The organism is Pseudomonas sp. FEMGT703P, assembly GCF_002786345.1.
In the GTDB taxonomy this organism is placed as follows: Bacteria; Pseudomonadota; Gammaproteobacteria; order Pseudomonadales; family Pseudomonadaceae; genus Aquipseudomonas; species Aquipseudomonas peli.
This window is the reverse complement of sequence record NZ_PGCM01000010.1, coordinates 566,385-679,649: the sequence shown is the minus strand read 5'-3', so window position 1 is coordinate 679,649 and position 113,265 is coordinate 566,385. Positions and strand designations below refer to the sequence as shown.

Here is a 113,265-nt window from a genome sequence, read left to right as displayed (position 1 = left end):
GGCGTTGGCTTGGCCTGGCACTATCGGCAGGTGCTGAGTGCGCCGTTTTCGAGCAGTTTCGCAACCCTGTTGACACTGAAAATTGCGCTGGCACTGGCCGTGTTCATTAGCTACGGCGCCTTGGCAATGTTGCTGCGCAGCGGGCGCATGACCCCCGCGATGTATCGTAAATTGCACTGGGCTGTGCTGCTACAAATGTTGGCTATCGTGCTGTTGGCTAAGGCAATGTTTTACCTCCACTGGTAGGCCAGTGAGAATCGGCCTACCTCTCGGGGGGATAGTGATGCTAATCGCTGTGCTGCAGCCGTATCAAGGTGACCAGCACGATGGCGTCTACCTTGGTTTGCAGAGCGTGTTCCACACCTTCCGCGACGAACATCAACTGATGCTCGTGCAGGCTTTGCCAGATCCCCTCAGCCTCCACTTCGACGCAACCCTGCAGGCATTGAATGGTCAGTGGGCCGGCTACGGAATGGACGGGTATTATCTTGCCGGCCTCCAGCACCAAGCGCATGACTTCTAAACGTGGGGCGCAAATCAGTGCCTGGGAAATTTGCGTCGACGTGGTCATGGTCGGCAGTAGCTCGATAACCTCTCCTGAACCTGCGTGTTTTAGAGCCATAAGACTGATCTCCACAATAAGCTGGGTATCGACCATAACGCAGAGAGCCGACAATGTTCAAAGCGCACGGTAGTCGCACGTCGCACGTCGCTTGTACGCGTTGACGCGCTGGCGAGCGATGACTTTAGTCAATAACTGGCGCTGTTTAGGGCGCGCTGATAGGGCCTGATTCAACACTCGGAGCATCCTCGGTTTTGCTTAGATGGCAAGTTACAGTGCGGCATTCAACCAATGCTCAGCCTGCCTCGAGGTTCGCCATGAATTTTGCCTACAGCCCCCGTACAGACGCACTGCGTCAGCATCTGCAAAGCTTTGTTGAGGCGCATATCGTGCCGCGTATTGGCCAATGGCAAGCCGAGGTTGCGGCCGGTCAGTTTCCGCCCTCGTTTATGTCAGACTTGAAAGCACTGGCGCGCGCCGAAGGCTTGTGGAATCTGTTTCTGCCGGCGCTACATGCCGATGAGCCGGGCACGCCACTGAGCAATCTTGAATACGCGCCGTTGGCGGAAATCATGGGCCGTGTGTCGTGGGCCTCTGAGGTGTTTAATTGCAGCGCGCCGGACACCGGCAATATGGAGTTGCTGCATCTATTTGCGACGGACGAGCAGCGTCAACGCTGGTTACAACCCTTGCTGGAGGGGCAGATTCGTTCGGCGTTCGCCATGACCGAGCCAGACGTACCTTCCTCCGATGCCAGCAACATTCAGACGCTGATCCGCCGTGAGGGCGATGAGTATGTGATCAACGGCCGCAAGTGGTTTATTACCAATGCCGCCCACCCAGACTGCAAGCTGCTGATCGTCATGGGCAAGACCGACCCGGATGCTGACGCCCATCACCAGCAGAGCATGATTTTAGTGCCGCTCGACACGCCCGGCGTTCAACTTTTGCGCAATATCCCAGTGATGAACCATATCGCCCCGGAAGGTCATAGCGAATTGTTGCTGCGCGAAGTGCGGGTGCCGGTTAGCAATTTGCTGGGGGAGGAGGGGGCGGGCTTTATGATGGCCCAGGCGCGCCTCGGCCCCGGGCGTGTCCACCATTGCATGCGTTCCATCGGCATGGCTGAGCTCGCTCTAGAATTGATGGTCGAGCGCGCGCAGGAACGCAAGGCCTTCGGCAAATACCTGCATCAGTACGCCAATATTGGCGATTGGATCGCCGAGTCTCGTATCGAGATTGAGCAGGCGCGTTTGTTAGTGCTCAAGACCGCTTGGATGATTGATGAGGTCGGCACCAAGGCCGCGCGCAAGGAAATCGCCATGATCAAGGCGTTGGTGCCAGGCATGCACACCCGTGTGGTCGACCGCGCCATGCAGGTCTACGGTGCCATGGGTCTGACCCCGGACACGCCTTTGGCTGATATGTGGACCACCGGCCGTGCCTTACGCTTTGCCGACGGTCCTGATCAGGTTCACCTGCGCAGTATCGCCAGCATGGAGCTTAAGGCCAGCCAAGCAACCCGTGGAGCGACCGCAGCATTTTTGACCCCGTGCAGTAGCTAAACGGCTGACCATCTGACGACCGAACCACTCCAGTGGAGTCGTCCCTAAAGGACTTGGTCTGTTGGACCCGCCCAACAGGGCTTTAGCCCAGATGTAATCCGGAGGCTATGGCCCCGGAAAACTGTTTCCGGATCGTATCCAGGCTGCGTGTGCCAACGCACCGATGCATCGCTCGATACTTGATTATGATCAAGGGGCGGGTAGATGGACATGCCTACCATGGCGGTACGTTCTAGCCGCCTAAGGCGGATATTCCATATGCACGCTTGTCAGCTCCCGAAGAAAATATCTGTCGTTCGCCTGCCTGGACTACGGTGGTCGTCCGATCCAGCTACCAATGCCGGTCAATCATGAACAGCTTCATCTCCCTGCAAAGAGGCTGGCGCTTATGGGGGGCGGCTGTCGCAGTTTTATTCGCGTTCATATTGGCAACCACCCAGACCGTGCTAGCCAAAACTTACGGCGAAATAGAACAGCAACGCATCGACTCAATTTTCCCCGACGCCGATGAGCCATCCGAACCACAGGGCGAGTTCAAGGTGCGCACCCTGTCCAGTGGCGACAAGGTGCTCGGCTACGTGTTTCAGAGCCTGGATGTGGTCGATATCCCAGCCTATTCCGGTAAGCCAATCAATATGCAGGTGATCCTCGATACGGCCGGCGTGATTCAAGACGCCTATGTGCTTGAGCACCATGAGCCAATCCTGCTGATCGGCATTCCCGAGGCCAAGCTGCATACCTTCAACGCCAAGTACAAAGGCATCAAGGTCAATCAGCGGGTGGTGGTTGGGCGTTCCAGTGACACGAATGCCGTGACAGTCGATGCGGTTACCGGTGCCACCGTGACGGTGATGGTGGTCAATGAAGTGGTGATGCGTGCCGCCCATACGGTGGCGGTTTCGCTAGGTCTGGTCGCGGATGATGTCGGCCTGACGCGGAAGCCAGCCACGCTACGCGAGGATATTTATCAACCTGCCGACTGGATTCAACTGACGGGTAACGGAGCCATTCGCCGCCTGCACCTGACCCGTGGTCAGGTCGACGAGGCGTTCAAGGGCAGCGAAGCTGAAGGGGTCGAGGTAGCTGCGCCTGAGCAGGTCGACGACACCTTTATCGACCTTTATACCGCGCACCTGAATGCGCCGACCATCGGCCGAAATCTCCTCGGCGATAACCAGTACCGTTCGCTGATGGAATCGCTCAAGCCCGGCGAGCAGGCGATTGCCGTGCTGGGCAGCGGCAGCTACTCGTTCAAGGGTTCGGGTTACGTGCGTGGCGGCATCTTCGACCGGGTGCAGTTGCGACAGTTTGGCACCACCATCAGCTTTCACGACCGTGATTTCGAGCGTCTGAGCGATGTCTATGCCGAAGGCATGCCGGACTTCAGCGAGATGGCGATCTTTATCGTGCGCGAGCCCTATGGCTTCGATCCTGGCTCTCCCTGGACTCTTGAGCTGTTGGTAAAGAGACAGACCGGCCCCATCAGCGGCATTTTCAGCAGCTTCGAACTGGCTTATCAGATGCCCGAGGAATACCTCGAACGGCCACAACCGAGCGCCGCCGAGTTGGCGGCCATCGAGGAAGCCAACCGGCCGTTGTGGCTGAACATCTGGTACCAGAAGAGCTTTCAGATCGGTGTGATACTGGTCGCCTTGCTACTGCTTACGGTGATCCTGTTCCTCCAGGACAAATTCACCCAACGTCCGCACTTCCTCCATTGGCTGCGTCGCGGTTACCTGATCTTCACTGTGGTGTTTATCGGTTGGTACGCCCTGGGCCAGTTGTCAGTGGTCAACGTGCTGACGTTCGTGCATGCCCTGGTGCAGGACTTCCGTTGGGAGTTGTTCCTCACCGATCCGATCATTTTCATTATCTGGACCTTCACCGCCGCTAGCATCCTGCTTTGGGGCCGCGGCGTGTTCTGCGGCTGGCTGTGCCCGTTCGGCGCGTTGCAGGAGCTGATCAACGAGGCCGCTCGCAAACTGAAAATCCCTCAGTACGAGCTACCCTTCGCCCTGCATGAGCGACTGTGGGCGATCAAGTACATCATTCTGTTGCTGCTATTCGGCCTGTCCCTGGAGTCGCTGTCTAGCGCCGAGCGCTTCGCCGAAGTGGAACCGTTCAAGACCGCCATCACCCTCAAGTTCGACCGCCAATGGTGGTTCGTGCTCTACGCCGTGATTCTCCTGGTGATCAACATTTTCACCCGCAAGGTCTACTGCCGTTATGTCTGTCCCCTGGGCGCCGCGCTCGCCATTCCGAGCAAGTTCCGCCTATTCGACTGGCTCAAGCGCCGTAAGGAATGTGGCAACCCCTGCCAGCTTTGCGCCAAGGAATGCGAGATTCAGGCGATCCACCCTGACGGCCATATCAATCACAACGAGTGCCACTACTGCCTCGATTGCCAGATGACTTATCACAACGACGACAAGTGCCCGCCACTGATTCTGAAGAAAAAGAAGCGCGGCAAACAGGCACCTGTGCAGACAGATCTGCCCCCCCCGACTTTGATACCCGTAGTGCATGTGGTTGAGCCCTGAACTAGCCCGGTGAGTCTCGCGTAGTCCGGTCGACAACCGCTTTTATTTAGCCTAGGAGCAGAACCGATGAGCGATAAAGAATCGAAGAACAGCAACCCGAAAAGCGCAGCCGAGCAGCAGGAAAAACTCGGTTTGAGCCGCCGCGGTTTCCTTGGTGCCTCGGCCATAACTGGTGCGGCAGTGGCTGCGACGGCGCTGGGCGGCACAGTGATGACGCGCGAATCCTGGGCGGCTGCAGTTAGCGAGTCGAAAACCAAGATTCATGTCGGCCCGGGCGAGCTGGACGATTACTACGGATTCTGGAGCGGTGGCCACCAGGGCGAAGTGCGGGTGGTCGGTGTGCCCTCGATGCGCGAATTGATGCGCATCCCGGTGTTCAACGTCGACTCGGCCACCGGCTGGGGCCTGACCAACGAAAGCAAGCACATCATGGGTGAAAGCGCCAAGTTTCAGAACGGCGACTGCCACCACCCACATATCTCCATGACCGACGGCAAATACGACGGCAAGTACCTGTTTATCAACGACAAGGCCAACAGCCGGGTCGCGCGTATCCGTCTGGATATCATGAAGTGTGACAAGATGATCACCGTGCCCAACGTCCAGGCCATCCACGGTTTGCGTTTGCAGAAGGTGCCGTACACCAAGTACGTGTTTGCCAACGCCGAGTTCGTTATTCCGCACCCCAACGATGGCAGCACCTTCGATCTGCAGGATAAGAACAGCTACACCATGTTCAACGCTATCGACGCCGAGACCATGGAAATGGCCTTCCAGGTCATCGTCGACGGTAACCTGGACAACACCGACGCCGATTACACCGGCAAGTACGCTGCCGCCACCTGCTACAACTCGGAGAAGGCTTACGACATCGGCGGCATGATGCGCAACGAGCGCGATTGGGTGGTGGTGTTCAACATCCAGCGCATCGAAGCGGCGATCAAGGCCGGTAAGTTCACGACCCTTGGTGATTCCAAAACACCGGTGGTCGATGGCCGCGAAGGCTCGCTGCTGACCCGTTATATTCCGGTGCCGAAGAACCCGCACGGCTGCAACACTTCATCCGACGGTAAATACTTTATCGCCAACGGAAAGCTGTCGCCGACCGTGTCGATGATCGAAATCGCCAAGCTCGACGACCTGTTCGACGACAAACTTAAGGACCCGCGCGACACCATTGCCGCCGAGCCGGAACTGGGCCTGGGCCCGCTGCACACCACCTTCGACGGTCGCGGTAATGCCTATACCACGCTGTTTATCGACAGCCAGGTGGTTAAGTGGAACATGGCCGAGGCCGTGCGCGCCTACAAGGGCGAAAAGGTCAACTACATCAAGCAGAAGCTCGACGTGCACTACAACCCTGGGCACATTCACGCCTCGCTGTGCGAAACCAGCGAAGCGGACGGCAAGTGGCTGATCGCCCTGAGCAAGTTCTCCAAGGATCGTTTCCTACCAACCGGCCCGCTGCACCCGGAAAACGATCAGCTGATCGACATTTCCGGCGACGAAATGAAGCTGGTGCATGATGGCCCGACCTTCGCCGAACCGCACGACTGCACCATGGCGCGTCGTGACCAGATCAAGACCCGCAAGATCTGGGACCGTAACGACCCGTTCTTCGCTCCCACAGTCGAGCGGGCAAAAAAGGACGGGATCAACCTGGAGGCGGATAACAAGGTCATCCGTGAGGGCAATAAAGTCCGCGTGTACATGACCTCGATGGCACCCGCTTTCGGTCTGACCGAGTTCAACGTCAATCAGGGCGACGAAGTCACCGTGACCATTACCAATATCGACCAGATCGAAGACGTGTCCCACGGCTTCGTTATGGTCAACCACGGTGCGAGCATGGAAATTAGCCCGCAGCAGACTTCGTCGATCACCTTTATTGCCGACAAGCCCGGCCTGCATTGGTACTACTGCAGCTGGTTCTGCCACGCGCTGCATATGGAAATGGTCGGCCGCATGATGGTTAAGCCAGCGTAAGTATGCAGCCACACTGAGGGTCCCCACGCTCCATCGTGGGAACTCTCAATAACCCAGCCCCTCACCCTGGCCGGGTCCCTCCTTACCCTCTCCTCAGAGGAGCGAGGGGACCGATCTAGGTAACCCCTTAGCCCGGATGGAGTCCGGGAAGGCCAAAGCCCTCGGATTGCATCCGGGCTAAGGCCCCCATTTAGTTCGCGAGCCCTATGCGGTTCGCGAATCAAGGTAAGCGCAGTGCTCAGACCTCAGGCAATCTTTTCGCTTTACGCCGCTGCGCTGTCGCTGCTTATTCTCTGCGGCGCAGCCCAGGCGGCACCGCAACCCATCACCGTTTTGCCGCTGCAGGCCGAGGGTGGCCAGCGCTGGCGGTTACCCGCTGGCGAGTATCAGGGATCGTTCAGTATCGATCAGTCGATGCATATTCTTTGCGAGCCTGGTGCCGTGCTACAGGGCCAGGGGAAGGGCAACGGCCTGATCATCAGCGCGCCCGAGGTGACCGTCGAAGGCTGCACGCTGCTCGACTGGGGCCGCGATATGACTGCCATGAACGCCGCCATATTTATCCAGCCCAAGGCCAGCGGCGCACTGATCAAAAACAACCGCATGCAGGGCCCGGGCTTTGGCATCTGGGTCGATGGCACGTCGGACGTCAGCCTGATCGGCAACAGCATCCAGGGCGATGCCAGCATCCGTTCGCAGGATCGCGGCAATGGTATTCACCTGTACGGGGTGCGCGGTGCCAAGGTTATCGGTAACCAGGTGCGCGATACCCGTGACGGCATCTATATCGACACCTCCAACGGTAACCTCCTCGAAGGCAACACCCTGGAGGACCTGCGTTACGGGGTGCATTACATGTTTTCCAACGACAACCAGGTGCTCGGCAACACCACCCGCCGCACCCGTACCGGCTATGCCCTGATGCAGAGTCGCAAGCTGACGGTGACCGGCAATCGCTCAGAGCAGGACGAGAACTACGGCATTCTGATGAACTACATCACCTATTCGACTATCCGTGACAACTTCGTCAGCGATGTGCGCAGCGGCTCGACCAGCGACAGCATGATCTCCGGCGCCGAAGGTAAGGCGCTATTTATCTACAACTCGCTGTTCAACAGCATCGAGCACAACCACTTCGAACGCAGCGCCCTTGGCATTCACCTGACCGCGGGCTCCGAGGATAACCGTATCGCCGGTAACGCCTTCGTCGACAACCAGCAACAGGTCAAATATGTCGCGGTGCGTACCCAGGAATGGTCGGTGGATGGGCGCGGCAATTACTGGAGCGATTACCTCGGCTGGGACCGCAACGATGACGGTCTGGGCGATGTCGCCTACGAACCCAACGACAACGTCGACCGCCTGCTGTGGCTCTACCCACAGGTGCGTCTGCTGATGAATAGCCCAAGCATCGAACTGCTGCGCTGGGTACAACGCACTTTTCCGGTGATGAAATCCCCGGGCGTGCAGGACAGCCATCCACTGATGCAATTGCCCACGGTCGATCTGCTGAAAAACCGCCAGGAGCCAACGCCATGAATGCCGTCGAAATCAAAGGCGTCAGCCAGCAGTACGGCAGCATGACTGTGCTGCACGATCTGACCCTGAGCCTAGGTGAGGGCGAAGTGCTGGGCCTGTTCGGCCATAACGGTGCGGGTAAAACCACCACCATGAAGTTGATTCTCGGCCTGCTGCAGGCCAGCAGCGGCACGGTGCAGGTGCTTGGGCGCAACCCGAAGGATTCGCTGGTGCGCCAGCAACTCGGTTATTTGCCGGAGAACGTGACCTTCTATGCGCAACTCAGCGGCCGCGAAACCCTGCGGCACTTCGCCCGACTTAAGGGCGCGCCACTAAGCCAGGTGGACGAGTTGCTGGAACAGGTCGGCCTGGCTCCGGCCATGGAGCGTCGGGTCAAGACCTACTCCAAGGGCATGCGCCAGCGTCTCGGTCTGGCCCAGGCGTTGCTTGGCGCGCCGCGTCTACTGCTACTCGACGAACCCACGGTCGGCCTCGATCCCATCGCCACCCAGGATCTCTACCAACTGGTCGATCGTCTGCGTCAGCAGGGCACCAGCATCATTCTCTGCTCCCATGTGTTGCCGGGGGTCGAGGCGCATATCAATCGCGCAGCGATTCTCTCCCATGGTCGTTTGCAAGCGGTCGGCAGCCTGGCCAGCTTGCGCGAAGACGCCGGCTTGCCGGCGCTGATCCGCGCCAGTGGGCTGAAACAGAGTGCACAGTTGTTGCAACGCTGGCGTGCTGGCGGGCACCAAGCCCGCTCGGTCGGCATTGATGGCATCGAAGTGGTGGCGATCAATGGCCATAAGCTTGATTTGCTGCGCGAACTGCTCGGCGAAGGCGGTGCTCAGGACATCGATATCCACCAGCCGTCGTTGGAAGATCTCTACCGCCATTACATGGATCAGGCCCAGAGCACACAGGCCCGGGAAGGTGCGGTATGAGCCAGGTCTGGAATATCGCCCGCAAGGAACTAAGCGACGGCCTGCGCAATCGCTGGTTACTCGCCATCAGCCTGCTGTTCGCGGTGCTGGCGGTGGGCATTGCCTGGCTTGGCGCGGCGGCGTCCGGGCAACTGGGCTTTACTTCGATCCCGGCGACCATCGCCAGCTTGGCCAGCCTGGCGACCTTTCTGGTGCCGCTGATCGCGTTGCTGCTTGCCTACGACGCCATCGTCGGCGAGGACGAGGGCGGCACCCTGATGCTGTTGCTGACCTATCCCCTAGGTCGCGGCCAGTTACTGCTGGGCAAATTCGTCGGCCATGGTCTGATCTTGGCTCTGGCCACCCTGATCGGCTTCGGCTGTGCGGCCCTGGCCATCGCCGTGTTGGTCGAGGATATCGAACTGGGTCTGCTGGCCTGGGCGTTCGGCCGCTTTATGTTGTCCTCGACCTTGCTCGGTTGGGTGTTTCTGGCCATGGCCTATGTGCTGAGCAGCAAGGTCAGTGAAAAATCCAGCGCCGCCGGGCTGGCCCTGGGGCTGTGGTTCCTCTTCGTACTCGTGTTCGATCTCGCGCTGCTGGCGTTGCTGGTACTGAGCGAGGGTAAGTTCAACCCCGATTTGCTGCCCTGGCTATTGCTGCTCAACCCGGCCGATGTCTACCGACTGATCAACCTGTCCGGCTTCGAAGGCAATGGTAATGCCTTGGGTGTAATGGCCCTGGGTGGTGATCTACCCGTAGACGGCCAGTTGCTGTGGGTGTGCCTGTTGATGTGGGTTGGCGTGCCGTTGACTCTGGCTCATTGGGTCTTTCTGCGTCGACCGACGTGACTTTTTACGTGCATCGTAATTACGCATGGATTGCTATGGGCGCTGCATCGCGCCTGATGGGGGCGATATGTAGTTGCGAGTCTTGTTACAGATATGGAGAAAGAAAAATGAGAAATGCGTTCTTAGATACGTCTCGAACCCTGCTGGTTTTGCTGTTCGGTCTGTTTCTGGCGGCCTGTGGGGAGCCGGTAGAACAAAAACAGAATCTGGGGCCGGTGGCATTCCACAGCTCGGATGAATGCCATGTGTGCGGCATGATCATCACCGACTTTCCGGGCCCCAAGGGCGAGGCGGTGGATGGCGCTTCGGTTAAGAAGTTTTGCTCTGCTGCCGAAATGCTTGGTTGGTGGTTGCAACCGGAGAACCGTATTGGTGCAGCCAGGCTGTATGTACACGATATGGGGCGAGGCGAATGGCTCAAGCCGGACGACAGCCACTTGATTGATGCCACCAAGGCTTTTTACGTGGTCGACCTAGGCGATAGTGGGTTGAAAGGTGCTATGGGCGCGGTTATCGCCTCGTTTGGTGATCAACAAGCAGCGAAGAAGCTGGCCGCAATTCACGGCGCTCGCGTATTGCGCTTCGGCGAGATGAACCAGGACGTGCTCCAACAAGCTGCGGGAATGCAGCATATGAGTCCGCATTGAGCACGTTCCACTATTCAAAAAGAGAAAATCACCATGGGTATAAGCATTTGGCAACTCCTGATCGTTCTGCTGATTGTGATCATGCTTTTCGGCAGTAAGCGCTTACGTAATTTGGGCTCTGATATTGGCGGTGCAATCACTGGCTTTCGCAAATCGATGAGTGGTGATGATCCGCTGCAGTCGCCTGAATCGAACAAACAGCCATTGCAGTAGCCTGGTTAGGTATATGGCTGCGTACACCGACCACCTGCGAATTCCGGATGCACTCTAGTCCATCATCGACTGTCGGGAATTCGTTTTGCCTGGAGGATTGCGTTGCTTAAAAGGCCGTTATGACTGTGGACGGTCCTAGCACATCCACGAACAAAACCGAGTCAGACCCTTTGCGCACCTCTAAAGCACAAAGCTGATTGCGGTCAAGTCGCTAAAGCCCGTGCTACCTGTAAAAAGACTGTAACGGCGGTTGATGCCTTGCCGTACGGATGGGCGGCCTTGTCGTTCGGTCTTGCCAAGTATCGGAGTAGCTGATGAGAACCGAGTTTCAGGATCGTCTGGCTGTTGTAACAGGGGCCAGTTCAGGTATTGGTTTTGCTTTATGTGCTGCCTTGCTGCAATACGGCACCAGAGTGGTGGCAATGTCGCGCAGTCTTGGAGCGCTACAGAGCCTGCAGGCGAGCTATCCCGGTCTCCTGTTCTGGCAGGCGGGGGATGTCACTTCGATTAAGGATTTGACGAGCCTAGGGCAACGCGCAGCAGAACTAGGGCAAGTAGATTATTTGGTGCCCAATGCAGGTGTCGCCGAGTTGGCCGAGAGCTTCGACCTGGCAGCATTCGATAGACAGTGGGCGGTCAATGGCGCAGGGGCATTGAATACCTTGGCTGCGCTGCGCCATACGCTGGCAGCCCAAAGTTCGGTGGTGTTCATCAGTAGTTTTTTAACCCGTTCTACCTTTCCCGGCTTAGCAGCCTACATTGCCAGCAAGGCGGCACTCAGCGCTCAGGCGCGGACCCTTGCGGTTGAGTTTGCACCTATCGGTGTGCGTATCAATTTAGTCTCTCCTGGTCCCACGGCAACTGCACTCTGGGGCAGTTTGGGGCTTAACGACGAGCAATTGGGCGCGGTCGCGGACAGCGTCACTCAGCGCTTGCTGCCAGGACACTTTCTCGATGCTGCGGCGGTCGCCAGCGTGATCCTGTTCCAGTTATCGGCCGGCGCGCGCGGCGTCTATGGCCAGGACTGGGTGGTCGACAACGGGTATACATTGGGTTGAGCGGCTGGGAAAAAACGCTCACCTACTACGGCTGCCGGCAAATGTGCTCAGCGGTGTTGCAGTCCGTGAAAGCGATGCCATTGAACTCACCAAACTCCTCTGCTTTTCCTCTGGCGCGCCTTGCTGCGAATGCTTGAAGACGGCCTTGAGGTGGCGCTTGAAATTTTTACAACTCCGAGGCGAATGAGGTGGATATGTGGTTCAAATGGAAAAAAACCGCCCTCGGTTTGATTGAACAGCAGCGGCGCGCGCAGGCAGAACAGGCATCGCAGGTAGAGCGGATCGAGGCACTCAAGCAGGCGCTGGCGCAGGAGCAGGCGGCCAATGTGCAGAGCCAGCGACAGCTCGACTACTACCGCGGTGTGTCCGGCCATCTGATCCGCTTCAGCACCTCGGTAGCCCAGCTCGGCGATTCGTTCGAGTACCTTGCCGGACAATTGTCAGAAAATCAGACCACGAGCCGAGCAAGTGGCCAGCGCAGCCTTGAGCAACCAGAGGGATTTCAGCGAGCTGCAGGGCAAGGCCGCAGACATGGAACGTGGCTTGAGCGAGGCCTCGAGCAAGGTCGACACCTTGGCTGAACGTTCGCAGGAGATCAACGGCATAGTCGACTTGATCAGTGGCATCGCCAGCCAAACCAATCTACTGGCACTGAACGCGGCCATCGAAGCAGCCCGTGCTGGTGAGGCCGGCCGCGGCTTTGCGGTGGTCGCCGGGGAAGTGCGTCAACTTGCGGAAAAGACGGCTCTGGCTACTGGCGACATTGGGCGCAAGATCGCTGAGGTGCAGGCGGAAATCAGTAACGTTCATCAATACATTCAGACGCAGGGCTCTCTCGCCAAAGGCTTCAGCAACACTACCGAGCAGGCGGTGAGCGCGATGCAATCCCTTCGCCTGCTGGCCAGTAGCATGCGCCAGGGCATTGAGGCTTCAGCCTTTCGCGCCGGCATCGAGCTGGCCAACCTGGATGAGCTGTCACTCAAGGTCGTGGTCTACAACCAGGTGCTCGGTAGCAGTCGGGACGCGGCACCGCTACCGAGCGAGCGCGAATGCCGCTTCGGCCGCTGGTACTACGGCGAGGGCAACCGCGATCTGCAGAAGCTCGACTGTTTCGGACAAATCGAACGGCCACATACTGCTGTGCATGCGCAAGGTCAGGCGGCCCTCGATGCCTACCAACAGCTGGAACTGGAGGCCTCGCTCGAGCATCTCGGACGGATGGAGGAGGCTAATCTCGAGGTTATGCGCATCGTCGAGGCCGTGGTGGCGCAATTCGAGACAGGGCGTTCGCTGGCTTGAGTGCTACCGCTAGGCGGTCGCTATGACGTTGGCAACCGCAAGGCGCGGCAGGGGGAATGCGAAGCTTTGCTCAGGACCCGTCGCGCAACAAAGCATAGAGGTGTCAGCCCGATGATGATTGCTGAATTGGTTTGCCGGCAAGCTGGCGGCGGCAGTAGGGTTCAATCGAAGAAGGAAGATGCAGGACACCAGCAACCTGGCGTCCTGCGGTGGATCATTTGAGGCTCAGTACCCACTCGGCGAGGATCTTCGCTTCTTCATCGGTGACCGGGTTAGCCGGCATCGGCATCGGGCCCCAGTTGCCCTGGGTGCCGTTCTTAATGCGTCCGGCCAGCAATTCGACGGCACCTTCGGTTCCTGCGTATTTCGCTGCGACTTCTTTCAGCGCCGGGCCAACCATTTTCATGTCGATGTTGTGGCAGGCAGCACAGGGCTTGCTCTTGAACAGCGCTTCGGCGTCAGTGGCGAAGGCAGGCTGCACACTCAGCGCAGCCCCCAGAACGAGCAAGGGGAGCAGAATTTTCTTCATGGTGATTATTTCCTCAAGGCTATTGAAGAGCAGGGTATGAGCCCTGCCAATTTCGCTGCAGTTACTGTTGAGCGTCTTCTTCTGGGTGCTGCCTGAGCCTCTCTGCGTGAGCACGGATCTCTACGGTTATAGGTATGGACCCATGCTGATCGTAAAGGGTTCGGATACGAGGGCTGACAGTAGTCATTGCCTGGTTGAGAGGTGATTGGGCTATATCCGACCACTTCATTCAACGCTGGGGGCAGCATACTCAGGCCGATTGCCGATGGGCTTGACCAGAATCAAGAGTTGCCCGCGCGCGGCTTGAGGGCCGAAGTAGGTCGCAGGTAGCGTGCAGGCATGATTAATCACCGCGGTGAGGTACTGACTGTGAATGCGCCTGTGAAACTCGTCGAAACGGCTGCTGTGTTGGATGCGCCGTTCTACCAACCCCTGGGTAATGAGCAGGTGCTGTTCGAACAGGCCTGGCAGCACGGCATGCCGGTACTGATCAAGGGCCCGACCGGTTGCGGCAAGACCCGCTTCGTGCAGTACATGGCGCACCGCCTGAACCTACCGCTTTATACCGTTGCCTGCCATGACGACCTAAGCGCCGCCGATTTGGTAGGGCGCCACTTGATTGGTGCGCAGGGCACTTGGTGGCAGGACGGGCCGCTTACTCGTGCCGTGCGCGAGGGCGGCATCTGCTACCTGGACGAGGTGGTCGAGGCGCGCCAGGACACCGCTGTGGTGCTGCACCCGCTGGCCGACGATCGCCGCGAGCTGTATCTGGAGCGCACCGGCGAGGTATTGCGCGCGCCGCCGGGGTTTATGCTGGTGGTGTCCTACAACCCTGGCTACCAAAACCTGCTTAAGGGTATGAAACCTAGCACTCGCCAGCGCTTCGTTGCCCTGCGTTTCGGCTATCCGCCGGTTGCCGAGGAAGAACGCATCGTCGCCAATGAAGCGCGGGTCGGGCCCGAGCTGGCCGCGCAGGTGGTCAAGCTCGGGCAGGCTCTGCGCCGGCTGGAGCAGCATGATCTGGAGGAGGTGGCCTCGACCCGCCTGCTGATTTTTACCGCACGTATGATCGGCTCCGGCATGAGCCCGCGCGAGGCCTGCCTGGCCTGTCTGGCCGAGCCGCTGTCGGACGATCCGCAGACCGTCGCCGCGCTGATGGACGTGGTCGATGTCCACTTCGCTTGAACTGACCCTGCGTCCAGACGCTAGCCCTACGCGCCATCTGCCGGGTGACCTGGCGATGTGGTTCTTTATCCTTGCCGAGCTGACGGTTTTTGCCTTGCTGCTCCTCACCTTCGCGGTGGCCCAAGCATTACAGCCGCAGTTGTTCCATGACGGCCGGCAGTTGCTTGACAGCTCCACCGGCCTGGCCTTGACCCTGAGCCTGCTGACCTCCGGACTGTTCGCCGCGCTGGCCCAGGAGCAAGTGCGCCAGGCTCAGGCACGGCGGGGGGCCTGGTTGCTGCTGGCGGCGTTGCTGTCGGCCAGCGTCTATGTGTGGTTGAAGCTCGGCGAGTACAGCCATCTGGCTAATAGCGGCCTAGGCATGGAGCACAACACCTTCTTTATCCTGTACTGGATTCTCACCGGTTTTCACTTCGTCCATGTACTGCTCGGTTTGGTGATCCTCAGCTGGCTAGCCGAGCGTTGCCGACAGGGTGCTTATGGGCCGGGCAATTGCAGCGCACTGGAATCCGGCGTGCTCTATTGGCATATGGTCGATCTAGTTTGGGTGCTGTTGTTTCCGCTGGTCTATGTGCTCAATTGACCGAGGAGGTCGCCATGTCCGCTTCGACTACCCTGATCGCCTGCTGGCTGGGCCTGGCCGTACTGTCGTTTGCCAGCGTACAGCTGGGCAGTGCCGGGGCGACCCTGCTGATGGTCTGCGCGGTATTACTCGCAGCCCTGGGCAAGGCCTGGCTGATTGCAGACGGTTTTATGGAGTTGCGTCATGCGCCGCCAATGTGGCGCTGGTTGATACTGAGTTGGCCGGTGGTGATGGCCGCGGGTGTGTTGCTGGCCTTAAGTGTCTCTTTGTAGCCTGGATTGCATCTGGGCTACGTCTCACTGGGGGGGGTATGGCGTGAGCGCATAGCCATGCAGCTCATCGCGTCCACGGACCACTTCTACCCTCATAGCACATAGTGCCCTGAATGCACGGCTGCCTTGTCCTGCTAGATATCAATCCCTCCTCCTCAACCCCGTCGTTATACCTGAGCATAACCATCGGATTTTCTTGATTGCCATCAAGCGGGTTTCGTTAGCAGGCTTTCTAGAATGGTCACGCCAAGCAAAGAGGAAGCGACCATGTCAGAGACCTTCACCAAGAGCATGGCCAGGAATATTTACTTTGGAGGGAGCGTGTTCTTCTTCCTGGTATTTCTGGCCCTGACCTATCACACAGAGCAGACCTTTCCAGAACGCAGCAACGAGTCAGAGATGAACGAGTCGGTGGTGCGCGGCAAAGCGGTCTGGGAAAACAACAACTGCATCGGCTGCCACAGCCTGCTGGGCGAGGGTGCCTACTTCGCGCCCGAACTGGGCAATGTGTTCACCCGGCGTGGCGAGGATGCGGCCTTCAAGCCGTTTCTGCATGCCTGGATGAAGGCGCAACCCCTGGGCATTCCGGGCCGCCGAGCGATGCCGCAATTCAACCTTAGCGAGCAAGAAGTGGACGATATGGCGGAGTTCCTTAAGTGGACTTCGAAGATCGATACCAACGACTGGCCGCCAAACAAGGAGGGCTGAGAGATGACCATCATGAACCCGCATCTCAAATTCCAATCGCAAGCAGTGGCCAAGCCGTACTTTGTGTTCGCCCTGATGCTATTCCTCGGGCAGATACTATTCGGTCTGATCATGGGTCTGCAGTATGTGGTCGGCGACTTCCTGTTCCCATTGATCCCCTTCAATGTGGCGCGGATGGTCCATACCAACCTGCTGATCGTATGGCTGCTATTCGGCTTTATGGGCGCTGCCTACTACCTGATTCCCGAGGAGGCGGACCGCGAGCTACACAGCCCGATGCTGGCGATGATCCTATTCTGGGTGTTCGCTGCCGCCGGTGTGCTGACCATTCTCGGCTACCTGTTCGTGCCTTATGCGGGCCTGGCCAAAATGACCGGCAACGATCTATTGCCGACCATGGGCCGTGAGTTCCTCGAGCAACCGACCATCACTAAAATCGGCATCGTGGTGGTAGCCCTGGGCTTCCTCTACAACATCGGCATGACCCTGCTCAAAGGTCGAAAAACCACTGTCAGCATGGTCATGATGACCGGACTGATCGGTTTGGCTGTGTTCTTCCTGTTCGCTTTCTATAACCCGGAAAACCTGGCGCGCGACAAGTACTACTGGTGGTTCGTGGTGCACCTGTGGGTGGAAGGGGTGTGGGAGTTGATCATGGGTGCGATGCTCGCCTTCGTGTTGATAAAGGTCACTGGTGTGGACCGTGAAGTGGTCGAGAAATGGCTGTACGTGATCATCGCCATGGCTCTGATCACCGGTATCCTCGGTACCGGTCACCACTTCTTCTGGATAGGTGCGCCCGAGGTCTGGCTGTGGGTCGGCTCGATCTTCTCTGCGATGGAGCCGATACCTTTCTTCGCCATGGTGTTGTTCGCTTTCACCATGGTCGGTAATCGGCGTCGGCAACACCCGAATCGTGCTGCCACCCTGTGGGCAAAGGGCACTACCGTGACAGCGTTCCTCGGCGCGGGCGTGTGGGGCTTCCTGCATACTTTGGCACCGGTGAACTATTACACCCACGGCTCGCAACTTACCGCAGCCCATGGTCACCTGGCGTTCTACGGGGCCTACGCGATGATCGTGATGACCATGATCAGCTACGCCATGCCACGTTTGCGCGGCCTTGGTGAGGCACCGGACGCGCGGGCGCAAACTGTCGAAATTTGGGGATTCTGGCTGATGACCCTGTCGATGGTGGCGATCACCCTGTTCCTTACCGCTGCAGGCGTGGTGCAGATTCAGTTGCAACGTTGGCCCACGGATGGCACCGCGCTGTCGTTTATGAACACCGTGGATCAGATGGCCGTGTTCTTCTGGTTGCGTCTGGCTGCCGGAGTGGTCTTTTTGATCGGTTTGCTCTGCTACCTGTTCAGCTTCAAGCAGCGCGGCCGTGCCACAGCCCGTGACGAAGCTGCGCTAGCCGTTTCGACTTGAGCGATGTGGCAGGTCGCTAGATAGATCTCGGCCCGGCTGGTACAGCGGGCCGTTTTTGCATTTGGCTGCGGGCCTTTGGCACGGAGCACAGCGAGCAAGGTGAACCAGATGGCTTTTACCATCGAAGTGGAAGAGTGGGTAGGCAGCGTTTGGCACCGCTTTATTACCCGGCGTGCCAGCCCTGACTTTCCCGAGGCGCGGGTTGAATTAGCCAGTATGCAACGGCCTTTGGCATTGCTATTTCGAGCCATGGGTGGCGCCAGCGGAGTCGGCGTGGCAGCCGCCAGCGCGCGCGACCTGCTGTTGCGGCGCAACCTGTTGCAGCAGGTGGCAGGTACCTGCAAGCAAATGTCTGTGGCCTGGTGTGATGCCAATAATCTTCGCCTGCCACCTAGTCTGGCAGTCTACCCTGAGGTCGCGCTGAATCAGGATCTCTATCGCTGGCTGGCGCTGCTGGCCGCGCAAGCGGGGGAGATGCGCCACTGGGCGCGGGACAACCAGCGCTGGACCCTGCAACTGCTGGAAACCTACCCGGCCATGCGCCCGCGCTACCAGCGGTTGGTCGAAGCCCACCTTCAATTGCGCCCGGATCCCGTTTCGTTGGCCAAGGATGAGGCCGAGCTGGAGATTGCACTTTGTCAGGCCCTGCGCGAACCGGGCAGTGTCGAGCATTTTCCCCGTAGCGAACTGGCCCCCTGGCCGTTGCCGCTGTGGCTGTACCCGGCGCAAAACCTCGGCGAACCCCAGGCCTGTGAACTGGGCGAAGAAAGCGAGGGCAACCTGCTGACCCCTCCGGGTGAAAGCCAGGGTGGTCCCAAGCGTGCCAAGCGGGTCGAGGAAAGTACCAGCAAGGGAGGCCTGCTGATCTTCCGCCTGGAGAACCTGTTCAGTTGGTCCGAGCATGTCGAACTGGATCGCTGTACGGACGACAGCGAAGACCTGGACGCTGCCCGTGTCGCCGAGGATCTCGACGAATTGGCCTTGTCCAAGCAACGCCTGCGCAAGGGAGGCGGGCTCAAGTTGCACCTCGACCTGCCGCCTGCGGATGTCGACGACATTCCCTTGGGCGAGGGCATCAAACTGCCGGAGTGGGACTATCGCAAGCAGAGCCTGTGCGAAAACTTCGTCAACCTGCAGATGATGGTGCCGCGCGGCAGCGAGCCGCAGCCGCTGCCTTTGCGTCTGGCACCGCTAGCCAAGCGCTTGCGTCGTCAGTTCGAGCACCTGCGCAACGATCGCCAGTGGCTGCGTCAGCAGCCCCAGGGCTCGGAGCTGGATATGCAGGCCTGGCTGGATTTTCATGTCGAGCGTCAGCATGGTCAGTGCGTCGAACGAGGTTTGTTTATGGAGCAGCGGCAAACTCGGCGCGACCTGGCCTGCCTGCTGCTGGCGGACGTTTCTATGTCCACCGACGCTCACCTGGACGACCAGCGCCGGGTGGTCGAGGTGATCAGCGACAGTCTGTTGCTGTTCGGTGAAACCCTGTCGACTCTGGGTGACAATTTCGCCCTCTATGGCTTCTCATCCTTGCGCCGTCAGCAGGTGCGCATGCTCGAACTAAAATCCTTTAAGCAGCGCTATGACGACAACACCCGTGGACGCATTCAGGCGCTCAAACCCGGCTATTACACCCGTATGGGCGCGGCCATACGCGAGGCCACTGTGCTGCTCGGTGCGTGCAGGCAGCGGCGCAAACTGCTGCTGTTGGTGACCGATGGCAAACCCAACGATCTGGATCTCTACGAAGGTCGTTATGGCGTCGAGGACACCCGCGAAGCGGTGCTGGAGGCGCGGCGTCAGGGCTTATTGCCGTTCTGCATCACCATCGACCAAAAAGCCGAGGACTATCTGCCCTATATGTTCGGTGCCAATGGCTACACGTTGATCCGCCAACCCGAGCAACTCCCTTTGCGCCTGCCGCAGCTGTATCGGCAGTTGACACAAAGCTGAGAGTTATCGGCCGCGTTGCAGTCGTTAGAAGTTGACCTTTATCAAGCGTCGTTATGCGGAGTGAGCGCATGATGCATGCTATTAGATGAGGTGTGGGGCATGCAGGTGAGCTTTTCAGGGCTGGTGCTCAGTGGAGGTCGGGGCAGCCGTATGGGTGGAGTCGACAAGGGCCTGGTGAACTGGCATGGCACGTCTATGGCCGAACAGGTTTGTCGACGGCTTGAGCCGTTGGTGTGTGAAGTGCTGGTGTCGTGCAACCGTAACCAGGCGCGTTACGCCGCATTTGCTACGCGTGTTCTGGGCGATACACAGCAAGATTACCCTGGCCCCTTGATGGGAATCTTGCAGGGACTGAGGGCGCTGCGTGGTTCGCATCTGCTCGTAGTGCCTTGCGATTTGCCGGCAATCAGCACGGCCTTGCTAGTGGGTCTGCAGTCTTTATCTCGAGCGCATCCTGAACGGCCCGTGGTGGTACGCCAGGGAGCGTTTTTGCAGCCCTTGGTGTGTGTGTTGCCGGGTACTCTAGGCAAGGTAGTGGAGGCTGCCTGGGCGGCAGGCGAGCGCAGCCCTGCTCATTTATGGCAGCAGTTGCAAGCCGTTGAGCTGCCTTGTACCGAAGATGATCCACAGCTGACCAATGTAAATACTCCGGTAGTGTTGGCTGCAGCTCTTGAACCCGTCAGACACAATAATCGGAGCACCTATGCAGGTTACTGATAAGCGCCGGGCCATGGCCATTACGCCTTTGTTACGTTTGGGCTTTCGGCCATTCTTTTTGTTTGGTGTGGTATTGGCTGCTCTGGCTATTCCACTCTGGGTGGTTGCCTGGCTTGGTGGTGCGTCTTTCCCCGCGCCGCAGGCGGGTTGGTTGGCCTGGCACCGGCATGAACTGGTGTTCGGTTTTGCCGGGGCCATTATTAGTGGCTTTCTACTAACGGCCGTGCAGACCTGGACCGGCCAGGCAAGTATTTCGGGCAGGCCGTTGGGGCTGTTGGCCGTGCTCTGGCTGTTGGGGCGGTTGAGCTGGTGGCTGCCCTCGGCTGAGGTGCTGCTGGCGCTGAATGTGCTGTTTTTGCTAGCCGTAGCGGCGGTCATGGCGCGCCTGTTATGGGCCGTTCGGCAACAGCGCAATTACCCGATCGTTGCGGTATTGCTGTTGTTGACGGCTGCCGACACCCTAACCCTGCTCGGCGTGCTGCAGCACAACGATGCCTGGCAGCATCAGGGCAGTCTGGCGGCGGTATGGCTTGTGGTGGCGATGATGACACTGATCGGCGGCCGAGTGATTCCGTTCTTCACTCAGCGAGGGTTGCTGCGTACAACAGCCGTGCAACCCTGGCCGTGGCTGGACTGGTCGTTGCTGTTGGGCAGCGTAGTGGCGGGTGTGCTTGCCGGTCTTGGTTGGTTTTCAATGCCGTCTGTAATGGCCGGTGTGTTGCTGATGTTGCTGGGCATTGGTCATGCTGTGCGCTTGTACCGCTGGTTTGATCGCGGTCTGTTGGGCGTGCCGCTGTTGTGGTCATTGCATCTGGCGTATACCTGGCTAGTGATTGGCTGTGTGGCCTTGGCATTGTGGCATTGGGGCGCGCCGATAACGGCCAGCCAGGCACTGCACGCACTGACGGTGGGTTCGGTCGGCGGGCTGATTCTGGCGATGCTGGCGCGGGTTTCGTTGGGCCACACGGGGCGTCCTCTGACATTACCCAAAGGCTTTGCCGTAGCGTTTGTGCTGCTTAACCTGGCCGCGCTGGCGCGTGTCGTTGGGGTGTCGTTTGCCTACCAGCCGGCTTTGTGGATGGCGGCGTTGTGCTGGAGCCTGGCTTTTGCGCAGTACCTTTACTGCTACGGACCCATGCTGTGTCGCACCCGGGTTGATGGTCATCCGGGTTAAGGAGAAAGTGTCTGATGTATCTACTGCTTAAATTCGTGCACCTATGCGCTGCGGCGTTCTTTATTGGTGGCGTATTTTTTGAGGTGATGATCCTCAGTCGCGTTGCGCGTGAATTGCCGTCTGAGCCTCGGGAGCAATTATCCAAGGCCCTTGGGCAACGTGCGCGTGGAGTGATGCATTGGGTGATCATGGCGTTGTACGGCGCCGGGCTGGCTTTGGCCTGGAACTACCGCGCGGCGCTCGCAGAGCCTTTTGCCAGCAATTTTTCCACCATGCTCACCCTGAAAATATGCTTGGCATTGAGCATCCTTGGGCATTTTTTAGCGGTGGTTTGGCTGATGCGCACTGGACGTATGAATCCAGCGCGCTCACGTTTGATTCACTTGAGCGTGCTTACGCAAATGATCCTGATCATTTTTCTGGCCAAAGCAATGACCATCCTTACTTGGTGACTATCAGGTAGGCGTATCACGTCCGCCAGAATGTACAAGGCCCGCAGTCAGCGGGCCTTGGTGTTAGTGTGATGTAAAAATCCACGAGCCGTTGCTTAAAACAACGCGGGAAACGGCTTGGTGACTGCGTTCAAATGGCTGAGAAACAGGAACCCTGAAACCAGTACCGCGTTGATTGACCAGGCCACTGTGAGAAAGCGGGCAATCTGACCATATATAGGTTCACCGACATTATCGGCATTGCGCCAAACGACATTCAAAACCCAAGCGGTGTAAGCGACAAATACCAGTAACAATACCCCAAACTGCGGGGTGGCCACTTGGTTGAAGGCCAGCATGATTGAGCCAAACAGCACATGGCTGATGGCCACGCCATAAAGCCAGAAGGCTATCCACAGTGGTGTGTCTCCGGGTGCATTCAAGGCTTCTTGAAGCTTGTTCATCTCACTTACCTCTCAAGGTTGCGGATTGTCTTTGTAAATCGACGTCGCACCGTTATGAACGTGATTTGTCTGTTATTTACACCTCTTCATTACAGCCTAGCGCGTATTGTGAGATTTCCCAGACGCGCTGATGGATACTTAAAAACGTTCCAGCCAAACCACACGATCGTTCAGCTGGAAAGGTTGCCTATTTAGCGATTTAGACCTTCCTCGTCGAGTGCTCGTTGGAACAGCAGGTTGTTTTCCAGGTGAATGTGCTGCATCAGGTCAACGCGCAGTTCATGGAGGCCGCGATACAGCGCACGCCAGGTGTTACAGGCTTCGCTGGGTGGTTGCATGTTGTCAGTCAGTATGACGATGCTCTCCAGGGCGTCACCGTGTTGATTGTGTTCATAGCGCATAACCGCAATAGGCCCGCCGACTAATGGGTGGTCGCCCTGTTTGATCATGGGGAAAAGAATCTGCTCTTCTTTTTGCATATGGCTTTCCAATTCCTGCTGCATGCTCAGCAGCAAATCAGTCAAGCCGCGCGGACAATGTTCCCGAGCACCGTGCACTTGTTCGACCCTTGCGGCCAGACGGATTAGCTCTGGTAACTGCTGCCGATGTGCTGCGTGGTAGCGCTCTAGTAAGTGCTCAATCAGTTGCGCATTGGAAGCCTCATGCCAGTCGTGTTGGTGAGGCTCGTCCGGGCTTAGGGCCAGCAGCTGATCTTCTACCTGCAGTGCATCGATGCCGTTTTCCAGCGCGGCCTGACGCAGAGTTTTCTGTCCTCCGCAGCAAAAGTCGAGATGGAAGGTGTGAAAAACCCGTGTGGCTCCGGGGATTCGGCTGGCTAGGCTGCCGAGGGTATGGTCGAGCAATTGAGCAGTCATGAAGCACTCCTTATCAGGTTGAATACTGAGTGTGCTATCGCAACTCTCATGCCGAGTTCAGGCTTGATGCAAATCAAAGGTTTGCAGGTATTAGAGGTTTAATCTACTAGGCATCTTCAAGGTGCCCGGTACCTGAAATGGTAAATTTGACCCCGCTGCAGAGTGGCCTGTTGGCCGATCTGGCCAGTGAATTACCGCCGGCCATTCGCATGCAGCGTTTGGTCGCTTGCCTGCGTGCAGAGTTCGCCTGCAGTGCCGTAGTGCTAATGCGTTTGGACGGAGAAAGCCTGCGCCCGCAGGCGGCGGTGGGGTTGGCCCATGAGGTGCTTGGGCGCAGCTTTAGCCTTGCGCGCCACCCTCGTCTGGCGCAGATACTGGCGCAGCGCGAACCCTTACAATTCGAAGCGGACAGCGATCTTCCAGACCCTTTTGACGGTTTGTTCGCAGACAACCCCGATGAACCCCTGCCGGTGCATGATTGCATGGGTATGAGCCTTTATTTGGAAGGCAGTTTGTGGGGCGCGGTGACATTTGATGCGCTCAAGCCCGGGCACTTCAATAGCCATGCCCGCCAGCGTTTGCAGAGTTACATCTGGCTGCTTGAAACTAGTTTGCGCGTCAGTCGGTTGGAAGGTGAAGTGCGTAGTTTGCGTCTGGCCCGGGGGGAGCATGTGGACGATAGCGGCGACACCCAGTCGATGATTCTGGGTAGCAGCGCGGTGCTGCGCGAACTGCTCGATGAGTTGGGTGTAGTAGCTGACTCCGACCTGCCCGTGCTGCTACAAGGTGAAACCGGTGTGGGCAAAGAGCTATTTGCCCGTTGGCTACACGCGCATTCGCCCCGTGCGCGCAAACCGCTGGTGTATGTGAACTGCGCTGCGTTGCCGGAAACCCTAGCTGAAAGTGAATTGTTTGGACATACCCGCGGCGCCTTCTCTGGCGCGGGGCAAGATCGTCCCGGCCGCTTTGAGGCCGCAAATGGCGGCACTTTGTTTCTCGATGAAATTGGCGAGCTGCCCCTGTCTATTCAGGCCAAGTTGTTGAGAGCGTTGCAAAACGGTGAGATCCAGCGTTTAGGTGCTGACCAGCCGCGGCATGTCGATGTGCGGGTTATTGCGGCTACCAATCGACGGTTGTGGGAGGAGGTGCGTGAAGGGCGTTTCCGTCCCGACCTCTATCACCGTCTTTCAGTATACCCGGTGCATATTCCGCCGCTGCGTGAGCGCGGCCGTGATGTGTTGGAGCTTGCGGGACACTTTCTGGAACTCAACCGTGCCCGGCTTGGTCTGCGCTGTTTGCGTCTGTCCGGCGATGCAGAGCGCGTACTGCTGAACTACGAATGGCCCGGAAATGTGCGTGAGCTGGAGCATGTGATCAGTCGGGCAGCGCTCAAGGTACTCAGCCAGGCGCAATCACGCACCGCGCTGCTGAGCATCGAAGTGCCCTGGCTGGGGCTGGACAACGCCCCTGTCAGTGGGCAAAAACAGGTGCCCGTCCAGCTGTCCAGTTGCGTCGAAGCAATGCACACAGCGATGGGGCATTTCCAGCGCGAGCTGATCAGCGCCACTTTGACGCGCTGTCAGGGTAAGTGGGCTGCGGCTGCCCGTGATTTGCAGATGGACCCGAGCAACCTGCGCAAACTGGCGCGTCGTCTCAATCTGATCTGACCCATGAGGAACCACAATGCTGACTCACCTTGATGCCCAGGGCCGCGCCAATATGGTCGACGTCTCCGACAAGCAACCGACCACCCGTGACGCCTTGGCTGAAGCCCGTGTGCGCATGCTACCGACCACCTTGCAGATGATCGTCGCCGGCGGTCACCCCAAAGGCGATGTATTTGCCGTGGCGCGGATTGCCGGCATCCAGGCGGCCAAGAAAACCGCAGACCTGATCCCTTTATGCCATTCGCTAATGCTGAGCAGTGTCAACGTCGAGTTACAGGCTGAGGGCGATGACTGTGTACGCATTAGGGCGCGCTGCAAATTGACCGGACAGACCGGGGTGGAAATGGAGGCATTGGCCGCCGCCAGCATCGCCGCGCTGACCATTTATGACATGTGCAAAGCAGTGGATCGGGGCATGCAAATAGAGTCTGTGCGTCTGCTTGAAAAAAGTGGCGGCGCCTCCGGAGATTTTTCTGCACCTTGAGTTTCATCAAGACGCGCATGTGGCGAACTGTTGATATGGGCACACCGTCAATCTGGAGCCATTGTCATGAGTGAGTACTTGCAAAATATGCGGCGCAATTACCAGTGTGATGCTCTTTTAGAGAGTCAATTAGGTGACGAGCCAGTCAGTCTTTTGCAGGCTTGGTTACTCCAGGCCATTGAGTATGAGGTGGCTCCTGTGGAGGCCAATGCGATGTTCTTAGCCAGCGTTGACGGCTATGGCCGGCCACATGGTCGAGTGGTTCTACTTAAAGCACTGGAGGCCGAGGGGCTGATCTTTTACAGCCACTATGGCAGTGCCAAAGGTGTAGATTTCGTGCTGAACCCATATGCCGCCGCGACCTTTCATTGGCCAGGACTAGAGCGTCAAGTGCGTGTAGAGGGGGTGATTGAAAGAGTCACCGCCGATGAATCGGACCGTTATTTTCACAGCCGGCCATTGCTCAGCCGTTTAGCGTGTATTGCCAGTCCGCAGAGTCAGCCTGTTGCCAGTCGTGATGAGCTGGAATCACGGATGGATCAGGTTCAGCAGCAGCACGTGCAAAGCGTCCCCGCCCGTCCTCAGGACTGGGGTGGTTATCGCCTATCGATGCAGCGGATCGAGTTCTGGCAAGGTCGCCCTGATCGCCTACATGATCGTATCAATTATCTAAAGCAAGATTCGGGCTGGAGCCGCGAACGCCTGGCTCCCTAACAATTTAAGGAAGTCACTCATGCTCACCATTCATTACTTTGCTCGTTACCGCGAACAATTAGGTTTAGAACACGAACAGCTGGCCTGGCAACCCGCGCTGACGACCATTGGTGCGCTGCGCGAACTGTTGGTTGTGCGAGGCGGTTGTTGGGTCGAGCTGGCTGCTAATAACTTGATGTGCGCGCGCAATCAAGAGCTGTGTAATCTCAATGAATCGTTGAGTGACGGCGACGACGTGGCCTTCTTTCCGCCTGTGACCGGAGGTTGAAATGAGTATTGTGGTGCGCGGCGAACTGTTCGACGGTGGTGAGCTGCTCAATGCCATGCACGGTCGTCATCAAGGTGTCGGGGCAGTGGTCAGCTTTGTCGGTTATGTGCGTGATTACAACGAAGCGCATGCTGTGCATGGGCTGTTTCTAGAACACTACCCGGGCATGACAGAAAAAGCCCTCGCAGCAATCGAGACTGAGGCCCGCGCACGCTGGCCCTTGTTTACGGTGGAAATTGTGCACCGTGTTGGGCTGTTATTGCCCAGCGCACCAATCGTGTTTGTTGGGGTCAGCAGCGCGCATCGGCAAGCGGCGTTCGAGGCCTGTGCTTTTATCATGGACTACCTGAAAACCCGCGCCCCGTTTTGGAAGAAAGAGCACAACGGCATTACGCAGCAATGGGTTGAGGCGCGTGCCAGCGATCAGCACGCCGCGCAGCGTTGGAGTGGTGAAACCTAATGGCGGATTAAGGTGTTTTCTGATCACGCTTAGGCTTTGCGCTGTCGTCCGGTGGTTCAATGCCCCACTCGCCACCCAGCTGCCAGTCATCCCCGAACATTTCCATGGGGTGCATGGTGCGCTCTGAGCCGTTACCGCAAGCCAAATCATCTTTCGCGCAGTAGCGGTCGCAGCCCCAGCAGATGCGTTCCGGATGTTTGGGTTGCAGGGGGAATATTTTGCTCACAGGGCAGTCCCTCTAGGCCAGCATATGCACTCAGGTTAGGCCCCTGCCGGGGTTGAGCCTTGATCTCGATCAAGTCTGCACAGATTGCCCATGGGGCATACCTCCAACGGGGAATGGGCGTGCTTGTGCGGACGGTGCAGGCTGCGCGCAAGAAACTCTTGGAGGTTTGCATCATGGCCCATTTATCCAGCGACGTATTTCACTCATTGCGTATTGCAGTGCTCACCGTCAGCGATACTCGCACCTTGGCTACCGACACATCGGGCCTAACTTTAATCGAAGGCCTGGAATCGGCGGGTCATGCCCTGTTCGAGCGCGCCATTGTGCCGGATGACATCTGGCAGATCCGTGCGCGCCTTTGCACCTGGATTGCCGACCCATTGGTGCAAGCGGTGTTGATCACTGGCGGTACTGGTTTCACTGCGCGCGACAACACCCCGCAGGCGGTGATGCCTTTGCTAGATAAATCGGTGGACGGTTTTGGCGAGTTGTTCCGTCAGGTATCGCTTGCGGAAATCGGTACCTCCACTGTGCAGTCTCGCGCGCTGGCAGGTATCAGCAATGGCACGTTGGTGTGCTGCGTACCGGGATCGCCGGGCGCATGTCGCACCGCTTGGAACAAGATTCTGCTGGAGCAACTGGATAGCCGTACGAGGCCGTGCAATTTTGTCCCGCACCTCAAACAGCTACCGCAACAACCGGTCAGCGCTTGCGGTAGTCGGTCATGAGTGCCTGCGGTTGTGATGCGCATGGCCAAAGCTTACGTCCAGTTGATCAGGCCATCGCCGAGCTACTGACCCGTGTGCCTACCGCGCTGCCTAGAGAGCGCGTCGCGCTGAGTGAGGCCGCCGGCAGGGTGCTCGCCGAGGATGTGCGAGCGCCTTGGCCAATGCCCGCGTGGGACAACAGCGCCATGGATGGTTATGCACTACGTGCTGCAGATGTGCCTGCTCAAGGTGCCTGGCTACCCCTGGCCGGGCGCATTGCGGCGGGCGACAGCGCCTTGTATGCGCTACCTGCTGGGCATGCGGTGCGTATTTTCACCGGTGCACCGCTGCCGCCCGGCGCCGACAGTGTGGTGGCGCAGGAGCAGGCCGAAGAGGAGGGCGTTACTGTGCGTGTGCCCGCGACCGAGTTGGGCAGCCATGTACGCCGTTGCGGCGAGGAATTTGCCGTAGACAGCTGCGTGCTGAAGGTAGGGCAGCGTTTGCGCCCGCAAGAGTTGGGGCTACTGGCTAGCCTGGGCGTTGCCGAGGTATTGGTGTATCGGCGCCTGCGCGTGTGCTTATTGAGCAGTGGCAATGAGTTGCGCGAACCGGGCGAAGCGCTCCAGGCCGGACAAATCTACAATGCCAACCGCTACAGCATCGCAGCCATTTTGCGTGGTCTGGGCTGTGATGTGGATGACAGTGTGCTGTTGATCGACGAGCTGGATGTCAGCTGCGCGGCGTTGCGTTTGGCTGCTGCGCAGTGTGATGTGTTGATCAGCACCGGTGGGGTGTCGGTGGGCGAGGAGGATCACCTCAAGCAGGCTGTCAGTGAATTGGGCGAGTTGCAGCTGTGGCGGTTGGCGATCCAGCCGGGCAAGCCGCTGGCGTTCGGCCATATCTGCGGCACACCCTGGATTGGCTTGCCGGGCAACCCGGCTGCGGCGCTGATTACCGCCCTGGTGGTGGCACGGCCTTTTCTGCTGCGCGCTCAAGGTTGTCGCGAGGTTATGCCGCAGCCGCTGCGTATTGCGGCCGGTTTCACTTGGAGCAAGGCCAATAGCCGCCGGCAGTACTTGCGTGCGCGTTTGCAGCTGTCCGCGGGGCAACTGTGCGCGGTGCCGCATGCCAAGCAAGGTTCGGCAATGCTCACCGCCGCATGCTGGGCTGATGGCCTGGCGATTGTCGAGTGTCAGCGCACTTTGGTGGAGGGTGAGCTAATTGACTTTCTGCTCTTTGACAGTCTGTTGCACTGAACCGACTTGACCAGCGTCAAGGGGCAATCCTGGCGAGCACCCTAGAGTGTCGTCACGCTTTTAGACAGAGGGTTTCAGCATGCATCTGGTATGTCCGGCGGGCAGTTTGCCCGCCCTCAAGGCGGCCTTGCAGCAAGGTGCGGACGCTATTTATGTAGGTTTTCGTGATGACACCAATGCCCGCCATTTTGCCGGCCTTAACTTCGATGACAAGCAGCTGGATAACGGCCTGCAATTGATTCGTCAGCGTGGCAAGCAGCTTTATGTGGCGGTCAATACCTATGCTCAGCCGCAAGGTTGGACGCGTTGGCAGCGGGCTGTCGATCAAGCCGCTGATTTGGGTGTGGATGCACTGATTGCTGCCGATCCAGGTGTGCTGGCATACGCCAGCCGGCGTTATCCTGATCTCAATTTGCACTTGTCCGTGCAGGGATCAGCCACAAATGTTGCCGCGCTGACGTTCTACCAAAAGCGTTACAACATCCGCCGTGCGGTATTACCGCGTGTGCTGTCGTTGGCGCAGGTGGGCCAAGTGGCGGAAAAAAGCACGGTGCCGCTGGAGGTTTTCGCCTTCGGCAGCCTGTGCATTATGGCCGAGGGGCGTTGCCATTTGTCGTCCTACGTCACGGGTGAATCGCCCAACTTATGCGGCGTGTGTTCGCCGGCTAAAGCGGTGCGTTGGCAAGAGGATACCGATGGGCTTAGCTCGCGCCTCGGAGGTGTGCTGATTGATCGTTACAGCCCTGGGGAGCCGGCGGGTTACCCAACCCTGTGCAAGGGACGCTTTATGGTCAACGGCCAGCGTTTCCACGCCTTGGAAGAACCGACCAGTCTGAATACCCTGGACCTAATTCCGCAACTGGCGCAAATCGGCATTGCCGCTGTGAAAATTGAAGGCCGCCAGCGCAGCCCTGCGTATGTCGAACAAGTCACTCGCGTATGGCGCGCTGCACTGGATGCTCACGCCAAGGCTCCTGCGCATTTCAGTGTGTTACCGCAATGGCGCAGTGCGCTCGATACGTTGTCGGAAGGCAGCCAAAGCACTCTGGGTGCCTACCATCGTTCCTGGCAGTGAGGCGGTTATGAAATTGAGTCTGGGCCCTGTTTTGTTTTACTGGAGCCGCGAAAAGCTTCTGGATTTTTACGCAGAGATGACGAGCCAGCCGCTCGATATCATCTATTTGGGCGAAACAGTGTGCTCCAAGCGCCGCGCCCTGTCGCTGGACGACTGGCTCGGGTTGGCCCGCGAGCTGCGCGAGTGCACCAAGGCCGAACTGGTGATCTCCGGTTTGGCGTTGATCGAGGCTGCCTCCGAGCTGTCCAGCCTCAAGCGTTTGTGCCACAACGGTGAGCTTTTGGTGGAAGCCAACGACATGGGCGCCGTACAGCTGTTGCATGAGCAGGGCCTGCCTTTTGTCGCTGGTCCTGCGCTCAATTTGTACAACGCTCCGGCCTTGGCCGAGTTGCAAGACTGTGGCTTGCAACGCTGGGTGCCGCCGGTGGAGTGTTCGGCGGCGCTGCTGCATGATTGTCTAAAGCAGCTCGATGCGCTGGGACGGCCACGTCCTGAGGTGGAACTGTTTGCCTACGGTCATCTGCCCTTGGCGTATTCGGCACGCTGCTTCACCGCCCGTGCGGAGAATCGGCCAAAGGACGACTGTCAGTTTTGCTGCATCAGCTACCCCGAAGGTATTCCGTTGCTAAGCCAGGAGGGTGAAGCGCTATTTACCCTCAACGGTATTCAAACGCTTTCGGCGAGAGTGAATAACCTGCTGGCCGACTATCCGGCGTTGCAGCGTAGCGGCATTGATTGTTTGCGTTTGAGCCCGCGTGCTGAAGACATGGCGCAGGTGGTAGCGGATTACCATGCGGTGCGTCTAGGAGGCCTACCGCCGTTGCTGGCGCAAGGCTGCAATGGTTACTGGCATGGCCGTCCGGGCATGCTCAATGCGGAGGAGGCTGGCCTGTGTTAAGTGTTCAGCAATGGGCGCTGCGTAGCGCCGATCCTTTTTTAGGCCTGGCTAAGCATGTGCCATTTACCCTGCAACGCTGGGTGCTGGAAGCGGCTGTAGCCCGCCTTTTTTCCGCTTCTGTGAATGAGGGCGCGTTCGATTTACTGCAGGGCCGCTGGCTTCGTTTAGAAGTCAGTGATCTGCAGTTGGGGTGGTGCATCACCCGAAACCGTGAAGGCTTGCGCATGGCCGCGCGGGCCCCTGTTGATGTATGCATCCGCGGTAATTGGCGTGAGTTCGTGTTGCTTGCCAGTCGTCAGGAAGACCCAGATACCTTGTTCTTCCGGCGACGTCTGGTTATCGAGGGTGATACTGAATTGGGCTTGGCAATGAAAAATCTAATCGACAGTCTCGACCCCGATCAACTGCCTCCGCGCTTGTGGCGCTCGTTATGCCGGGTAGGGGAAGTGCTGCGCGATGATCTGGCGCAGCAGGCAACTGCCAAGGCAAGTTAGCTCTTCAGTACGTGACCGGTGTTAAGGCTGTAGCGCAGCAGATAACCCTGAGGAGTAGAAATCGCGTCAGGCCTGGGCACTCTGTTGCAGATTGTGCAAACGCCGGTCGCTGGCAATCAACTCGACCATTTCCCCATACACCAGGTCAACGGTTTCACCGCTGAAGTCTTCGCCGTAGCGCTTCTTCAAACCCAGGCTGCTGAGAATGATATGCACGTTGGCCTTGACCCCATGCTGCTCAAGACAGCCACGTACACACTCCAACTTGCAACCATCGAGCGCGAGAATCGGGCGGCCGCTGCTGGCCCGATTGACCAGCGAAGCCACTCGACCGCCGACGCCAGCGATGCAGGACATTTCCGCCAATCCGGCCCGATCGAGGCGCACAGCAAGTGTATTGGCTAGTTGCGCTACATTCGAGCAGCCAGAGCAGGAATAAACTAGGGGCAAGGTAGGGGCGGACATAAGCACTCCTTTGTTGGGCTACCGCATCAAGGCGGTGCTCACTCGTAGTAGTTGGCCAGGCTGGGGCGGTCTAGTACACGGATGTTGCGGCGCTCCATGGCGATCAGCCCAGCATCGATTAAGCGGTGCAGGATGCGAGAGAAGGTTTCCGGTTGGATGCCAAGTTGCGAGGCAATCAGGCGTTTGGGCACGCTGAGATGAATCTGGTCGTTACCGTCATCACCTTGTTCCTGGCAAAGGAAACGCACCACGCGGCGACTGGCGTTGCCGGCGGTGAGGGTGTCGATTTCGTCGAGGCGCTGGTGCAGACGAATACTCAGGTTGGCCAACAGGTCGAGACAGATCTTCGGCTGTTCTTCTAGCAAGCGTCGGTAGTGGGTGCCATCAATACTGATCAGGTTGCTGGTCTTCAGCGCATTGCAGGTTACGGGGTAATGTTTGGCTCCAGTAAACAGTAGGGCCTCAGCAAAACTCTCGCCCGGGTGAATAACCTCCACCAACTTTTCCTGACCTTCGAGCAATACACGGGTGAGTTTTACCTGGCCATTGAGTAACAGGTAGAAGCGATCGGCGATATCACCCTGGTGAAATAACGCTTCGCTGCTGTCCAGTTTGCGGTGAATAGCCAGGCAGCTGACTTCGTTGAACAGCTCCTCGGGCAACCGGTTGAACAAGTGGTGCTGGCGCAAGGCCTTGAGGTTTTCTGAATCGGTCAGCATGGGGGACACCTCCTAAGCTGCCATCTTATGCGCGCTGCTCAACTACGCCCATTCCCCCATGGGGCTACCTCTAAGGAGGCAGTGTGCAATAGCTGAGTATCCAAGATGCTAGGGGCTGGCATGTTCACGCTTGAGTGCCGCTAATCACTGATCAATGAGGACGGCTCCGTGGATGTGAAGCAGCTTTTGAGTAACAACCGAAAGTGGGCCGAATCGATGAGCGCTCGTGATCCGGACTTTTTTCCTCGGTTGGCGCGTCAGCAGAAACCGGAGTTTCTATGGATCGGCTGCTCCGACAGCCGTGTGCCAGCTAACGAAGTGGTCGGGATGATGCCCGGTGAGCTGTTCGTGCATCGCAACGTGGCCAATATGGTGGTTGCCACCGACATGAACTTTCTCTCGGTGTTGCAATTCGCTGTGGATGTATTGCAGGTCAAGCAAGTGATTGTCTGCGGCCACTATGGCTGTGGCGGGGTACGGGCGGCACTGGGGCATGAGACACTGGGGCTGATTGATAACTGGCTGCGAGCCCTCAAGGCGTTACATCATCAGAACTTGCCACGCTTTGCCGGGCTGAGTGCCGAGCAACAGGTCAATTTATTGTGCGAGCTGAATGTGCAGCGCCAGGTGCGCAACGTCTGCCACACCACTATTGTGCAGAGTGCTTGGCGGCGAGGACAGAGTCTGGCAGTGCATGGTTGGATATATGGCCTGACTGACGGCTTGGTCAAAGACCTGATGGTGACTGTCGACAGTGCTGCGCAATTGGATGAGACCTTTCTCTACGACCAATAGCTGGTACGCACAGCGGCTGGCTCAGTGCAGGTGTTCCATCGACCATACAGCGGCTTCGACGCGTGAACGCAAGCCGAGTTTGTGCAGCAGGTTCTTCACGTGCACCTTCACCGTGCCTTCGGTGATGCCCAACTTGTTGCCGATCATTTTGTTGCTCAGGCCGCCGGCGATCATCTTCAGTACCTGCCGCTCGCGGTCAGTCAGATCCAGTGAGCTTGCGCTCTGCGGGGCGCGCAATGCCTGAGCAAGTACTGTAGTCAACGCCGGGCTGACCACCAGCGCGCCCTGCAGAGCCTCACGTAAACGCATGATCAGCAGCTCCGGCTCCATGTCCTTGAGTAGGTAACCGTCGGCTCCAAAGCGCATTGCATCGCGAACATCATGTTCAGCATCGGAAACGGTAAACAGCAGCACCTTGCCGTCGTAGTGTTGCTCGCGCAGGCGTTTGAGAGTTTCTACCCCGTTGAGTTGCGGCATGTTGTTGTCCAGCAGCACCAACTCCGGGTTCAACTGCGCCACCAGGACGATGGCCTCTTCGCCGTTATTGGCTTCCCCGACGACGCACAGGTCGCTCTCCAGTTCTATTAGCTGGCGAATGCCGCGACGCATCATGGGGTGGTCGTCTACCAGTAACAACGTGTGAGGGGCGGAAGACTTCATTACGGATTGTCTCTGTTGGGTTGGCGAAGGAACTCGGGGCAGAACAGTACATGGACCCGAGTCCCACTGGGCGTGCGTGAGGTAATGTTGAGGTCGCCGCTCAGGCTGCGGGCGCGCTCCTGCATTATGGTTAAACCATGGTGCTGGCGTGTATCGAATCCTTCGGCAATGCCGCAGCCGTCATCCTCGATCAATAGCTCGACTTTTTCGCCGAGCTGACGCAGATGCACCCAGGCCTGCTTGGCCTGAGCATGACGGGTACAGTTGGATAATGCCTCGCGCACGATCTGTAAAAGGTGTATCTGCTCGGTGGCGGTGAGGCCAAAGGCCAGGGGCTCGCAATGCAGCAATATTCGGATATTGCCGCGTTCGGCGAACTCGCGGGCGGTGTCGTTGAACGCCTGGTCGATGCCACCTTCTTGGATTTGCAAGCGGAAAGTAGTTAGTAGCTCGCGCAGTTGGCGGTAGGCATTATTCAGTCCGTCACGCAGCTCATCACTGACCTGGATCAGTTGCTCACCTGATTCGCCGCGGCGAATCAGGGTCTGTAGGCGACTGACTTGTAGCTTCATGTAGGACAAGGCCTGGGCCAGTGAGTCATGCAACTCACGGGCGATAATGGTGCGCTCATCCAGCAGGAGTAAACGGTTATCCTGTTCGCGTTGATGTTCGAGCAGTAGAGAGGTGCCGATCAGGTTGGCCAGCGCTTGAATTAGCTCTTGCTCCCAGATGCGTGGAGAGTGGCTGTCTAGGTAATGCGCGCGCAATTCGCCCAGGCTTTCGCCCAGGGCGCTGACCGGAAAGATTAACCGACTCGGTCCTTGGTGGCGTTCACAGCTGGCGCAGTCGTTGCGTGCGCAGATTTCTCTCGATTCGTTGCCGTGCAGTGCAATCAAATGTTCAACTGGCTCATTGGCATCGCCTCGCAGGCAGAGGGTCAGGCGCAGGCCCGGCAGGCGCTGCTGAAAGTGATCGATCAACTCGTCCAGTTGCTCTGCGTTGGCCGGGTTACTGGCCATGCTGCGGCTGCTCAAGTAAAGCAACGCCAGCGCCGCATTAGATTGTTCGAGGTCCTGGGTTTTTTCTGCAATCCTCGACTCGAGAGTACGGTGCGACTCCTCGATGGCGTCAGCCATGCTGTTGAAGCTCAGGGCCATCTGCCCCAGTTCGTCCGCGGAACGGTATTCGACACGCGCGTTCAGATCACCTGCACGAAAGCGCTCCGTGGTGCCCACTATCTCCTGTAGTGGGTTGATCACACTGCTTTGTAGCTCGTACATGCCGATCAACAGGATTACCACCGATAACAGCAGTGCTGCACCCTGAATGTTCTGCTGCCAGCTTTGACGCTTTTCACTGAGCTTCTGCAACAAAAGCACAAACTGTTCGAGCTGGTCGACAAACCCTGCCGATGCTTGCTGGAACGCAACTTTGTCGCCCCGTTGAAGCGCCGGCCTCAGCTGTGTATCCCAGGTTTTGAAAATGCTCCCGAAAGCTAGTTGCTGAGGGGTTTCGGTCTGCTCGTTGAGTAAGTGCTGCAGGGGGCTGCTGTCGAGGCGCCGCTGCATGTCATTGCTTAGTTGAGCAATTTGCTCGGGCGAGGCGTTGGCCTCCAGCTGCCAGTTCAGTCGGTAAGTGGCCATACGCAGCGAACCTGCAGTATTGATGGCCGCAGCGTCGTCCTCGCTGACCCAGGCAATCAACACTGCACTGAAGGCGCTGGAGAATGCCAGTGCGGCAATCAGTATGACTGCGAGCCCGGCTCGAGCCGGTAGTGAGCTTTTCAGCCAGTCAAGCATGACGGCTACCTCTAAAGAGATTTTGGCCAAGGTTCAGAAATTTTTGAATACTGCACTTGTTATTCAAGCTATTGATTCTAATGGATTTATTGGTTGATTTTGGCGCTACCACTTTAGTGGTAGATGCGGCGATGGTAGGCCTTGGAAGCGATGGGCTCCCTTGATCTAGGTCAATTATCTCCGGAGATACGAGATTAGCCTGCCCCCATGAACAGACATGCGGGGAGCGGTCATGGTAAGCCAGAAAGTACAGCAAGGTTTGGTGCTGGGCATGAGTACCACCGCATTCACCATCTGCTTCATGGTGTGGATGATGTTTGCTGTACTGGGGATACCCGTCAAAGAGCTATTACAGCTCAACGAAACTCAGTTCGGTTTGCTGGTCTCAACGCCGGTACTCACCGGGTCGCTGGTACGCCTACCGTTGGGCATGCTCACCGACCGCTTTGGTGGGCGCATTGTGTTCCTACTGCTGATGCTGGCATGCGTGCTGCCGATTTACTTGATCAGTGCTGCCACCCAGTACTGGCAGTTCCTAGTGCTGGGTCTGTTTGTCGGTCTGGCCGGTGGATCTTTCTCGGTGGGCATCGCATATGTCGCTAAGTGGTTCAGCAAGCAAACTCAAGGTACGGCTATGGGGGTGTTTGGTGCCGGTAATGCGGGTGCTGCGCTGACCAAATTTGTCGCACCAGCGATTATCGCTGCCAGCAGTTGGCAGATGGTTCCCAAAGTCTACTCGGCCATCATGTTTATCACGGCCGTGCTGTTCTGGTTCTTCACCTACGAGAACAAGAAGCACCGCATGCCCAGTTCGGTGTCGTTCGCCGAGCAGCTGAAAACCCTTAAAGATCCTCGGGTATGGCGCTACTGCCAGTACTACTCGATCGTGTTTGGCGGCTATGTCGCATTGGCCCTGTGGATGACCAAGTACTACGTCCAAGAGTACGAGTTCTCCCTGCAGAGCGCTGCGTTACTGGCCGCCTGTTTCTCCTTACCAGGTGGCCTGCTTCGCGCCATCGGTGGCTGGATGTCTGATAAGTGGAGCGCCCATAGCGTGACGTGGTGGGTGATGTGGGTGAGCTGGATCTGCCTGTTCATCCTTTCCTATCCACAAACCAGCCTGATCGTACAAACCGTCGATGGTCCGCAAAGCTTTCATCTAGGCCTAAACGCAACCGTGTTTACCGTGCTGCTATTCGTCATGGGTATCGCGTTCGCGTTCGGTAAGGCCTCAGTTTTCAAATACATCTCCGATGAGTTCCCTGATCGTATGGGTGCTGTGTCCGGCATCGTCGGTCTGGCCGGCGGCCTGGGTGGCTTTGTGCTGCCGATCATGTTTGGTGCGCTGGTAGATCTGACGGGCGTGCGTAGTTCCTGCTTCATGCTCATGTACGGCGTGGTCTGGGTTTCCCTGATCTGGATGTACTTCAGCGAAGTTCGCAGTACCCCGGTTATGGGCCATGGCTCTTCGAGCCCGATGGCTTCTGCTTCTGACGCTTAAGGAGACAGTTATGTCTGCAACCAAAAACATGACCAGCAATCTCCCTCCCCCCAAGGGGCCGGTGATTGAGGACTGGCAACCAGAAGACCCTCATTTTTGGGGCACGGTCGGTAAGTCTATTGCTAACCGCAATTTATGGATCTCGATCCCCGCGCTGTTGCTGGCGTTTGCCGTATGGATGGTCTGGAGCACGGTGATCGTGCGCCTTAACGCCATTGGTTTCGGCTTCAGCACGGATGAGCTGTTCTGGTTGGCGGCTCTGCCTGGGTTGTCCGGCGCAACGTTGCGGATTTTCTACTCGTTTATGGTGCCGATCTTCGGCGGGCGCCGCTGGACGGCGTTGAGCACTGCTTCACTGTTGGTCCCGGCCATCTGGATGGGTTTTGCCGTGCAGAACCCGGCGACGCCTTACAGCGTGTTCGTGATCATTGCCTTGCTCTGCGGATTTGGCGGCGGAAACTTTGCTTCGTCGATGTCCAACATCAGCTTCTTCTACCCTAAATCGCAGCAAGGCACCGCGCTGGGCTTGAATGCCGGCCTGGGTAATCTGGGCGTATCGGTGATGCAGTTTCTGGTGCCCCTGGTGATTGGTTTCAGCCTGTTTGGCGCTGCGGGAGGAGAGGCCCAAGAGTTAGCTGAAGGCGGCCAGTTGTGGCTGCAGAATGCAGGCTTCGTCTGGGTACCGCTGATTATCGCGGTGACAGTGGCTGCCTGGTTTGGCATGAACGATCTGAGCAGCGCTAACGCGTCCTTCTCTGAACAGGCGGTGATCTTCAAACGCAAGCACAACTGGTTGATGTGTTGGTTATACCTGGCCACCTTTGGTTCGTTCATCGGCTTTGCGGCCGCGTTTCCGCTGCTGATCAAACACTCATTCCCGGACGTTAATGCTCTGAAGTTTGCTTTCCTTGGGCCGTTTGTCGGTGCGCTTATGCGCCCGCTGGGCGGCTGGGTAGCGGACAAACTGGGCGGTGCACGGGTGACCTTGTGGAACTTCGTTCTGATGATTGCCGCTGTGTTCGGCGTTATTCACTTCTTGCCCCAGGACGGTGGCGCCGGGAGCTTCTACGGTTTCCTGACCATGTTCATGTTGCTGTTCGTCACCACCGGTATTGGTAACGGTTCGACCTTTCGCATGATTCCGGTAATTTTCCGCACCCTGCATGAAGGTTGGAGCGCAGGTAAAGGCGCCGCTGCTAAAGAGCTGGCCAGCAAGGCTGCCGGCAAAGAGTCTGCTGCGGTGCTGGGGTTCACCTCGGCGATTGGCGCCTTTGGTGCGTTCTTTATTCCTAAATCATTCGGTTCTTCCATCGCCCTGACCGGTGGTCCCGAAGTCGCTCTATATGTGTTCGTTGGCTACTACGTGAGTTGCATTCTGGTGACCTGGTGGTGGTACGCACGCAAGGGTGCCAAGACACCCTGCTGAGTCATTAACCGAATCTAAGAAATGACGAATGCAGGGTCGCCTGCATTCAGCCTGAGAGGAAGAAAAAATGAGCCACCTACTCGACCAGCTGCGCTTCTTTAATCGTAAGCAGGGTGAGTTCGCCGATGGTCACGGTGAGACCCGCAAGGAATCCCGTGATTGGGAGAACGTATACCGCTCACGCTGGCAGTACGACAAGATCGTGCGTTCCACCCACGGGGTGAACTGCACCGGTTCCTGCTCGTGGAAGATTTACGTGAAGAACGGCCTGATTACCTGGGAAACCCAGCAGACCGACTACCCGCGTACCCGTAACGACCTGCCCAACCACGAACCACGTGGCTGTCCACGAGGTGCCAGCTATAGCTGGTATATCTACAGCGCCAACCGTCTCAAGTACCCGAAAATCCGCAAGCCGTTGCTCAAATTGTGGCGTGAAGCGCGGCAGACCATGGCGCCGGTAGACGCCTGGGCCAGCATTGTTTCTGACCCGGTCAAGGCAGACTCATACAAGAGTAAGCGAGGCATGGGTGGCTTTATTCGTTCTAGCTGGGATGAAGTGAATGAAATTATCGCCGCCGCCAACGTTTACACCGTCAAAGAGTTCGGTCCAGACCGGGTGATTGGCTTCTCGCCGATCCCGGCGATGTCAATGGTCAGCTACGCTGCTGGCGCCCGTTACCTATCGTTGATAGGCGGTGCTTGCCTTAGTTTCTATGACTGGTATTGCGACCTGCCGCCGTCCTCGCCACAGGTGTGGGGCGAGCAGACCGACGTGCCGGAATCGGCCGACTGGTACAACTCCAACTACATCATCGCTTGGGGTTCTAACGTTCCGCAGACCCGTACCCCGGATGCGCACTTCTTTACTGAAGTTCGCTACAAGGGCACCAAAACTGTTTCGATCACCCCGGATTACTCCGAGGTGGCAAAACTCACCGACCTCTGGCTGAACCCCAAACAGGGCACCGATGCTGCCTTGGCGCAGGCGTTCAACCACGTGATCTTCAAAGAGTTCCACCTCGACAAGCCGAGTGCTTATTTCAAGGATTACGCCAAACGCTACACCGACTTACCGGTTTTGGTGTTGCTCAAGGATCATGCTGACGGCAGTTATCAGCCGGATCGCTTCCTGCGCGCGTCCGACCTGGCTGACAATCTCGGCCAAGAGAACAACCCTGAGTGGAAAACCATCGCCCTGGATACCAACAGTAATGAGTTGGTGTCGCCGCTGGGTTCGATCGGTTATCGCTGGGGCGAGAAGGGCAAGTGGAACATCCAGGCCCTGGAAGGAGGTACAGGCCGTGAGATTGATCTTCAGCTGAGCCTGATCGGCGAGGACGTGGCCGAAGTGGCTTTCCCGTATTTCGGCGGCCAAACTCACGAACATTTTCAGCACGTCGCGGGTGAGACAGTGCAACTGCGTCGCGTACCTGTGCGCAGCATCACCCTCGCTGACGGCAGCACCGCCAAAGTCGCTACCGTGTTCGACCTGTCTGCCGCCAACCTGGCAATTGATCGTGGTCTTGGCGGTGCTAACGTAGCCAAAGATTACGACGATGCTGATGTCCCAGGCACGCCGGCCTGGCAAGAGCAGATCACTGGCGTTAGTCGCGAAAAAGCCATCCAGATCGCCCGTGAATTCGCCGATAACGCCGACAAGACCAAAGGTCGCAGCATGATCATCGTCGGTGCGGCGATGAATCACTGGTACCACATGGACATGAACTACCGTGGCCTGATCAACATGCTTATGTTGTGTGGTTGCGTAGGGCAAACCGGTGGCGGCTGGGCGCATTATGTTGGTCAGGAAAAGCTACGTCCGCAGTGCGGTTGGTTGCCACTGGCCTTCGGCCTGGACTGGAGTCCGGCACCTCGGCAGATGAATGGTACCAGCTTCTTCTACAACCACAGTTCGCAGTGGCGGCACGAGAAGATGAGCATGCACGAGATTCTCTCGCCGCTGGCCGACAAGTCACAGTTCCCCGAACACGCACTGGACTACAACATCCGCGCCGAACGTGGCGGTTGGTTGCCGAGTGCTCCGCAGCTTAACCGCAACCCGCTGCAGATCACCCGTGACGCAGCTGCCGCCGGTATGTCGCCGGTAGATTACGTGACCAAGTCGCTGCAAGACGGCAGCCTGCGCTTCTCCTGTGAGCAGCCGGATAGCCCGGCCAACTTCCCTCGTAATATGTTCATCTGGCGTTCCAACCTGCTGGGCAGCTCGGGTAAGGGCCACGAGTACATGCTCAAGTACCTTCTGGGAACCAAGAACGGCGTGATGAACGAAGACCTTGGTAAGCGTGGCGGGGTCAAACCGACTGACGTTGAGTGGGTAGACGAGGGGGCAATCGGTAAGCTCGATCTGGTCACCACCTTGGACTTCCGCATGTCTTCCACCTGCGTGTACTCGGACATCGTCTTGCCGACGGCGACCTGGTACGAGAAGGACGACATGAACACCTCAGACATGCACCCGTTCATTCACCCACTGTCGGCGGCGATTGATCCTGCCTGGGAATCGCGTTCCGACTGGGAAATCTATAAGGGTATCGCCAAGCACTTCTCGAAAATGGCGGAAGGTCATCTGGGCGTTGAGCAGGACTTCGTCACCACGCCGTTGCTGCACGATACCCCAGGTGAACTGGCGCAGCCGTTTGGCGGCATGGACTGGAAAACTAAAGGAGTGGCCCCGATTCCGGGCCAGAACTGCCCGAACATGCGCGTTGTCGAACGCGACTACCCGAACGTGTACAAGAAATTCACGTCCCTCGGCCCGTTGCTGGATAAGAACGGCAACGGCGGTAAGGGCATCAACTGGAACACTCAGCATGAGGTCGATTTCCTTGGCGAGCTCAACTATAAGGTGCGCGAAGCGGGCGTGAGCCTAGGTCGGCCGAAGATCGATAGCGCCATCGATGCCTGCGAGGTAATTCTGTCCCTGGCCCCAGAAACCAACGGTCATGTGGCGGTTAAAGCGTGGGCGGCATTGTCTGAATTTACCGGTCTGGATCACAGCCACCTGGCAGTGCCTAAAGAGCACGAAGCGATTCGTTTCCGCGACATTCAGGCCCAGCCGCGCAAGATCATCTCCAGCCCGACCTGGTCTGGTCTGGAAGATGAACATGTTAGCTACAACGCCGGCTACACCAACGTTCATGAGTACATCCCGTGGCGCACTATCACCGGGCGTCAGCAGTTCTTCCAGGATCACCCGTGGATGCAGGCCTTCGGTGAGGAGATGATGAGCTACCGGCCACCGATCAACACCCGCACTATCGATTATGTGAAGGACAAACGCTCGAACGGTAATACAGAAATCGTCCTCAACTGGATTACTCCGCACCAGAAATGGGGTATCCACAGCACCTACACCGACAACTTGCTCATGCTCACCCTGAGCCGCGGTGGGCCGATTGTTTGGCTCTCGGAAACCGACGCGAAACGCGCCGGCATCGTGGACAACGACTGGGTCGAATGCTTCAACGCCAACGGTGCGCTAACTGCCCGTGCAGTGGTCAGCCAACGGGTTAAAGACGGAATGGTGATGATGTATCACGCTCAAGAGCGGATCGTGAACGTGCCTGGCTCGGAAACCACAAAGACCCGTGGTGGCCACCACAACTCGGTGACCCGCGTGGTACTCAAGCCGACCCACATGATTGGTGGCTACGCCCAGCAGTCTTACGGCTTTAACTATTACGGCACTGTTGGCTGCAACCGTGATGAGTTCGTTGTGGTGCGCAAGATGAGCAAGGTGGACTGGCTCGACGGCACCGATGTCGGCGGTCTGGGTGGCGACGCCCTGCCACAACCCCTGCCAAAAGACCTCTGAGGAGAGCTGAGATGAAAATTCGTTCACAGGTCGGCATGGTTCTAAACCTCGACAAATGCATCGGCTGCCACACATGCTCGATTACCTGTAAAAACGTCTGGACCAGCCGCGAAGGCATGGAATACGCCTGGTTTAACAACGTTGAAACCAAGCCTGGTATCGGCTACCCGAAAGAGTGGGAAAACCAGGACAAATGGAAAGGCGGCTGGGTGCGCAACAAGGATGGCTCGATCAACCCACGCATCGGCGGTAAGTTCCGCGTATTGGCGAACATCTTCGCCAACCCGGATCTACCGAGCATTGATGACTACTACGAACCATTTGATTTCGATTACCAGCACCTACACACCGCACCGCTAGGCCAGCATCAACCGGTCGCACGGCCGCGTTCGGTGCTGACAGGCAAGCGTATGGAGAAGATCGAGTGGGGCCCGAACTGGGAAGAGATCCTCGGCACCGAGTTCGCCAAACGTCGTAAGGACAAAAACTTCGACAAGATCCAGGCCGACATTTATGGCGAGTATGAAAATACTTTCATGATGTACCTGCCGCGTCTGTGCGAGCACTGCCTGAATCCGACCTGCGCGGCTGCGTGCCCGAGCGGGGCGATCTACAAGCGTGAAGAAGATGGCATCGTGCTGATCGACCAGGAGAAGTGCCGCGGCTGGCGCATGTGTATCAGCGGCTGCCCGTACAAGAAGATTTACTACAACTGGAAGAGTGGCAAATCCGAGAAGTGCATATTCTGCTACCCGCGCATCGAAGCCGGTATGCCGACTGTCTGTTCAGAAACCTGCGTTGGGCGTATCCGCTACCTCGGCGTATTGCTGTATGACGCAGACCGGATCGCCGAAGTGGCCAGTACGCCGAACGAGCAGGACCTGTACCAGAAACAGTTGGATATCTTCCTCGACCCTAATGACCCGGCCGTAATCAAGCAGGCACTTGCCGATGGTGTGCCGATGTCGGTGATCGAGTCGGCGCAGAAATCGCCGGTGTACAAACTGGCCGTGGACTGGAAGCTGGCCCTACCGCTGCACCCGGAATACCGCACGCTGCCGATGGTCTGGTACGTACCACCACTGTCGCCAATCCAAAATGCCGCCACTGCTGGCACCGTGGGCATGAACGGGGTGATCCCTGATGTCGACAGCCTGCGTATTCCGCTGCGTTATTTGGCCAATCTGCTTACCGCCGGTGACGAGCGTCCGGTCAAACTGGCGCTCAAGCGTTTGCTGGCGATGCGCGCCTACAAGCGTGCCGAACAGGTGGAGGGCGTCCAGGACCTGCAAGTACTCAAAGACGTGGGGCTGTCCGTGGCCCAGGTCGAAGATATGTACCGCTACCTGGCCATCGCCAACTACGAAGATCGCTTCGTGATTCCGTCCGCGCACCGCGAAGAGGCTATGAGCGATGCCTTCGCCGAGCGCTCCGGTTGTGGTTTCAGCTTCGGCAGCGGTTGCAGCGGCAGCTCTGACACCAACATGTTCGGGGCGAAAAAGGCCAACCAGCGCGACATCCTGAAAACCGTACAGTTGTGGGAGGACTGAGCATGCAAATTCTCAAGGTAATCTCGTTGTTGCTGGATTATCCGACCGAGCTATTGCTCGACGGCCGTGATGAACTGGTGGCGGCAATTTCCGCCAGCCGTGAAACCAGCCCGCAGCAACGCGCATCGCTGCATGAGTTACTGGCGCTGCTCTGCGACAACGACCTGATGGACGCCCAAGAGCACTACGGGGCTTTGTTTGGTCGCGGTCGTTCGTTGTCCCTGCTGATGTTTGAGCATGTGCATGGTGAGTCGCGTGATCGTGGCCAGGCCATGGTCGACCTTATGGCGCAGTACGAAGAGGCCGGTTTTGCCATCGGCGTCAAAGAGCTGCCGGATTACATCCCTCTCTATCTGGAGTACCTCTCCACCCGTGAAGACCTGGAGGCCCGAGAGGGCCTGGCTGATGTCGCACATTTGCTGGCGCTATTGGCAACCCGCCTGGAGGAGCGCGAAAGCGCTTACGCCGGCTGCTTCCGCGCGCTGCTGCAAATTGCCGGCGTGGAACCGCAGACGGCTATGGCCGAGGTGCGCGAGCAGGTCGCCGCCGAAGTACGCGACGACTCGTTGGAAGCCTTGGACAAGATCTGGGAAGAGGAGGCCGTCGACTTTATGCAGGCTGAGCAGCAGGACCGCTGCCCCAGTCAGACCACGCTGCCCGGCAAAGCCCGGGAGGAGTCCGCGGTACCGCTGCACTGGGTTGATTTCCAACAGGACGGGTTAGCCAGCGAGCTGCCCCAGGAGGCACGTCATGTCTAAGGTTGATCTGCTTTTGTTCGGGGTCTATCCCTACATTGCTCTGGCCATCTGTCTGCTTGGCAGCTGGGCGCGTTTCGATTTGTCGCAATACAGTTGGCGGGCCGGTTCCAGTCAGCTGATGAACCGCAATCCGGCTGAGCAGCGCTACATGCGCATTGCCAGCAACCTGTTCCACGTCGGAGTGTTGTTCGTGCTGGCCGGGCACTTTGTCGGCCTGCTTACTCCCGCCTCGGTCTATCACTATGCGATCAGCACCGAGAACAAGCAGCTTTTGGCGATGGTTTCTGGTGGCTTCTTCGGTGTGCTGTGCCTGATTGGTCTGCTGATGCTGCTCAAGCGTCGTCTTACCGACCCACGGGTACGCGCCAGTTCCAGCACCTCGGATATCCTCATCCTGGTGGTGCTGCTGGTGCAGCTGCTACTTGGCCTGGCCACTATTTTCGCCTCGGCCGAACATATGGACGGCTCGGTGATGGTGATGCTCGGTAACTGGGCACAAAGCGTGGTTCTGCTGCAACCGATACAGGCTGCTACAGCTATTGCTCCGGTGGGCCTTGTGTACAAGCTGCATGTTTTCCTCGGCCTGACTCTATTTGTGCTGTTTCCCTTCACCCGTCTAGTACACATCGTCAGCGCGCCGGTGTGGTACCTGGGTCGACGCTATCAAATAGTGCGGCAAAAAGGCTGAGTCTGCGGTTTCGGCCGGTTATCTAAATCATCTGTTGTGCGGGGCACGCTGTGCCCTGTTCTAAGCGAGGAGTACCGTCATGGCGTGTGGATGCGGTGGTGGAAATGGGGGCGGGGGGTGCGCTGGTGGGCAAGAGCCTGTTCTGGCGCCAGTTGAATTGCCTACTGTGCAGGAGTTTATTCCGCCGGTGCGCGAGGCCGACAATCAAGCGGCCAGCGAGGCACCGGAGCTGATCGCCTCAAGTGAGCAAGAGTGGCCTCGAATCAAAGTCAATGGTATCGGCCTGGCGGTTGAGAATATTGCTCAAGAGCTTCAGTACCATCCGGCTGATACTCGCCAAGAAGCGGTATTTCTGGCTAGCCAGGCGTTGGTAATTCGTGAGCTGTTGACCCAGCGTATAAACGCCCTAGGCCTCAAGGTACAGCCTATTGATGGCGAAAGCCGCGAAGAAGCGGCTATTAGCGAACTAATTAAGCGCGAAGTGGTGCTGCCCAGCGCAGATCCTAAAGCGTGCCGGCAGTATTACGAAAATAACCGGGAACGCTTTGCCAGCGCGCCGTTGTTGGCAGCGCGGCATATCCTGCTGGCCTGCGCTGCAGATGATGTAGAAGGGCGCTCGCTGGCTAATGAGCAGGCGCATACTTTACTCGCGCAATTGCAGGCTGATGCCAGCCTTTTTGGCGAGTTAGTGCAAGCTCATTCAGCATGTCCTTCCAAGGCTCAAGGTGGCGCGCTTGGACAGATCAGCCAGGGGCAAACGGTCCCCGAGTTTGAGCGACAGCTGTTTCGCCTACCGGAAGGCTTGGCCGGTCGGCCACTAGAAAGCCGCTACGGTTTTCATCTGGTATGGGTGGACCAGCGTATCGAGGGCAAGCAGTTGCCTTTCGAAGTGGTAGAGGGCTCCATCCGCGCTGAGCTGGATCAACGCGTCTGGCAGGTAGCTGTGGTTCAGTACATCAAAGGCCTGATCGGTGCCGCAGACATCCAGGGCATCGTGTTGGAAGGCGCGGATTCGCCTCTGTTGCAGTAATCAGCGGCCAGGTCGCTAAGGCCAGGCGCATTGAGGAGCGTGAGATGGAAAGCAGTCTGCAGGATGGTTTTGGCCGTCACATCGATTACCTTCGCATGTCGGTGACCGATCGCTGTGATTTTCGCTGTGTCTATTGCATGGCTGAAGACATGACCTTTCTGCCGCGCCAACAAGTGCTGGGCCTGGAAGAGTTGTATCGCCTGGCGGCGTTGTTCGTACGCAACGGGGTGAAGAAAATTCGCCTCACCGGCGGCGAGCCGCTGGTGCGCAAGGGCATCATTGGTCTGTGCGAGCAGATTGCCGTGTTGCCGGGTTTGCGCGAACTGGTGATGACCACCAACGGCTCGCAACTGAGCAAGATGGCACAACCGCTGGCTAATGCGGGGGTCAAGCGGCTGAATATTAGTCTCGATAGCCTACGCGTCGAGCGCTTTCGCGCCATCACTCGCACAGGCGAATTGACGCAGGTGTTGTCTGGCATCAACGCCGCCAGTACGGCAGGTTTCGAGCGGATCAAGCTCAATACCGTGGTGATGCAGGGCCGGAACGCCGATGAGGTAGTTGAACTGGTGGATTACGCCGTCAACCGCGGGTTGGACATCAGTTTTATTGAAGAAATGCCGCTGGGTGAAGTGGGGCGCTCCCGTGGCGAGAGTTTCTGTTCCAGTGACTGGGTGCGCGAGCAAATTGCCGAGCGCTACAGCTTGGTCGATAGCGCCGAGCAAAGCGGTGGGCCGGCACGCTATGTGCGGCTAAAAGATTTTCCCGATAGTCGGATTGGCTTTATCTCGCCGCACAGCCACAACTTCTGCAGCACCTGCAACCGCGTGCGGCTCACAGTTGAAGGGCGTCTGTTGCTGTGCCTGGGCCACGAAAACTCGATCGATCTGCGCGCGCTGCTGCGCCGTTATCCGGAAACCGACACCCCATTGCTGAACGCCATCAATGCCGGTCTGGCGAGCAAACCGCTACGCCATGAGTTCAGCGTGGGTGGTGAGGTGCAGGTGCTGCGCTTTATGAACGCCAGCGGCGGATAACCCGATTTTACCCTCCTCGACCTGCTTTGCAGGTCGCTTGCCACGTGCGGATCTAACGGTCGGCCGTGGCTTTTTTGTTTAATTTCCCCTGTGGCTTTTCACACGCACTTTGCAGCCGTGACTCTCATCACAGAGGCTTTTCTGTGGTTCTTGACCGTGGTCAAGTTATAACCCGGCTTCGCGAGTAGATTACACATCATGTTGTGTTTATTTCTGGTGATATAACTAGATGATGTGTTTTTGGAGGTAGTGATGCAGCTCGATAAATTAACCTTTATGCCGCAGGTATTACTCAAGCGCGATGGCAGCGAAGTCCCCTTCGACCTTCGCAAGATCGAGCGTGCCATTGACGCTGCTGGCCAGGCCAGCGGTGAGTTCACTCGTGAGGAGGTGCGTGCCCTAAGTGATGCTGTGCATGCACGCTTGATTCCGCCACATCCGCTTGATGTGGAGCGGGTGCAGGACACTGTGGAGCGAGTGCTAATGGAGGCGGGCTACTACGCGACCGCCCGCGCTTATATCGTTTACCGCGAGCGTCATGGCCGCCTGCGCCGCGACCGCCACAGCTTGATCGACGTAGCTGCATCGATGAATGAATACCTGTCACGCGAAGACTGGCGCGTGCAGGCCAACGCCAACCAGGGTTATTCACTCGGAGGCTTGATCCTCAATGTATCGGGCAAGGTCACCGCCAATTACTGGTTGGAAGAGGTGTACAGTCCGGCCATCGGCTTGGCCCATCGCGAGGCCGATCTGCATATCCACGACCTCGACATGCTCGCTGGTTACTGCGCAGGCTGGTCACTGCGTACTTTGCTTAACGAAGGCCTCAACGGAATTCCCGGGCGGGTTGAAGCAGGACCGCCGCAGCACCTGTCCAGCGCTCTGGGGCAGATGGTTAACTTCCTCGGCACCTTGCAAAACGAGTGGGCCGGTGCCCAGGCTTTCAGTTCCTTCGACACCTATCTGGCACCCTATGTGCGCAAGGACAGCCTCAGCTACGCCCAGGTACGTCAGTCGGTGCAAGAGTTCATCTATAACCTCAACGTGCCTTCACGCTGGGGTACACAAACCCCATTTACCAACCTGACCTTCGACTGGGTTTGCCCGGAGGATCTGCGTGAGCAGGTGCCCCTGATTGGCGGAGTGGAAATGCCGTTTTGTTACGGCGAACTGCAAGCCGAAATGGAGCTGATCAACCGTGCCTACATCGAAGTGATGATGGCCGGCGATGCCAAGGGCAGGGTATTCACCTTCCCGATCCCGACGTACAACATCACCCACGATTTCCCCTGGGACAGTGACAACGCAACGCGCCTGTTCGACATGACGGCGCGCTATGGCTTGCCGTATTTCCAGAACTTCCTCAACTCTGATATGCAGCCCAATCAGGTGCGCTCGATGTGCTGCCGCTTACAACTGGATGTGCGCGAGTTGCTCAAGCGCGGAGGTGGGCTGTTTGGTTCTGCCGAACAAACCGGTTCGCTGGGCGTGGTGACGATCAACTGCGCGCGTTTGGGTTATAGCTTCCGGCAGAACTGGGAGGGTTTGCTGCAGCGTTTAGACGAGCTGTTGCAGCTGGCTTATGAAAGCCTGGAGGTCAAGCGCAAGGTCATTCAACACCACATGGATAACGGCCTGTACCCGTATACCAAACGTTACTTGGGCACCTTGCGCAATCACTTCTCCACCATCGGGGTGAACGGCCTGCACGAGATGCTTCGCAACTACAGCGATGATGAGCAGGGCCTGCACACTGAAGCCGGTCGCGAGCTTTGTCTGCGTTTGCTCGACCATGTACGGGCACGCTTGGTCGAGATTCAGGAGCACAGCGGGCACTTGTATAACCTCGAAGCTACACCGGCCGAGGGCACCACCTACCGCTTTGCTAAGGAAGACCAGAAACGCTTCTTCGATATTCTCCAGGCGGGCAGCGCCGAGGCGCCGTATTACACCAACTCCTCGCAGTTGCCGGTGGGGTTTACCAGCGATCCCTTCGAAGCGCTTGAACTGCAGGATGCTCTGCAGTGCAAATACACCGGCGGCACGGTGCTGCACCTCTACATGGCCGAGCGAATTTCGTCCGCCGAGGCCTGCAAAAAATTAGTACGCACAGCCCTGGGCCGCTATCGCCTTCCGTACTTGACGGTGACTCCTACATTCTCGATCTGCCCGGTGCACGGTTACCTGGCCGGCGAACATGAGTTCTGCCCGAAGTGCGATGAAGCTTTGCTGAACAAAAAGTCCTGCTGCGGTGCCTGCGGCGGCTAACTATTTCCCCCACAACAAGGAGTATCACCATGAGCACTGCCCAGCAATTACCAGAAGCCCAACGCCAGCGCTGTGAAGTCTGGACCCGCGTGATGGGTTATCACCGTCCGGTGACAGCCTTCAACCTCGGCAAGCAGTCGGAGCACCGTGAGCGTCGGCATTTTGTCGAGTCCAAATAAGTCTAAGTAACCTGCCGCCGCCCGTTCAGCGCATTTCTCATGCGCGTGAGCGGGCGGCGTTTTGCGTCCAGCAAGGAGGTTGTATGAGTAGCCCCTGTCAACAGTCTGGCTCACCTGATGCACTGGAAACGCCAATCCGAATCGGCGGCCTGCTGCCCATGACGACCCTCGATTACCCCGGTCATCTGGCCTGTGTGTTGTTTTGTCAGGGCTGTGCCTGGCGCTGCAGCTATTGTCATAACCCGGAACTGATCCGCGCACGCGTACCCACCGATATTAGTTGGCAACAGGTGCTGAGCTTTCTACGTAAACGCCGTGGTTTGCTCGAGGCTGTGGTGTTCAGTGGCGGTGAGGCGACCCTGCAAAAATCCCTACCGGACGCCATGCGAAAGGTGCGTGAGTTGGGCTTCAAGGTGGGCCTGCACAGCGCGGGAATCAAGCCGGGGGCTTTTCGCAGAATATTGCCGCTATGTGACTGGGTGGGGTTTGACGTCAAGGCGCTGGAGGACGATGTGGCGCTGATCACTGGAGTGGCGGGCAGTGGCCAGGCTAACTGGAACAGTCTGGACATACTTCTGGAAAGTGGTGTTGCCTATGAATGCCGTACCACTGTGCACTGGCAGCTGTTTGACTGTCAGCGCCTGCAGCGACTGGCCGAGCGCTTGGCCGGGCAGGGGGTGACGCACTTTGTGGTGCAGTTGGCCCGTGGGCAGAGCATGCTCGACCCCACTTTGGGCACCAGTATTACGCCTGCTGAAGCGGCGCAATTGTGGCCTTATTTACAGCAACTTTTCTCCTGCTTCGAGCTGCGTGAGGCGTGATGTGGATTACCAACCCCAGAATTGCAAGCGCCAGGCGTAACCTATCAACAGGTTGGCCAGCAGTAACGTTGCCAGTAATGGCAATCGTTGCTGAGCCGCTAGCGGGCGGCAAACCTGCCAACCCAACCATAGGCTCCAACAAATGGCCGCTAGCAATAAGCTGGCTCGGGCCGGTTGGATCCAGAGCAGCTGCAGTCCCTCGTAACGCAATAACTTAACTGAAGTGGCGGATAACCCTAGAAAAAGCCCGGCAGCGCCTAGTGGCAGCAAACAGAGACTCAGTTGTCGAGTAAATGAGTGCGACTGACCCGCGAGGCGTGTGGAAAAGTGCAAAAGAACATGCAGAGCGCCTCCAAGCAGTAGGCTACTAGCTGCTAGGTAGAGCACGATGCACAGACCGTCGAGCCATGTGAATGTATCGTTCTGGTTGGGGTAGTTAGTTAGAAGCCACCAAGGGGCATCAGCTTCCAACAGCCAGAAGATTTTCTGCTGTACCAGCCACTCAGCCATCGTTTGTTTAAGGCTTACAAACCAGGGGCTAACCGTCCACTGGAATGCGCCAATCGCAAGCCCGATGACTCCATATAACAGCAGGCACACCTCCCACGGGCGGCTGTCGCTGGCCCCATACTTAACGATTTCCTCATTACTGGATCGAGCAATCAGTTGCACCGCATCACGCTGCCCGCTGCAGCGGCCACAGGCGTGGCAGTCCGAAGCACCGCGCATGCGGCGGATGTCCAGCAGCGGCGCGCAATTGGGTGGTGGTAAATGTGGACCAGCATTGGCACGCCAGCGTTGCTCATCGACCTGGAAATGTACCGGCGCGAGTTTGGCTAGTAGGGCGAACACCCCACTTACCGGGCACAAATAGCGGCACCACACGCGCTTGCCACGGCCATATAAATAACCCACCAGCATTGCGGCGATGGTTGAACCACCGAGAATCAGCAGGGCGGCCTGGGCGTAGTCGTACACGCTGATCAACTGGCCATACAGCGTGGTGAGTAAGAAGCCGAACGTTGGCCAGCCGCCCCAACGCATCCAGCGTGGTACGCCCCAGCCTCGACCCCGTTGGCTGGCCCATTCGCTCAGCGAGCCTTCTGGGCATAAGACGCCGCACCATAGCCGGCCGAACAGCACTATCGACACCAGTACGAATGGCCACCACAATCCCCAGAAAACGAACTGGGCAAACAGCGTCAGATTATCTAACAGACGGGCATCGCCGGCGGGCATCGGCAAAAGGGCAGGCACCATCACCAGTCCCGCGTAGAACAGCACCACCAACCATTGCAGCCTGCGGATCAGCGCGCCGTTACGACGCATGGCATTCCCTAGGCTGCTGAGACGGCGGTTGACGGCGTTTTTCATGCGACTTTGCCCATCAAGGCTCTGCGCGGCGGTCGCAACAGGCTCCAGGCGAGCAGCCAGTAATAACCCAGTCCAACCACATGCAAAGCCGAAGGTCTGGCTCGGTAGCCACTGAGGTTGGACACCAGGGCGCCTATTTTACTGCCGTCGTCCAGTAGCGCCGAGGTGTCCCACATGGGGTTGCTCAGCACGGAGTAGATCATCTCCGGTAAGTCCATGGCCATCCACTGGCTACTGGCGCGATCGAGCGTGCTCATCAGCAGTGCACTGCCGAGTAGCAGTAGCAGTACTTCGCTGACCAGAAAAAACTGACGCCAGGCAATAAAGCGGCTGCCAGCTTGCAGTAAGCCAAAGCACAGCAGTCCGAGCAGCAGGCCCAGCCCAGCGCCCAGCGCCAGACTAGTGGAGTTGACAGAGGTGCTGACGCCGTAAAGGAAAATGACGGTCTCGCTGCCTTCGCGCGCCACCGCCAATGCTGCCAGCAGAGTTAGGCTGTTCAAGCGGCCCTTCTGCAGAGCCCTGTCGGCTTGATGCTCCAGTTGCTGACGCAGTTGTCCACTGTTGCGGGCCATCCAGTGCACCATCTGCAGGATCAGCCCGCAGGCGAGCAGGCTCAGCGCTGCTTGGAACCATTCCCCGCCTGGGCCACTCATCCAGTTTCCGGCCGCGGCCATCAGCGTTGCCAGCAGGCCGGCCAGTAGCAGGCCAAAACCGACGCCTGCCCACAGGTGTATCAGGGCTTGCTGCTTACCGGGTTGGCGGCGCAGCCAGGCATACAGAATGCCAATTACCAGAAGGGCCTCGACGCTTTCGCGCCAGACGATCAGCAGGGCTTGCTCCATTACGGATACCTCGAAGTGTAAGGGTCAACGAGCCTCAATCACGCCCTGCGGTAGTTCGGGATGGAACTCGTCGAAGAACAGGTAGCGTCCGGGTTTTAGTGGGTGAATAACCACGAAGGAGCTGACGCCGGGGCTGAGCACCTTCTCCACGCGCAGCGGGGTGCTCTCGAACTCGATGGGCCCATTACCGACGTTGTTGACGATTATTTTGAAGCGCTGCCCCGCGTCCACCTGCAGGCTGGCCGGGGAGAAGTGACCGTCACGGATATTCAGTTCGTAACTCGGTAGCGGTGCAGCTAACAACCCGTAGGGCAGGGCGGCGAGCAGCAGGCATAGGGCTGGATAGTGCATGCAACTCTCCCGGGTAAGGTGGCCTGTGCAGATACGCCGCATAGGTCAGTAACCGCCCTTTTTGCCGATGCCGGCGAAGATGAAGCTGTAGCTCAGTTCGCATGTGGTGAACCACGGGGCTACGCCGGTCTCCTTATCGATATGCCGGCCGAAGTGCTGCCCGTGGCTACCAGGGGCACTGACCCAATAAGTCAGCAGATAGCGGCCAGGCCCGAATAGCTTGAGGTTGTCGCCATAATGCGGTCCGTCATTGGCCACCATGGCATGGAAGTCGCCCTCAAGTACCTGGTCGCTGCCGTCTTTAGTCAGGCGATAGCGCACACTCAGGTAAGGCACAAAGCTGCCTTCCTGAAAGCCGTGGGTGTTGTTTTCTAGGGCGCTAATATCGGCTTCCATGTGCACGTCGGAGTCGATCGCAGGGCGCATCATGCCGGGCGGGTCCATTTCGATCGGCTGCAGGTACACCGCACCGACCTCCATGCCCGCACACTGCTGGGGTTCACCAATCGGGTATTCCTTGGCCTGAGCGCTGATGACGGCCAATAGGCTTGCCAGAGCCAATATGAAGCGAGGTTTCATTTATAGGTTTCCTTCGGTGTTTAAGTTGACCGAAGGATATGCATAAGAAACGCAATCAATAATGATTCTCGTCAATTTTTATCAGCAATCGCTAGCGCGGAGGAGATACCTAACTGGAGGTATGGCGCACACCGATTAAATGGTTGAGCCTAATACGCATAAAGTCCTGATTTAAAGCGCGGGAATTAGTCGATGCCGCAACGCCATATGATCGCTAATACGCTGGCCCTAATGCACCAGAACCAGCTTGCTCTAGGTGAGTCTATCCAGTTCATTTCAGCTTGGTGCCAGCACCAGGGGCTTAACGAACTGACCCTAGGGTTGCAGCCGCATATGGCTTTGCTGACACGTAATGCCCTACAAATCAACGATCGCCTGCAAGACCTGCTTGAATGTCTGCCGGCCAGCGAGCAATCATGAACCAGCCAGTGACTTTCAACCGCGCCCTGGTCGAAAAGTACGACCGGCCGGGTCCGCGTTACACTTCGTATCCCACCGCGCCTCAGTTCCATTCCGCCTTTGCCTTAGATGACTATCAAACTGCAGTTCGCCTCAGCAACACAGGCGCCGCCAAAGCATTGTCGCTCTATATTCACATCCCTTTTTGTCAAAGCCTTTGTTACTACTGCGCGTGCAACAAAATCATTACCCAGAAAACCCATCGTGCAGTCGAATACCTGGAATACCTAAAGCGTGAGATCGCCATGCAAGGTGCTTTGTTCGCGCCCTCGCGTACGCTCACACAGCTGCATCTAGGGGGGGGTACGCCCACTTATCTGACCCATGAGCAACTGGTTGAACTGATGGCTGCGTTGCATGAGGCCTTCAATTTGGATGACAGCGATAATCACGAGTTCTCCATCGAAGTTGACCCGCGCACTGTCAATACTGGGCAAATTCACCAGCTTCGTGCGCTGGGCTTCAATCGTCTGAGCTTTGGCGTGCAGGATTTTGATGCGGCCGTACAAGCGGCGGTCAACCGCGTGCAGAGTGAAGCGCAAGTGCGCGAACTGGTAGCAGCGGCCCGTGAGGCCGCATTTAAGTCTGTGAGTGTGGACCTGATTTATGGCCTGCCGTTGCAAACACGCGCCAGCTTCGGCGTGACCCTCAACAAGGTTATCGACCTGCTCCCGGATCGTATCGCTGCTTACAGCTATGCCCATTTGCCTGAGCGGGTGCGAGCACAACGGCTGATCCGGCGTGAAGACATGCCGCCGCCTGAGCGGAAAATGGAGCTACTGGAACTAACCATCGAACGCCTGACCGAAGCGGGCTACGTTTACATCGGTATGGATCACTTCGCTCTGCCCAATGACGAGCTCAGTCTGGCTCGCGAGCAGGGCACGCTACAGCGTAACTTTCAGGGTTATTCCACCCATGCCGACTGCGACTTGATTGGCTTGGGCGTGTCCTCCATCGGCAAGGTGGGCGATACCTACAGCCAGAGCGTCAAGGAACTCTCGCAGTATTACGCCCGTCTCGATGAAGGACTGCTGCCGGTCCAACGCGGTTATCAGTTAAATGCGGATGATCGCCTGCGTCGCGACGTGATCAATGCCCTGATGTGCCATGGCCGGGTGGAGTTCGCCATGATCGAAGCGCTACACGGCATCGACTTTTGCGCCTATTTTGCCGATGCGCTAAAGCAGTTACGAAGCCATGTAGACGATGGTCTGGTTCTGCTGACTGACGATCATTTGACACTGCTGCCGCAAGGCCATCTGATGATGCGCAGTGTGGCCATGGCCTTCGATGCGTACCTAGGTATGGAGAATGCTGAGCGTTTCTCACGCACGGTCTAGGTGGGGTCTGGCTATGACGATTTAGCCGTCATTCAACACAGATTTCGTGCTTATGGTACGGGTAGAGAGAAGTGACTTTCAGGCGAGCATTGGCCGCAGAGCGGTGCCGGTGAGCAGGCACGCAGTTGTCTCCGTGAGCAACTGCTGAATCTCGTTAGCTGCAAGGGGGTTCTTACTCTCGAGAACCCCCACTCCCTCGGAGATACACTCGCGATATGCCAGGCGTTGAAACCCTAATGAATTTGCTAACAGGAGGTTTTCAAACGCGCTGACATAACTGCAAAAATCACTTCGTTCACGTTGTCGAATCGTTGGATTGGTTGTCCCCATCGATTGGTAAACCCACATCTTTAATTCGGGGTTCAACGGGCGAATAGCGCGAACCTGGTCCTCTAATTCCTGCAGCGTTTCTAGGTCAAGTTGGCTGCACGCATAAGGGGAAATGACTACGTCCGCAACGGACATTGCACTGATCAGCTCAGGGCTGTTTCTGCCGGGCACATCAACGATTACAACCTGATTTTGGCAGCTTAGAACCTTCAGAGCGTCGACCAGGTTTCCTCGCCGCTGTGCGACATGAACAAGTGGTGTATGTTGCTTTTGCTGTCTTACTGAGCCCCAGTAAAGAGCTGACCCCTGCGGGTCCGCATCAACGAGCACCGCCTTGTTCATCCGGATTGCAAATGCTACGGCCAGGTTGGTGGCAAGCGTTGTTTTGCCAACGCCGCCTTTGTTGCTACCAATGACGATGATCAAATGCTGATCTCCTATGAGCTGTGATGTATGAGGTCATAGGCATCGTGTCAGGGCTTTTGAAAATGCAACTGTTGCTACAGCGACTAGGCATTTTTGGATCCGGCACGGCTTATCCAATTACCCTTAAGCCGAGGTTTCCAGTCTCGAGCTTTTCCCAGCCGCACCAAAATCACTTGCAGGGTCAGCCAATACCTATACCGAGTTTCTTGAGATGAGTTTTTGAGATGGATATCGAGGAACCAGTGGATGTGCTTGAGTCGCCATTGTTCGGGGTGATGGCGTTGCCAGCGATCGGCAATAGCCTGTTGAATGCAGGTGGTCTGCATGATGTGACGAATTTTGGTGTGAGCGGACCCTCTGAGCACTCCGCCAAGAAATGCTTTCATACAGATGCTCATGACGAGTGCTTACCCAGATAGGCGTTGGTGACATCCAGTCTTTCGTGCCCTAGCTCACGGCTGATTTTCTGTCGTGCCTCTCGATTGCTCGACTTCGATAGAACTGGTGATTCATCGTCCGATACGCACACGGGGGCCTGAACTCCAGCTAAATCCTTATAACGGCTGCAGGCATAAGCCGCGCGCAGGTCATGAAAGCGTGGTATGCCGTGGGCCTTGAGGGTATTGCGTGAGGGGTTAACTGTGCCCCTCAAAAAATCAACGTAACTTTCGGTAGGGGACAGTAAGTTTCGACTTCCTGGTGGCGAAACGCTTCTGGCGAACTCAATCACTGAAAGCACAATGTCCGTTGCGGGTACCCAGCGAGGTGCAAATGCACCGCCGCGGCCGCCCTTGCAGCCGTCCTGGATGTTGATCTCTCCAAACTTCGAGGCCTCCCGCGCTAAGCGGGGAAGGTCTGCAAGGATGGCTTCTCTCAGTCGCATACCTGTAACCCTAGCTAGCAGGATTATTGCAGCCACTCGCGGAAAGTCGGTCTTGATCAGGTCATCAATCAATGGGTTCAGGTGTTCAAAAATCATTCCGTGCGGAGCGACGGATCTGATGTGGCTGCGCTTTTCTCCGAGTACTTTTCCAATCTTGGAAATATGAACTTTGGTGTCGCCACGAAGAATCTTCATAACCACATTTACGCTGGAAATTCGATTTGTTGCCGTGCTGACGGAGATGTCACCGTTTTCTAGCAAGCCGCGAACATGGGCAGCGTACGCATAGAAAACTTCTTGGTTGATAAGACGAGCATCTGCAATTTGATGCGATGACAACAGCCAGTCGCAGAAAAGGCGGCAGCGCTCTGAATGTGCTTGCACTGTTGCGTAATGCCCATCTGCGAAATGTGTGCGGAGGCAATTTTTGATCGCGTAATGCAGCTTGCGGCCAAAGCCGAAGTTTCTACTGTCACGTGAACCGTGATTTTTTGACATGGATACTCCTTGCCTAGTTAAAGGCGAACATTCTGAAAAGTGGTTGTCCGGATAGAACGAAAAGCAGTCAGCCAACTCCCGCCGGGGATGTTTAGTGTTAACGCGATATGCGCACTGGCTGATGAGCGAAACTGTGGAGCGCCGATAGGCACTCCTTTGCAATGCATGGCCCTGAAGGCCCGAAACGGGCGGCGGGAAGGCTGGCTACCTGACAAAAACAGCCGCAAAGCTTTTTAGGTCTGCATAGCTACAGGTCTACTTGTCAGGTAGAGGTCCATTTTGGACGCAGCGTATGAGTTGGCACCGTCTAGCCTAGCTAGAAACAGGTGATTGTCAGTAGGAATGTCTGGGGCGCTGATTGGTGAAAGCTATAACCGGCGTGGCTTTGAGCTTTCCCGACCAAGGCCGTCTCTGTTTAGGGCAAGTCATCTTCTAACGACAGTCGAGACTATGGCTAGGATGGCGGTCTAAACAGCTTGTTGTCGAACTGGAATCTTTTCGGAGTAGCGATAAGACCGCGGTTATGGTCATTGACGAACGTCAGGACATCGCACCGTGACTTTAAGGCCGGAGATGAAATTGGCGTGTGATGCATGCTGAGCGCAAACAATACTGCCGCATGGTTGGCAAAATGACTCTGCCAAGGTGGTGATCACGCCTATAAGTTCCGGACGTGAACGAATTGAGGTGCTGGTGCCACCAGCTAGGGTTGATGTCCGCACATGGGTCATCATTACGAGTTAATATTTCCACGATACAGTGGGTTTTGACAAGCGAAAAAATGGCCCGATTGCGTGCTTGCTCACATCCTTGATGCTAGATGCAGAAAAAATTCACTTATGTGAACTTTATTCAGGGAAGGATGAGGACTGGTCATTAAAAAGCGTTCAAGTGGATAAAAAGTTCACTTTTGTGAACTTAAACCAGCAGTGAGCAAATGGCTGAAGCTTTGGGACACCGTTCTGGCGCATGGAAGGTTCACATTTGTGAACTTATTCCTGTGCTCAGCGTTTTGTTAACTGAGCGCGCAGTGATCGATTGAGCTGGTTTACAGGGGCGAATAGCTGCAATCGGCCTGTATTGATTAGTTCCAAAGAACTATTGTGCCTCAGCTTGATGTGGTCAATGCTGGTTCTTAAACCTACGTCCTACGGCTTTGCCCGTTATGTCCGATGTAATCGATTGTTACTCCCTCCAGAATATGAGCCCCGTTTGTTTGCGCCTAGATAACGGGTTATCAGTCAGGTTGTTCAGCCTTCCTTGGCTAAACCAATCGGCTCTGTGTTTGCAGGTACATGCCGGCAGCCATGATGAGCCGCTGGAATATCCGGGGTTGGCGCATTTTTTGGAGCACCTGCTGTTTCTTGGCAGCGCCGGATTTACCGCTGAGCAACGCCTGATGCCCTTTGTGCAGGCGTGCGGCGGCCAGGTGAATGCCACCACGCAGGCGCATTACACCGAGTATTTCTGTGAGGTACCGACCTTTTATCTGGAAGAGGCGCTGGTGCGGCTGTTGGACATGCTGGCTCGGCCGCTGCTGGAAGAGGCCGAGCAACTGCGCGAGCGAGAAGTAGTGCATGCCGAATTCATTGCCCGTAGCCAGGATGTCGACACCTTGCTTGGCGCTGCGTTGGGGCAAGCCCTGGCCGAAGGGCATCGTTGCGCTGTGTTTCAGGCGGGTAATCGCGACACGTTGCCGGTTACTGATGCAGCGTTCCAGCAGGCGCTACGGGCTTTTCATCAGGCGTTCTACCACGCTGGCAATTGTCAGTTAAGCATCGTGGCGCCGTTGTCACTGGCGGATCTCACGGCTCTGTCGCAACGCCATGGGGCGCTGCTGCCCGAGGCGCAGGCAGTCGTTCGCAGTCGGCTGGCGCCACTGTTACCGCTGCGCACTGAACGGCTGCGATTGAACCTGCCGAGTGCAGCCGCCACTCTGCATCTGGGGTTTGCCCTGGAGTTGCCTGAAGCGCGTGCGGACAGCGCACTTGATTGGCTGCTCGGCTGGCTATTGGATGAAGCGCCGGCAGGCTTGAATGCCGGCTTGCGTGAGAGTGGATTGGGCGAGGTGGCGCGTGCCCAGGTGTTGTACTGCCATGCGGGACAAGCCTTGTTGCTGTTGAGTATGCGCGGTGGTGTTGCCCCGAATGAGGCGGTGGCATTGCTGCTTGATTGGCTGGCCTTTGTCAGTGCGCAGGCCGATCCTCTGGCGTGGCATGAGGCGTATCAGCAGACTCGCCAGTTGCGCCTGTGTGGCATGACACCACTGGCGTTGGCCCGTGACTGGCAAGCTCCCGCATCTGATGATGGCGGGGCGATTTGCCAGCTGTTGCAGCAGTTGCAAGAGCCGCAGCGCCGTTGTGTGCTGCTGGCGGATGAGCGCGAGCTGCCACCCTGGCCTGGTACGGGTTTCCCCTTGAAGATGCGTGCCGAGCCGGCGCTGCCGCTGCCAGTGCTGCGTGGTCGTTGGCAGTTGCCGGCACGCAACCCCTTGCTGGCAGCGGTCGAGTTGCCGACGGTGAAGCTTGCCGTGCCTGCGGCATGGCGCTGGCTAGCGACGCCGGTTAATTACAGGGTGCCGGCGGCGGCCATGGCGGTGTGGCAGGCGCGTTGCTGTTTTGCTGAGCCATTGGGTGCGAGCGTATTGCTCAACCTGGCGCACACCGCTTTGCGGGCCGTGACCCAGCATCTGCATAACGTCGGTATCAGCCTGAGTCTGGAGGCAGAGGCCGCCAGCCTGAGTGTGCGTGTGCAAGGCAGTGCCAGGTTGATTCCCGCGGCGGTTGGTCTTTTGATGCCGGCGTTGTTGCAGCCTGCGCTGGCGCAGTGGTCGGCGCTTGCGGAGGCTGAGGCGCCGAGTATGCCGATACGCCAGTTGTTGGCGGCGTCTGCCGAGCTGATGCAAGGTCAAGCACAAGCGCTTGCGGGCGAGGTGGCTATTACGTTGCAACAGCGTTATCGCCCGATGCGCATCGAAGCCCTCGGGGTAGGGCTGGATCGCCCGGATCAGTTACGGATTGAGCGCCTGTTCAGCACCTCAGCGCTCTGGCCGTCTGCGCTCGTTGCCCCGTTGCAATCTGGCTTGTATTGGCGAACATGGACCGCGCCCGGGGACAGCGCGCTGCTGCTGTTCTGCCCGCAAGTGGATGAGTCGCCCGCTACCGAGGCCTGCTGGCGGCTGTTGGCGCATCTGCACCAGGGCGCGTTCTACCAGCGTCTGCGCAGTGAGTTGCAGCTGGGGTATGCGGTGTTCTGCAGTTACCGGCAGGTCCAGGGGCGACGCGGGTTGCTGTTCGGTGTGCAATCACCGGGGTGCAAGGCTGGAGAAATTCTGCAGCACATTCAGGCTTTTCTGCAGGCGCGCAGTGCCTGGCTGGCTGGGCTGGATCAGGCTGCATTGGCTGCGTCGATTACTGCACTGCGTGGCCAGTGGCAGGTGCAGGCGCGCAGCTGTGACGGGCTGGCCGAGCAAGCCTGGCTGGCGCACCTGGCCGGTCTTGCAGATGCACATGGCGAGGCCGTGCAACAGGCGTTGCAGTCGCTCAGCCTGGAGGCCGTGCAGCAGGCTCAGCAGGCGCTGCTTGAGGCTTCTGCGGGCTGGTACGTGCTGAGCAACGAGCCCGCGCCCGCTCACATCTAAGGGCTGCTTCTCGCCACGTTCCTTCTCTACGTTTGCGCGCCTCTCGGGTTCAGCCCGTTTGCGGACGGGTTCGTTCGCGTCCATGTATTTCTCACCCGTACCCATGCCGCCATTGTTCATCTGAGCAGGGCTTAGTCCGTCTACGACCTTGGGTGGGCATCCTTGCGGGCAGGGTCTTTGGGAGCGGCGGTCGTACACCGTTCCGACAGCTCCTCCAGGACGCGCCAAAGCAGCAGGCAATCAAGGCCATGGCAGCGTATGGCCGCTATCAGGGCTTTTCGATAATCGCCTCCGACCCGACTGACCGTTGCCGGTCGTCCCATCCAGCGGAGAGTGTTATGAACAACAACAAGATCGCCAGCACCCGATTTCTGCCTCTGACCCTGGCTGCTGCCGTCGCCATGGCGACAGCACAACATGCAGCTGCCGAGATCGTCCTGTATGACCAGGACGAAACCACCTTTTCCACCGATGGCTATATCAACGCCTTCTATGTGAGCAGCGATGTCGACCGTGAGGGCGATCAGTTTGACCGCCGCCAATCGCGGGTGAAGATGGGCTTTCTGCCCAACTGGATCGGCTTCAACTTTGGCAAGCAGATTGATGGTCTGAAACTCGGCGGGCGTTCGTCGTTCTGGGTCACCATCAACGACAGCGAAACCAACGGCACTGATACCGCCATCGACGTGCGTCAGTTCTACGGCACCGTTTCCAGCCCGGAGTGGGGCGAGGTGCTGGTGGGTAAGGACTTCGGCCTGTTCTCGCGCTCGAACATCTTCCTGGACGAACTGCTGGCCGGTTATGGCAACGTCAGCGACACCCTGGGCCTGGTGGATGGCAACGGCGTATCGTTCGGCAACATCGGCACCGGCTACCCGTATCCGTTCCCGACGTCGCAGATCACCTACCGCAACAACAACCTGGCAGAAGGCCTGCGCGTGGCCGTGGGCATCATGGACCCAGTGGACACCAACGATGACAGCGCCGTGGGCAAGTCCTACCAGGAAGAGCCGCGCTTCGAGTCCGAGGTCAGCTACCAGTTCGATGTGGGCGACGCGACCATCTACTCCTGGCTCAACGGCGCTTACCAAACCTCCGATAACACCGATAAGGCCGTCGACAGCGTGACCTCGCAAGGCCTGGGTTACGGCGTGCAGGCGAAGATGGCCGGCTTCTCGGTCACTGCGTCGGGCTTCCAGGCTGAAGGGATCAACCCGTTCTTCACCAACAACGCCGGTGAAGCCACGCTGCGCGAGATCGACAGCGAAGGCTACCTGCTGCAGGGCTCCTACACCTTCGGCAAAAACCGCGTGGCGCTGTCCTATGGCAAAACCGAGGATGACGGCAACGGCCTGGGTACGGCCGCCGACTACGAGACTCGCGGCATTGCCTACTTCCGCACCATCAACGACAACCTCAAGCTGGTGGCCGAGTACAACCAGTACGAGATCGATGCCGCCGAGGGCAGCGGTCTGGGTGAGGACACCAACACCTTCGCGGTGGGTGCCGTTCTCAGCTGGTAAGCATGCAGCACAGGCCGGGCAAACCTTGCCCGGCTTTTACCTGGAGGTTGCCATGCCCCTGGATGCCCTGCTGATTCTGCTGCCCTGCAGCAGCGTACTGCTCGCATTGCCACTCGTGCTGATGCGTTGCCTGTAACCCCACCTGACACCAAGGAAGACACCATGCTCGGTTTATGGAGTGCACATGCCCAGCAATACCTGCTGTGGCTGACTCTGGCCACCACCCTGGTCTTTGCATTACCGATTTTCTGCATCCCGCTGGTCTGGGCCCGTCTGATGGGCTGGACGCTGCCCAGCCACACCCACCTGGCGGTGTATTTCGGGCGCTGCCTGGGGGCTTTTATCCTGATTGTCGAAGCGTTGATGTTGCGCGCCGCATTGACTGGCGAGGCGATTCACACGACTTTCGAGGTGCTAGCCGCCGTGGCTGTGATGATGATCATCGTCCATATCTACGGGGCTCTACGGCGTATTCAGCCGCTCAGTGAAACCCTGGAGATCGGCTTCTACAGCGGCCTGCTGGTGCTGACACTGTTGTTCTGGCCCGCTACTTAGGAACTAGTCCTGCGCTACTCAAGTGGCATGTGGGGCGGTGGGGCGGCTTCGTAGAATAACCCCAGTAATAACCGTGTTTCTCATGGGGGCCGCGATGCCGCATACGCTTACCGAAGGTGTGGTGACCGCCACCGCCAACGCCACGGATGTCGAGCTGGTGGCGCAGGAACTGGCCCGTCAGCTGATCCACCCGCACCTTGGCTTCGTACTGTTCTTCTGCTCGGCGGAATACGACCTGCAGAGCCTGGGCGAAGCCCTGGATCAATACTTCGGCGGGATCAACCTGGTGGGCTGCACCAGTGCGGGGGAGATCACTGCTCAGGGCTATGACCGTGGCTGCGTCAGCGCCATCGGCTTTGATCACCGCAGTTTTTCGATTGCCAGCGCGCTGATCGACGAGATGGAGCGCTTCAGCCTGATCGATGCGCAACAGCTGGTTGAGCGCCTGGTCAGTGATTGCCGCAACAATGAACTGGCCACCATCAAGGGTCACAGTTTCGCCCTGACGCTGCTCGACGGCCTGTCCAGCCGCGAGGAAGTGGTGCTCGGCGCGCTGAGCGCGGCCTTCGGCAGCATTCCGCACTTCGGCGGCTCGGCCGGCGACGACAACCACCTGACCCACACCCACGTCTACTACAACGGCGAGTTCCACACAGGGGCCGCGGTGGTGGTGCTGTTCAATACCTGGCTGGATTTCGAGGTGTTCAGCACCCATCACATCCTGCCGCGCGACGAGAAGCTGGTAGTAACCCGTGCCGACAGCACCAGCCGGCGGGTCTATGAGCTCAATGCCGCACCGGCGGCGCTGGAGTATGCCGAGCTGATCGGCGTGCCGCTGGAGGCCCTCGACCATCGCCTGTTTGCCGCTCACCCGCTGGCCGTGCGTATTGGTGGCCAGTACTACGTACGCTCCATCCAGCGGGTCAACGATGACCTCAGCTTGACCTTCTACTGCGCGGTGGAGAACGGCATCGTGCTCACCGCCATGCAGCCCGGACCATTGCTGCCGGACCTGCAAGGGGTGTTCGACGGCCTGCGTGAGCGGCTTGGGCCGTTGCTGCTGACGATAGGCTGCGACTGCTTTCTGCGTCGTCTGGAAATCGAAGGGCGCGACGGGGTCGAGCCGGTGTCGGCCTTTCTGCGCAGCCAGAACGTGATCGGCTTCAACACCTACGGAGAGCAGTTCAATGGCATGCACATCAACCAGACCTTTACCGGAGTCGCCATTGGCCGTCCCGGTCGCGGCTGATGTGGCCGAGCTGCAAGCCCGTTGCCTGGAACTGGAGCGGCAGAATGGCAAACTCCGGCAGATCAACAGCGCACTGATCGAGCGGGTCGAATCGGTGCATTCACGCGGTGACGATGCCTACGCCGCGTTCCAGCATTCGGTGGTGCTGGCCGAGCAGGTGCGTGAGCGCACCGATGCCCTCAACCAGGCCATGGCCGAGCTGAAATCCAGCAACCAGTTGCTCAGCGACGCGCGCCTGCGGGCAGAGACGGCTCACCAGCACCTGATCGATGCCATCGAAAGTATTTCCGATGCCTTCGTGCTGTTTGATCGCGAGCAGCGCATCGTGCTGTTCAACAGCCGCTTCAAGTCGTTCTGGGCCGGCAGCCGGGCGCGGATCACCCCCGGCACGCGCCTGACCGAGATCAAGCGCCTGAGCAAGAGCACTGGCCTGGTGGTCGAGGAGCAGCGCGGCAATCGCGACGACAACATGCTCTACCGCCTGCAGGACGGCCGCTGGGTGCAGGTCAGCGAACGGCCGACTCGCGAGGGCGGGCTGGTGATCCTCTACACCGACATCACCGAGGTCAAACTCAACGAAACCATGCGCCGCGAGCAAGCCCTGGCGCAGAAGTCGCGGTTATTGCAACGGGCCATGGACAACCTGTCCCAAGGCATGGCCATGGTCAATGCCGAGGGCCAGCTGGAGTTGTGGAACCACCGTTTTCTCGACCTCTGCGGCCTGGCGCCAATCAGTGCCCATCGGCCGTTTGCCGAGGTAATGGCCGAGAGCGAGCTGGAACTGCTGACGCCGGCCAGTCGCGATGCCAACGGTCGGCTGATTGCGGAGCTGGAGTTGTGCCTGTTCGATGGGCGCATGCTGGAGGTGCGCACCCATCCGCTGCCCACCGGCGGCTTCGTCAACACCTTCACCGACATCACCGAGCGCCACCGCCATGCCAAGGCACTGAGCGAAAGCGAGCGCTGGATTCGCCTGATCACCGACCATGTGCCAGCGCTGATTGCTTACCTCACGGCGGATCTGGTCTACCAGTTCACCAACAAGGTTTACGAGGAATGGTACTGCTGGCCCCGTGATGCGATGCTCGGGCAAAGCCTGCGGGTGGTGCACAGCGAAGAGCATTGCCGGCGGCTGGAGCCGTTTATCGAACGGGCGCTGTCTGGCGAAAGCGTGACCTTTGAATTTGCCGAAACCAATCACCATGGTCAGGAGCGCTACATGCTGCGTTCCTATGTGCCCAACCGTCAGGCCAGCGGTGAGGTGGTCGGCATCTTCGTGCTGATCCGCGACATCACCGAACGCCGGCGTACTGCCGAAGCCCTGCATCAGGCCTACCAGCACCTGGAACAGCGGGTGCGTGAACGCACTGCCGAACTGACCGATCTGAACACCCAGCTGCGCCGCGAGATCGATGAGCGCACGCAAATGGAAGCCCGCCTGCGTGAGGCCAAAGGCGAGGCGGAGCAGGCCAACCTGTCGAAGACCAAGTTTCTTGCTGCCGTCAGCCACGACCTGTTGCAGCCGCTCAATGCGGCGCGGCTGTTTACCAGTGCACTGCTGGAAAAACGCGACCTCGCCGACAGCGCCGCCCTGGTGCGCAATGTCAGCAACTCGCTGGAAGATGTGGAAAGCCTGCTTGGCACCCTGGTGGATATTTCCAAACTCGATGCCGGGGTGATCAAGCCGGATATCGCTCCGTTCGCGGTTGGCGAACTGTTGGAAAACCTGGCCGCCGAATACCACCAGATCGCCGGCAGCGAAGGCCTGCGCCTGGACTTCATCCCCAGCTCGGCGCTGGTGCGCAGCGATATTCAGTTGCTCGCGCGGATTCTGCGCAACCTGCTCAGCAATGCCATCCGTTACACCTCCAGCGGGCGCATCTTGCTGGGTTGCCGGCGGCGCCGGCAAAGCCTGTCGATCGAGGTGTGGGACACCGGTATCGGCATCGCCGATGACAAACTCGGCGAGATCTTCCAGGAGTTCAAACGCGGTGATGTCAGCCACCGCAAGCAGGACCGTGGCCTGGGGCTGGGCCTGGCGATTGTCGAGAAGATCGCCCGCATGCTCGGCCACCGCATTCGCGTGACCTCGCGCCAGGGTAAGGGTTCGATGTTCGCCATCGAAGTGCCGTTGACCAGCCTCGCGCCGCGTGCCCGTGCCGTGCAGGAAGCGCCCAACCCGCTGGTGGAGCGGCTTAGCGGTTCGCGCATCTGGGTGCTGGATAACGATGCCGCCATCTGTGCCGGTATGCGCACGCTGCTGGAAGCCTGGGGCTGTCAGGTGGTGACGGCCTTGTCCGAAGAGGACCTGGCACGCCAGGTCGACAACTTCCATGCCGATGCCGACCTGCTGATCGCCGACTACCACCTCGATGACGACCACAACGGTGTTGATGCCGTGGCGCAGATCAACGCCCGTCGCAGCTCACCCTTGCCCGCGTTGATGATCACCGCCAACTAAAGCAACGAACTCAAACAACAGATGCGTGAGCTGGGCCATACCCTGATGCACAAGCCGGTGCGACCGATGAAACTGAAGACGGCGATGAGTCATTTGCTGGATCGCGGCGCGGCTGGCTAGGGTTGGTTGCCGTTTCGTTCGTGGATGCACCGGCCGGAAAAGCAGGCCGGTGCATATCGCATCTGATGGTTACGCCAGATCACCGAGCAGGGCGTCGGTGGTGTCCACCTTGGCATAAGCGAACGCCAGTGCGGCCATATAGGCGGCGTGTACCTGGCTGGCCGGCACGCTCACCCCGTTGAACTCCAGGGCCAGGGTGGCGCAGGCGTCATGCGCGACCGCACAGCTGTAACCGAAGTCATGTGCGGCGCGGGTTACGGCGTCGATGCACATGTGGCTCATGGCCCCGCAGATAAGCACCTGACTGGCTCCGGCCTGGTCGAGCACCTGTTTGAGCTCGGTATCACGAAAGCTGTTGATCTGCTGCTTGATCAGCACGGCCTCGCCCGGTTGCTCCTGCACCAGTGGGTAGACCTCGGCACCCTTGGAGCCTGGGGCGAAGAAGGGCGCATCGCTGCTGGCGAATACATGGCGCACGTGCACCACCGGCAAGCCCTTGGCGCGAAACGCGGTGAGCAGGCGTGCGGCATTGGCGGCGGCCGCTTCGCTGCCTTCGAGCTGCCATTTGCCACCTTGGAAATAGTCATTCTGCAGGTCGACGATGATCAGTGCTGTTTTAGACATGCGCTAAGCCTTGTAGTGAGAGCGTGAGGTGAGTAGTAGCTGGCGACTCGACGCCCTCCGTGGGCGTTGCCGCATATGGCTGTGGGTGCGGTTCAGCGGCGCAGATAAGCGGCGAAGTCGATATCCCCGGCCGAGAGAATGGCCTGTACCCGGTTGTGCACATTGAGCTTGCGCAGGATGGCCGAGACGTGGGCCTTCACCGTGGTTTCGGCGATGTCCAGGCTGTAGGCGATCTGTTTGTTGGACTCGCCCTTGGTCATGCGTTCGAGTACCAGCAGCTGTTTGCGGGTCAGTGCCTGCAGCAGTTCCGGCGGGAAGCTGTGGTGGTCGGCGTGGCTGCGCTGCGAGCCGCTCTTCTGCGTGCGGATGATGTCCGGCGGCAGGTAGACGTTGCCGTTGAGAATCTGCTGGATGGCATCGGTCATCTGCGCCCGTGGCGAGGACTTGGTGATAAAACCGACCGCGCCGTAGGTAATCGCCTGCAGGACGATCTGTTTGTCCTGCTCGGCCGAGACGATCACCACTGGAATGGTCGGCGCCTCGTTGCGCAGGTTAATCAGCCCGCCCAGGCCGTGCATGCCAGGCATGTTCAGGTCGAGCAGGATCAGGTCGAGGTCGTCATGTTCCTGGGTCATTACCAGGGCGCTGTCGAGATCGGCAGTTTCCATGATGTTGCTGCCGGGGAAGCCGTCACTGATGACGTTGTGGATGGCTTCGCGAAACAGCGGGTGGTCATCGGCAATCAGAATTTTGTACATGGCCTTATCACCTCGTTGTTTTGATTATGGTGGGGTTGCAGCCGTAACGCATGGTTTAACGCAGCAAGGGCAGTGGTTGTGCGGGTATCAGGGGCAGGCCGGCCTGTTGCCAGGCGTCGATGCCGTCACGGTACCAGTACAGGTTGGTGTAACCCAGATGATGGGCGCGTTTTACCGCATTCCAGCCCAGCCAGCAGTCGGAGCGGCAGTAGAACACCAGCGGCCAGGCGCGATTGCCCTGGCTGGCCTGGGCCAGGCTGCGCTGGAAGTAATTCTGCCACTGCGGACTCAGCTCACCGTCGCCGGTATTGGCCAGCCACAGGCTGTTAGGCAGGTTGGCGTGCACTTCATCCTCGATGAACTGGCCGTGCAGCCATTGCTGGCGATAAACGTCGATCAGCCGAGTGCCAGGCTGTTCACGCAGCAACTGCTGCAGGGCAACGGTGTCCAGGGTGCGTGCGTGTTCGTGGGTCAGCGGTGTGGGGCTGCGGTAATGGCTGAGGCGGTAGCCATCGGCAGAAAACAACGGGGTATCGGCCAGTACGGCGCTGGTCGGTAGCAGGCTGGCAAGCAATATCAGGGCCTTTGGCCAGTGTTTCATCGCCTTTGTTCTCGATTCTTTTTATGGATCTATTACAGGGCAATGCCGATGCTTTGGGAATTCTACGTTGGAGATGAAAACCAGTACCAAAGTAGTAGATATGCGTGGTGCCTGATATGCCTAGCTGCCTTTGCGCAGGGCTGCATGTTGCGGGTTGAAGGTCAGCACCGCGAGCGCTGCGAACAGCAGGGTTAGGCCCAGACATACGGCCAACGCCAGGGGGCTGAAGCGCAGGTAGAGGGCAAAGCGCACCAGTTCCACGGCATGGGTGAAGGGGTTGAGGGCGCACAGCCAGTACAGCCACTCGCTGGCATCGCGCATCTTCCACAACGGATAGAGCGCTGATGAGAGGAAAAACAGCGGGAAGATGACGAAATTCATCACCCCGGCGAAGTTCTCCAACTGGCGGATGCCATTGGACAGCAGCAGGCCGAGGGCGCTGAGCAGCAGAGCCACCAGCAGCAACGCCGGCAGCGCAGCGAGCAGGCCCCAGACGGGCGGTTGCACGCCGTAGAACCAGGCAATGGCGAGAAAGGCGTACACCTGCAGCAGTGAGATCAGGGCAATCGCCAGCAGTTTGCTGGCAAGTAGAAAGGCCCGTGGCAGTGGGCTGGTCAGCAGCACACGCATGCTGCCCATTTCGCGGTCGTAGACCATCGACAGAGAACCCTGCATGCCGTTGAACAGCAGGATCATACAGGCCAGCCCCGGCACGATATAGGTTTCGTAGGTGATGTAGGTGTCGTAGGGCGCGATGATGGCGATGCCCAGCGCCGCGCGAAAGCCAGCGGCGAACACCAGCAGCCACAGCAATGGCCGCACCAGAGCGCTGAAGAAGCGGCTGCGCTGCAGCACGAAACGCAGCCATTCGCGTTGCACGATGCCTTGCAGGCAATACCAGTAGGCATTCATCGACCAACCTCCATCGGTTGTGGTGCTGGCGCAGTGAGTCGGTTGAAGCTGGCGGCCAGATCATCACCCAGTTCGCCGGCTGGGCCCTGGGCGACCAGGCGGCTGCGGTTGAGAACCAGCAGGTCGTCGCCCGTCGCTATTTCATCGAGCAGGTGGGTGGTCCACAGCACCGCCAGTTGCTGTTCGCTGCACAGCGTGCGCACATGCTGGTTCAGCGCCAGACGGCTGGCCGGGTCGAGGCCGACGCTGGCTTCATCAAGCAGCAGCAGGCGTGGCCGATGCAGCAGGGCGCGGGCTATCTCGACGCGACGGCGGTGGCCACCATTCAGCGCGCGGATCTTCTCGTGGCGGCGTTCGCCGAGTTGCTGGCGGGCCAGTTCCTCGTCGATGCGCGCGCCGGCTTCGCGTTTGCCCAGACCATGCAGCGCGGCGTGGTAGGCGAGGTTCTGCTGCACCGACAGGTCCAGGTCCAGGGTGCTCTGCTGGAACACCACACCCAGTTGGCGCAATGCCTGGCGCGGCTCGCAGCGCAGGCTGTGGCCGAAGATGTGGATGTCGCCGTGTTGCAGGTCATAAAGCCGGGTGAGCAGGGCGATCAGCGTCGACTTGCCCGCACCGTTAGGCCCCAGCAGTGCGCTGAAGCTGCCCGCCGCTACATTGAAGCCGACCTCCTGTAACGCCTGGCGTGGGCCGTAGGCGAAGCTCACGCCCTGTACCTGGAGTGCACTCATGGCGTGACAACCACGCCCCAAGGGTAGCGGCCGACCTTGATCGACTTGGTCACCTTGAGGCTGTCGACATCGATCACCGACACATCACCGCTGACCCCGTTGGTGGTCAGCAGGCGTTTTTGATCTGGAGTGAACGCCATATGCCAGACACGGCGGCCGACCAGCAGGTAATCGAGCACCTCATAGGTTTTGGCATCGACCACGGCCACATGGTTGGCCGGGCCGAGGGCGACAAAGGCGTACTTGCCATCGTCGCTCAGCTTGACCCCGACCGGCTGGACCTTGTCCGGGTGCACGCCCTTGATCTGGAAGTTCAGCACCTTCTCGATCTGCCGGCTGGCCACATCGATCACGCTGACTGTGCCGCCGATCTCGGCTGAAGCCCACAGGCGTTTGCCGGTCTTGTCGAATTCGACATGGCGGGGGCGTTGATCGACCAGGGTGTTGTCCACCAACTGCTGGGTGCTGGTATCGATCCAGTGCAGCATGTTGGTGGTTTCGCTGGTGTTGACCGCCCATTTGCCATCGGGGCTGACAGCCATGCCTTCCGGCTCGACGCCGACGTCGATCTGCGCCAGCACTTCGTCGCTCTGGGTGTCGACCACGGTCACCAGTGCATCGTCCTCGTTGGAGATGTACAGCCAGCGGTCGTTGGGGTGCAGGGCGAACTGCTCGGGGTCGGCGCCCGAGGGTAGTTCCTTGATTATGGTGCGGGTGGCCAGGTCCATCACCTGTACCCGGTCCGAGTCGCTGGCGCAGATGTACAGCAGCTTGTTGTCGGAAGACAGCAGCAGGCCGCGCGGCCGCATGCCTACTTCAAGGGTGGCGGTGACCTCAAGGCTGTCCAGATCAATCACGCTGATGCTGTCGTCTTTCTCGTTGGACACATAGGCGGTGGCCGCCAGGGCGGTGTGGCTGGTCAGGCCAAGGGCAATGGCGCAGGCAAGGTGAGTCAGGCGCATGGGGTTGATCCTCTTGTTGTTTTGGGCTGCAAGTTGTGTGGGTGGTGCGCACGGCGCACCCTACGGTTCTACGCGCGGTAGGGTGCACCGCGCGCACCATCAATTACTGTTGCCTGCCAGATCGCAGCTCACTTCCGGCCGGTCATAGCCGAGGCTGTCCATTTCGTTGTTGGGGTGCAGAAAACCATCCTGTGGCGAGGTGCTGACCAGCGCGCGTGGCTGTACCAACGGGATTGGTTGGCGCAGTTCGCCGTTCCACGGGCGGAAGCTCAGCTTGCGACCCTTGAAACCATCGAGCGGCAGCTGCTCGCTCAAGGCCAGGGTGCGGATTGCCTGGGCGTCGTTCTGGCGCAGTTTGGTCACCGCGGCGGCAATGCTGCGCACGGCCATCCAGGCGGCGAAATCGCGGTCGTTCATCCAGCGCTGGGCGTGGGCCTCGAAGCGTTTCTGCAACTGCGCGGCACCGAAGGTTTCCACGGTCTTGTGCCAGGCAGTCGGGATCAGGCCCTGGGTGCCGGCCACCGGGCGCGGGTACCAGGTGTTGTAGGGCAGGTACTCGCCGAAGTCGCCACGCTCGTCGGCCACCAGCACCACGTCGTATTCCGCCGTCTGGGTGAACAGCGGCATTTCCGCCTGGGCGCTGCGGCGCTGGTCGTTGTCGAAGCTCCATGGCTTCTCGGCGACGATCTTGTGGCCGAAGCGTTTGGCGGCGCGCTTGAGCGCGGCGGCGTAGGCGATATCGTCCTCGGTGCTGCCGGTCACCAGCAGCCAGCGCGTCCATTTGCGCACGGCGAGAAACTGCGCCAAGGCATCGGCGAGCATGGTGCGGCTGGGCAGGGTGTGCAGCACATTGTTCAGGCACTGGCTGTGGCGCAGGCTGTCGTCGGCGCTGCCGGCATTGAGCAGCAGGCTGTCGGGCAGCGCCTGGCTGAGTTGGCGCAGGGTTGCTGTCGGCGCATTGACCACGAACAGGCGCAGGCCCTGTGCGTGCAGTTCACGGGCTGCAGCCAGCAGGCTGTCGTTGTCGCCTCGTTCGGCTACGTCGAGCTGGTAACTGTGCTTGAGAAAACGCCCAGTGCTGTTGCTGTCGATAATCGCCAGCTCGGCCCCGCGCAGGCCGGTATCGGCCGGCTCGGGGATGACGTTGGACAGCACCGGGCCGGTTGCCAGGGTGTAACCCAGGTAAGCGATACGCACCTGCAAGGTGTCGGTTGTCGGGCTGGCCAGGCAGGGCGTTGCCAGGCTGCACAACGCGGCGGCGCAGAGCATGAGGGGGTGGCTGATCCGACGCATGGGCAACTCCTGGATAGGTGTTGCCAGCATAGGAACAGCCCGGTATTCGGGAAATATGCCCAAAGTACCAGTACGCCAGTACCAAGGTAGTAAGTCGGCGGGTGCGTCAGCGTTTTAGGATGATCCCATCCCATAAAACAAGAACAGGTACCCTCCATGAGCACGCTCAAAACACTCGCCCTGGCGCTGATTCTGCTGAGCAGCCTGATCGGTTTTGACAACATTTATGCGGCCGGCGACCTGACCCGTCGCACCGAGAAACTGCCGGATCTGCTGCTGGGCAGCGAAGCCAGCGATTACAGCCTGTCGCAAAGCGAATACCAGCTGGAAACTGGCAAGGCCTACCAACTGAAGATCATCGCCAGCGGGCTGAAGGAGTACGCCTTCCAGGCTCCGGAATTCGCCACCTCGATCTACCTGCGCAAGGTTGAAGCCGGTGGCGTGGAGATCAAGGCCATCACCCTTACCGAACTGGAGTTTGAGGAAGCCGGCGAGGCGGAGATCTTCTTCGTACCGATCAAGCCCGGCACGTTCCGTTTCTATGCCAAGGGCCTGGAAGGCAAGGGCATGCTCGGTCATTTCGTGGTCAAGTAACGTGTCCGTTCTATGGCGCATCTACCTGCTGGTGACGCTGTTTTTTGCACTGGTCACGGTGCTGGGCCTGGCGTTGCTGCTGCGCCAGGCCCGCGAGGATGTACAGCGTGAGGTGCAGGCTGCCGAGGCGGTGGTCGAGTACCTGTACGAAGCGGCTCAGCGTGACCCGGCCAGCCTGCACAGCGGGCTGACCGGCAACCTGCGGCATGTGCGGGTGCAGTGGCTACCAGCACCTGCCGCCGTGCCACAGTTGTCGCTTGAACAATGGCTGGGGCAGCGTCTGTTCCCGCAGCAACACCGCCCGCGTGTGGTGCAACTGGCCGATGGCCGACAGTTGCAGATTGCCGTCGATCCGGCGGATGAAATCGATGAAGTCTGGGATTCGCTTCTGCAACTGCTGTTGCTCTGCCTGCTGGCGCTGTTGATCAGCCTGGTGGCGATTCGCTGGGCCGTGCACCGTGGCCTGCGCGTGCTGGATGAGTTGCTATGCGGTCTGCAACAGGTGACTCAGGGCCAGTTCGATGCGCGTCTGCCGGCGCACAGCCTGCCAGAGGCACGGCAACTGGCCGGGCATTTCAATGCCATGGCCACCACCCTGCAACAGGTGCAGGCCGACAATACCGAACTGACTCAAGCGCTGATGGCGTTGCAAGAGCGCGAGCGCACCCGTCTTGGGCAGACCCTGCATGACGACCTCGGCCAGTACCTCAGCGGTATCCGTGCCCAGGCCTGCCTGCTGCAAGCGGTGGCCGCTCAGCCCGAGCAGGTGCGCCTGACCGCCCAGCATCTGGACAACCACTGCCAGCGCTTGCAGGACGGTTTTCGCGCCTTGATCCGTGATCTCTACCCGGTGGTACTGGAGCGCCTTGAACTGGACGAGGCGCTGCAACTGCTCGCTGATAACTGGCAGGCCGCACAGCGCGTACAGTGCCAGGTTTCGCTCAGCCGCCGGCTGCCAAGTTTGCCACTGCCGACCAAGGCGCATCTGTACCGGCTGGTGCAGGAGGCCCTGACCAACGTCGCCAGGCACGCCCAGGCCAGCGAAGTGCGCGTGCGCCTGCATTATCAGGGGCAGCGTTTGCGTCTGTTTATTCGTGACAATGGTTGTGGTGCGCAACTGCCGCAGCGTCCCGGCATCGGCCTGCGCTCGATCCACGAGCGGGCGCGCAGCCTGGGTGCCGTACTGCGCGTACACAGCCGTCCTCAAGCGGGGTGGGCACTGTGCCTGACCCTGATAGTGCCGGAGCCCGAGCTATGAAGATTCTGCTGGTCGATGATCACGCGGTGGTCCGTCAGGGCTATGCCAGCCTGCTGCGGGCCTTGTTACCAGAGGTGCAGGTGCGCGAGGCCTGCGATGGCGAACAGGCCCTGCAGATGGTGCAGGAGGAAATCCCCAATCTGGTCATCATGGATATCGGCCTGCCCGGGATCAGCGGTCTGGAAACCACCCGGCGGCTGCGTCAGCGTTTGCCGCAACTGCGGGTGCTGTTCTTCAGCATGCACGATGAGCTGCCCCTGGTTCGTCAGGCCCTGGAGGCCGGTGCACTGGGTTATCTGACCAAAACGTCCTCACCCGAGGTGCTGGTTGAAGCGGTTAAACGTACCCTGGCCGGACATGCCTATATCGAGCAGGGGCTGGCCACGCATCTGGCTTGCAATCCACTTGGCGAGGGCAGCAGTGATCCGCGCCTGCGCGGCATGACCCAGCGCGAGTTCGAGATATTCGTGATGCTGGCCAAAGGCATGCCCAGCCGGCAGATTGCCGAGCGGCTGTGCATCAGCGGTAAGACCGTGTCCAACTACCTGACCTTGCTCAAGAGCAAGTTGCAGGTCAGCTCCCAGGCCGAGCTGGTGCATCTGGCCATCGATACCGGGGTCATCCGCCTGGGCCTGGAAAGCGCCTGAGCCGTTTTTCTAGATAAAAGAATAGGTAGCCCGGCTGAACTCCTCGGAGTGCAGCCGGGCTACGGCTTTGTGCTGTGTAGAGGTTCGCGGGCATGGCCCGCTCCTACAGAGGAAGGGGGGGCGTTAGCGTGAGGTTATTCCCAGCCATCGGGGCAGGCGGTGCAGCCTTCCATATTGGCGCCCTGGAAGTTGCCGTAGTGGGTGCGCGTGCCGCTTAGGTCGGCGTCGGCGAGGTTGGAGCCTGAGAGTTTGACCTCTTGCAGGTTGGCGTCCTTGAGGTTGGCGCCCTTGAGGTCAGCCTTGCTTAGCCAGGTCATTTCCAGATTGGCCGCTTGCAGGTTGGCATTGTGCAGTTTGGCGGCAGACAGGCGGGCGAATTCCAGGTTGGCAGCGCGCATATCGGCTGCGTTGAATTTTGCCGCCTGGGCATACATGGCCCAGCCGTTGATGGCTACCAGGGTGCTGTTGCTGAAGTCGGCCAGGCGCAGCTGACTTTGTTGCAGGCTGGCACGGGTCAGGTCGGCACCTTGCAGTTGTGCTTTTTCCAGGTTGGCCAGATCCAGGCGGCTATGGCGTAAATCGGCACCACGCAGGTCGGCACCTTCCAGGTTCATACGGCGCATGTCCTGGTTGCTCAGGTTGGCACCTTGCAGGTTGGCTTTGGGGCATTGGCTGTCGGCTTCGATGCGGCAGCCGTTGACGGTGAGCACCTCATCGGCATTGACCAGTTCGGTACCCAGCACCAGCAGTACGATGGGCAGAAGCAGAGGCAGGTAATTCATGGCGAGTCCTCGGGTAGGGTGCGCCGTGCGCACCACGGGGCAACGCAGGTGGTTGCTTGGAAGCGCGTGCGCATGACGCACCCTGGGGTGCGTCATGCGAGTTGCGATCAGCGTTGTGCGGTCTTGTTATCCCAGCTTGGCAGCTTGAATACCCAGAACGAGCCGCCTTGCGCGACCGGTTTGGTCAGCTCGGCCATGTCGCCGCCCCACAGCGGTACTGCTCCGCCGTAACCGGTAGTTACGCCGATGTACTGCTCGCCATCCTGTTCCCAGGTGATGGGCGGGGAGATGATTCCGGTGCCGGTCTGGAACTTCCACAGCTCCTTGCCGTTCTTCGCGTCGAAGGCCTTGAAGTAGCCGTCGCCAGTGCCGGTGAACACCAGATTGCCCTTGGTGGCCAGTACGCCGGCCCACAGTGGCAGTTTTTCCTTGTGCTCCCAGACGACCTTGCCGGTGGTCGGGTTCATTGCCCGCAGGATGCCGACGTGGTCTTCGAACAGGCGTTTGATGCGGAAGCCCATGCCCAGGTAAGCGGAGCCCGCCTTGTAGTTGGCTTCCTCGGCCCAGTAGTCCTCTTTCCAGTGGTTGGCCGGCACGTAGAACAGGCCGGTGTCCTGGCTGTAGGCCATCGGGTTCCAGTTTTTGCCACCGAGGAAAGGCGGCGACACTTCTACCGATTTGCCTTTGGCTTCACCCGGCTCCGGTTTTGGTGGGCGTTGACCTTCGTTTTCCACCGGGCGACCGGTTTTCAGGTCGATATGGCTGGCCCAGGTGATCTTGTCGACGAAGGGGAAGGCGTTTTGCAGCTTGCCGTTGGCGCGGTCGACTACATAGAAGAAACCGTTGCGGTCGGCGTGGGCGGTAGCCTTGACGGTTTTACCGGCCTTGTCCTTGTAGTCGAACAGCACCAGTTCGTTGTTGCCGGAGAAGTCCCAGGCATCGTTCGGGGTGTGCTGGTAGAACCACTTCACTTCACCGGTGGTCGGGTCTACGCCAACCTGGCCAGAGGTGTAGAGGCTGTCGTAGTCCTTCGGATTGCCACCTTCGCTGGTGCGTGCCCAGCCGTTCCACGGGGCCGGGTTGCCGGCACCGATGATGATGGTGTTGGTTTCCGCGTCGAAGCTGGCGCTCTGCCACGGTGCACCACCGCCCTGACTCCAGGCCGCTTTCTTGCCGGTCGGGTGGTTGGGATCATCCGGCCAGCTCGGTGCTTTCACGTCGCCAGTCGGGGTGCTGTCTTTGCCGTTCAGGCGGCCCATGTGGCCTTCGACGAACGGACGCATCCAGACTTCTTCACCGGTGTCCGGGTCGCGGGCAAACAGCTTGCCGACTACGCCGAATTCGTCACCGGAGCTGCCGTGGATCAGCAGGGTCTTGCCGCTCTTCTGGTCTTTCACCAGGGTTGGCGCGCCGGTCATGGTGTAGCCAACGGCGTGGTCACCGAACTTCTTGTTCCACACCACTTTGCCGGTGTCTTTGTTCAGCGCGACGACGCGGGCGTCGAGGGTGCCGAAGTAGATCTTGTCGCCGTAGATGGCAGCGCCGCGGTTGACCACGTCGCAGCACGGACGAATGTTGTCCGGCAGGCGGTGGTTGTAGGTCCACAGGCGTTTGCCGGTTTTCGCGTCGAGGGCGAATACCCGCGAGTAGGAGCCGGTCACGTAGATCACGCCGTCATGGACGATGGCCTGGGACTCCTGGCCGCGCTGCTTTTCGTCACCGAAGGAGAAGGACCAGGCGGGCGTCAGTTTGAACACGTTCTGGTCGTTGACCTGGGCCAGCGGGCTCCAGCGTTGGGCGTTGGTGCCCATGCCGTACTGCAGCACGTTGTTGGTGGTGGTGTGGTCGTTGGCGATGTCGTCCCAGGTGACATTCTTGGCCAGGGCGCTGCCACTCAAGGCCAGGCCACCGGCCAGCAGCAGGCTGTGGACGGCAAGTGCCACGGGGCGCGGCATGCTGGGTAACGATCTTGTTGTCATGGTTGTGGTTTCCCATCGTGGTGGTGAAGGTTGCAGGTCCTGTGCTGTTGGCGACCTGGCGAGCCGATAGTGGAACCACGGGGATTGCGCCGAAACGGAAAAACTCCCGCCTGCGCCGGGAAGAATGCCCAAACTGGACATGACTTAGCCTTGCTGCCAAAGCCACCTGTCATGGGGTCGCAAGCCCTACTACCAAGGGACTAGTCGCGGGCCACCAAAGCAGCATTCGGCGGGCGCGGCGCTGTTTCTAAGATGCTCGCAAGCAAGCTCCGTACGAGCTGTGTGCGTGCATTCGATGAGGCCTTGAACATGACAATTAAAAAGAACACCGGTTTTGCTCTGCTGCTGTTGGCCTTCTCGGCCAACCTCTGGGCGCATGGTGATGTGGTGCCCCAGGCGGTGAAGACCGACGGTCTGGAGCCGCTGGGCGAAGAATGGCGTGATGAGAACCCCTACCGGGGCAACCCGCGCGCCATCGAAATTGGCTCTTCGGCCTACAACCAGAACTGCGCGGCGTGCCATGGCCTGGAAGCCAAATCCGGTGGCATTGCCCCGGACCTGCGCCTGCTCGAAGCCGGCATCAGCGGCGATGAGTGGTTCAAGGAGCGGGTGATCAATGGCGCCGTGCGTGATGGTCGGGTGTATATGCCGAAAATGGCCGACTACCTCAGCCAGGAAGCGCTGTGGGCCGTGCGCAGTTACCTGGAGAGCGTGGCCATCGAGGAGTAATCGGCATGGCTCGGCGACTGGTGTGGCTGGGGCTGTGGTGTTCTGCACTGCTGGCGGTCTGTACGCCGCTGCAGGCGCAGGTGCGCAGCTATGACTCGATTGTCGAGTCCGGTGTGCTCAAGGTGGCGCTGTATCAGGATTTCGCGCCTTACAGCTTTCAGCAGGACGGGAAATCCCGTGGCGTCGACTATGAGGTCGCCGAGGCTTTGGCCGCAGGTCTGGGGCTCAGGCTTGAAGTGATCTGGGCACCGCCGGGCGAGAAGCTCGATGATGACCTGCGTGATTACATCTGGCGCGGGCATTACCTGCGTCCGCACGAACTGGCCGATGTGATGCTGCGCGTTCCTTATGACCGCGAGTTTTCCTACAAGAGCAACGAGTTCGGCGAGCTGGTCAACGAACTGGTGGTGATGTTCGGCCCGTATCAGCGTGAGCGCTGGCAGGTGGCATTCGACCGCCGCCGGCTGGACGCGGTGCCCAGTGTGGCGGTGTTTCAGCGCCACCCCATTGGTGTCGAGGTGGAAAGCGTGCCGTCCTTTTATCTGTCATCGGTGAAAGACGGCATGCTCAGCCAGCAGACCCATCACTACAGCAATGTTCAGCAAGCGTTCGCGGCGATGAAAGCCGGTGAAGTGGATGCGGTGATGGCGCTGCGCGGCGAGGTCGACTGGCAGCTCAAACTGGCGGCTGACGAGCAACTGGCGCTGGCCGAGAACGCTTACCCGGACATGGGCAAGCAGGTCTGGGACATCGGCATGGCGGTGCATGAAAGCAATCGGCAATTGGCCTATGCCCTGGAAGAAAAGCTCGAAGAGCTGATTCTCGCCGGGGAGCTCAAGCGTATCTATGGCCACTACGGTCTGCGTTATGAGTTGCCGGGGTTGTACCAGGAGGTTGAGTAGGGCTGCAGGTCAACGGCACCGGGAGGTGTGGGATGGAACTGGATTGGCGTTCATTTCTACTGCTGGCGCTGTTTGCCGTGCCCTGGGACAGCTGGGGCAGCCAGCGCGACCCGGTCACATCGGTGATGTGGGACTACTACCACGAGCGTCTGCTGGGCGGCGAAGCCTTTGTTTTCGATGAGCGGGTCAAGCTCAGCGCGCCGCCGTTTGCCGAGGACGCGCGGCAGGTGCCGATTCAGATCGACGCCAGTGCCTTCGACGGTCAGGTGGTGCGCATGCTGGCCTGGGCCGAACTCAATCCGATTCCACAGATCTTCGATTTCCAGCCGGGTGAGCAGGTGCTGCCACGGCTGGCCATCCGCATTCGGGTCGAGCAGGCCACGCCGCTGCGGGTGGCGGTACTGACCCGTGACGGGCTCTGGCATGTCGGTTCGACGCAAATCGATGCTGCCGGTGGCGGCTGCACAGCCCCCAGTGTGGTGCGCGCCCAGGCCGGTTGGGAGGAGCATCTGGGTGAAGTGCTCGGCAAGCGCTTTGTCCTGGCTGATGCCAACCGCCTTCGCGTGCAGGTGGCCCACCCGATGGACAACGGCCTGGTCGGCGGTATTCCGGAATTTTTTCTCAACCAGGCGCAGTTGCGTGATCGCAGCGGCAACACCCTGGCCAGCCTCGAACTGTTTCCCGCCGTCAGCGAAAACCCGACCATCAGCCTGGATGTAAAGGGCAACGTCGAGACCGAGCTATGGTTGCGTGACAACAACGGCAATGAATTCAAAGCCGAACTCTGAAAGCCACAAGGACCTGCCATGATCAAAGTCAGCGTGCTGTACCCCAATACTCCCGGTGTGCGTTTCGACATGACCTATTACTGCGAGCAGCATATGGCGATCGTGCGCGAATGCCTGGGCAGCGCGTGCCAAGGCATTGCCGTGGACGCTGGCCTGGCCAGCGCCACGCCCGGTGAGGCCGCGCCCTATATCGCCATGGGGCATCTGTATTTCGACAGCGTGGCGGTGTTCGAGCAGAGCTTTGCCCCGCACGCGGCACGGATCATGGGCGATCTGCCGAACTTTACCGACAGCCAGCCGCTGGTGCAGATCAGCGAGGTCCGCCTCGCGCCCTAAATGGCGGTTCTGCCCTGGGCAGCCCAGCACGGCGCTGCCCGTCTTATCGCGAGGTGCTTATGCGCTGGATACTCATACTGGCGGCGCTGGCCAGCGCCTGCGTGCACGCCAATCCGCTCGCCTACGACCTACAGCCCCGGCAGATTGCCGATGGCGTGTGGCTGTTTGAAGGCAGCACGGACAACTTCTCCCAGGCCAATGGCGGCAATATCGTCAACACCGGGTTTATCGTCACCGATAAAGGCGTTGTGGTGATCGACAGCGGGCCGTCGCGGCGTTACGGCGAGGTGATGCGCCAAGCGATTGCCCGCGTCACTGACAAGCCGCTGCTCAAGGTCATGCTGACCCATCATCATCCCGACCATGTGCTGGGCAATCAGGCCTTCAGCGATGTGCCGATTGCCGCCTTGCCCGGCACCACCGCGTTGCTGGTAGAGCAGGGCGATACCATGGCGGAGAACATGTACCGCCTGGTGGGCGACTGGATGCGCGGCACCGAAGTGCTGCTGCCCACTGAGAGCCTTGAGCCGGGAATGCTTGAGGTAGGCGGGCGGACGCTGCAACTGCTGGCCCTGAGCGGCCACACCGGGGCTGATCTGGCGATTCTCGATGTGCAGAGCGGCGTGCTGTTTGCCGGTGATCTGGTGTTTTATCAACGTGCCCTGACCACACCCGGCACACCGAGCCTGGCCACCTGGCTGGCGGATCTCGACCAGCTGCAGCACCTGCCCTGGAAGCAGATCGTGCCCGGCCATGGCCCGCTGGCCAGCGATGCTGCGCCCTTTGCCCAGATGCGTGATTACCTCGGCTGGCTGGACGGCGTCATGCGCAGCGGTGCCGAGCAGGGCGCGGAAATGAATGAACTGATCCGCACCGCCATCCCGGAACGCTTTGCCGGCGTAAACCTCAGCCGTTATGAGCTGATCCGCAGCGTCAGTCATCTCTACCCGCGTTATGAGCAGGCCGCGATGCAGCGGGTGGATCGCTAAGAAAAACTGCGATACCCAGATGCGGTGGCTCTGTACCACGAGTGTGGTACGTCTGTATTTATCGACACAGACGTGAGGTGCTCTTGCTTCGTAGGGTGCGCCGTGCGCACAAGTCATTACTCGTCTAATTGGGGGTATGTCCGCGCAGACGTTGAATCCCGGTGCGCGCAGCGCACCCTACGGGTTGTCCCTGGCAACACATGATTGGCTTAGCGCAGCTGCAATTCCTCGCCGCGCTCCTGCTGCCACTCATCCTGGCTCGGCGCGGCCTGGTCGCCGTCCATATGGTGGATGATGTCGAAGTAGTGCTGCTTGAACGGGTCGAGCATCACGTCGTCACGCTTGCGTACCCGTACCGCATAGATGCTCTGCACGTTCTGATGGTCGAAGGCGCGCCACTGCTGCTGCCCCTTGAGCAACTGGTAACTGTGGTCTTCCAGGGTGCTGATCAGCCGTTCGCTGTCCAGGCTTTGCGTGCGCTGCACGGCATCGGCCCATTGCTTGACGATGGAGTAGGCGGAGGCGCTGGTGCTGCCGGGGTACTCCTGATAATCGCTGATATAGCGCTCAACGAATTGCTGGCCCTGGGCGATGTTGTCCTGGCTGGGCAGGTTCCAGGTCCAGGCTTCGGTGCCGATCACGCCCTCCATCACCAGCGGCCCGGCCTGCTGCACCACGCTCTTGGTCAGGTTGGGCACGATGATCTGCGTACGTTGCTTGAGGCCCATGTTGTGCACCATGCGCATGCTGCGCTGCAGGTTCTCGCCGAGCAGCACCAGCACGAGGATATCCGCCTCGCTGCGGGCCGCTTTATTGAGCGCCGCCAGGTACTGCTCACGGCGCACCAGACCACTGGGTAGCGCAGTACGGCCATGGCGTGCGCGGTCGGTGCTGTTGGTGGCCAGGCGCAGGGCGTTTTCCATGCTGCGGCCCCAGGCGTCATCGACAATGATGTAGTGGTAGCGCTGGCGTGGCATATGCCAGGACAGGTATTCGCCGAGCACCCGTGCACTCATCCAGGCGCTGTTGGACTCCCGGAACAGATAGCGATGGCCGGCCAGGCCGGTCACTTCATTGGCATAGCTCAGGGTGGCGAAGTACAGCAGGCCGCGCTCGCGGGCGCGTTGCCCGGCGGCTATCGCCTCTTCACTGGTGGCGCCGCCAAACACCATGCGTGCGTCCTGGTTGGCGAAGTAATCGACATTGCTGACGGCCTTGTCGGCCTGCGAGCTGGTGTTCTTGCTGAGCAGCTCCAGCGGTTTGCCGAGCACGCCACCTGCTTGGTTGATTTCGTCCACGGCCAGCAGTGCACCACGGCGCAGCTCGAGACCTTCATCCTTGTAATTGCCGGTACGTGGGTAGTTGAGGCCGATCTTGATGGGCTCGGCCTGGGCAAGGTTGCCCAGGTCTACCAGCAGCAGGCAGCTCAACAACAGGTGGCTGAGTGGGGTGGTGCGGCCCATATGGCTTGCTCCTTAGCGTGGGGGAGTAGCTTTCTAACGGCTGGGCCGGGGGCTGGGTATGCTCTTTTCAGGGGGCTGGGCTAGCACTTAAGTCGGCCAGGCCATGTGCCGGTACGGTGTGGGTGCACATCCGGGCGGGAAAATTGCCTGCGTGGCAGGTGCGTCAGGCAGCGATAAAACGGGCGGTATTGCTACCAAGGGAGTAGCTAAATCGGTACTGCGTTCAATTGTTGGGGGAGGCTGGGCAGCCAAGAATCTGTGGCAGATCGGGAAAAATTCCCGGTGATAACAATGAACCCACAGAGGTAGCCGCAATGAAACACACCGGTCTTCGCCAGCCTTTCCTCCTCACCGCGCTGTGCGCGGCGATGCTGATGCCGTCCGCCGCCGCCCTGGCGGTGACCGATGAGGAAATCCTCAAGGACGCCACCACCACCGACCAGATCGTCACCAACGGCCTGGGGCTGCAAGGCCAACGCTACAGCCCGCTGGCCACACTCAACACAGACAACATCAAGGACCTGCGCCCGGTTTGGACGCTGTCCTTTGGTGGCGAGAAGCAGCGTGGCCAGCAAGCGCAGCCGCTGATCAAGGACGGCGTGATGTATGTCACCGCGTCCTACTCGCGGGTGTTTGCCGTCGATGCCCGCACTGGGCGCGAGCTGTGGCAGTACGATGCGCGCCTGCCGGATGACATTCGCCCGTGCTGCGACGTTATCAACCGTGGCGTGGCGCTGTATGGCGACCTGGTGATCTTCGGCACCCTGGATGCCAAGCTGGTGGCTCTGCACAAGGACACCGGCAAGGTGGTGTGGCGCAAGAACGTGGCGGACCACAAGGCCGGTTACTCGATCACGGCGGCACCGCTGGTGGTCAACGGCAAGCTGATCACCGGGGTGTCCGGTGGCGAATTCGGCGTGGTCGGCAAGATCGAAGCCTATGACCCGAAAAACGGCGAACTGCTGTGGAGCCGTCCGACCGTGGAAGGTCACATGGGCTACGTCTACAAGGACGGCAAGGCGATTGAGAACGGCATCAGCGGTGGCGAAGCCGGCAAGACCTGGCCGGGTGACCTGTGGAAAACCGGTGGCGCCGCGCCCTGGCTGGGCGGTTACTACGACGCGGAAACCAACCTGCTGCTGTTCGGCACCGGTAACCCGGCGCCGTGGAACTCGCACCTGCGCCCGGGCGACAACCTCTATTCGTCTTCGCGCCTGGCGCTGAACCCGGATGATGGCAGCATCAAGTGGCACTTCCAGACCACCCCGCATGACGGCTGGGACTTCGACGGTGTCAACGAGCTGGTGTCCTTCAACTATCAGGAAGGCGGCAAGACCATCAAGGCCGCAGCCACCGCTGACCGTAACGGCTTCTTCTACGTGCTCGATCGCACCAACGGCAAGTTCATCCGTGGCTTCCCGTTTGTCGACAAGATCACCTGGGCCAAAGGCCTGGACAAGAATGGTCGGCCGATCTACGACGACAGCAACCGTCCTGGTTCGCCAAGCGCGAAGGAAAAGGGCAAGAGCGTGTTCTCCGCGCCGGCCTTCCTCGGTGCGAAGAACTGGATGCCGATGGCCTACAGCCAGGACACCGGGTTGTTCTACGTGCCGTCCAACGAGTGGGGCATGGACATCTGGAACGAGGACATCGCCTACAAGAAAGGCGCGGCCTACCTCGGTGCTGGCTTCACCATCAAACCGCTGAACGAGGACTACATCGGCGTGCTGCGCGCCATCGACCCGAAAACCGGCAAGGAAGTCTGGCGGCAGAAAAACTACGCGCCGCTGTGGGGCGGGGTGATGACCACCAAGGGTAACCTGGTGTTTACCGGCAACCCGGAAGGTTTCCTGCAGGCCTTCAACGCCAAGACCGGCGAGAAGGTCTGGGAATTCCAGACCGGCTCCGGCGTGCTGGGTTCGCCCGTAACCTGGGAGATGGACGGCGAGCAGTATGTTTCGGTGCTCTCCGGCTGGGGTGGTGCAGTACCACTGTGGGGCGGCGAAGTGGCCAAGCGGGTGAAGAACTACAACCAGGGCGGCATGCTCTGGACCTTCAAACTGCCCAAGGACCTGGTCAGCAAGCGTTGAGTGGTAATTAGCCTGTAGCAAATGGCCGGTCTAGACCGGCCATTTGCATTTGTGCAGCAGGCAAATCGGGTGCGCGCAGGCTTGAGTTCTGCGCGCTGCCTATGCTTTGGCACGGCTGCCCCAAGACCAAAGAGGCATGGTCATCTCCGCCGTGCTGTAGCAGCGTGGCAGCATCAACGAAAGCAGGAGCCGCTATGCAGGGCCTTACACGTCGTCAATTGCTCGCCGGGGCCGCCATGCTGCCCTGGCTGTTGCCGGGGGCGCTGCAAGCCAGCGTTGGTCGGGCGCGGGTACTGGTGATCGGCGGTGGTTTTGCCGGTGCTACGGCGGCGCGCTACCTGAAACGTCAGGCCGAGCAGCTGGATGTGGTGCTGATTGAGCCGAAGTCTGACTTTCACACCTGCCCATTCAGCAACCATGTGCTCGCCGGGCTGCGTGAGCTGGGCAGTCTGCGCCAGGATTACCGCGCCTTGCAGCAGCAACAGGTGCTGCATGTGCGCGAATGGGCGCGGGAAATTGACCTGCAGGCCCGGCAGGTGGTGCTGCAGGGCGGCCAGCGTCTGCGCTATGACCGGGTGTTGCTGGCGCCTGGAATCGACATGGACTGGCAGGCCATCGAAGGTTACGACCGCAATGCCGCCAGCCGTCTGCCGCATGCCTGGCAGGCTGGCGCACAAACCGCTCTGCTGCGCCGACAACTGCAGGCCATGGACGATGGCGGCCTGGTGATCATCAGCGTGCCGGACAATCCCTATCGCTGCCCGCCGGGGCCCTATGAGCGGGCCAGCCTGATTGCCCATTATCTGAGCCAGGCCAAGCCACGCAGCAAGGTGCTGATCCTCGACAGCAAGGACAGTTTCTCCAAGCAGGCGCTGTTTCAACAGGGTTGGCAGGCGCTTTATGGCGAGCGCATCGAGTGGGTTGGGCGTGCTGGCGATGGCCGTGTGGTGCGCGCCGATGCCGGGCGGCGCGAGCTGCTCTGCGAGTTTGGCCAGCGCCATCGCGCAGCGGTGATCAACCTGATTCCACCGCAGAAAGCCGCCGAAATTGCTGCCCGCAGCGGCTTGGTCGATAGCAGCGGTTGGGTGCCGATCCGCCCGGTCACCTTTCAGGCACGCGAGGCCGGTGACATCTATGTGGCGGGGGATGCCTGCATCGCCGCGCCCATGCCCAAGTCAGCTTACAGCGCCAATGCTCAGGCCAAAGTGGCAGTGGCGGCCCTGTTGGCGGATTTGGCCGGCCAGGAGCCGCCAAGTGCGGCCTGGCGCAACACCTGTTACAGCGCGCTGGCACCGGGCCAGGCGGTGTCGATTGCGGCCGATTACGGCATTCGGGAGCAGCGCCTGGTTGAGCTGCCAGGCAGCCTGACGCTCAGCCCGTTGCAGCCGCCTGCCGGGTTGCGGGCTCAGGAAGCGGCACTGGCCGATGCCTGGTACCAGAGCATCTGCATGGATGCCTGGGGACATCTGGCATGACCCTGCGCCTGCTGGTGTTGCTGGTGCTGGCCGGCCCTGTGGCTGCGCAGCCCTGGGGCCAGGCGCAGCACAGCGTTGAACAGTGGTTGCAGGGCCATGAGGTGCAGACACAAGGGCTGAGCCTGGCCGTGCCGACCTGGGTCGAGGATGGCGCGTTTGTCGCCATTGACCTGACCCTGCGCGATGCCCAGCCCCCGGTATCGCTCAGCCTGCTGCGCAGCGGCGAAGACGATCCGCGTATCGCCACACTGCACGTGCAGGCCTGGGAGGCGCCGCTGCGTCTGTCCACCCGTGTGCGCCTGCCGCGCAGTCAGCAACTGATCGTACTGGCCCGTGATGGGCGCGGGCGTGTGTGGCTGGCGGCGCAGGCGGTGGAGGTGTTGAGCAGCAGTTGCCTGTCGCCGAGCACCGCTCAGCCAGCCAGCAACCTGGGGCCGTTGCAGGCCTGGCTGGAGCCGCAGGGGCGCGGTCTGGAGTTGCGCAGCCTGTTGCGCCATCCAATGGAAACCGGGCGGCGTCCGAGCGTGGATGGTCAACTGCTGCCCCGGCATTTGCCGACACATTTTGAGGTCAGCGGGACGCACGGCAGCCTGCTGCGCATCGAACCTTTCGAGGGTTTGGCGGCCAACCCTTACTGGAGGGTGCTGCTGCCCGCTGGGCAAACACCGCTGTTGCTGCGTTGGGTGGATGCCGATGGCCGCGTGTTTAGCCGGCAGCTGCCCTGAAACGGGGCGGTGCGCGGCTCTAGGGCGCGCTTTATGGCTCTACTACCAAATGACGAGAGGTTTTGTGCCATGGGCGCATACCGGTCGTGCGGGGCGCTTCCTAAGATCGAACCATGACCTGCTCCACGTCCCAGGGGGCAGGCTCCGCCAACAAGAGAGGTCAATCCCATGCTTTACGCCAAACCCGGTACGCCAGGCGCCGTCATCACCCTTAAACCGCGCTACGGCAACTACATCAATGGTGAGTTCGTCGCCCCGCTGAGTGGCCAGTACTTCAGCAATACCAGCCCGGTGGATGGTTCGGTGATCGGTGAGTTCCCCCGTTCTGACGCCGCCGATATCAACAAGGCGCTGGATGCTGCTCACGCTGCTGCCGATGCCTGGGGCAAGACCTCGGTGCAGGAGCGTTCGCACATTCTGCTGAAGATCGCCGACCGCATCGAAGCCAACCTCGAGCTGCTGGCCGTGGCCGAGACCTGGGACAACGGCAAGGCCGTGCGCGAAACCCTCAACGCCGACGTGCCGCTGGCCGCTGACCATTTCCGCTACTACGCCGGGTGCATCCGTGCTCAGGAAGGCAGCACCGCCGAGATCAATGAAGGCACCGTGGCCTACCACTTTCATGAGCCGCTGGGTGTGGTCGGGCAGATCATTCCGTGGAACTTCCCGCTGCTGATGGGTGCCTGGAAACTCGCACCGGCCCTCGCTGCGGGCAATGCCATCGTGCTCAAACCGGCCGAGCAGACGCCGCTGTCGATCACCGTACTGATGGAACTGATTGGCGATCTGCTGCCGCCGGGCGTGCTCAACGTCGTTCAGGGCTTCGGCCGTGAAGCCGGTGAAGCACTGGCCACCAGTAAACGCATTGCCAAGATCGCCTTCACCGGATCGACTCCAGTGGGCTCGCACATCCTCAAATGTGCCGCCGAAAACATCATCCCGAGCACCGTCGAACTGGGTGGCAAATCGCCGAACATCTTCTTCGCTGACATCATGAATGCCGAGCCGGCATTTATCGAGAAGGCCGCTGAAGGCCTGGTGCTGGGCTTCTTCAACCAGGGCGAGGTGTGCACCTGTCCGTCGCGTGCGCTGGTGCAGGAATCGATCTATGAATCGTTCATGGTCGAGGTGATGAAGAAGATCAAGCAGATCAAACGTGGCGATCCGTTGGACACCGACACCATGGTCGGCGCTCAGGCCTCGCAGCAGCAGTTCGACAAGATCCTCAGCTACCTGGAGATCGCCCAGCAGGAAGGTGCTCAGGTGCTCACCGGCGGCGGCGTGGAGAAACTCGAAGGCAACCTGGCCAACGGTTACTACATCCAGCCGACCCTGCTCAAGGGCACCAACCAGATGCGCGTGTTCCAGGAAGAAATCTTCGGCCCGGTGATCGGCGTGACCACCTTCAAGGACGAAGCTGAAGCCCTGGCCATCGCCAACGACACCGAGTTCGGCCTGGGCGCGGGTGTGTGGAGCCGCGATATCAACGTCGCCTACCGCATGGGCCGGGCAATCAAGGCCGGTCGCGTGTGGACCAACTGCTACCACCTGTACCCGGCGCATGCGGCCTTCGGCGGTTACAAGAAATCCGGTGTTGGCCGTGAAACCCACAAGATGATGCTCGACCACTACCAGCAGACCAAGAACCTGTTGGTGAGCTACGACATCAACCCGCTGGGCTTCTTCTAACTCGTGTAACCCCGGCGTATCCGCTCCAGTGCGTCGGGCTCCTTCCTGCGATTCGCCGGTCGGCGAGATCTGTTTGTGGTCTGGGCAGATAACTGCTGCAGCAGGTCACTATCGCAACGCGGCTTCGGCCGCGTTTTTTATTGGCTGCTGTCAGCGGCAGCGTGTTGCATCTGTTGCAGCATAGTCAGCGTGAGGCTGCCGGACAAAGCAGGTGGTGTCGCGCGCACCCTGCAAACACTACCAATGCCAGCAGAAATTCATCCCAAAGTACCATTTGGCTGCTGTCGGTCGGGGCGCTTAATGAAGGGGCCGGAATTCGCCGGCGTCGATAAGAAGAGGACCGCGCCATGTGGACTAAACCCGCCTACACCGACCTGCGTATTGGTTTCGAAGTGACCATGTACTTCGCCAATCGTTGAGCCGTTTTTGCCCCGGCATTGCCGGGGCATCCCAATAGGCATGCCCATTGGCATCGCAATCGGAAGCGTCCATGTATATCCAGATTCTTGGCTCCGCCGCTGGCGGTGGTTTCCCCCAGTGGAACTGCAACTGCCGTAACTGCCGTGGCGTGCGCACGGGCAGCGTGCGGGCGCAGCCGCGTACACAGTCTTCGATTGCCCTGAGTGACAATGGCCAGGACTGGATCCTGTGCAACGCCTCACCGGACATTCGCGTACAGATCGAAGCCTTTCCTGCGCTCAACCCGGCACGTCGGCTGCGCGACAGCGCCATCGCCGGGATCATCCTGCTTGACAGCCAGATTGACCACACCACCGGCCTGCTGACCCTGCGCGAAGGCTGTCCGCACCAAGTCTGGTGCAGCGAGATGGTGCATCAGGACCTGACCAGCGGCTTTCCCCTGTTCAACATGCTCAGCCACTGGAATGGCGGCTTGCAGCACAACCTGATTGCCCTCGATGGTGAGCCGTTCAGCATTGCGGCCTGTGCCAACTTGTCGATCACGGCCGTGCCGTTGCGCAGCAGCGCACCGCCGTATTCACCGCACCGTGGCAACCCGCATCCGGGCGACAACATTGGTTTGTTTGTCGAGGATCGCCGCACCGGCGGCACGCTGTTCTATGCCCCCGGTCTGGGTCAGGTCGATGAACCATTGCTGGCCTGGATGCGCCGCGCCGACTGCCTGCTGGTGGACGGCACACTGTGGCGCGATGACGAAATGCGCGTGTGCGAAGTGGGCGACAAGCTCGGCAGCGAGATGGGCCACCTGTGCCAGAGCGGTCCGGGCGGCATGATCGAGGTGCTCGATGGCCTGCCATCTGCACGCAAGATCCTTATTCATATCAACAACACCAATCCGATTCTCGACCTGGATTCGCCTGAGCGCGCCGAACTTGACGCGCACGGTATCGAGGTCGCGTTCGATGGCATGAGCATCGTTTTGTAGCGCGCCCAGGCCATGCACACCTCAAAGAATACTGGTGCGCACGGCACACCCTACGGCAACGCGTATTGGAGATACTGATGAGCCAACCCGCCATGAGCCCTGCCGAGTTCGAGCAGGCCTTGCGCGCCAAGGGCGCGTACTACCACATTCACCACCCGTTTCATCAGGCGATGTATGCCGGCCACGCCAGCCGTGAGCAGATTCAAGGGTGGGTGGCCAATCGCTTCTACTATCAACTGAACATCCCGCTCAAGGATGCGGCGATCCTGGCCAACTGCGCCGATCGCGACACGCGCCGTGAATGGCTGCAACGCATTCTTGACCACGACGGTGCGCAGGGCGAGGAGGGTGGTATCGAAGCCTGGCTGCGCCTGGCCGAAGCCGTGGGCCTTGAGCGCGAGCAGGTGCTGTCGCAAGAGCTGGTGCTGCCCGGCGTACGCTTTGCTGTGGATGCCTACGTCAATTTCGCCCGCCGCGCGTCCTGGCAGGAAGCCGCCAGCAGCTCGCTGACCGAACTGTTCGCTCCGCAAATCCACCAGTCACGCCTGGACAGCTGGCCGCAGCATTACCCTTGGATCGATGCCGAGGGTTACCGCTATTTCCGCACGCGGCTGCAGCAGGCACGTCGCGATGTCGAGCATGGCCTGCGTATCACCCTGGAACACTACCGCACCCGTGAAGCCCAGGAACGCATGCTGGAAATCCTGCAATTCAAGCTCGATGTGCTGTGGAGCATGCTCGACGCCATGAGCATGGCCTACCAGCTGGAGCGCGCGCCGTATCACACGGTGACCGCCGAGCGCGTATGGCATCGGGGGATTGCGCTATGAGCCACAGACAAACGGTGTGCACGGCGCACCCTACGGGTGAACGGTATGTAGGGTGCGCCGCGCGCACCGCAACGGAGCCGAGATTATGACTGCCACCATCCTGCCCACTATCCCCGCTATTCGCCGTGGCTTTCGCCTGCAATTCGAACCGGCCCAGGGTTGCCATGTGCTGCTCTACCCGGAAGGTATGATCAAGCTCAACGACAGTGCCAGTGAGATTCTCCAGCAGGTCGATGGCAAGCGCTCGGTGGCTGAGATTATTGAAAGCCTGCACCAGCGTTTCCCGGATGTACCGGGGATCGACGAAGACATCCTCGCCTTTATGGAGGTCGCCAGTGCTCAGTTCTGGATCGAGCTTCGCTAAAGCAGGTCATGAACCAGGGCCGCCGCTGTGGTTGCTGGCTGAACTGACCTACCGCTGCCCGCTGCAATGCCCGTACTGCTCCAACCCGCTGGATTTCGCCCAGCAGGGCGCCGAACTGAGCACTGCCGAGTGGATCGAGGTATTCCGCCAGGCGCGTGAGCTGGGTGCTGCACAACTGGGTTTTTCCGGCGGCGAGCCGCTGGTACGCCAGGACCTGGCCGAGCTGATCAAGGCCGCGCGTGATCTGGGTTACTACACCAACCTGATCACCTCCGGCATCGGCCTGACCGAGGCGCGTATTGCCGAATTCTCCGAGGCTGGGCTGGACCATATCCAGATCAGCTTTCAGGCCGCCGACGAGGAAGTGAACAACCTGCTGGCCGGCTCGAAAAAGGCTTTCGCTCACAAGCTGGCCATGGCCCGTGCGGTCAAGTCCCATGGCTATCCGATGGTGCTCAACTTCGTCACCCACCGACACAACATCGACAATATCGAGCGGATCATCGAGCTGTGCCTGGAGCTGGAAGCAGATTTCGTCGAGCTCGCCACCTGCCAGTTCTATGGCTGGGCCGAACTGAACCGCGCAGGGTTGCTGCCGACCCGCGCCCAGCTGGAGCGCGCCGAACGCATCACCAATCAGTGGCGCGACAAGCTGGCGGCCGAGAATCACCCGTGCAAGCTGATCTTCGTCACCCCAGACTATTACGAGGAGCGTCCCAAGGCCTGCATGAACGGCTGGGGCAACCTGTTCCTCGACATCACCCCGGACGGCACCGCGTTGCCGTGTCATAGCGCGCGGCAACTGCCGGTGCAGTTTCCCAATGTGCGCGAGCACAGCATCGAGCATATCTGGCGGCATTCCTTCGGTTTCAACCGCTTCCGTGGTGACGAATGGATGCCCGAGCCATGTCGCAGCTGTGACGAGAAACACAAGGACTTCGGCGGCTGTCGTTGCCAGGCGTTTATGCTCACCGGCGATGCCAGCGCGGCGGACCCGGTGTGCAGCAAGTCGGCGCACCATGGCGTGATTCTCGCCGCGCGCCAGCAGGCCGATGACGCGCTACTGGGGCTAGAGGCCCTGCAGTATCGCAATGAGAAGGCCTCGCGGATCATATGCAAGGCCTGACCGACCCCGACGCAATCTGGAGTGCCGAGCAGGCCGCAGCGGCCAGCGCTGACTTCGCCGAGCTGCATGCGGCCCACGGCGGATTGCTGTGGGTGGCGTTTGATCCGTTGCTGGCGCGTTGTGGGTTGTTCTTTTGTCGTGATGGAGTTGTGACTGAACTGACCCCGCCGGGGTTCTCCGTACGCAGCCGGGTTTACGAATATGGCGGCGGTGCGTGCTGTGCCACGGAGCAGGGCGTGGTCTTCGTCAATGATAATGATCAGCAGGTTTACCTGATCGATATTACCGAGGGCGGTGGTGCGTATGGCGCACCCGGCGCGGTGACCGACTCGCCCAACTGCCGTTATGGCGGCCTGTGTTTTGTGCCCGCCTGGCAGGCGCTGCTGGCTGTGGAGGAAAGCCATGAAGGCGGAGCGGTGATACATCGCCTGGTACGCATTGGCCTGACTGGCAAGCGCGAGGTACTGGTCGAAGGCGCTGATTTTTACGCTGCGCCAGTGGCCGATGGTGATGGCCAGCGGTTGGCCTGGATCGAGTGGGATCGCCCCGATCAGCCCTGGGTTGCCACACGCCTCTGCCAACGTAAGTCGGGCGAACGCACCCAGGTGCTGGCTGGGCAGGACCGTGATCAATCCTTGCAGCAGCCGCGTTTCGATGTGCAGGGCCGGTTGTGGGTGTTGAGCGACAAGGCGGGTTGGTGGCAGCCCTGGTGTGTTGATAAACAGCATGATGCATGCGCTGCACCCTTCGATCATGCTCCCGCGCCCTGGCAGCTGGGTGGCCGAACCTACCTGCCGCTGGAAAACGGCGAACTGCTGCTGACGCGTTTCGAGCAAGGTAAAGGCGTACTGGTAGGGTGCGCTTTCGAGACTGATAGTGCGCACAGCGCACCTTACGAGCGGCACTTCGCAGAGCATTTCACGCGTTTTCGCAGCCTGGCCGCCGATGCCGAGCATTTTTACTGCATCGCTGCCGCACCGGATCGCCTGTCGGCGGTGCTGGCGATTCGGCGTAGTGATGGCGCTGTACAAATACTGTCCGGTGGCGAGCAGCCCTTGAGTGAAGCACGGCTGTCCCGCCCCCAGTCATTTAACTGCGTTGTGGGCGAAGGCGAGCGCAGCCACGGTTTTTTTTACTCGCCCGTATCAACCGGAGAGCGTCCTTCGCTGGTGATCTTTCTGCATGGCGGCCCCACCTCGGCCTGCTACCCGGTGTTCGACCCGCGTATCGCCTTCTGGACCCTGCGCGGCTACGCCGTGCTCGACCTCAATTACCGTGGCAGCAGCGGTTACGGCCGCGCCTATCGCCTGCGTCTGGCTGGCCAGTGGGGCGAGTTGGAGGTCGAGGACATTCGCGCCGCTATCGATACGCTTGCCGCTGCTGGCCGTATTGATCCCCTGCGCGTATTTGTGCGCGGCGCCAGCGCTGGCGGCTTCAGCGCGCTGCGGGCTTTGGTCGAGTTGTCGCAATTGCGTGGGGGCGCCAGCCTTTATGGCGTCAGTGACCCGCTGGCGCTTCGCCGGCTGACCCACAAGTTCGAAGCGGATTACCTCGACTGGCTGATTGGCGACCCGGAGCAGGATGCCGAGCGCTACCGGGAGCGCACACCCCTGTGGCAGGTCAAGCGGATCATGGCTCCGGTGATTTTCTTCCAGGGCGCGCTGGATGCTGTGGTGGTGCCAAGCCAGACCGAGGCCATGGTCGAGGCACTACGCCAGTGTGGGTTGCCGGTGGAATATCAGCTGTTCGCCGACGAACGCCACGGTTTCCGTCAGGCCGCCAATCTGGCCGCCGCGTTGCGTGCCGAATATGGGTTTTATCAGCAGTTGAGCTGAGAGCAGGTCGCATTGCATAAACCGAGCAATGCAGTAGGCTGGCGCATAACTCGCTTAACCTATTCCATAACAACAAGAACAGGCCGTTGTATGAGCCACACCCTCAGCCAGTTACGTAAATTCGTTTCACCGGAAATCATTTTTGGTGCCGGCTGCCGGCACAACGTGGCCAACTACGCCAGTACCTTTGGCGCGCGTAAGGTGCTGGTGGTGTCCGACCCCGGCGTGGTTGCCGCCGGCTGGGTCGCTGATGTCGAAGCCAGCCTGCAGGCGCAGAATATCGACTACTGCCTGTACACCGATGTATCGCCCAACCCACGGGTTGAAGAGGTGATGCTCGGCGCGGAAATCTACCGGGCCAACGCCTGCAACGTGATCGTTGCCATTGGTGGCGGCAGTCCGATGGATTGCGCCAAGGGTATCGGCATTGCGGTGGCCCATGGCCGCAGCATTCTCGAATTCGAAGGCGTGGACACCATCCGTGTGCCCAGCCCGCCGCTGATCCTGATCCCGACCACCGCCGGCACATCGGCCGACGTGTCGCAGTTCGTGATCATCTCCAATCAGCAGGAACGGATGAAGTTCTCCATCGTCAGCAAGGCGGTGGTGCCGGATGTATCGCTGATCGACCCGGAAACCACCTTGAGCATGGATCCGTTCCTCAGCGCTTGTACCGGTATCGATGCGCTGGTGCACGCCATCGAAGCGTTTGTTTCCACCGGCAGCGGGCCACTCACCGATACCCATGCGCTGGAGGCCATGCGCCTGATCAATGGCAACCTGGTGCAGATGATCGCCACCCCCGACGACATCGCCCTGCGCGAGAAGATCATGCTCGGCAGCATGCAGGCCGGGCTGGCGTTCTCCAACGCGATTCTCGGCGCGGTGCATGCCATGAGCCATAGCCTCGGCGGCTTTCTCGATCTGCCCCATGGCATGTGCAATGCAGCGCTGGTCGAGCATGTGGTGGCGTTCAACTACAGCGCGGCACCAGAGCGTTTCAGCATGGTTGCGCAAACCCTTGGTATCGATGTGCGCGGGCTCAACCACAACCAGATCCGCCAGCGGCTGGTAGAGCATCTGGTGACGTTCAAGAAGTCGGTGGGCTTTCATGAAACCCTCAAGCTGCATGGGGTTTCCAGCTCCGATATTCCGTTCCTCTCGCGGCATGCGATGGAGGACCCGTGCATCCTGACCAACCCGCGTGAGTCCAGCCAGCGTGATGTCGAGGTCGTGTATGGCGAAGCCCTCTAATTTGCCGCAGTCGCAGAGCGAGGCCCTGGCCGGCCTGCTAGGCCTGGGCAGTCATTCGGCACGCAAAAGCCATTACCCCGAACTGCTGGCGCGTTTGGAAGAGCTGGAAACCGAGCGCAATCGCTACAAATGGCTGTTCGAACATGCCGTGCACGGGATTTTCCAGGCCAGCCTGCAGGACGGGCTGCTGGCCGCCAATCCAGCCCTGGCGCGCATGCTGGGGTACGACGATCCGCAACAGGTGCTTTGGTCGCTGACGGGCTTGGCCAACTACCTGTTTGTTGGCGGTGTCGCCGAGCTGGAACACATACGCAGCGTGCTGGCTCATGAGCCCGGGTTGTTTGGCTATGAAACCCAGCTGCGCCGCCGTGACGGCAGCGTGATCGACGTGCTGATGAACCTGCTGCTCAAACCCGATGAGAACGGTCTGTTCGAAGGTTTTGTCGCTGATATCACCGAGCGCAAACAGGCCCAGCAACGCCTGCAACAACTCAATGACGAACTGGAACAACGGGTCGGCGCACGCACCGGCGAGTTGCAGGAAGCCAACCGCAACCTGCTGCAGCAGATCGTCGAGCGCAAACGAATCGAGAAGGCCCTGCGCGAGGCGCGTGATGCGGCCGAAGAGGCCAACCGCAGCAAGGACAAGTACCTGGCCGCCGCCAGCCATGACTTGCTACAGCCGTTGAACGCTGCACGCCTGCTGATCTCGACCCTTCGCGAACGCAGCCTGCCGGCCAGTGAGCAGAACCTGGTGGAGCGTACTCACCAGGCACTGGAAGGCGCGGAAGACCTGCTCACCGATCTGCTGGACATTGCCCGCCTGGACCAGGCGGCGATCAAGCCCGATCTGGATGTCTACAGCCTCGACGAACTGCTTGCGCCATTGGCCTCGGAGTTTCAGCCGGTGGCAGCTGCAGCCGGGCTGCAACTGCGCGTACGCCATGGCGAGCACCTGCTCAATACCGACCTGCGCCTGCTCACGCGCATCCTGCGTAATTTTCTCAGCAACGCCTGCCGTTATACCGAGCAGGGCCGCGTGCTGCTTGGCGCGCGCAAGCGTGGCGCGTATGTCGAGTTGCAGGTATGGGACAGCGGCACGGGGATTGCCGAAGACCAGTTGCAAAGCATCTTCCTTGAGTTCAATCAGCTGAATGTCGGCCGTGCCGCCGAGCGCAAGGGCGTGGGCTTGGGCCTGGCGATTGTCGAGCGGATTGCACGCATCCTCGGTTACCCGATCAAGGTGCGTTCGCAACCAGGACGTGGCTCAGTGTTCAGCATTCAGGTGCCACTGGCCAGAGGCAGCCAGTCGCGTACATTGGCAGCGCCGATGCCGCCACAACAGCGCTTGGGGGATCCGCTGCCAGGGCGGCGATTGCTGGTGCTGGATAACGAGCTGAGCATTCTGCACAGCATGAAAGCACTTTTGGAGCAGTGGGGCTGTGAAGTACTGACCGCCACCGATCAGACCACTGCGTTGCAGGTGCTTGGCCTGCAGGCACCGGAGCTGATCCTGGCCGACTTCCACCTCGACCATGGTGTGGTCGGCAGCCAGGTGGTGCAGCTCTTGCGTGAGCACTTCGGGGTGACGATTCCCGCGGTGATGATTACCGCTGATCGCAGCGATCAGTGCCGCCGTGAACTGCACGGCATAGGTGTGCCTCTGCTCAACAAACCAGTCAAACCGGGCAAGCTGCGCGCGGTGCTGAGCCAGATCCTGCAGGATATGCCTTTAGTCGGCCTTTAATTTAGACGCACGATAGCTATAGATTTTTTGGGCAAAATTTGGGCAAAAGTGAGGCCGCCTTGGGCCTTTCTAGACCGTTAAGGAATTCTTTCGTCTAGGTTTTCTGCGGCCTGCAGCGGTGTACAAAGTTTACTACTAGCGTTCAAATCCCTATCTTCCCGCCATACAGAAAAGCCCCGTAATTCAATGAGTTACGGGGCTTTTTCTTGTCTTTTAGAAAGTGAAAAAACGCTTGGGGGCAAAGTTGGGGGCAAATGGGGGCAAAAACCTGTTCCCCCAAACCGCATACACCGCTCCATTCCTCCCCAAATCCCATCTGCTCAGACACATCACTGCCCATCCGTTTGGTGTCAGCCGGGATCAGCTTTGCATAGTGTTTCTTAATCATTGTGATGTCAGCGTGACCCAGCTGCTTCGCCAGCCACTCCAGGCTAACGTGGCTTGATAGGGCCTGACTCGCAAACGTATGGCGGCATTGATTGATGCCCCGGTGGTTCACCTTGGACTTGACCAGGTGCTCTTTGAACCACTCATCCAGGTGGTCAGGGCGCCACGCATTTCCCGTCGTCCAGTCCCTGAATAGAAAGGTGACACGCTCAGACTCGCTGGTGAGATTATCCCGCTGAGTAACCTCAATCGGCTGCGGCATGCAGGCAGCGGTATCCTCCAAGATGAGTTTCATCAACTCAGCTGCTGGTTTAATCAGCTCAGCAAAGCGCTCACGCTTTTCCTCTTTAGGAATGCGGTAGATTCCATCCACATAGGCGCGGCGGACATGGATCACCCCGTTATCGAGATCCACATCCTCGCGGGCCAACGCCATCAGCTCAGAGCGCGAGAGACCAATCCAGCAGTTCATGACCACCATCCGTGCTTCAAGCAGTCTCTTAGGGTCTGCATGCTGGATACGTGCGATTTCTGCACGCGTGAACGGGTCTGCCAGGCTTTTGTACTTCACCTCATGGTTGTGGATATCTAACATGTGATTTTTGGGGATATAGGCATTCGATGCGGCATCAGACCAGACGCCGCGCACAACGGTCAGTACGTCGTTAACCGTCTTCGGTGACAGCCCCTTGGAGCCGTTCTCGGGTTTCACCAAGTGGTTACGAAACAGTCTGAGATCTTGAATCGTCACTTGATTGATTGGCGTATCGCCAAAGTAGCCAGATAAGCGTCAGTACGGTAATCAGGGGCAACGCCGCAATAAGGCCCCCAAATTTGTCACTACGCTTCGCGATTTCCGAGACCACAACGACCACGATTGCTGTCAGGAAATATTTGCTGATAACCCAAGCCATCTTGCATCTCCTGAACGCTATTGTGGATGCCTTTTACTTAGAGGTACTTGGTAATTTGCTTGAAGTCTTCGAGTGATGCGCGCTCGCCTATCGCAAGTGCTTCGACCGTATGTTCCAGGCAGTGGTCGATATGGTCTTGGATAAGAACACGCTTGGCCTGGCAGACGGCTTTTTCCACGGCATGTAGCTGCTGAGCGATGTCGACGCAGGCCCGGCTGTCTTCGATCATGGTGACGATGCTGCGCAGGTGACCCTCCGCACGCTTCAACCTTTTGATGATGTCGCCATGACTTTGGTGCTGGTGGCCGTGTTCGTGATCGCTCATGCCTTGAGTCTCGTGCGTCGATGAATTACGCTCGCATGCTATCCCCCCTGGGGGGATATGGTCAAACCAACCACCCCTCCAGAAAACCACCCGCTTAGGCATCGAAAGAACCACAACATGCTCAGCAATCCCATCAGCACCAAGGTGATTTTTTCCCTTGCTCTCGCCATATTGATGGCTTGGGCTGGACATACCTCTGCGCTGTTTATGGGATCGAGCCAGCCTTCCTTGAGTGGCAATGACGGTGCTCATTCGCATGCGCATGGTGACGAGACGCTGGCCTGTGCTGCCTACGGGGATCACTGCCACTCGCCGCTGACCGCCGACCATCTGCATGAAACACCGCACCTGACCGCGCTGCTGAGCATCAGCACGCTGCCAGAACGTACGCAGCCGATACCAGCCCCTCGCTACTCCATTCCTCCAAGTCCGATCTTCCTGATCGAGCGGCCACCGCGCGCCACATTCGTGCTCTGACACAGGCCGCTGTGCGGCCCAAGACCCCTTTAATTTAGGACTCAACCATGCATTCGCTATCTATGGGCGCAATGGACGCATCTGTCGTGCGCCCGAATCGCTCGTTACTACTGTTGCTGCTGTTCACGGCATTGCTGTTTCTCGGCATGCCTGACGCTCTGGCCCACGCTGTCGCCGAGGGCGACAAGGGCTTTATCCAGGAAAGCTCCGGGGTGATGGTGCTGCCGTTCATCTACATGGGCGCAAAGCACATGATCACCGGCTACGACCACTTGCTGTTTCTCTTCGGGGTGATCTTCTTTCTCTACCGCCTGAAGGACGTGGGGCTCTACGTCACGCTGTTCGCCGTGGGTCACACCGTGACGCTGCTGTTGGGCGTACTGGCGGAAATCAACATCAGCTCCTATGTGATCGACGCCATCATCGGTTTCTCGGTGGTGTACAAGGCGCTGGATAACCTAGGCGCATTCCAGCGCTGGTTCGGCCACCAGCCGAACACCAAAGCGGCCACGCTGATATTTGGCTTGCTGCATGGCTTCGGTCTGGCGACCAAGATTCAGGAATACGAGATCTCGGCTGACGGCCTGATCACCAACCTGATCGCCTTCAATGTCGGCGTCGAAATCGGCCAGCTCCTGGCCCTGAGCGCCATCCTGATTGTCATGGGCTACTGGCGACGCACCGCCAGCTTCTGGCGCCATGCCTACACCGCCAACGTCGCCATGATGAGCGCCGGTTTCCTCTTGATGGGTTACCAGCTCACCGGCCTGATCGTCTCTCAGTAAGGAATTCTCAGCATGTTCAATACCAAGCTTCCAACTCAAAGCGAATTACCTACCAGCGGCCAGCTGCTGCGCTCCACTGTGATCGCGGTGTGCGTTGCCGCTGCCTTGCTCGTCACCGTAGTGATGCCTTCGGAGTACGCCATCGACCCGACGGGCGTTGGTCGCGTACTCGGCCTGACCCAGATGGGCGAAATGAAGAAAACCCTGGCCGAAGAAGCGGCAGCGGATGCAGCGGTTCAGCCAGCTGAGGCTCCAGTCGCTCAAGCTCCCGTGCCTGTTCAGCCGGTAGTTAAAGAGCCTGTTGTAGCAGCACCTGTGGCCGCCCTCGTAGCTGAGCCTGAGCCAGCACTGAAGTCGGATGAAGTGACCGTCACGCTGAAGCCGGGCGAGGCCAGTGAAATCAAGCTGGAGATGCTGGACAAGGCCACTGTCAGCTACGAGTGGACGACCAATGGCGTACCGGTCAACCACGACACCCATGGCGAGCCCTACAACGGCCCCAAGGGCTACTACCACAGCTACAGCAAGGCCAAGCAGATCACGGGGGATAAAGGTGAATTCACCGCTATTTTCGACGGCACCCACGGCTGGTTCTGGCGCAATCGCAGCAACAGCGACGTGACCATCACGCTAAAGACCAAGGGCGAGTACCTGAGCGTCAAGCGAGTTATCTAAGGCAAAAAGCCCCGGCGTCATCAGGCGCTGGGGCTTCTATATCCCTGATCGAAATTGAAAGGAATACATGATGAAAACCACAACTACCCTGAGCCGCTCCCTGCTGCTGGTTTGCCTGCTTGGCCTACTGTCGGCATGTAGCGGCGACGAGCCGGAAACCCAGTCTGAAGTCGAAAGCCACGGCCACTCTCACGACTAAGAACTGAAGTGCAGTGTTGTCACGTGCAAGGAGCCGTTACTTGTACGTGACTGACGCGGCTGCCGACGCAGAAGGCTAGCGAGATTGAGCAACTGTTGCCGCATCAGTGGATACCAGCCTGACCTGCGCAAGATGCCTTGCCCGTACGCTTACCACCAGTTGCTCCGCGAGCTTCAGAAAAAACTGGCTGCGCCGGACGTTTTTGGTGAAGCGCGCCTCAACATTGGCGGCTTACCGCCATAGCGTCCCGGTAGACGACGGTACCTTTTCTGCGAGCGCAGCCCTTCCAGGCGCATCAATTGATGCAACACGATGCTTGCCACACGCTTCTGGCAAACAGTTTCCTAGGTATTAAAGCGCTCCGTCAGGCCATGGAGATCTGACGCGGTTTTCTCTAACTCCTGCCCCCTGTCACTAGCCTTGGAGGCATTCTCCAAGCTCTCATCAGCAGCCTCAGCAATGTGGTTGATCTGTCGTGAAATATCTTCAGCAACGTGGGCTTGTTCTTCTGCGGCCGCAGCCATTTGCTGGCTCATGGCACTTATGCGCTCCATGGCTGACTTTATTCCTTCAAGGGCTTGCTGTGTTTCACTGACACGCTGGACGCCCTTCTCAGCGTCCTCATTACCTTTGCGGGCGATCTCTACTGCGTTTATTGCGCTATTGCGCAAGGTGCTAATGATCTTCTGAATAGACTCAGTGGACTCCCTTGTTTTTTGTGCCAAGGAGCGTACTTCGTCAGCAACAACAGCAAAACCACGGCCTTGCTCGCCGGCCCGTGCTGCCTCAATCGCAGCGTTTAGCGCGAGTAAATTAGTTTGATCCGCGATTGATTGGATCAAACTCGCGGCGGTATTGATGTAGTCCGTTTCGGTTGCAAGACTTTCGACTGCGCTAGTGACCTGATCCACTGTTACGGATAAGGCTTCAATAACTTTTAGCGTTGTGTCAGCTACTTCACTCCCTTGTGCCACCAGCCTAGAGGCGCTCTGTGCTTCCTCAGCTGTGAGCTGGATATTGGCGGCTACCTCGTTAATCGAGGCGGTCATTTCTGTCATGGCTGTTGCTGCCATATCGGCTTCAGCACGCTGTTCTGCCAACGCATGCCTGGTCTTGCTGGCAAGCGTTTGAGCATCCGCAGCACCCTGACTAGTCTGCTCGGCATAATCACCCAAGCGTGTAAGAACGGTTCGAATTCGTGCTGCTTCACTGATTAAAACCATACGCAGCTTGGCTGTAACGCCCTTATCTGTAGTGAATACTTTGGCGGCCAGTTCACTGTCGAAAGCATCCGGCACTTCACCCAAAGCAGCGTTGACGCGATTCTGCAAACGTCTTACTGCCATAAGGCCCGCAGCTAGAGCACTAAAAAGCGGAATGATGGCCATCCATAAGCTTGCGCCCATAGCGGTTATTAGAGCCGCACCGGCAAGGCCTATGGCAATAGGGGCAAAAAGTTGCCCAAGCAATGACCTAAAATGGTCTGCGGATGATGAGCTGAGCTTGCCTTCGTTGATGCTGTCGTACAGCGCGCTTGCCCTGTTTACGCGCTCAAGGCTCGGTTTCGTTCGAACCGATTCGTACCCGATCAACTTACCGCTCTCAGTGATCGGCGTAACGTAGGCTTCAACCCAGTAGTGATCACCGTTTTTACAGCGGTTCTTCACTATCCCCATCCAGCACTTTCCGGCCTTGAGGCATTGCCACATGTGCTCATAGACAGAGGGTGGCATGTCGGGGTGTCTGACGATGTTGTGTGGGCTGCCAATCAGTTCTGCCCGAGTAAAGCCACTTACCGCCTCAAACTCATCATTGCAGTAGAGGATTTTTCCCGACGCGTCTGTTGCTGAAATGAGTCGTTGCGACTGATCAAAGCTTCGCTCGCGGCCTGTTAGGGGGAGATTTTTACGCATTTACTAAAGCCTCTTCGTAGTGGCGCAATGATACCATTTGCGTGATGTAGCCACTGGCCGGCGCCGGAATGCGGTGCGGCCCCTCCTTTAATATTCGGCTGCGTCTTTTAAATAATGAGGCCGTATCCAAGTGATTGAATCGCAAACGTAGACGTCGGCCCAGAAGCCAGCAGGCACATTCTTACGTGCTGCTGACTCAGCCGGCTTCATATCAGCATGGTTTTCGAGCCCTCTACCAATTGCGGAAGCTTGTATGTAGAAAAGCAGAATCCGGGTTAAGACAGATTTTTATGGCTGAAGCCATGAATGAACGAAATGCTTCATGAGCTAGCCTGGCAAAGCTTTAGGTAAGCTACTTTTACCTACAATTGCGAGTCAGTGTGCGCTGTCAAATTGATACCGTTACGCTTCTTAACCGTCGGTTTACCTCGTTCTACGCAGTGGATGATTGAATGTTTATAGACCTTATCGAGAACATAACCCTGCTGATCGCACTGTGCTGGCTGCATGGGATGACCATGCGGTATCTGGACGGGTATGAGCGGCTGGGTAAAGTTTGCGCGGGCCTATTATTCGGCGCAGTTTGTATTGCCGGGATGAAAATCCCATTGGTGCTGACTGATGGGATAATTTTCGATGGCCGCACGGTAGTGCTGAGTATGGCCGCGTTCTTCGGCGGGCCACTGGTTGGCGCGATTGCAGGTTGCATGGCAGGTTTCTTTCGCCTTTGGCTAGGAGGTATAGGTGTTGTCCCTGGGCTGCTCAATATATTGATGCCGGTGCTAATGGGGCTGGCATTTAGTCACATACATCGGCGGGGATGGGTACCCTTTAATATTGGCTCACTGCTGGTATTTGGAGTTGTGCTTCAAGGCTTGCAGGTGTTGAACCTGGCGCTACTACCAGTCGACCATTTTGCCTTGTTCCTTAAGCATGCACTGTTGCCCCTTGTTGCCGTGCTGATACCCGCAACGCTGCTCCTAGGTCTGTTGTTAAGGGATGTTCAGCTACAGAGACAAGCCCGCGAGGCTTTGCGGCAGAGCGAGGCATATTTGCGTGCGATTACTGAAGCAGTACCTGATTTATCACTGGTGCTCGATGAGGATGGGCGCTACCTGAAAATCAAGACACCAGACAATGACCTGCTTTTTACTGGGGCTGCGGAGTTACTTGGAAAGCGTCTGCAAGATGTACTGCCGGCAAGCCAGGCAGATTTATTCCTTAAATTTATAAGCCGTACTCTGGCCAGTGACCGCCCACAAACCATCGAATATGGTATGCAAACCCAGGTTGGTCATCGCACCTTCGAAGCGCGTGCGCGTCGCTTAGATACGCTTATTCAGGGCCGTCGTGCAGTGGTGCTTATGGCTCGGGATATAACTGACCGGATTGCTTATGATCTGGATCGAAGGGTTGCTGCTATCGCCTTCGAGTCCCAGCAAGGCATGATAATAACCGATGCTCAAACTAGGATTATCAAAGTCAATAAAGCGTTCTCGCGTATCACCGGTTATACCGAAACTGAAGTTATAGGACAGCCAACCCGCATGCTTGGCTCTGGCCATCAAGCCCCTGAGTTCTACCAAGAGCTTTGGAAAACGCTCACTGAAAACGGCTTCTGGGAGGGTGAGATCTGGAATCGCCGTAAAAACAATGAAGTGTTCCCTGAGTGGCTAACAATTAGCGCCGTACGAGATGAGCAGGGCCAGGTCATTAACTACGTGGCTTCCCTCACCGACATCACTGAGCGCAAAAGTGCCGAGCAGAAAATTCAGCATCTGGCCTTCTATGATCCACTGACTAATTTGCCCAATAGGCGCTTGCTGCGTGACCGTCTCCAACAGGCGATGGCCTTGTGCGGCCGGAAAGGCATGTATGGCGCACTAATTTTTCTTGATCTGGATGACTTCAAAAACGTCAACGACCTTTATGGTCATCAAGTCGGCGACGAGCTGCTATGCCAGGTGGCCAAGCGCCTTACTGAAACGCTTCGAGAACAGGACACCGTGGCACGTCTTGGTGGGGATGAGTTTGTAATCCTGTTGGAGGGTTTGGAGTCCTGTGCCGAGGAGGCAGGCACCCAGGTTGAGCACATAGGTATCAAGTTATTGCAGGCGTTGCGTGAGCCTTATTTAGTCAGCGGTCATCGGTTCAACAATAGCGCCAGCTTGGGTATTGTGATGTTCAATGATGCTCACCACTCGGTAGATGAGTTGATGCAGCATGCGGACTTATCCATGTACAGCTCAAAAGCACTGGGCAAGAACGCACTCAGTTTCTACGACCCGCAGATGCAGGCTGTGGTGAGCAAGCGCCTGCAACTCGAAGAAGATATTCGTCGCGGCCTAGCCGAAGAAGAGTTTGTCATTTACTTGCAGCCACAGGCTGGGGTGAATGGGCACCTCGAAGGTGCAGAGGCCCTTGTGCGATGGCAGCATCCCCAGCATGGCGTTTTGGGGCCCGGCGTATTCATCGAGATCGCTGAACGCAGCGACCTTATTGAGGTGATGGATCTTGCAACCCTGCGCCAGGGCTGCGAGCTCCTTGCCCGCTGGGCAAACCAGCCGCAGCGAGCTGCTTTGAGCTTGTCAGTTAACATTAGCTCCAGACTGCTTTACAGGGATGACTTTATCGATCTGATTAAGCATTTGTTGGATGAAACCCAGGCCAACCCACAGCGCCTAAAGCTCGAAATAACTGAGTCACTGTTGCTCACTGACAAGGACAAGGCAGTGATGCGCATGCAGTCACTACGTGAGATGGGTATTCGCTTTTCCATCGACGATTTCGGTACCGGTTATTCGTCCATGGCTTACCTTCAACAGTTGCCGCTCGATCAGTTGAAGATCGACCAGTCATTTGTGCGTGACTTACCTGAAAACACGAGCGGTCTGGCTATAGTTCGCGCCATCTTGGCTATGGCGCATAGTCTTAATCTCGAAGTCATTGCTGAGGGCGTAGAGACCTTGGCTCAGCGTGATGCCCTGAGCGATAGCGGATGTAAGCACTTTCAAGGTTATCTGTTTGGCAAGCCGGTTGCTGTGGCGGACTTCGAGGTCACGTCTCTCTCAGCTCTGGAGGTCAGCACTTCAAACACGCTGACATAGCTGCAAAAATCACTTCGTTCACGTTGTCGAATCTTTGGGTTGGTCGTCCCCATCGATTGGTAAATCAACACCCGTATTTTTGGATTCAACGGCCGAAGAGCATGGACCTGGTCCTCTAATTCTTGCAGGGTCTCCAGGTCCAGTTGGCTGCAAGCGTGAGGAGAAATGACTATGTCCGCAACGGACATTGCACTGATCAGCTCAGGGCTGTTTCTACCGGGCACATCGACGATTACAACCTGGTTTTGGCGGCTTAAAACCTTCAGCGCGTCAACTAGGTTTCCTCGTCGCTGTGCGACATGAACAAATGGTGAGTGTTGTTTTTGCTGTCTTACTGAGCCCCAATAAAGAGCTGACCCCTGCGGGTCCGCATCAACGAGCACCGCCTTGTTCATCCGGATTGCAAATGCTACGGCCAGGTTGGTGGCAAGCGTTGTTTTGCCAACGCCGCCTTTGTTGCTACCAATGACGATGATCAAATGCTGATCTCCTATGAGCTGTGATGTATGAGGTCATAGGCATCGTGTCAGGGCTTTTGAAAATGCAACTGTTGCTACAGCGACTAGGCATTTTTGGATCCGGCACGGCTTATCCAATTACCCTTAAGCCGAGGTTTCCAGTCTCGAGCTTTTCCCAGCCGCACCAAAATCACTTGCAGGGTCAGCCAATACCTATACCGAGTTTCTTGAGATGAGTTTTTGAGATGGATATCGAGGAACCAGTGGATGTGCTTGAGTCGCCATTGTTCGGGGTGATGGCGTTGCCAGCGATCGGCAATAGCCTGTTGAATGCAGGTGGTCTGCATGATGTGACGAATTTTGGTGTGAGCGGACCCTCTGAGCACTCCGCCAAGAAATGCTTTCATACAGATGCTCATTACGAGTGCTTACCCAGATAGGCGTTGGTGACCACCAGCCATCGGCGGGGGTGCTTCAGGATTTTGACTGTGCTTTCTAATATCAGCCTCCACAACCCTGCCAATTACATTGGCTCCAGCTGGGCCGCCAAGAGCCCACCAGTGCAGCGATTTCAGGGGCTTCTAGACATCGTGCTTGCTATAGCACCGCCGTTAAATAGGTGCATTAAGAAGGAATATCATATTGCAAACAATTGAGAGCTATTGCGCAACACAGCGGGGGATGCTGGATGCCGCCGATGAAATCCTCAGGAATGAGGTTAAAGACCTTCGGGATGGTCTCTGGAAAGAGGCTGCTGATCGCAAGATTACCCTGTACCGTACATTTGCTGTTCGTGAAGCACCCAATCGTCTTCGTGTCGACTGGCAGAAAATGAAGCACTACACAGCGAATGGTGTCGCTTGTGTGGCCTTCGAGCGCCTCACGCTGAACAATTCCTCCAAGAATCGCAAAAGCTACAAGCAGAGCACTACCGCGTTCGGAAGGGTCGATTCCTTTCATAGTTTAGTTCTGACCCGGCTCGATCCGCTGCTGATGATTATCCGAGAAAAAGCTGATTTGATCGGCGATGCTCGGGTGATCATTACCAAGCTGGAATACCTTGCTAAGGCGACCTAGATGGAGGTGGTTGATTCCCCGATCTAAGCGGGGCTGCATATTTTCAAGTGGGGGTAGAGTTGAGCTATCACCACTTGGAGCAACTCCATGAACGAATAGCAAGTCACCCACCTCATGAGCAACGAAGAGCTGGATACCTGGGCCGACATGTTCGCGCAGGCCAAAGTCGCTGAGATACTCGACATCCCTTTCTCGAAGTTCCTCGAAGTGCCGTTCTTACTATCCTGCCGACCTGCTAAAGATCTACATCTACGGTTACCTCAACCGCATCCAGTCCAGTCGTCGTCTCGAACGCGAGGCTCAGTGCAACGTTGAGTTGATGTGGCTGACCGGACGTTTGATGCCGGACTTCAATACCATCGCTAGCTTCCGCAAGGATAACGGCAAGGCAATCTGCGGTGTCTGTCGGCAGTTCGTGGTGCTGTGCCAGCAGCTTGGCTTGTTCTCGGAAGCGCTTGTTGCCATTGATGGAAGCAAGTTCAAGGCGATGGCTTCACGAGCCTGCTTCGCCATTGAACAGAGTTGGTCACGGTCGGAACCGCTGTTGGTGACCTCGTGAGCAACTATTAAATGGTGCTACGTATCGACAGCCGTCTGAACGTTGTAGCCGACGATACCGCTGCCGCGCGTCATCAACGAACGGGCATCCGGGCCGGTCAGCGAAACCTGTTTGTCAGGGGATCGTTGAGTTGAGTTTCGATCCCCTGAAGCTCTTTCATCTCCGTTTTGAGCTTGGCGATTTTATCTTCCAGGCTGGCAGTATCTGGCGCGGAGGCGCTAGGAATCTTTCGATCAGCCGCATCGAGTGCAGCCAAATAACGGCTGATGCTCGCCTCGATTTCGTCCATGCGCCGCTTCAGTTTGGCGCTGGTGAAATTGCGGTCACGGTTGTTCACTGCCTTGAATTTTCTGCCGTCGATGGCAACCAAGTTTCGCCAAACAACCCCAACTGCCGACAGAGCAAAACGAACTGGCGGCAGACGCCGCGAATGGCCTTGCTGTTGTCTTTTCGGAAGTTGGCGATGGTCTTGAAATCGCGTATCAAACGCCCGGTTAGCCACATGACTTCGACGTTGCGCTGGGCTTCTCGCTCAAGACGTCGGCTCGATTGAATACGGTTGAGGTAACCTTAAATGTAGATCTTCAGCAGGATCGCAGGGTGGTAGGCAGGTCTGCCGGTTTCGGCTGGAATGACGCCATCAAAACCTAGCTTGACCAAGTCGAGTTCATCGACGAAAACGTCAACCACCCGAACTGGATTGGTATCGCTGACGTAGTCGTCGAGGCTTTCGCATAGGCCGGGGATGTCTACCGGATCGGGGGTAGTCCACATTGCAAAGGTTTCGCCATACTCGGCGCTTGACTGATCTTTGGTGATGGGGCATTCGAGTATGCCAGGCGGAGGTGCGACTTTCCGTTCTCGGGCCTATCCACCTTGTGAAACGCTGAGCTCAGGTGCATAAACGGGCAGCTGAGGAATTGACTGAACGTGACCTCTGTAACTCCGCCAATTTTTGCTTGGTAGAAAATGTCTGCCCAAGTGTCGAGCTCCTCGTCACTCAAACCGTCAGCTGTATTCATCGTTTCTACCTCTTGTATTCAGGTGGAAAAAGCCAAATCGCATTATCCAGGTGGTTCAAGCGCCTTTAGGGCAACACCGATTGCGCATTTTTAAATAAAAGTGTCGGTGCCCAATGACGTGTTGGTGAAATCGCTTTCGCAATGAAAATCACTCATCCCGTAGAGGTTTCCCGCTACGTCCAGAAGCCCATCCATCATAGGCAACCCGCTTGCGGGATTGATGCCTGGTAGCGAGTCGAAGGCAAACACGTTTTCGCAGTAGTTATGGGTGAGCAGGCCGGTGATAGGCATTTCATCGGTTAGCCAGAAGTCGTCGATCGGCTTTAGATCGTCTGCTGTCGCGATGGGGCCAAAGTCCAGCGAGTCATGGACGATGACCATCTCGCCCAATCGCGGATAAACCCTGGTCTGGTAGACAGGATTGAATTTTGGGCGGAGCAGGGATTTGGTGAGTGTGGCGATCAGAGTATTCAGCATGACTTACACCTCGACTGGAAGGCCCACTTGCGTGGGTAGCCAGATTGGTCTGGCAGTTCCAGTTTCCATTCATTCTGAAAACTGCAAGTCGAGGTCGAGAGGTAGGCTGAGGGTCCGAAATACAGCTTTGCTGCTGGGGGGGAGGGGTGATCCCTCGAGATAATCAAAAGGGGTAGTAAGTAACCAAATCCGATACCAATTTTGATACCAAACAGTGAGTTTTACTGGGTACTCAAGTGGCTGAAAGCCGCATGTTTCCTACACATAGGTACTCACCCAAACACACAATTTCTCGCATGGTGATGTTGGCGGTGGAGATCACGAATCTTGGTCCAGATAAACGGGCGCACGGGCGCGAAAGGGGCGCGAAAGGGGCGCGATTGTAGCGGTTTACGGCCGCAAAAGGCAGCGGATGGACAGGCGGAGTGTCTGTTCGACGCGGTTATCTGCTGCGATTGCCCTTGAGCGCGACGAGTATCAGCCACTCATGCGTACACTTTGTGAACGTCGACGGCTGGCAGCACGTTAGTCAGTGCAGTGGGTCGCGCGCGTTGCCAGGCGATGGACCCACGGAACCATTAATAACGCCACACCGGCAACGGCTGCCGCGACATAGCCGACATGTGCTATGCCAGCGGTTTGGATGGTTAGGCCGCCGACCACCGCACCGATCCCTATCCCGGCGTTGGCCGCGGACACGTTGGTTGTGCCTGCCAGCGCCTGAGAATGCGCCACCGAGTTCATGACTCGGACCTGGCAAATCGGGTACAGCGCCGTGTTGGCAATGCCCCACAGCGCGAGCGCGATACACACGAGTACGCCTGCTCCTGCAAGAGGCGTCACTGCTGCCATTCCCAGTGCAAGCAGTGCCACAAACAAAGCCGTGGCGTTGAGTGGCGAGTGATCCACCGCTTTGCCGCCCATCCAATTGCCAATCAAGCCGACGGCGCCAAACCCCATCATCCACCACCCGACATCTGCCGGAGCCACACCAGCCAGGCGTTCCAGCATGTCGGCCAGGTAGGTGTACGCAACGAACATGGCGCTGAAGATAATGATCGACAGTGCGACATTGGCCAGAAACAACGGCTCCTTGAAAATGCGTGCCTGTTTCAGGAAGTCAACTCGCTCGCTACGCGCGACAGTAGGCATGAAGATCAGTACAGCCACCGCCATCAGCAGTGACAACCCAGCCAGCAGCGCAAAGGCGCCTCGCCAGCCAATCCCATTAGCCGCCAGCGTCCCCAATGGAATACCCAACAGCAGCGCAGCGGTAATGCCCAGGTAGACCCGGGCAATGGCCTGGCCTGCTTTGGCTGGGCCGGCCAGCTGGGCTGCCGTTTCACTGGCCGTGCCCCAAAAGACCGGCAGCATCAGCGCAGGGATAAAACGTGCGAGAGCCAGCACCCAGATGTTCGAAGACAGTGCCGCCAGAGCATTGGCGAATGCGAAGACCAGCAAGATCGCGATGAACAGCTTTTTTCTGTCCAGGTGGGCGAGGGCGGCGGTAAGGAGTGGGCCGAAGAGCATGACTGTAAAGGCGAACAGCGTGACCAGCTGGCCGGCTGCGGCAATTGAAACGCCGAGGTCACGGGCCAGGGCGGGCAGTAGGCCGATAATCAGAAACTCAGTGGTTACGATCAAAAAAGCCGAGATGGCCAGGATGATAATGCTGAGTGCAGAGCCTGCCGCAGCCATAACCTGGGGGCGGGGTGAATCGATAGCACGCATAACGACGCTCTTGGTTAGGGAGGGCGTTATGGTATTGATTCTTTAGTGGTCTATTTGTGGCGTTTTTTCTAGTAATTACTGATTTGAATTCACTTATCTGGTGGTGTCGGCAATGTGTGGCCACCTGGGGATAAACACTTGGCTAAGACCTCTAACAGTGCGTTTACCTTGGGCAGTGTTTCGCGCTTTTTCAGCCAGACCAAGTTCATCGGCAGGCCATCACTGGACAGCTGCGGCAGCACTTCAACCAAGGCACCGCTATCTAAATGCGTTTGCACCAGCCACGTGGGCAATTGCGCAATGCCATAGCCTGCCAGCACAGCCAGTACTTCACCCTCGCCATCTCCCACGGCGATGCGTGCCGGCATGAT

110 protein-coding genes and 5 pseudogenes (2 of these 115 running past the window's edge) are annotated in these 113,265 nt (G+C 58.6%); 78 read left to right on the top strand and 37 right to left on the bottom strand.

Going from position 1 to position 113,265, the window contains the following annotated elements; all coding sequences use genetic code 11:
• Window positions 1-246: the 3' portion of a CopD family copper resistance protein gene (locus CUR33_RS16725; protein WP_090253993.1), read on the top strand. 195 nt of this gene lie to the left of the window's left edge; only the last 246 of its 441 coding nucleotides appear in the window; its start codon lies off the left edge, out of view; the stop codon is at window positions 244-246.
• A gap of 40 nt (window positions 247-286) precedes the next feature.
• Here CUR33_RS16725 and CUR33_RS16720 read toward each other — a convergent pair whose 3' ends face one another.
• Window positions 287-622, bottom strand: a complete 336-nt coding sequence (locus CUR33_RS16720; protein ID WP_186343924.1) for a hypothetical protein — start codon at window positions 620-622, stop codon at window positions 287-289.
• A 257-nt stretch (window positions 623-879) separates the two neighbouring features.
• Between CUR33_RS16720 and CUR33_RS16715 the strand changes: the two genes are divergently transcribed.
• The 12 genes and pseudogenes from CUR33_RS16715 to CUR33_RS20815 all read left to right on the top strand — a co-directional run bounded on the left by CUR33_RS16715 (window position 880) and on the right by CUR33_RS20815 (window position 13,159).
• Entirely contained in the window at window positions 880-2,127 is a 1,248-nt protein-coding gene (locus CUR33_RS16715) for an acyl-CoA dehydrogenase family protein (protein ID WP_289240333.1), read from the top strand.
• A 350-nt stretch (window positions 2,128-2,477) separates the two neighbouring features.
• Complete coding sequence (gene nosR, locus CUR33_RS16710; protein WP_090253989.1) at window positions 2,478-4,667, top strand: transcriptional regulator NosR; 2,190 nt, start codon at window positions 2,478-2,480, stop codon at window positions 4,665-4,667.
• Between the two features lie 66 nt (window positions 4,668-4,733).
• On the top strand, window positions 4,734-6,653 hold the full coding sequence (gene nosZ, locus CUR33_RS16705) for a TAT-dependent nitrous-oxide reductase (protein WP_090253987.1): 1,920 nt from the start codon (window positions 4,734-4,736) through the stop codon (window positions 6,651-6,653).
• A 252-nt stretch (window positions 6,654-6,905) separates the two neighbouring features.
• Entirely contained in the window at window positions 6,906-8,192 is a 1,287-nt protein-coding gene (locus CUR33_RS16700; RefSeq protein ID WP_420875472.1) for a nitrous oxide reductase family maturation protein NosD, read from the top strand.
• The gene (locus tag CUR33_RS16695) at window positions 8,189-9,115 is read left to right on the top strand and encodes an ABC transporter ATP-binding protein (protein WP_090253983.1); all 927 of its coding nucleotides are present in this window, start codon (window positions 8,189-8,191) and stop codon (window positions 9,113-9,115) included. Before CUR33_RS16700 ends, CUR33_RS16695 begins: the two co-directional genes overlap by 4 nt.
• Window positions 9,112-9,942, top strand: a complete 831-nt coding sequence (locus CUR33_RS16690) for an ABC transporter permease (RefSeq protein ID WP_090253981.1) — start codon at window positions 9,112-9,114, stop codon at window positions 9,940-9,942. Before CUR33_RS16695 ends, CUR33_RS16690 begins: the two co-directional genes overlap by 4 nt.
• Before the next feature lie 107 nt (window positions 9,943-10,049).
• Window positions 10,050-10,589 carry a nitrous oxide reductase accessory protein NosL gene (locus CUR33_RS16685; RefSeq protein WP_090253979.1) on the top strand — a complete coding sequence of 180 codons (540 nt, stop codon included), beginning with the start codon at window positions 10,050-10,052 and terminating at the stop codon, window positions 10,587-10,589.
• A 33-nt stretch (window positions 10,590-10,622) separates the two neighbouring features.
• Window positions 10,623-10,802, top strand: a complete 180-nt coding sequence (gene tatA, locus CUR33_RS16680) for a twin-arginine translocase TatA/TatE family subunit (protein ID WP_090253977.1) — start codon at window positions 10,623-10,625, stop codon at window positions 10,800-10,802.
• Between the two features lie 314 nt (window positions 10,803-11,116).
• On the top strand, window positions 11,117-11,860 hold the full coding sequence (locus CUR33_RS16675) for an SDR family NAD(P)-dependent oxidoreductase (RefSeq protein WP_090253975.1): 744 nt from the start codon (window positions 11,117-11,119) through the stop codon (window positions 11,858-11,860).
• 194 nt (window positions 11,861-12,054) lie between these two features.
• The gene (locus CUR33_RS20825; RefSeq protein ID WP_448703173.1) at window positions 12,055-12,441 is read left to right on the top strand and encodes a hypothetical protein; all 387 of its coding nucleotides are present in this window, start codon (window positions 12,055-12,057) and stop codon (window positions 12,439-12,441) included.
• A pseudogene (locus CUR33_RS20820) lies at window positions 12,434-12,691 on the top strand (methyl-accepting chemotaxis protein); the annotation flags it as partial. The gene CUR33_RS20825 and the pseudogene CUR33_RS20820, both read left to right, overlap by 8 nt.
• 48 nt (window positions 12,692-12,739) lie before the next feature.
• Window positions 12,740-13,159 carry a CZB domain-containing protein gene (locus CUR33_RS20815; protein WP_414628383.1) on the top strand — a complete coding sequence of 140 codons (420 nt, stop codon included), beginning with the start codon at window positions 12,740-12,742 and terminating at the stop codon, window positions 13,157-13,159.
• A 214-nt stretch (window positions 13,160-13,373) separates the two neighbouring features.
• On the opposite strand, the gene CUR33_RS16665 is transcribed toward CUR33_RS20815, so the two are convergent.
• Window positions 13,374-13,688 carry a c-type cytochrome gene (locus CUR33_RS16665; protein ID WP_090253972.1) on the bottom strand — a complete coding sequence of 105 codons (315 nt, stop codon included), beginning with the start codon at window positions 13,686-13,688 and terminating at the stop codon, window positions 13,374-13,376.
• A gap of 405 nt (window positions 13,689-14,093) precedes the next feature.
• On the opposite strand from CUR33_RS16665, the gene CUR33_RS16660 reads away from it, so the two are divergent.
• From CUR33_RS16660 to CUR33_RS16620, 9 genes are all read left to right on the top strand, one after another.
• Entirely contained in the window at window positions 14,094-14,873 is a 780-nt protein-coding gene (locus CUR33_RS16660; protein WP_167354469.1) for a CbbQ/NirQ/NorQ/GpvN family protein, read from the top strand.
• Window positions 14,857-15,456, top strand: a complete 600-nt coding sequence (locus tag CUR33_RS16655) for a cytochrome c oxidase subunit 3 (protein WP_289240332.1) — start codon at window positions 14,857-14,859, stop codon at window positions 15,454-15,456. The genes CUR33_RS16660 and CUR33_RS16655 overlap by 17 nt, the downstream gene beginning before the upstream one ends.
• Before the next feature lie 14 nt (window positions 15,457-15,470).
• Entirely contained in the window at window positions 15,471-15,728 is a 258-nt protein-coding gene (locus tag CUR33_RS16650; RefSeq protein WP_090253968.1) for a cytochrome C oxidase subunit IV family protein, read from the top strand.
• Between the two features lie 267 nt (window positions 15,729-15,995).
• Window positions 15,996-16,436, top strand: a complete 441-nt coding sequence (locus tag CUR33_RS16645) for a c-type cytochrome (RefSeq protein WP_090253967.1) — start codon at window positions 15,996-15,998, stop codon at window positions 16,434-16,436.
• Between the two features lie 3 nt (window positions 16,437-16,439).
• Complete coding sequence (locus CUR33_RS16640) at window positions 16,440-17,870, top strand: cbb3-type cytochrome c oxidase subunit I (protein WP_090253964.1); 1,431 nt, start codon at window positions 16,440-16,442, stop codon at window positions 17,868-17,870.
• A gap of 108 nt (window positions 17,871-17,978) precedes the next feature.
• Window positions 17,979-19,820, top strand: coding sequence for a nitric oxide reductase activation protein NorD (locus CUR33_RS16635; protein ID WP_090253963.1), 1,842 nt, complete (start codon window positions 17,979-17,981; stop codon window positions 19,818-19,820).
• A 99-nt stretch (window positions 19,821-19,919) separates the two neighbouring features.
• Window positions 19,920-20,537, top strand: coding sequence for a molybdenum cofactor guanylyltransferase MobA (gene mobA, locus CUR33_RS16630; RefSeq protein WP_090254134.1), 618 nt, complete (start codon window positions 19,920-19,922; stop codon window positions 20,535-20,537).
• A complete protein-coding gene (locus tag CUR33_RS16625; RefSeq protein WP_289240331.1) occupies window positions 20,524-21,711 on the top strand; it encodes an NnrS family protein in 1,188 nt (395 codons plus the stop codon). The genes mobA and CUR33_RS16625 overlap by 14 nt, the downstream gene beginning before the upstream one ends.
• Before the next feature lie 11 nt (window positions 21,712-21,722).
• Window positions 21,723-22,163 carry a CopD family copper resistance protein gene (locus CUR33_RS16620; RefSeq protein WP_090253959.1) on the top strand — a complete coding sequence of 147 codons (441 nt, stop codon included), beginning with the start codon at window positions 21,723-21,725 and terminating at the stop codon, window positions 22,161-22,163.
• Window positions 22,164-22,258: 95 nt separating this feature from the next.
• Here the strand turns inward: CUR33_RS16620 and CUR33_RS16615 are convergent, their stop codons facing one another.
• Window positions 22,259-22,606, bottom strand: coding sequence for a hypothetical protein (locus CUR33_RS16615; protein WP_090253957.1), 348 nt, complete (start codon window positions 22,604-22,606; stop codon window positions 22,259-22,261).
• A gap of 191 nt (window positions 22,607-22,797) precedes the next feature.
• Entirely contained in the window at window positions 22,798-23,481 is a 684-nt protein-coding gene (ytfE, locus tag CUR33_RS16610) for an iron-sulfur cluster repair protein YtfE (protein WP_090253955.1), read from the bottom strand.
• 137 nt (window positions 23,482-23,618) lie between these two features.
• Between ytfE and norR the strand changes: the two genes are divergently transcribed.
• The 5 genes from norR to moaE all read left to right on the top strand — a co-directional run bounded on the left by norR (window position 23,619) and on the right by moaE (window position 27,074).
• Window positions 23,619-25,148 (top strand): nitric oxide reductase transcriptional regulator NorR, encoded by a 1,530-nt coding sequence (norR, locus tag CUR33_RS16605; protein ID WP_090253954.1) that lies wholly within the window; start codon window positions 23,619-23,621, stop codon window positions 25,146-25,148.
• Window positions 25,149-25,164: 16 nt separating this feature from the next.
• Complete coding sequence (gene moaC / locus CUR33_RS16600; protein WP_090253952.1) at window positions 25,165-25,632, top strand: cyclic pyranopterin monophosphate synthase MoaC; 468 nt, start codon at window positions 25,165-25,167, stop codon at window positions 25,630-25,632.
• A 66-nt stretch (window positions 25,633-25,698) separates the two neighbouring features.
• Window positions 25,699-26,346: a pyridoxamine 5'-phosphate oxidase gene (gene pdxH / locus CUR33_RS16595; RefSeq protein WP_090253951.1), complete on the top strand. Its 648-nt coding sequence runs from the start codon at window positions 25,699-25,701 to the stop codon at window positions 26,344-26,346.
• A 19-nt stretch (window positions 26,347-26,365) separates the two neighbouring features.
• A complete protein-coding gene (moaD, locus tag CUR33_RS16590; RefSeq protein ID WP_090253949.1) occupies window positions 26,366-26,614 on the top strand; it encodes a molybdopterin converting factor subunit 1 in 249 nt (82 codons plus the stop codon).
• Between the two features lies 1 nt (window position 26,615).
• On the top strand, window positions 26,616-27,074 hold the full coding sequence (gene moaE / locus CUR33_RS16585; protein WP_090253947.1) for a molybdopterin synthase catalytic subunit MoaE: 459 nt from the start codon (window positions 26,616-26,618) through the stop codon (window positions 27,072-27,074).
• 7 nt (window positions 27,075-27,081) lie between these two features.
• On the opposite strand, the gene CUR33_RS16580 is transcribed toward moaE, so the two are convergent.
• Window positions 27,082-27,300 carry a DUF3079 domain-containing protein gene (locus CUR33_RS16580; protein ID WP_090253945.1) on the bottom strand — a complete coding sequence of 73 codons (219 nt, stop codon included), beginning with the start codon at window positions 27,298-27,300 and terminating at the stop codon, window positions 27,082-27,084.
• A gap of 173 nt (window positions 27,301-27,473) precedes the next feature.
• Between CUR33_RS16580 and moaB the strand changes: the two genes are divergently transcribed.
• The 5 genes from moaB (at window position 27,474) to ubiT (ending at window position 31,730) form a co-directional block, all read left to right on the top strand.
• Window positions 27,474-28,028, top strand: coding sequence for a molybdenum cofactor biosynthesis protein B (gene moaB, locus CUR33_RS16575; RefSeq protein ID WP_090253943.1), 555 nt, complete (start codon window positions 27,474-27,476; stop codon window positions 28,026-28,028).
• A complete protein-coding gene (locus tag CUR33_RS16570) occupies window positions 28,025-29,263 on the top strand; it encodes a molybdopterin molybdotransferase MoeA (RefSeq protein WP_090253941.1) in 1,239 nt (412 codons plus the stop codon). The genes moaB and CUR33_RS16570 overlap by 4 nt, the downstream gene beginning before the upstream one ends.
• A 79-nt stretch (window positions 29,264-29,342) precedes the next feature.
• On the top strand, window positions 29,343-30,338 hold the full coding sequence (gene ubiU, locus CUR33_RS16565) for a ubiquinone anaerobic biosynthesis protein UbiU (RefSeq protein ID WP_090253939.1): 996 nt from the start codon (window positions 29,343-29,345) through the stop codon (window positions 30,336-30,338).
• Between the two features lie 7 nt (window positions 30,339-30,345).
• Window positions 30,346-31,236: a U32 family peptidase gene (locus CUR33_RS16560; RefSeq protein ID WP_090253938.1), complete on the top strand. Its 891-nt coding sequence runs from the start codon at window positions 30,346-30,348 to the stop codon at window positions 31,234-31,236.
• Entirely contained in the window at window positions 31,230-31,730 is a 501-nt protein-coding gene (ubiT, locus tag CUR33_RS16555) for a ubiquinone anaerobic biosynthesis accessory factor UbiT (protein ID WP_090253936.1), read from the top strand. The genes CUR33_RS16560 and ubiT overlap by 7 nt, the downstream gene beginning before the upstream one ends.
• Before the next feature lie 66 nt (window positions 31,731-31,796).
• Here the strand turns inward: ubiT and CUR33_RS16550 are convergent, their stop codons facing one another.
• Entirely contained in the window at window positions 31,797-32,195 is a 399-nt protein-coding gene (locus CUR33_RS16550) for a putative zinc-binding protein (RefSeq protein WP_090253934.1), read from the bottom strand.
• Window positions 32,196-32,233: 38 nt separating this feature from the next.
• Window positions 32,234-32,914 carry a Crp/Fnr family transcriptional regulator gene (locus tag CUR33_RS16545; RefSeq protein WP_090253933.1) on the bottom strand — a complete coding sequence of 227 codons (681 nt, stop codon included), beginning with the start codon at window positions 32,912-32,914 and terminating at the stop codon, window positions 32,234-32,236.
• Window positions 32,915-33,082: 168 nt separating this feature from the next.
• On the opposite strand from CUR33_RS16545, the gene can reads away from it, so the two are divergent.
• Window positions 33,083-33,709: a carbonate dehydratase gene (can, locus tag CUR33_RS16540; RefSeq protein ID WP_289240330.1), complete on the top strand. Its 627-nt coding sequence runs from the start codon at window positions 33,083-33,085 to the stop codon at window positions 33,707-33,709.
• Between the two features lie 21 nt (window positions 33,710-33,730).
• Here can and narL read toward each other — a convergent pair whose 3' ends face one another.
• Together narL and CUR33_RS16530 are read right to left on the bottom strand one after the other, a co-directional pair.
• Window positions 33,731-34,369, bottom strand: a complete 639-nt coding sequence (narL, locus tag CUR33_RS16535; RefSeq protein ID WP_090253931.1) for a two-component system response regulator NarL — start codon at window positions 34,367-34,369, stop codon at window positions 33,731-33,733.
• Entirely contained in the window at window positions 34,369-36,168 is a 1,800-nt protein-coding gene (locus CUR33_RS16530; protein ID WP_289240329.1) for an ATP-binding protein, read from the bottom strand. The genes narL and CUR33_RS16530 overlap by 1 nt, the downstream gene beginning before the upstream one ends.
• Window positions 36,169-36,400: 232 nt before the next feature.
• Here CUR33_RS16530 and CUR33_RS16525 point away from each other — a divergent pair, with 232 nt between their 5' ends.
• The 11 genes from CUR33_RS16525 (at window position 36,401) to CUR33_RS16475 (ending at window position 51,267) form a co-directional block, all read left to right on the top strand.
• Window positions 36,401-37,669, top strand: a complete 1,269-nt coding sequence (locus CUR33_RS16525; RefSeq protein WP_090253927.1) for an MFS transporter — start codon at window positions 36,401-36,403, stop codon at window positions 37,667-37,669.
• Between the two features lie 28 nt (window positions 37,670-37,697).
• Window positions 37,698-39,095 carry a NarK family nitrate/nitrite MFS transporter gene (locus CUR33_RS16520; RefSeq protein WP_289240380.1) on the top strand — a complete coding sequence of 466 codons (1,398 nt, stop codon included), beginning with the start codon at window positions 37,698-37,700 and terminating at the stop codon, window positions 39,093-39,095.
• Window positions 39,096-39,162: 67 nt separating this feature from the next.
• Window positions 39,163-42,933, top strand: coding sequence for a nitrate reductase subunit alpha (locus CUR33_RS16515; protein WP_090253925.1), 3,771 nt, complete (start codon window positions 39,163-39,165; stop codon window positions 42,931-42,933).
• Window positions 42,934-42,944: 11 nt separating this feature from the next.
• Complete coding sequence (gene narH, locus CUR33_RS16510; protein ID WP_289240328.1) at window positions 42,945-44,483, top strand: nitrate reductase subunit beta; 1,539 nt, start codon at window positions 42,945-42,947, stop codon at window positions 44,481-44,483.
• 2 nt (window positions 44,484-44,485) lie between these two features.
• On the top strand, window positions 44,486-45,241 hold the full coding sequence (narJ, locus tag CUR33_RS16505) for a nitrate reductase molybdenum cofactor assembly chaperone (RefSeq protein ID WP_289240327.1): 756 nt from the start codon (window positions 44,486-44,488) through the stop codon (window positions 45,239-45,241).
• Complete coding sequence (gene narI, locus CUR33_RS16500) at window positions 45,234-45,929, top strand: respiratory nitrate reductase subunit gamma (RefSeq protein WP_090253920.1); 696 nt, start codon at window positions 45,234-45,236, stop codon at window positions 45,927-45,929. Before narJ ends, narI begins: the two co-directional genes overlap by 8 nt.
• 79 nt (window positions 45,930-46,008) lie before the next feature.
• Window positions 46,009-46,959 carry a peptidylprolyl isomerase gene (locus tag CUR33_RS16495; protein ID WP_090253918.1) on the top strand — a complete coding sequence of 317 codons (951 nt, stop codon included), beginning with the start codon at window positions 46,009-46,011 and terminating at the stop codon, window positions 46,957-46,959.
• 44 nt (window positions 46,960-47,003) lie between these two features.
• The gene (gene moaA, locus CUR33_RS16490) at window positions 47,004-47,996 is read left to right on the top strand and encodes a GTP 3',8-cyclase MoaA (protein ID WP_090253917.1); all 993 of its coding nucleotides are present in this window, start codon (window positions 47,004-47,006) and stop codon (window positions 47,994-47,996) included.
• A gap of 252 nt (window positions 47,997-48,248) precedes the next feature.
• A complete protein-coding gene (locus CUR33_RS16485) occupies window positions 48,249-50,267 on the top strand; it encodes a ribonucleoside triphosphate reductase (RefSeq protein WP_448703172.1) in 2,019 nt (672 codons plus the stop codon).
• A gap of 29 nt (window positions 50,268-50,296) precedes the next feature.
• Window positions 50,297-50,446, top strand: a complete 150-nt coding sequence (gene nrdD, locus CUR33_RS16480; protein WP_090253914.1) for an anaerobic ribonucleoside-triphosphate reductase — start codon at window positions 50,297-50,299, stop codon at window positions 50,444-50,446.
• 83 nt (window positions 50,447-50,529) lie between these two features.
• Complete coding sequence (locus tag CUR33_RS16475; RefSeq protein WP_420875462.1) at window positions 50,530-51,267, top strand: anaerobic ribonucleoside-triphosphate reductase activating protein; 738 nt, start codon at window positions 50,530-50,532, stop codon at window positions 51,265-51,267.
• Between the two features lie 6 nt (window positions 51,268-51,273).
• On the opposite strand, the gene CUR33_RS16470 is transcribed toward CUR33_RS16475, so the two are convergent.
• The 4 genes from CUR33_RS16470 to CUR33_RS16455 are packed head-to-tail and all read right to left on the bottom strand — an operon-like array spanning window position 51,274 to window position 54,413.
• On the bottom strand, window positions 51,274-52,641 hold the full coding sequence (locus tag CUR33_RS16470) for a 4Fe-4S binding protein (RefSeq protein ID WP_090253911.1): 1,368 nt from the start codon (window positions 52,639-52,641) through the stop codon (window positions 51,274-51,276).
• Window positions 52,638-53,483 (bottom strand): FTR1 family iron permease, encoded by an 846-nt coding sequence (locus tag CUR33_RS16465; RefSeq protein WP_090253908.1) that lies wholly within the window; start codon window positions 53,481-53,483, stop codon window positions 52,638-52,640. Before CUR33_RS16465 ends, CUR33_RS16470 begins: the two co-directional genes overlap by 4 nt.
• Window positions 53,484-53,507: 24 nt before the next feature.
• Window positions 53,508-53,834: a cupredoxin domain-containing protein gene (locus tag CUR33_RS16460; RefSeq protein WP_090253905.1), complete on the bottom strand. Its 327-nt coding sequence runs from the start codon at window positions 53,832-53,834 to the stop codon at window positions 53,508-53,510.
• Window positions 53,835-53,879: 45 nt separating this feature from the next.
• Window positions 53,880-54,413, bottom strand: a complete 534-nt coding sequence (locus CUR33_RS16455; protein WP_090253903.1) for an iron transporter — start codon at window positions 54,411-54,413, stop codon at window positions 53,880-53,882.
• Window positions 54,414-54,605: 192 nt separating this feature from the next.
• Between CUR33_RS16455 and CUR33_RS16450 the strand changes: the two genes are divergently transcribed.
• Both CUR33_RS16450 and hemN read left to right on the top strand, forming a co-directional pair.
• Window positions 54,606-54,833, top strand: coding sequence for a hypothetical protein (locus CUR33_RS16450; RefSeq protein ID WP_269381714.1), 228 nt, complete (start codon window positions 54,606-54,608; stop codon window positions 54,831-54,833).
• Entirely contained in the window at window positions 54,830-56,215 is a 1,386-nt protein-coding gene (gene hemN / locus CUR33_RS16445) for an oxygen-independent coproporphyrinogen III oxidase (protein WP_289240326.1), read from the top strand. The genes CUR33_RS16450 and hemN overlap by 4 nt, the downstream gene beginning before the upstream one ends.
• Window positions 56,216-56,293: 78 nt before the next feature.
• Here the strand turns inward: hemN and CUR33_RS16440 are convergent, their stop codons facing one another.
• The 3 genes from CUR33_RS16440 to CUR33_RS16430 all read right to left on the bottom strand — a co-directional run bounded on the left by CUR33_RS16440 (window position 56,294) and on the right by CUR33_RS16430 (window position 58,352).
• On the bottom strand, window positions 56,294-56,971 hold the full coding sequence (locus CUR33_RS16440; RefSeq protein WP_289240325.1) for a ParA family protein: 678 nt from the start codon (window positions 56,969-56,971) through the stop codon (window positions 56,294-56,296).
• Between the two features lie 83 nt (window positions 56,972-57,054).
• Window positions 57,055-57,357 carry a hypothetical protein gene (locus tag CUR33_RS16435; protein WP_289240308.1) on the bottom strand — a complete coding sequence of 101 codons (303 nt, stop codon included), beginning with the start codon at window positions 57,355-57,357 and terminating at the stop codon, window positions 57,055-57,057.
• A gap of 8 nt (window positions 57,358-57,365) precedes the next feature.
• Window positions 57,366-58,352, bottom strand: coding sequence for an integrase domain-containing protein (locus tag CUR33_RS16430; RefSeq protein WP_167144909.1), 987 nt, complete (start codon window positions 58,350-58,352; stop codon window positions 57,366-57,368).
• Window positions 58,353-59,517: 1,165 nt separating this feature from the next.
• Here CUR33_RS16430 and pqqF point away from each other — a divergent pair.
• The 5 genes and pseudogenes from pqqF (at window position 59,518) to nahK (ending at window position 67,900) form a co-directional block, all read left to right on the top strand.
• Window positions 59,518-61,992: a pyrroloquinoline quinone biosynthesis protein PqqF gene (pqqF, locus tag CUR33_RS16425; RefSeq protein ID WP_354000953.1), complete on the top strand. Its 2,475-nt coding sequence runs from the start codon at window positions 59,518-59,520 to the stop codon at window positions 61,990-61,992.
• A gap of 338 nt (window positions 61,993-62,330) precedes the next feature.
• Window positions 62,331-63,515 (top strand): porin, encoded by a 1,185-nt coding sequence (locus CUR33_RS16420; protein WP_167144907.1) that lies wholly within the window; start codon window positions 62,331-62,333, stop codon window positions 63,513-63,515.
• A gap of 162 nt (window positions 63,516-63,677) precedes the next feature.
• Window positions 63,678-64,070, top strand: a complete 393-nt coding sequence (locus tag CUR33_RS16415) for a hypothetical protein (RefSeq protein ID WP_233684619.1) — start codon at window positions 63,678-63,680, stop codon at window positions 64,068-64,070.
• Between the two features lie 94 nt (window positions 64,071-64,164).
• On the top strand, window positions 64,165-65,319 hold the full coding sequence (nosP, locus tag CUR33_RS16410; RefSeq protein WP_167144905.1) for a nitric oxide-sensing protein NosP: 1,155 nt from the start codon (window positions 64,165-64,167) through the stop codon (window positions 65,317-65,319).
• Window positions 65,258-67,900 (top strand): annotated as a pseudogene (gene nahK / locus CUR33_RS16405) (hybrid sensor histidine kinase/response regulator NahK/ErcS'). Before nosP ends, nahK begins: the two are co-directional and overlap by 62 nt.
• 69 nt (window positions 67,901-67,969) lie before the next feature.
• Here the strand turns inward: nahK and CUR33_RS16400 are convergent.
• The 7 genes from CUR33_RS16400 to CUR33_RS16370 form a co-directional block, all read right to left on the bottom strand.
• Window positions 67,970-68,524 (bottom strand): cysteine hydrolase family protein, encoded by a 555-nt coding sequence (locus CUR33_RS16400; protein WP_090252780.1) that lies wholly within the window; start codon window positions 68,522-68,524, stop codon window positions 67,970-67,972.
• Window positions 68,525-68,616: 92 nt separating this feature from the next.
• On the bottom strand, window positions 68,617-69,282 hold the full coding sequence (locus CUR33_RS16395) for a response regulator (RefSeq protein WP_090252782.1): 666 nt from the start codon (window positions 69,280-69,282) through the stop codon (window positions 68,617-68,619).
• A 55-nt stretch (window positions 69,283-69,337) separates the two neighbouring features.
• Window positions 69,338-69,883: a PQQ-dependent catabolism-associated CXXCW motif protein gene (locus CUR33_RS16390; protein WP_090252785.1), complete on the bottom strand. Its 546-nt coding sequence runs from the start codon at window positions 69,881-69,883 to the stop codon at window positions 69,338-69,340.
• Between the two features lie 120 nt (window positions 69,884-70,003).
• The gene (locus tag CUR33_RS16385) at window positions 70,004-70,795 is read right to left on the bottom strand and encodes an ABC transporter permease (RefSeq protein ID WP_289240323.1); all 792 of its coding nucleotides are present in this window, start codon (window positions 70,793-70,795) and stop codon (window positions 70,004-70,006) included.
• Window positions 70,792-71,526 carry an ABC transporter ATP-binding protein gene (locus tag CUR33_RS16380; protein ID WP_090252790.1) on the bottom strand — a complete coding sequence of 245 codons (735 nt, stop codon included), beginning with the start codon at window positions 71,524-71,526 and terminating at the stop codon, window positions 70,792-70,794. The genes CUR33_RS16385 and CUR33_RS16380 overlap by 4 nt, the downstream gene beginning before the upstream one ends.
• Window positions 71,523-72,488: a YVTN family beta-propeller repeat protein gene (locus CUR33_RS16375; protein WP_167144903.1), complete on the bottom strand. Its 966-nt coding sequence runs from the start codon at window positions 72,486-72,488 to the stop codon at window positions 71,523-71,525. The genes CUR33_RS16380 and CUR33_RS16375 overlap by 4 nt, the downstream gene beginning before the upstream one ends.
• 99 nt (window positions 72,489-72,587) lie before the next feature.
• Entirely contained in the window at window positions 72,588-73,781 is a 1,194-nt protein-coding gene (locus CUR33_RS16370) for an ABC transporter substrate-binding protein (protein WP_289240322.1), read from the bottom strand.
• Window positions 73,782-73,937: 156 nt separating this feature from the next.
• Between CUR33_RS16370 and CUR33_RS16365 the strand changes: the two genes are divergently transcribed.
• From CUR33_RS16365 to CUR33_RS16355, 3 genes are read left to right on the top strand one after another with little or no spacing between them, the layout of a single operon-like run.
• Window positions 73,938-74,375: a copper-binding protein gene (locus CUR33_RS16365; RefSeq protein WP_090252799.1), complete on the top strand. Its 438-nt coding sequence runs from the start codon at window positions 73,938-73,940 to the stop codon at window positions 74,373-74,375.
• A gap of 1 nt (window position 74,376) precedes the next feature.
• Complete coding sequence (locus CUR33_RS16360; RefSeq protein WP_090252801.1) at window positions 74,377-75,633, top strand: HAMP domain-containing sensor histidine kinase; 1,257 nt, start codon at window positions 74,377-74,379, stop codon at window positions 75,631-75,633.
• On the top strand, window positions 75,630-76,280 hold the full coding sequence (locus CUR33_RS16355; protein ID WP_090252804.1) for a response regulator transcription factor: 651 nt from the start codon (window positions 75,630-75,632) through the stop codon (window positions 76,278-76,280). Before CUR33_RS16360 ends, CUR33_RS16355 begins: the two co-directional genes overlap by 4 nt.
• Window positions 76,281-76,414: 134 nt before the next feature.
• Here CUR33_RS16355 and CUR33_RS16350 read toward each other — a convergent pair whose 3' ends face one another.
• The gene (locus CUR33_RS16350; protein ID WP_090252807.1) at window positions 76,415-77,062 is read right to left on the bottom strand and encodes a pentapeptide repeat-containing protein; all 648 of its coding nucleotides are present in this window, start codon (window positions 77,060-77,062) and stop codon (window positions 76,415-76,417) included.
• 107 nt (window positions 77,063-77,169) lie between these two features.
• Window positions 77,170-79,041 carry a quinoprotein ethanol dehydrogenase gene (gene exaA, locus CUR33_RS16345; RefSeq protein ID WP_090252809.1) on the bottom strand — a complete coding sequence of 624 codons (1,872 nt, stop codon included), beginning with the start codon at window positions 79,039-79,041 and terminating at the stop codon, window positions 77,170-77,172.
• Window positions 79,042-79,350: 309 nt separating this feature from the next.
• On the opposite strand from exaA, the gene pedF reads away from it, so the two are divergent.
• Genes pedF through CUR33_RS16320 form a run of 5 tightly spaced genes read left to right on the top strand, consistent with a single transcriptional unit; the run spans window position 79,351 to window position 82,785 of the window.
• A complete protein-coding gene (gene pedF / locus CUR33_RS16340) occupies window positions 79,351-79,770 on the top strand; it encodes a cytochrome c-550 PedF (RefSeq protein ID WP_090254087.1) in 420 nt (139 codons plus the stop codon).
• 5 nt (window positions 79,771-79,775) lie between these two features.
• Window positions 79,776-80,672 carry a substrate-binding periplasmic protein gene (locus tag CUR33_RS16335; RefSeq protein WP_090252812.1) on the top strand — a complete coding sequence of 299 codons (897 nt, stop codon included), beginning with the start codon at window positions 79,776-79,778 and terminating at the stop codon, window positions 80,670-80,672.
• 38 nt (window positions 80,673-80,710) lie between these two features.
• Window positions 80,711-81,460 carry a quinoprotein dehydrogenase-associated SoxYZ-like carrier gene (locus tag CUR33_RS16330; protein WP_090254090.1) on the top strand — a complete coding sequence of 250 codons (750 nt, stop codon included), beginning with the start codon at window positions 80,711-80,713 and terminating at the stop codon, window positions 81,458-81,460.
• Window positions 81,461-81,478: 18 nt separating this feature from the next.
• Complete coding sequence (locus CUR33_RS16325; RefSeq protein ID WP_090252814.1) at window positions 81,479-81,796, top strand: EthD family reductase; 318 nt, start codon at window positions 81,479-81,481, stop codon at window positions 81,794-81,796.
• A 59-nt stretch (window positions 81,797-81,855) separates the two neighbouring features.
• The gene (locus CUR33_RS16320; protein WP_090252817.1) at window positions 81,856-82,785 is read left to right on the top strand and encodes a quinoprotein relay system zinc metallohydrolase 1; all 930 of its coding nucleotides are present in this window, start codon (window positions 81,856-81,858) and stop codon (window positions 82,783-82,785) included.
• Between the two features lie 209 nt (window positions 82,786-82,994).
• Here the strand turns inward: CUR33_RS16320 and CUR33_RS16315 are convergent, their stop codons facing one another.
• A complete protein-coding gene (locus tag CUR33_RS16315; protein ID WP_090252820.1) occupies window positions 82,995-84,248 on the bottom strand; it encodes an ABC transporter substrate-binding protein in 1,254 nt (417 codons plus the stop codon).
• 314 nt (window positions 84,249-84,562) lie between these two features.
• Between CUR33_RS16315 and CUR33_RS16310 the strand changes: the two genes are divergently transcribed.
• From CUR33_RS16310 to CUR33_RS16255, 12 genes are all read left to right on the top strand, one after another.
• On the top strand, window positions 84,563-86,338 hold the full coding sequence (locus CUR33_RS16310) for a methanol/ethanol family PQQ-dependent dehydrogenase (protein ID WP_233684633.1): 1,776 nt from the start codon (window positions 84,563-84,565) through the stop codon (window positions 86,336-86,338).
• Between the two features lie 194 nt (window positions 86,339-86,532).
• Window positions 86,533-87,813 (top strand): NAD(P)/FAD-dependent oxidoreductase, encoded by a 1,281-nt coding sequence (locus tag CUR33_RS16305; RefSeq protein ID WP_289240321.1) that lies wholly within the window; start codon window positions 86,533-86,535, stop codon window positions 87,811-87,813.
• Entirely contained in the window at window positions 87,810-88,538 is a 729-nt protein-coding gene (locus CUR33_RS16300) for a thiosulfate oxidation carrier protein SoxY (protein ID WP_289240320.1), read from the top strand. The genes CUR33_RS16305 and CUR33_RS16300 overlap by 4 nt, the downstream gene beginning before the upstream one ends.
• A gap of 168 nt (window positions 88,539-88,706) precedes the next feature.
• Complete coding sequence (gene exaC / locus CUR33_RS16295) at window positions 88,707-90,227, top strand: acetaldehyde dehydrogenase ExaC (RefSeq protein WP_090252831.1); 1,521 nt, start codon at window positions 88,707-88,709, stop codon at window positions 90,225-90,227.
• 347 nt (window positions 90,228-90,574) lie between these two features.
• Window positions 90,575-90,646 (top strand): pyrroloquinoline quinone precursor peptide PqqA, encoded by a 72-nt coding sequence (gene pqqA / locus CUR33_RS16290; protein WP_003243383.1) that lies wholly within the window; start codon window positions 90,575-90,577, stop codon window positions 90,644-90,646.
• 71 nt (window positions 90,647-90,717) lie between these two features.
• The gene (pqqB, locus tag CUR33_RS16285) at window positions 90,718-91,632 is read left to right on the top strand and encodes a pyrroloquinoline quinone biosynthesis protein PqqB (RefSeq protein WP_289240319.1); all 915 of its coding nucleotides are present in this window, start codon (window positions 90,718-90,720) and stop codon (window positions 91,630-91,632) included.
• Window positions 91,633-91,709: 77 nt separating this feature from the next.
• Entirely contained in the window at window positions 91,710-92,462 is a 753-nt protein-coding gene (pqqC, locus tag CUR33_RS16280) for a pyrroloquinoline-quinone synthase PqqC (protein ID WP_167144895.1), read from the top strand.
• 85 nt (window positions 92,463-92,547) lie between these two features.
• Window positions 92,548-92,826 carry a pyrroloquinoline quinone biosynthesis peptide chaperone PqqD gene (pqqD, locus tag CUR33_RS16275; RefSeq protein WP_233684637.1) on the top strand — a complete coding sequence of 93 codons (279 nt, stop codon included), beginning with the start codon at window positions 92,548-92,550 and terminating at the stop codon, window positions 92,824-92,826.
• Entirely contained in the window at window positions 92,798-93,952 is a 1,155-nt protein-coding gene (gene pqqE / locus CUR33_RS16270) for a pyrroloquinoline quinone biosynthesis protein PqqE (protein WP_289240318.1), read from the top strand. The genes pqqD and pqqE overlap by 29 nt, the downstream gene beginning before the upstream one ends.
• Window positions 93,940-95,787, top strand: a complete 1,848-nt coding sequence (locus tag CUR33_RS16265) for an alpha/beta hydrolase family protein (RefSeq protein ID WP_289240317.1) — start codon at window positions 93,940-93,942, stop codon at window positions 95,785-95,787. The genes pqqE and CUR33_RS16265 overlap by 13 nt, the downstream gene beginning before the upstream one ends.
• Before the next feature lie 90 nt (window positions 95,788-95,877).
• Window positions 95,878-97,041, top strand: a complete 1,164-nt coding sequence (gene ercA, locus CUR33_RS16260; RefSeq protein WP_167144891.1) for an alcohol dehydrogenase-like regulatory protein ErcA — start codon at window positions 95,878-95,880, stop codon at window positions 97,039-97,041.
• Entirely contained in the window at window positions 97,025-98,788 is a 1,764-nt protein-coding gene (locus tag CUR33_RS16255; RefSeq protein ID WP_289240316.1) for a NahK/ErcS family hybrid sensor histidine kinase/response regulator, read from the top strand. The genes ercA and CUR33_RS16255 overlap by 17 nt, the downstream gene beginning before the upstream one ends.
• A 142-nt stretch (window positions 98,789-98,930) precedes the next feature.
• Here CUR33_RS16255 and CUR33_RS16250 read toward each other — a convergent pair whose 3' ends face one another.
• The 3 genes from CUR33_RS16250 to mreA are packed head-to-tail and all read right to left on the bottom strand — an operon-like array spanning window position 98,931 to window position 100,414.
• Complete coding sequence (locus tag CUR33_RS16250; protein ID WP_289240315.1) at window positions 98,931-99,887, bottom strand: tyrosine-type recombinase/integrase; 957 nt, start codon at window positions 99,885-99,887, stop codon at window positions 98,931-98,933.
• A 7-nt stretch (window positions 99,888-99,894) separates the two neighbouring features.
• Window positions 99,895-100,089, bottom strand: coding sequence for a DUF3147 family protein (locus CUR33_RS16245; protein WP_289240384.1), 195 nt, complete (start codon window positions 100,087-100,089; stop codon window positions 99,895-99,897).
• A 37-nt stretch (window positions 100,090-100,126) separates the two neighbouring features.
• Window positions 100,127-100,414 carry a metal-sensing transcriptional repressor MreA gene (mreA, locus tag CUR33_RS16240; RefSeq protein ID WP_045733414.1) on the bottom strand — a complete coding sequence of 96 codons (288 nt, stop codon included), beginning with the start codon at window positions 100,412-100,414 and terminating at the stop codon, window positions 100,127-100,129.
• 117 nt (window positions 100,415-100,531) lie between these two features.
• On the opposite strand from mreA, the gene CUR33_RS16235 reads away from it, so the two are divergent.
• The 4 genes from CUR33_RS16235 (at window position 100,532) to CUR33_RS16220 (ending at window position 102,550) form a co-directional block, all read left to right on the top strand.
• Window positions 100,532-100,891, top strand: a complete 360-nt coding sequence (locus CUR33_RS16235) for a hypothetical protein (RefSeq protein WP_289240314.1) — start codon at window positions 100,532-100,534, stop codon at window positions 100,889-100,891.
• Window positions 100,892-100,938: 47 nt separating this feature from the next.
• Window positions 100,939-101,676, top strand: a complete 738-nt coding sequence (locus CUR33_RS16230; RefSeq protein ID WP_121369466.1) for a HupE/UreJ family protein — start codon at window positions 100,939-100,941, stop codon at window positions 101,674-101,676.
• Between the two features lie 12 nt (window positions 101,677-101,688).
• Window positions 101,689-102,351 (top strand): transmembrane anchor protein, encoded by a 663-nt coding sequence (locus tag CUR33_RS16225; RefSeq protein ID WP_289240313.1) that lies wholly within the window; start codon window positions 101,689-101,691, stop codon window positions 102,349-102,351.
• Window positions 102,352-102,421: 70 nt separating this feature from the next.
• Window positions 102,422-102,550, top strand: a complete 129-nt coding sequence (locus CUR33_RS16220; protein WP_289240312.1) for a hypothetical protein — start codon at window positions 102,422-102,424, stop codon at window positions 102,548-102,550.
• A gap of 203 nt (window positions 102,551-102,753) precedes the next feature.
• On the opposite strand, the pseudogene CUR33_RS16215 reads toward CUR33_RS16220, so the two are convergent.
• Both CUR33_RS16215 and CUR33_RS16210 read right to left on the bottom strand, forming a co-directional pair.
• Window positions 102,754-102,886 (bottom strand): annotated as a pseudogene (locus CUR33_RS16215) (IS3 family transposase); the annotation flags it as partial.
• Window positions 102,887-102,894: 8 nt separating this feature from the next.
• Window positions 102,895-104,463: a methyl-accepting chemotaxis protein gene (locus tag CUR33_RS16210; RefSeq protein ID WP_289240311.1), complete on the bottom strand. Its 1,569-nt coding sequence runs from the start codon at window positions 104,461-104,463 to the stop codon at window positions 102,895-102,897.
• A 452-nt stretch (window positions 104,464-104,915) separates the two neighbouring features.
• Between CUR33_RS16210 and CUR33_RS16205 the strand changes: the two genes are divergently transcribed.
• Window positions 104,916-107,570 carry an EAL domain-containing protein gene (locus tag CUR33_RS16205; RefSeq protein WP_289240310.1) on the top strand — a complete coding sequence of 885 codons (2,655 nt, stop codon included), beginning with the start codon at window positions 104,916-104,918 and terminating at the stop codon, window positions 107,568-107,570.
• Here CUR33_RS16205 and CUR33_RS16200 read toward each other — a convergent pair.
• Window positions 107,480-108,049: a ParA family protein gene (locus tag CUR33_RS16200; protein WP_289240309.1), complete on the bottom strand. Its 570-nt coding sequence runs from the start codon at window positions 108,047-108,049 to the stop codon at window positions 107,480-107,482. The two genes, CUR33_RS16205 and CUR33_RS16200, sit on opposite strands and share 91 nt — an antisense overlap.
• A gap of 83 nt (window positions 108,050-108,132) precedes the next feature.
• Window positions 108,133-108,435 carry a hypothetical protein gene (locus CUR33_RS16195; RefSeq protein WP_289240308.1) on the bottom strand — a complete coding sequence of 101 codons (303 nt, stop codon included), beginning with the start codon at window positions 108,433-108,435 and terminating at the stop codon, window positions 108,133-108,135.
• A gap of 235 nt (window positions 108,436-108,670) precedes the next feature.
• Between CUR33_RS16195 and CUR33_RS16190 the strand changes: the two genes are divergently transcribed.
• Both CUR33_RS16190 and CUR33_RS16185 read left to right on the top strand, forming a co-directional pair.
• Window positions 108,671-109,105 (top strand): hypothetical protein, encoded by a 435-nt coding sequence (locus CUR33_RS16190; RefSeq protein WP_143003826.1) that lies wholly within the window; start codon window positions 108,671-108,673, stop codon window positions 109,103-109,105.
• A 217-nt stretch (window positions 109,106-109,322) separates the two neighbouring features.
• Window positions 109,323-109,604, top strand: a pseudogene (locus tag CUR33_RS16185) (transposase); the annotation flags it as partial.
• On the opposite strand, the pseudogene CUR33_RS16180 reads toward CUR33_RS16185, so the two are convergent.
• The 4 genes and pseudogenes from CUR33_RS16180 to CUR33_RS16165 form a co-directional block, all read right to left on the bottom strand.
• Window positions 109,565-110,438, bottom strand: a pseudogene (locus CUR33_RS16180) (transposase); the annotation flags it as partial. The pseudogenes CUR33_RS16185 and CUR33_RS16180 overlap by 40 nt on opposite strands.
• A gap of 338 nt (window positions 110,439-110,776) precedes the next feature.
• On the bottom strand, window positions 110,777-111,163 hold the full coding sequence (locus CUR33_RS16175; RefSeq protein ID WP_090253889.1) for a hypothetical protein: 387 nt from the start codon (window positions 111,161-111,163) through the stop codon (window positions 110,777-110,779).
• 525 nt (window positions 111,164-111,688) lie between these two features.
• Window positions 111,689-112,894, bottom strand: coding sequence for an MFS transporter (locus tag CUR33_RS16170; RefSeq protein ID WP_289240307.1), 1,206 nt, complete (start codon window positions 112,892-112,894; stop codon window positions 111,689-111,691).
• A gap of 89 nt (window positions 112,895-112,983) precedes the next feature.
• Window positions 112,984-113,265, bottom strand: the 3' portion of a protein-coding gene (locus tag CUR33_RS16165; RefSeq protein ID WP_289240306.1) for a LysR family transcriptional regulator. The gene runs 660 nt beyond the window's last position; only the last 282 of its 942 coding nucleotides appear in the window; its start codon lies off the right edge, out of view — the gene reads right to left on this strand; the stop codon is at window positions 112,984-112,986.

Coding starts and splice junctions, on each gene's coding strand:
- CUR33_RS16560 (WP_090253938.1), top strand. CDS start 30,346: ATGAAATTGAGTCTGGGCCCTGTTTTGTTTTACTGGAGCCGCGAAAAG.
- CUR33_RS16520 (WP_289240380.1), top strand. CDS start 37,698: ATGACCAGCAATCTCCCTCCCCCCAAGGGGCCGGTGATTGAGGACTGG.
- narJ (WP_289240327.1), top strand. CDS start 44,486: ATGCAAATTCTCAAGGTAATCTCGTTGTTGCTGGATTATCCGACCGAG.
- narI (WP_090253920.1), top strand. CDS start 45,234: ATGTCTAAGGTTGATCTGCTTTTGTTCGGGGTCTATCCCTACATTGCT.
- CUR33_RS16225 (WP_289240313.1), top strand. CDS start 101,689: ATGTTCAATACCAAGCTTCCAACTCAAAGCGAATTACCTACCAGCGGC.
- CUR33_RS16570 (WP_090253941.1), top strand. CDS start 28,025: ATGAGTGCCTGCGGTTGTGATGCGCATGGCCAAAGCTTACGTCCAGTT.
- CUR33_RS16640 (WP_090253964.1), top strand. CDS start 16,440: ATGACCATCATGAACCCGCATCTCAAATTCCAATCGCAAGCAGTGGCC.
- pdxH (WP_090253951.1), top strand. CDS start 25,699: ATGAGTGAGTACTTGCAAAATATGCGGCGCAATTACCAGTGTGATGCT.
- CUR33_RS16685 (WP_090253979.1), top strand. CDS start 10,050: ATGAGAAATGCGTTCTTAGATACGTCTCGAACCCTGCTGGTTTTGCTG.
- CUR33_RS16435 (WP_289240308.1), bottom strand. CDS start 57,357: ATGAAAGCATTTCTTGGCGGAGTGCTCAGAGGGTCCGCTCACACCAAA.
- CUR33_RS16430 (WP_167144909.1), bottom strand. CDS start 58,352: ATGTCAAAAAATCACGGTTCACGTGACAGTAGAAACTTCGGCTTTGGC.
- CUR33_RS16395 (WP_090252782.1), bottom strand. CDS start 69,282: ATGTACAAAATTCTGATTGCCGATGACCACCCGCTGTTTCGCGAAGCC.
- moaD (WP_090253949.1), top strand. CDS start 26,366: ATGCTCACCATTCATTACTTTGCTCGTTACCGCGAACAATTAGGTTTA.
- pqqF (WP_354000953.1), top strand. CDS start 59,518: ATGTCCGATGTAATCGATTGTTACTCCCTCCAGAATATGAGCCCCGTT.
- CUR33_RS16355 (WP_090252804.1), top strand. CDS start 75,630: ATGAAGATTCTGCTGGTCGATGATCACGCGGTGGTCCGTCAGGGCTAT.
- pedF (WP_090254087.1), top strand. CDS start 79,351: ATGACAATTAAAAAGAACACCGGTTTTGCTCTGCTGCTGTTGGCCTTC.
- CUR33_RS16635 (WP_090253963.1), top strand. CDS start 17,979: ATGGCTTTTACCATCGAAGTGGAAGAGTGGGTAGGCAGCGTTTGGCAC.
- pqqC (WP_167144895.1), top strand. CDS start 91,710: ATGAGCCAACCCGCCATGAGCCCTGCCGAGTTCGAGCAGGCCTTGCGC.
- CUR33_RS16365 (WP_090252799.1), top strand. CDS start 73,938: ATGAGCACGCTCAAAACACTCGCCCTGGCGCTGATTCTGCTGAGCAGC.
- CUR33_RS16380 (WP_090252790.1), bottom strand. CDS start 71,526: ATGAGTGCACTCCAGGTACAGGGCGTGAGCTTCGCCTACGGCCCACGC.
- CUR33_RS16230 (WP_121369466.1), top strand. CDS start 100,939: ATGCATTCGCTATCTATGGGCGCAATGGACGCATCTGTCGTGCGCCCG.
- CUR33_RS16690 (WP_090253981.1), top strand. CDS start 9,112: ATGAGCCAGGTCTGGAATATCGCCCGCAAGGAACTAAGCGACGGCCTG.
- pqqB (WP_289240319.1), top strand. CDS start 90,718: ATGTATATCCAGATTCTTGGCTCCGCCGCTGGCGGTGGTTTCCCCCAG.
- CUR33_RS16400 (WP_090252780.1), bottom strand. CDS start 68,524: ATGTCTAAAACAGCACTGATCATCGTCGACCTGCAGAATGACTATTTC.
- ercA (WP_167144891.1), top strand. CDS start 95,878: ATGAGCCACACCCTCAGCCAGTTACGTAAATTCGTTTCACCGGAAATC.
- CUR33_RS16460 (WP_090253905.1), bottom strand. CDS start 53,834: ATGCACTATCCAGCCCTATGCCTGCTGCTCGCCGCCCTGCCCTACGGG.
- CUR33_RS16195 (WP_289240308.1), bottom strand. CDS start 108,435: ATGAAAGCATTTCTTGGCGGAGTGCTCAGAGGGTCCGCTCACACCAAA.
- CUR33_RS16335 (WP_090252812.1), top strand. CDS start 79,776: ATGGCTCGGCGACTGGTGTGGCTGGGGCTGTGGTGTTCTGCACTGCTG.
- CUR33_RS16245 (WP_289240384.1), bottom strand. CDS start 100,089: ATGGCTTGGGTTATCAGCAAATATTTCCTGACAGCAATCGTGGTCGTT.
- CUR33_RS16420 (WP_167144907.1), top strand. CDS start 62,331: ATGAACAACAACAAGATCGCCAGCACCCGATTTCTGCCTCTGACCCTG.
- CUR33_RS16470 (WP_090253911.1), bottom strand. CDS start 52,641: ATGAAAAACGCCGTCAACCGCCGTCTCAGCAGCCTAGGGAATGCCATG.
- CUR33_RS16675 (WP_090253975.1), top strand. CDS start 11,117: ATGAGAACCGAGTTTCAGGATCGTCTGGCTGTTGTAACAGGGGCCAGT.
- CUR33_RS16300 (WP_289240320.1), top strand. CDS start 87,810: ATGACCCTGCGCCTGCTGGTGTTGCTGGTGCTGGCCGGCCCTGTGGCT.
- moaE (WP_090253947.1), top strand. CDS start 26,616: ATGAGTATTGTGGTGCGCGGCGAACTGTTCGACGGTGGTGAGCTGCTC.
- CUR33_RS16475 (WP_420875462.1), top strand. CDS start 50,530: ATGAGTAGCCCCTGTCAACAGTCTGGCTCACCTGATGCACTGGAAACG.
- exaA (WP_090252809.1), bottom strand. CDS start 79,041: ATGACAACAAGATCGTTACCCAGCATGCCGCGCCCCGTGGCACTTGCC.
- hemN (WP_289240326.1), top strand. CDS start 54,830: ATGAACCAGCCAGTGACTTTCAACCGCGCCCTGGTCGAAAAGTACGAC.
- CUR33_RS20825 (WP_448703173.1), top strand. CDS start 12,055: ATGTGGTTCAAATGGAAAAAAACCGCCCTCGGTTTGATTGAACAGCAG.
- CUR33_RS16545 (WP_090253933.1), bottom strand. CDS start 32,914: ATGCTGACCGATTCAGAAAACCTCAAGGCCTTGCGCCAGCACCACTTG.
- CUR33_RS16310 (WP_233684633.1), top strand. CDS start 84,563: ATGAAACACACCGGTCTTCGCCAGCCTTTCCTCCTCACCGCGCTGTGC.
- CUR33_RS16320 (WP_090252817.1), top strand. CDS start 81,856: ATGCGCTGGATACTCATACTGGCGGCGCTGGCCAGCGCCTGCGTGCAC.
- CUR33_RS16385 (WP_289240323.1), bottom strand. CDS start 70,795: ATGAATGCCTACTGGTATTGCCTGCAAGGCATCGTGCAACGCGAATGG.
- CUR33_RS16465 (WP_090253908.1), bottom strand. CDS start 53,483: ATGGAGCAAGCCCTGCTGATCGTCTGGCGCGAAAGCGTCGAGGCCCTT.
- CUR33_RS16205 (WP_289240310.1), top strand. CDS start 104,916: ATGTTTATAGACCTTATCGAGAACATAACCCTGCTGATCGCACTGTGC.
- CUR33_RS16390 (WP_090252785.1), bottom strand. CDS start 69,883: ATGAAACACTGGCCAAAGGCCCTGATATTGCTTGCCAGCCTGCTACCG.
- CUR33_RS16370 (WP_289240322.1), bottom strand. CDS start 73,781: ATGCGTCGGATCAGCCACCCCCTCATGCTCTGCGCCGCCGCGTTGTGC.
- CUR33_RS16485 (WP_448703172.1), top strand. CDS start 48,249: ATGCAGCTCGATAAATTAACCTTTATGCCGCAGGTATTACTCAAGCGC.
- nosZ (WP_090253987.1), top strand. CDS start 4,734: ATGAGCGATAAAGAATCGAAGAACAGCAACCCGAAAAGCGCAGCCGAG.
- narL (WP_090253931.1), bottom strand. CDS start 34,369: ATGAAGTCTTCCGCCCCTCACACGTTGTTACTGGTAGACGACCACCCC.
- CUR33_RS16495 (WP_090253918.1), top strand. CDS start 46,009: ATGGCGTGTGGATGCGGTGGTGGAAATGGGGGCGGGGGGTGCGCTGGT.
- CUR33_RS16525 (WP_090253927.1), top strand. CDS start 36,401: ATGGTAAGCCAGAAAGTACAGCAAGGTTTGGTGCTGGGCATGAGTACC.
- CUR33_RS16210 (WP_289240311.1), bottom strand. CDS start 104,463: ATGCGTAAAAATCTCCCCCTAACAGGCCGCGAGCGAAGCTTTGATCAG.
- CUR33_RS16715 (WP_289240333.1), top strand. CDS start 880: ATGAATTTTGCCTACAGCCCCCGTACAGACGCACTGCGTCAGCATCTG.
- CUR33_RS16265 (WP_289240317.1), top strand. CDS start 93,940: ATGCAAGGCCTGACCGACCCCGACGCAATCTGGAGTGCCGAGCAGGCC.
- CUR33_RS16515 (WP_090253925.1), top strand. CDS start 39,163: ATGAGCCACCTACTCGACCAGCTGCGCTTCTTTAATCGTAAGCAGGGT.
- CUR33_RS16645 (WP_090253967.1), top strand. CDS start 15,996: ATGTCAGAGACCTTCACCAAGAGCATGGCCAGGAATATTTACTTTGGA.
- CUR33_RS16170 (WP_289240307.1), bottom strand. CDS start 112,894: ATGCGTGCTATCGATTCACCCCGCCCCCAGGTTATGGCTGCGGCAGGC.
- mobA (WP_090254134.1), top strand. CDS start 19,920: ATGCAGGTGAGCTTTTCAGGGCTGGTGCTCAGTGGAGGTCGGGGCAGC.
- CUR33_RS16235 (WP_289240314.1), top strand. CDS start 100,532: ATGCTCAGCAATCCCATCAGCACCAAGGTGATTTTTTCCCTTGCTCTC.
- nrdD (WP_090253914.1), top strand. CDS start 50,297: ATGAGCACTGCCCAGCAATTACCAGAAGCCCAACGCCAGCGCTGTGAA.
- narH (WP_289240328.1), top strand. CDS start 42,945: ATGAAAATTCGTTCACAGGTCGGCATGGTTCTAAACCTCGACAAATGC.
- norR (WP_090253954.1), top strand. CDS start 23,619: ATGGTAAATTTGACCCCGCTGCAGAGTGGCCTGTTGGCCGATCTGGCC.
- CUR33_RS16305 (WP_289240321.1), top strand. CDS start 86,533: ATGCAGGGCCTTACACGTCGTCAATTGCTCGCCGGGGCCGCCATGCTG.
- moaC (WP_090253952.1), top strand. CDS start 25,165: ATGCTGACTCACCTTGATGCCCAGGGCCGCGCCAATATGGTCGACGTC.
- CUR33_RS16625 (WP_289240331.1), top strand. CDS start 20,524: ATGCAGGTTACTGATAAGCGCCGGGCCATGGCCATTACGCCTTTGTTA.
- CUR33_RS16325 (WP_090252814.1), top strand. CDS start 81,479: ATGATCAAAGTCAGCGTGCTGTACCCCAATACTCCCGGTGTGCGTTTC.
- CUR33_RS16695 (WP_090253983.1), top strand. CDS start 8,189: ATGAATGCCGTCGAAATCAAAGGCGTCAGCCAGCAGTACGGCAGCATG.
- nosP (WP_167144905.1), top strand. CDS start 64,165: ATGCCGCATACGCTTACCGAAGGTGTGGTGACCGCCACCGCCAACGCC.
- CUR33_RS16655 (WP_289240332.1), top strand. CDS start 14,857: ATGTCCACTTCGCTTGAACTGACCCTGCGTCCAGACGCTAGCCCTACG.
- CUR33_RS16415 (WP_233684619.1), top strand. CDS start 63,678: ATGCTCGGTTTATGGAGTGCACATGCCCAGCAATACCTGCTGTGGCTG.
- CUR33_RS16665 (WP_090253972.1), bottom strand. CDS start 13,688: ATGAAGAAAATTCTGCTCCCCTTGCTCGTTCTGGGGGCTGCGCTGAGT.
- CUR33_RS16550 (WP_090253934.1), bottom strand. CDS start 32,195: ATGTCCGCCCCTACCTTGCCCCTAGTTTATTCCTGCTCTGGCTGCTCG.
- CUR33_RS16315 (WP_090252820.1), bottom strand. CDS start 84,248: ATGGGCCGCACCACCCCACTCAGCCACCTGTTGTTGAGCTGCCTGCTG.
- CUR33_RS20815 (WP_414628383.1), top strand. CDS start 12,740: ATGCAATCCCTTCGCCTGCTGGCCAGTAGCATGCGCCAGGGCATTGAG.
- ytfE (WP_090253955.1), bottom strand. CDS start 23,481: ATGACTGCTCAATTGCTCGACCATACCCTCGGCAGCCTAGCCAGCCGA.
- CUR33_RS16455 (WP_090253903.1), bottom strand. CDS start 54,413: ATGAAACCTCGCTTCATATTGGCTCTGGCAAGCCTATTGGCCGTCATC.
- CUR33_RS16650 (WP_090253968.1), top strand. CDS start 15,471: ATGTCCGCTTCGACTACCCTGATCGCCTGCTGGCTGGGCCTGGCCGTA.
- CUR33_RS16255 (WP_289240316.1), top strand. CDS start 97,025: ATGGCGAAGCCCTCTAATTTGCCGCAGTCGCAGAGCGAGGCCCTGGCC.
- CUR33_RS16375 (WP_167144903.1), bottom strand. CDS start 72,488: ATGCGCCTGACTCACCTTGCCTGCGCCATTGCCCTTGGCCTGACCAGC.
- mreA (WP_045733414.1), bottom strand. CDS start 100,414: ATGAGCGATCACGAACACGGCCACCAGCACCAAAGTCATGGCGACATC.
- moaA (WP_090253917.1), top strand. CDS start 47,004: ATGGAAAGCAGTCTGCAGGATGGTTTTGGCCGTCACATCGATTACCTT.
- CUR33_RS16530 (WP_289240329.1), bottom strand. CDS start 36,168: ATGCTTGACTGGCTGAAAAGCTCACTACCGGCTCGAGCCGGGCTCGCA.
- tatA (WP_090253977.1), top strand. CDS start 10,623: ATGGGTATAAGCATTTGGCAACTCCTGATCGTTCTGCTGATTGTGATC.
- CUR33_RS16450 (WP_269381714.1), top strand. CDS start 54,606: ATGCCGCAACGCCATATGATCGCTAATACGCTGGCCCTAATGCACCAG.
- CUR33_RS16720 (WP_186343924.1), bottom strand. CDS start 622: ATGGCTCTAAAACACGCAGGTTCAGGAGAGGTTATCGAGCTACTGCCG.
- CUR33_RS16615 (WP_090253957.1), bottom strand. CDS start 22,606: ATGAACAAGCTTCAAGAAGCCTTGAATGCACCCGGAGACACACCACTG.
- CUR33_RS16220 (WP_289240312.1), top strand. CDS start 102,422: ATGAAAACCACAACTACCCTGAGCCGCTCCCTGCTGCTGGTTTGCCTG.
- nosR (WP_090253989.1), top strand. CDS start 2,478: ATGAACAGCTTCATCTCCCTGCAAAGAGGCTGGCGCTTATGGGGGGCG.
- exaC (WP_090252831.1), top strand. CDS start 88,707: ATGCTTTACGCCAAACCCGGTACGCCAGGCGCCGTCATCACCCTTAAA.
- CUR33_RS16350 (WP_090252807.1), bottom strand. CDS start 77,062: ATGAATTACCTGCCTCTGCTTCTGCCCATCGTACTGCTGGTGCTGGGT.
- ubiU (WP_090253939.1), top strand. CDS start 29,343: ATGCATCTGGTATGTCCGGCGGGCAGTTTGCCCGCCCTCAAGGCGGCC.
- moaB (WP_090253943.1), top strand. CDS start 27,474: ATGGCCCATTTATCCAGCGACGTATTTCACTCATTGCGTATTGCAGTG.
- CUR33_RS16175 (WP_090253889.1), bottom strand. CDS start 111,163: ATGCTGAATACTCTGATCGCCACACTCACCAAATCCCTGCTCCGCCCA.
- pqqD (WP_233684637.1), top strand. CDS start 92,548: ATGACTGCCACCATCCTGCCCACTATCCCCGCTATTCGCCGTGGCTTT.